This is a genomic window from Saccharothrix sp. CCNWYY140 (assembly GCF_037401995.1).
Lineage (GTDB): Bacteria > Actinomycetota > Actinomycetes > Mycobacteriales > Pseudonocardiaceae > Actinosynnema.
Map to the genome: position 1 here is coordinate 1 of NZ_JBBEGC010000022.1, position 85478 is coordinate 85478.

The 85478-nt window shown below is 72.0% G+C and carries 82 protein-coding genes and 1 riboswitch; of the genes, 49 read left to right on the top strand and 33 right to left on the bottom strand.

Annotation, left to right across the window (positions count from 1 at the left end; genetic code table 11):
- Nucleotides 1-99: 99 nt before the first annotated feature.
- Nucleotides 100-1881: an aa3-type cytochrome oxidase subunit I gene (gene ctaD / locus WBN91_RS13490; RefSeq protein ID WP_337724278.1), complete on the bottom strand. Its 1782-nt coding sequence runs from the start codon at nt 1879-1881 to the stop codon at nt 100-102.
- A gap of 75 nt (nt 1882-1956) precedes the next feature.
- A complete protein-coding gene (locus WBN91_RS13495; protein WP_337724279.1) occupies nt 1957-2769 on the bottom strand; it encodes a slipin family protein in 813 nt (270 codons plus the stop codon).
- Nucleotides 2770-2864: 95 nt separating this feature from the next.
- On the opposite strand from WBN91_RS13495, the gene mshC reads away from it, so the two are divergent.
- The 3 genes from mshC to WBN91_RS13510 are packed head-to-tail and all read left to right on the top strand — an operon-like array spanning nt 2865 to nt 4639.
- Nucleotides 2865-4103, top strand: coding sequence for a cysteine--1-D-myo-inosityl 2-amino-2-deoxy-alpha-D-glucopyranoside ligase (mshC, locus tag WBN91_RS13500; protein WP_337724280.1), 1239 nt, complete (start codon nt 2865-2867; stop codon nt 4101-4103).
- Nucleotides 4104-4148: 45 nt separating this feature from the next.
- Nucleotides 4149-4517, top strand: coding sequence for a PIG-L deacetylase family protein (locus WBN91_RS13505; protein WP_337724281.1), 369 nt, complete (start codon nt 4149-4151; stop codon nt 4515-4517).
- Entirely contained in the window at nt 4517-4639 is a 123-nt protein-coding gene (locus WBN91_RS13510) for a hypothetical protein (RefSeq protein WP_337724282.1), read from the top strand. The genes WBN91_RS13505 and WBN91_RS13510 overlap by 1 nt, the downstream gene beginning before the upstream one ends.
- Nucleotides 4640-4711: 72 nt before the next feature.
- Here WBN91_RS13510 and WBN91_RS13515 read toward each other — a convergent pair whose 3' ends face one another.
- Nucleotides 4712-6520: a S8 family peptidase gene (locus WBN91_RS13515; RefSeq protein ID WP_337724283.1), complete on the bottom strand. Its 1809-nt coding sequence runs from the start codon at nt 6518-6520 to the stop codon at nt 4712-4714.
- A 221-nt stretch (nt 6521-6741) separates the two neighbouring features.
- Complete coding sequence (locus WBN91_RS13520) at nt 6742-7230, bottom strand: GbsR/MarR family transcriptional regulator (protein ID WP_337724284.1); 489 nt, start codon at nt 7228-7230, stop codon at nt 6742-6744.
- 93 nt (nt 7231-7323) lie between these two features.
- Between WBN91_RS13520 and WBN91_RS13525 the strand changes: the two genes are divergently transcribed.
- Genes WBN91_RS13525 through WBN91_RS13540 form a run of 4 tightly spaced genes read left to right on the top strand, consistent with a single transcriptional unit; the run spans nt 7324 to nt 11645 of the window.
- Nucleotides 7324-8223: an ABC transporter ATP-binding protein gene (locus WBN91_RS13525; RefSeq protein ID WP_337724285.1), complete on the top strand. Its 900-nt coding sequence runs from the start codon at nt 7324-7326 to the stop codon at nt 8221-8223.
- Nucleotides 8220-9812, top strand: a complete 1593-nt coding sequence (locus tag WBN91_RS13530; protein WP_337724286.1) for an ABC transporter permease — start codon at nt 8220-8222, stop codon at nt 9810-9812. Before WBN91_RS13525 ends, WBN91_RS13530 begins: the two co-directional genes overlap by 4 nt.
- Nucleotides 9813-9855: 43 nt before the next feature.
- Nucleotides 9856-10413, top strand: a complete 558-nt coding sequence (locus WBN91_RS13535) for an ArsR/SmtB family transcription factor (protein WP_337724287.1) — start codon at nt 9856-9858, stop codon at nt 10411-10413.
- Nucleotides 10410-11645, top strand: a complete 1236-nt coding sequence (locus WBN91_RS13540) for an MFS transporter (RefSeq protein WP_337724288.1) — start codon at nt 10410-10412, stop codon at nt 11643-11645. Before WBN91_RS13535 ends, WBN91_RS13540 begins: the two co-directional genes overlap by 4 nt.
- A gap of 104 nt (nt 11646-11749) precedes the next feature.
- On the opposite strand, the gene WBN91_RS13545 is transcribed toward WBN91_RS13540, so the two are convergent.
- Together WBN91_RS13545 and WBN91_RS13550 are read right to left on the bottom strand one after the other, a co-directional pair.
- Nucleotides 11750-12868, bottom strand: a complete 1119-nt coding sequence (locus WBN91_RS13545) for an MFS transporter (RefSeq protein WP_337724289.1) — start codon at nt 12866-12868, stop codon at nt 11750-11752.
- 6 nt (nt 12869-12874) lie between these two features.
- Nucleotides 12875-13771, bottom strand: a complete 897-nt coding sequence (locus WBN91_RS13550; protein WP_337724290.1) for a PAC2 family protein — start codon at nt 13769-13771, stop codon at nt 12875-12877.
- 49 nt (nt 13772-13820) lie between these two features.
- Here WBN91_RS13550 and metH point away from each other — a divergent pair, with 49 nt between their 5' ends.
- Both metH and WBN91_RS13560 read left to right on the top strand, forming a co-directional pair.
- Nucleotides 13821-17360 carry a methionine synthase gene (metH, locus tag WBN91_RS13555; protein ID WP_337724291.1) on the top strand — a complete coding sequence of 1180 codons (3540 nt, stop codon included), beginning with the start codon at nt 13821-13823 and terminating at the stop codon, nt 17358-17360.
- A 26-nt stretch (nt 17361-17386) separates the two neighbouring features.
- Nucleotides 17387-18046 carry an HAD family hydrolase gene (locus tag WBN91_RS13560; protein WP_337724292.1) on the top strand — a complete coding sequence of 220 codons (660 nt, stop codon included), beginning with the start codon at nt 17387-17389 and terminating at the stop codon, nt 18044-18046.
- Between the two features lie 42 nt (nt 18047-18088).
- Here WBN91_RS13560 and WBN91_RS13565 read toward each other — a convergent pair whose 3' ends face one another.
- The 3 genes from WBN91_RS13565 to WBN91_RS13575 form a co-directional block, all read right to left on the bottom strand.
- A complete protein-coding gene (locus WBN91_RS13565) occupies nt 18089-18844 on the bottom strand; it encodes a CbtA family protein (protein WP_337724293.1) in 756 nt (251 codons plus the stop codon).
- A gap of 10 nt (nt 18845-18854) precedes the next feature.
- On the bottom strand, nt 18855-19040 hold the full coding sequence (locus WBN91_RS13570) for a CbtB-domain containing protein (RefSeq protein ID WP_337724294.1): 186 nt from the start codon (nt 19038-19040) through the stop codon (nt 18855-18857).
- Between the two features lie 31 nt (nt 19041-19071).
- A riboswitch (cobalamin riboswitch) is annotated at nt 19072-19247 on the bottom strand.
- Between the two features lie 401 nt (nt 19248-19648).
- Nucleotides 19649-20311: a (2Fe-2S)-binding protein gene (locus WBN91_RS13575; protein ID WP_337724295.1), complete on the bottom strand. Its 663-nt coding sequence runs from the start codon at nt 20309-20311 to the stop codon at nt 19649-19651.
- A 19-nt stretch (nt 20312-20330) separates the two neighbouring features.
- Here WBN91_RS13575 and WBN91_RS13580 point away from each other — a divergent pair, with 19 nt between their 5' ends.
- Nucleotides 20331-20939, top strand: a complete 609-nt coding sequence (locus WBN91_RS13580; RefSeq protein ID WP_337724296.1) for a LysE family translocator — start codon at nt 20331-20333, stop codon at nt 20937-20939.
- Between the two features lie 55 nt (nt 20940-20994).
- On the opposite strand, the gene WBN91_RS13585 is transcribed toward WBN91_RS13580, so the two are convergent.
- On the bottom strand, nt 20995-22179 hold the full coding sequence (locus WBN91_RS13585) for a GNAT family N-acetyltransferase (protein WP_337724297.1): 1185 nt from the start codon (nt 22177-22179) through the stop codon (nt 20995-20997).
- 94 nt (nt 22180-22273) lie between these two features.
- Between WBN91_RS13585 and WBN91_RS13590 the strand changes: the two genes are divergently transcribed.
- A complete protein-coding gene (locus WBN91_RS13590; protein WP_337724298.1) occupies nt 22274-22726 on the top strand; it encodes a GNAT family N-acetyltransferase in 453 nt (150 codons plus the stop codon).
- Nucleotides 22727-22838: 112 nt separating this feature from the next.
- Here WBN91_RS13590 and WBN91_RS13595 read toward each other — a convergent pair whose 3' ends face one another.
- The gene (locus tag WBN91_RS13595; protein WP_337724299.1) at nt 22839-23489 is read right to left on the bottom strand and encodes an acyl-CoA-like ligand-binding transcription factor; all 651 of its coding nucleotides are present in this window, start codon (nt 23487-23489) and stop codon (nt 22839-22841) included.
- 101 nt (nt 23490-23590) lie between these two features.
- Here WBN91_RS13595 and WBN91_RS13600 point away from each other — a divergent pair, with 101 nt between their 5' ends.
- Together WBN91_RS13600 and WBN91_RS13605 are read left to right on the top strand one after the other, a co-directional pair.
- Nucleotides 23591-23854 carry a phosphoribosyl-ATP diphosphatase gene (locus WBN91_RS13600; protein WP_033434999.1) on the top strand — a complete coding sequence of 88 codons (264 nt, stop codon included), beginning with the start codon at nt 23591-23593 and terminating at the stop codon, nt 23852-23854.
- Between the two features lie 15 nt (nt 23855-23869).
- Nucleotides 23870-24778, top strand: coding sequence for an AEC family transporter (locus WBN91_RS13605; protein WP_337729384.1), 909 nt, complete (start codon nt 23870-23872; stop codon nt 24776-24778).
- Here WBN91_RS13605 and WBN91_RS13610 read toward each other — a convergent pair.
- The 3 genes from WBN91_RS13610 to WBN91_RS13620 are packed head-to-tail and all read right to left on the bottom strand — an operon-like array spanning nt 24752 to nt 27048.
- The gene (locus WBN91_RS13610; RefSeq protein ID WP_443217719.1) at nt 24752-25408 is read right to left on the bottom strand and encodes a phosphoribosyltransferase; all 657 of its coding nucleotides are present in this window, start codon (nt 25406-25408) and stop codon (nt 24752-24754) included. The genes WBN91_RS13605 and WBN91_RS13610 overlap by 27 nt on opposite strands.
- Nucleotides 25405-26178: a thioesterase family protein gene (locus WBN91_RS13615; RefSeq protein ID WP_337724302.1), complete on the bottom strand. Its 774-nt coding sequence runs from the start codon at nt 26176-26178 to the stop codon at nt 25405-25407. Before WBN91_RS13615 ends, WBN91_RS13610 begins: the two co-directional genes overlap by 4 nt.
- A complete protein-coding gene (locus tag WBN91_RS13620; RefSeq protein ID WP_337724303.1) occupies nt 26179-27048 on the bottom strand; it encodes a RecB family exonuclease in 870 nt (289 codons plus the stop codon).
- A 99-nt stretch (nt 27049-27147) separates the two neighbouring features.
- Between WBN91_RS13620 and WBN91_RS13625 the strand changes: the two genes are divergently transcribed.
- Nucleotides 27148-28275, top strand: a complete 1128-nt coding sequence (locus WBN91_RS13625; protein ID WP_337724304.1) for a site-2 protease family protein — start codon at nt 27148-27150, stop codon at nt 28273-28275.
- Between the two features lie 5 nt (nt 28276-28280).
- Here the strand turns inward: WBN91_RS13625 and WBN91_RS13630 are convergent, their stop codons facing one another.
- The gene (locus WBN91_RS13630) at nt 28281-28910 is read right to left on the bottom strand and encodes a response regulator transcription factor (RefSeq protein WP_337724305.1); all 630 of its coding nucleotides are present in this window, start codon (nt 28908-28910) and stop codon (nt 28281-28283) included.
- Entirely contained in the window at nt 28907-30013 is a 1107-nt protein-coding gene (locus WBN91_RS13635; RefSeq protein ID WP_337724306.1) for a sensor histidine kinase, read from the bottom strand. Before WBN91_RS13635 ends, WBN91_RS13630 begins: the two co-directional genes overlap by 4 nt.
- Nucleotides 30014-30123: 110 nt before the next feature.
- On the opposite strand from WBN91_RS13635, the gene WBN91_RS13640 reads away from it, so the two are divergent.
- The 3 genes from WBN91_RS13640 to WBN91_RS13650 all read left to right on the top strand — a co-directional run bounded on the left by WBN91_RS13640 (nt 30124) and on the right by WBN91_RS13650 (nt 31766).
- Nucleotides 30124-30666, top strand: coding sequence for a hypothetical protein (locus tag WBN91_RS13640; protein WP_337724307.1), 543 nt, complete (start codon nt 30124-30126; stop codon nt 30664-30666).
- Entirely contained in the window at nt 30666-30869 is a 204-nt protein-coding gene (locus WBN91_RS13645) for a hypothetical protein (RefSeq protein ID WP_337724308.1), read from the top strand. The genes WBN91_RS13640 and WBN91_RS13645 overlap by 1 nt, the downstream gene beginning before the upstream one ends.
- 69 nt (nt 30870-30938) lie before the next feature.
- Nucleotides 30939-31766, top strand: a complete 828-nt coding sequence (locus tag WBN91_RS13650) for a tRNA (adenine-N1)-methyltransferase (protein WP_337724309.1) — start codon at nt 30939-30941, stop codon at nt 31764-31766.
- A gap of 129 nt (nt 31767-31895) precedes the next feature.
- Here the strand turns inward: WBN91_RS13650 and WBN91_RS13655 are convergent, their stop codons facing one another.
- Nucleotides 31896-32672 carry an Rv0361 family membrane protein gene (locus WBN91_RS13655; protein ID WP_337724310.1) on the bottom strand — a complete coding sequence of 259 codons (777 nt, stop codon included), beginning with the start codon at nt 32670-32672 and terminating at the stop codon, nt 31896-31898.
- A gap of 239 nt (nt 32673-32911) precedes the next feature.
- Between WBN91_RS13655 and arc the strand changes: the two genes are divergently transcribed.
- Both arc and WBN91_RS13665 read left to right on the top strand, forming a co-directional pair.
- Nucleotides 32912-34708, top strand: coding sequence for a proteasome ATPase (arc, locus tag WBN91_RS13660; protein WP_337724311.1), 1797 nt, complete (start codon nt 32912-32914; stop codon nt 34706-34708).
- A gap of 113 nt (nt 34709-34821) precedes the next feature.
- Nucleotides 34822-35757, top strand: a complete 936-nt coding sequence (locus WBN91_RS13665; protein ID WP_337724312.1) for a hypothetical protein — start codon at nt 34822-34824, stop codon at nt 35755-35757.
- On the opposite strand, the gene WBN91_RS13670 is transcribed toward WBN91_RS13665, so the two are convergent.
- A complete protein-coding gene (locus tag WBN91_RS13670) occupies nt 35711-36361 on the bottom strand; it encodes a response regulator transcription factor (protein ID WP_337724313.1) in 651 nt (216 codons plus the stop codon). The two genes, WBN91_RS13665 and WBN91_RS13670, sit on opposite strands and share 47 nt — an antisense overlap.
- A complete protein-coding gene (locus WBN91_RS13675) occupies nt 36358-37464 on the bottom strand; it encodes a sensor histidine kinase (RefSeq protein ID WP_337724314.1) in 1107 nt (368 codons plus the stop codon). The genes WBN91_RS13670 and WBN91_RS13675 overlap by 4 nt, the downstream gene beginning before the upstream one ends.
- Before the next feature lie 111 nt (nt 37465-37575).
- Between WBN91_RS13675 and WBN91_RS13680 the strand changes: the two genes are divergently transcribed.
- Genes WBN91_RS13680 through WBN91_RS13690 form a run of 3 tightly spaced genes read left to right on the top strand, consistent with a single transcriptional unit; the run spans nt 37576 to nt 40212 of the window.
- Nucleotides 37576-38478, top strand: a complete 903-nt coding sequence (locus WBN91_RS13680) for an ABC transporter ATP-binding protein (protein WP_337724315.1) — start codon at nt 37576-37578, stop codon at nt 38476-38478.
- Nucleotides 38475-39242 (top strand): ABC transporter permease subunit, encoded by a 768-nt coding sequence (locus tag WBN91_RS13685; protein WP_337724316.1) that lies wholly within the window; start codon nt 38475-38477, stop codon nt 39240-39242. The genes WBN91_RS13680 and WBN91_RS13685 overlap by 4 nt, the downstream gene beginning before the upstream one ends.
- A gap of 49 nt (nt 39243-39291) precedes the next feature.
- On the top strand, nt 39292-40212 hold the full coding sequence (locus WBN91_RS13690; protein ID WP_337724317.1) for an aldo/keto reductase: 921 nt from the start codon (nt 39292-39294) through the stop codon (nt 40210-40212).
- Here the strand turns inward: WBN91_RS13690 and WBN91_RS13695 are convergent.
- Together WBN91_RS13695 and WBN91_RS13700 are read right to left on the bottom strand one after the other, a co-directional pair.
- On the bottom strand, nt 40184-40474 hold the full coding sequence (locus WBN91_RS13695) for a DUF6191 domain-containing protein (RefSeq protein ID WP_337724354.1): 291 nt from the start codon (nt 40472-40474) through the stop codon (nt 40184-40186). The two genes, WBN91_RS13690 and WBN91_RS13695, sit on opposite strands and share 29 nt — an antisense overlap.
- On the bottom strand, nt 40471-40968 hold the full coding sequence (locus tag WBN91_RS13700) for an NUDIX hydrolase (protein ID WP_337724318.1): 498 nt from the start codon (nt 40966-40968) through the stop codon (nt 40471-40473). The genes WBN91_RS13695 and WBN91_RS13700 overlap by 4 nt, the downstream gene beginning before the upstream one ends.
- 111 nt (nt 40969-41079) lie before the next feature.
- Here WBN91_RS13700 and WBN91_RS13705 point away from each other — a divergent pair, with 111 nt between their 5' ends.
- The 6 genes from WBN91_RS13705 to WBN91_RS13730 all read left to right on the top strand — a co-directional run bounded on the left by WBN91_RS13705 (nt 41080) and on the right by WBN91_RS13730 (nt 47871).
- Nucleotides 41080-43551, top strand: a complete 2472-nt coding sequence (locus WBN91_RS13705; protein ID WP_337724319.1) for an FtsX-like permease family protein — start codon at nt 41080-41082, stop codon at nt 43549-43551.
- A 53-nt stretch (nt 43552-43604) separates the two neighbouring features.
- Entirely contained in the window at nt 43605-45098 is a 1494-nt protein-coding gene (dop, locus tag WBN91_RS13710) for a depupylase/deamidase Dop (protein WP_337724320.1), read from the top strand.
- An 84-nt stretch (nt 45099-45182) separates the two neighbouring features.
- Nucleotides 45183-45377, top strand: a complete 195-nt coding sequence (locus WBN91_RS13715) for a ubiquitin-like protein Pup (RefSeq protein ID WP_121219177.1) — start codon at nt 45183-45185, stop codon at nt 45375-45377.
- Nucleotides 45378-45411: 34 nt separating this feature from the next.
- Nucleotides 45412-46263, top strand: coding sequence for a proteasome subunit beta (prcB, locus tag WBN91_RS13720; protein WP_337724321.1), 852 nt, complete (start codon nt 45412-45414; stop codon nt 46261-46263).
- A 40-nt stretch (nt 46264-46303) separates the two neighbouring features.
- Nucleotides 46304-47089, top strand: a complete 786-nt coding sequence (gene prcA, locus WBN91_RS13725; RefSeq protein ID WP_337724322.1) for a proteasome subunit alpha — start codon at nt 46304-46306, stop codon at nt 47087-47089.
- Nucleotides 47090-47694: 605 nt separating this feature from the next.
- Nucleotides 47695-47871 (top strand): hypothetical protein, encoded by a 177-nt coding sequence (locus tag WBN91_RS13730; protein WP_337724323.1) that lies wholly within the window; start codon nt 47695-47697, stop codon nt 47869-47871.
- A gap of 115 nt (nt 47872-47986) precedes the next feature.
- Here the strand turns inward: WBN91_RS13730 and WBN91_RS13735 are convergent, their stop codons facing one another.
- From WBN91_RS13735 to WBN91_RS13760, 6 genes are all read right to left on the bottom strand, one after another.
- Nucleotides 47987-49528 (bottom strand): glycerol-3-phosphate dehydrogenase/oxidase, encoded by a 1542-nt coding sequence (locus WBN91_RS13735; protein WP_337724324.1) that lies wholly within the window; start codon nt 49526-49528, stop codon nt 47987-47989.
- On the bottom strand, nt 49521-51011 hold the full coding sequence (gene glpK, locus WBN91_RS13740; RefSeq protein WP_337724325.1) for a glycerol kinase GlpK: 1491 nt from the start codon (nt 51009-51011) through the stop codon (nt 49521-49523). Before glpK ends, WBN91_RS13735 begins: the two co-directional genes overlap by 8 nt.
- Before the next feature lie 10 nt (nt 51012-51021).
- The gene (locus tag WBN91_RS13745; protein WP_337724326.1) at nt 51022-51732 is read right to left on the bottom strand and encodes an MIP/aquaporin family protein; all 711 of its coding nucleotides are present in this window, start codon (nt 51730-51732) and stop codon (nt 51022-51024) included.
- A gap of 103 nt (nt 51733-51835) precedes the next feature.
- A complete protein-coding gene (locus WBN91_RS13750; RefSeq protein WP_337724327.1) occupies nt 51836-52597 on the bottom strand; it encodes an IclR family transcriptional regulator in 762 nt (253 codons plus the stop codon).
- Between the two features lie 38 nt (nt 52598-52635).
- Entirely contained in the window at nt 52636-53532 is an 897-nt protein-coding gene (locus WBN91_RS13755) for a bifunctional helix-turn-helix transcriptional regulator/GNAT family N-acetyltransferase (RefSeq protein WP_337724328.1), read from the bottom strand.
- Nucleotides 53533-53577: 45 nt separating this feature from the next.
- On the bottom strand, nt 53578-54966 hold the full coding sequence (locus WBN91_RS13760) for a bifunctional phosphatase PAP2/diacylglycerol kinase family protein (protein WP_337724355.1): 1389 nt from the start codon (nt 54964-54966) through the stop codon (nt 53578-53580).
- 116 nt (nt 54967-55082) lie between these two features.
- Between WBN91_RS13760 and pafA the strand changes: the two genes are divergently transcribed.
- The 4 genes from pafA (at nt 55083) to WBN91_RS13780 (ending at nt 59054) form a co-directional block, all read left to right on the top strand.
- Nucleotides 55083-56441, top strand: coding sequence for a Pup--protein ligase (pafA, locus tag WBN91_RS13765; RefSeq protein WP_121219152.1), 1359 nt, complete (start codon nt 55083-55085; stop codon nt 56439-56441).
- A 41-nt stretch (nt 56442-56482) separates the two neighbouring features.
- On the top strand, nt 56483-57502 hold the full coding sequence (locus WBN91_RS13770; RefSeq protein ID WP_337724329.1) for a WD40/YVTN/BNR-like repeat-containing protein: 1020 nt from the start codon (nt 56483-56485) through the stop codon (nt 57500-57502).
- Nucleotides 57503-57625: 123 nt separating this feature from the next.
- Nucleotides 57626-58183 carry an ArsR/SmtB family transcription factor gene (locus WBN91_RS13775; protein ID WP_337724330.1) on the top strand — a complete coding sequence of 186 codons (558 nt, stop codon included), beginning with the start codon at nt 57626-57628 and terminating at the stop codon, nt 58181-58183.
- The gene (locus WBN91_RS13780; protein WP_337724331.1) at nt 58176-59054 is read left to right on the top strand and encodes an SRPBCC family protein; all 879 of its coding nucleotides are present in this window, start codon (nt 58176-58178) and stop codon (nt 59052-59054) included. The genes WBN91_RS13775 and WBN91_RS13780 overlap by 8 nt, the downstream gene beginning before the upstream one ends.
- On the opposite strand, the gene WBN91_RS13785 is transcribed toward WBN91_RS13780, so the two are convergent.
- On the bottom strand, nt 59041-59670 hold the full coding sequence (locus tag WBN91_RS13785; RefSeq protein WP_337724332.1) for a response regulator transcription factor: 630 nt from the start codon (nt 59668-59670) through the stop codon (nt 59041-59043). The two genes, WBN91_RS13780 and WBN91_RS13785, sit on opposite strands and share 14 nt — an antisense overlap.
- Nucleotides 59667-60638 (bottom strand): sensor histidine kinase, encoded by a 972-nt coding sequence (locus WBN91_RS13790; RefSeq protein WP_337724333.1) that lies wholly within the window; start codon nt 60636-60638, stop codon nt 59667-59669. The genes WBN91_RS13785 and WBN91_RS13790 overlap by 4 nt, the downstream gene beginning before the upstream one ends.
- A gap of 135 nt (nt 60639-60773) precedes the next feature.
- Here WBN91_RS13790 and WBN91_RS13795 point away from each other — a divergent pair, with 135 nt between their 5' ends.
- The 11 genes from WBN91_RS13795 to WBN91_RS13845 all read left to right on the top strand — a co-directional run bounded on the left by WBN91_RS13795 (nt 60774) and on the right by WBN91_RS13845 (nt 72414).
- Nucleotides 60774-61295 (top strand): GlcG/HbpS family heme-binding protein, encoded by a 522-nt coding sequence (locus WBN91_RS13795; protein WP_337724334.1) that lies wholly within the window; start codon nt 60774-60776, stop codon nt 61293-61295.
- Nucleotides 61296-61334: 39 nt separating this feature from the next.
- Nucleotides 61335-62201, top strand: coding sequence for an alpha/beta fold hydrolase (locus tag WBN91_RS13800; RefSeq protein WP_337724335.1), 867 nt, complete (start codon nt 61335-61337; stop codon nt 62199-62201).
- A 70-nt stretch (nt 62202-62271) separates the two neighbouring features.
- Nucleotides 62272-63255, top strand: coding sequence for a helix-turn-helix transcriptional regulator (locus tag WBN91_RS13805; protein WP_337724336.1), 984 nt, complete (start codon nt 62272-62274; stop codon nt 63253-63255).
- Nucleotides 63252-64223, top strand: a complete 972-nt coding sequence (locus WBN91_RS13810; RefSeq protein ID WP_337724337.1) for a helix-turn-helix transcriptional regulator — start codon at nt 63252-63254, stop codon at nt 64221-64223. The genes WBN91_RS13805 and WBN91_RS13810 overlap by 4 nt, the downstream gene beginning before the upstream one ends.
- Before the next feature lie 18 nt (nt 64224-64241).
- Nucleotides 64242-64508: a bacteriophage holin gene (locus WBN91_RS13815; RefSeq protein WP_337724338.1), complete on the top strand. Its 267-nt coding sequence runs from the start codon at nt 64242-64244 to the stop codon at nt 64506-64508.
- Nucleotides 64501-64830 carry a Sec-independent protein translocase subunit TatA gene (gene tatA / locus WBN91_RS13820; protein WP_337724339.1) on the top strand — a complete coding sequence of 110 codons (330 nt, stop codon included), beginning with the start codon at nt 64501-64503 and terminating at the stop codon, nt 64828-64830. Before WBN91_RS13815 ends, tatA begins: the two co-directional genes overlap by 8 nt.
- A gap of 20 nt (nt 64831-64850) precedes the next feature.
- A complete protein-coding gene (gene tatC, locus WBN91_RS13825) occupies nt 64851-65846 on the top strand; it encodes a twin-arginine translocase subunit TatC (RefSeq protein ID WP_443217718.1) in 996 nt (331 codons plus the stop codon).
- Nucleotides 65843-66718 carry a diacylglycerol/lipid kinase family protein gene (locus tag WBN91_RS13830; protein WP_337724340.1) on the top strand — a complete coding sequence of 292 codons (876 nt, stop codon included), beginning with the start codon at nt 65843-65845 and terminating at the stop codon, nt 66716-66718. The genes tatC and WBN91_RS13830 overlap by 4 nt, the downstream gene beginning before the upstream one ends.
- Nucleotides 66719-67538: 820 nt before the next feature.
- Nucleotides 67539-70304 (top strand): DEAD/DEAH box helicase, encoded by a 2766-nt coding sequence (locus WBN91_RS13835; RefSeq protein ID WP_337724341.1) that lies wholly within the window; start codon nt 67539-67541, stop codon nt 70302-70304.
- 104 nt (nt 70305-70408) lie between these two features.
- Nucleotides 70409-71095 (top strand): DUF4333 domain-containing protein, encoded by a 687-nt coding sequence (locus tag WBN91_RS13840; RefSeq protein WP_337724342.1) that lies wholly within the window; start codon nt 70409-70411, stop codon nt 71093-71095.
- A 104-nt stretch (nt 71096-71199) separates the two neighbouring features.
- Nucleotides 71200-72414 carry a GNAT family N-acetyltransferase gene (locus tag WBN91_RS13845; protein ID WP_337724343.1) on the top strand — a complete coding sequence of 405 codons (1215 nt, stop codon included), beginning with the start codon at nt 71200-71202 and terminating at the stop codon, nt 72412-72414.
- Here WBN91_RS13845 and WBN91_RS13850 read toward each other — a convergent pair.
- On the bottom strand, nt 72411-73358 hold the full coding sequence (locus WBN91_RS13850; RefSeq protein ID WP_337724344.1) for a 5'-3' exonuclease: 948 nt from the start codon (nt 73356-73358) through the stop codon (nt 72411-72413). The genes WBN91_RS13845 and WBN91_RS13850 overlap by 4 nt on opposite strands.
- A 91-nt stretch (nt 73359-73449) precedes the next feature.
- Between WBN91_RS13850 and WBN91_RS13855 the strand changes: the two genes are divergently transcribed.
- Both WBN91_RS13855 and WBN91_RS13860 read left to right on the top strand, forming a co-directional pair.
- Nucleotides 73450-74577 (top strand): M24 family metallopeptidase, encoded by a 1128-nt coding sequence (locus tag WBN91_RS13855; RefSeq protein ID WP_337724345.1) that lies wholly within the window; start codon nt 73450-73452, stop codon nt 74575-74577.
- On the top strand, nt 74574-75023 hold the full coding sequence (locus tag WBN91_RS13860; RefSeq protein ID WP_211351018.1) for an Lrp/AsnC family transcriptional regulator: 450 nt from the start codon (nt 74574-74576) through the stop codon (nt 75021-75023). The genes WBN91_RS13855 and WBN91_RS13860 overlap by 4 nt, the downstream gene beginning before the upstream one ends.
- On the opposite strand, the gene WBN91_RS13865 is transcribed toward WBN91_RS13860, so the two are convergent.
- The 3 genes from WBN91_RS13865 to WBN91_RS13875 are packed head-to-tail and all read right to left on the bottom strand — an operon-like array spanning nt 75024 to nt 77725.
- Nucleotides 75024-75956: a hypothetical protein gene (locus WBN91_RS13865; protein ID WP_337724346.1), complete on the bottom strand. Its 933-nt coding sequence runs from the start codon at nt 75954-75956 to the stop codon at nt 75024-75026.
- Nucleotides 75957-76000: 44 nt separating this feature from the next.
- Complete coding sequence (locus WBN91_RS13870) at nt 76001-76756, bottom strand: aminotransferase class IV (RefSeq protein ID WP_337724347.1); 756 nt, start codon at nt 76754-76756, stop codon at nt 76001-76003.
- A gap of 24 nt (nt 76757-76780) precedes the next feature.
- Complete coding sequence (locus tag WBN91_RS13875) at nt 76781-77725, bottom strand: RNA polymerase subunit sigma-70 (protein WP_337724349.1); 945 nt, start codon at nt 77723-77725, stop codon at nt 76781-76783.
- A gap of 89 nt (nt 77726-77814) precedes the next feature.
- On the opposite strand from WBN91_RS13875, the gene WBN91_RS13880 reads away from it, so the two are divergent.
- From WBN91_RS13880 to WBN91_RS13895, 4 genes are all read left to right on the top strand, one after another.
- Nucleotides 77815-79014, top strand: coding sequence for an MFS transporter (locus WBN91_RS13880; protein ID WP_337724350.1), 1200 nt, complete (start codon nt 77815-77817; stop codon nt 79012-79014).
- Between the two features lie 11 nt (nt 79015-79025).
- Entirely contained in the window at nt 79026-80180 is a 1155-nt protein-coding gene (locus WBN91_RS13885; RefSeq protein ID WP_337729385.1) for an MFS transporter, read from the top strand.
- Nucleotides 80181-80522: 342 nt separating this feature from the next.
- On the top strand, nt 80523-81848 hold the full coding sequence (locus WBN91_RS13890) for a GGDEF domain-containing protein (RefSeq protein WP_337724352.1): 1326 nt from the start codon (nt 80523-80525) through the stop codon (nt 81846-81848).
- 160 nt (nt 81849-82008) lie between these two features.
- Nucleotides 82009-85194, top strand: coding sequence for a tetratricopeptide repeat protein (locus WBN91_RS13895; RefSeq protein ID WP_337724353.1), 3186 nt, complete (start codon nt 82009-82011; stop codon nt 85192-85194).
- Nucleotides 85195-85478 lie beyond the last annotated feature (284 nt).

Below are 85478 nucleotides of genomic sequence, written 5' to 3' on the forward strand. Positions count from 1 at the left end.
TGGGGGAACCGAGGCCCTCCACTTGTAGGTAACACCTACCGCGCGCTCCGCGCGCGAAGACCGCGCTGCGCGCGCCAGAAGCTGGGTGTCCGCTAGCGGTCAGTCCTGGTCGTCCTTGTCGGTGGTTTTGATGTCTCTGTCGGTCGACGCCAAGGCCTTCTCCGTGGCCACATCGGGCTGCACCCGGTGCTTGCCGGGCTTGGTGATCGAGAAGTGCGCCTCCTCCCGCATCCGTTCCACCATGTGCGGGTAGTGCAGTTCGAACGCGGGGCGTTCCGAGCGGATGCGGGGGAGTTCGGTGAAGTTGTGTCGGGGCGGAGGGGAGGAGGTTGCCCACTCCAGGGAGTTGCCGAAGCCCCACGGGTCGTCGGCGTTGGCCGGGTCGCCGAAGCGGTAGCTGCGGAAGACGTTCCACACGAAGGGCAGGACCGAGGCGCCCAGCAGGAATGCGCCGATGGTGGAGATGGTGTTCATCGTGGTGAAGCCGTCGCCGGGCAGGTAGTCCGCGTAGCGGCGGGGGAAGCCGATGTTGCCCAGCCAGTGCTGGATGAGGAACGTCAGGTGGAAGCCGATGAACGTGGTCCAGAAGTGCAGTTTGCCCAGTGGCTCGTTGAGCATTCGGCCGGTCATCTTCGGGAACCAGAAGTAGATGCCGGCGTAGGTGGCGAACACGATCGTGCCGAACAGCACGTAGTGGAAGTGGGCGACCACGAAGTAGGTGTCCGTCACGTGGAAGTCCACCGGGGGCGAGGCGAGCAGGATGCCGGTCAGGCCGCCCAGCAGGAACGTGATCAGGAAGCCGACGCTGAACAGCATCGGTGTCTCGAACGACAGCTGGCCCCGCCACATGGTGCCGATCCAGTTGAAGAACTTGATGCCGGTCGGCACGGCGATCAGGAACGTCATCAGCGAGAAGAACGGCAGCAGGACGGCCCCGGTGGCGAACATGTGGTGCGCCCACACCGCCACCGACAGCGCGGCGATGGCGAAGGTGGCGAACACCAACCCCTTGTAGCCGAACAGCGGTTTGCGGCTGAACACCGGGAAGATCTCGCTGACGATGCCGAAGAACGGCAGCGCGACGATGTACACCTCGGGGTGGCCGAAGAACCAGAACAGGTGCTGCCACAGGATCACGCCGCCGTTGGCCGGGTCGAACACGTGCGCGCCCAGGTGGCGGTCGGCGGCCAGGCCCATCAGCGCCGCGGTGAGGATCGGGAAGGCCAGCAGGATCAGGATGCTGGTGACGAAGATGTTCCAGGTGAAGATCGGCATCCGGAACATGGTCATGCCGGGCGCGCGCAGGCAGCACACCGTGGTCGCCATGTTCACGCCGCCGAGGATGGTGCCCAGGCCGGACACCGCCAGGCCCATGATCCACAGGTCCGCGCCCACGCCGGGGGAGTGCACGGCCGAGGTCAGCGGGGTGTAGGCGGTCCAGCCGAAGTCGGCCGCGCCGCCGGGGGTCATGAAGCTCGCGACCACCATCGTGCCGCCGAACAGGAACAGCCAGTACGAGAAGGCGTTCAGGCGCGGGAACGCGACGTCCGGCGCGCCGATCTGGAGCGGCAGGATGTAGTTGGCGAACCCGAACAGGATCGGCGTCGCGTACAGCAGCAGCATGATCGTGCCGTGCATGGTGAACAGCTGGTTGTACTGCTCGGTCGACAGGAACTGGAGCCCCGGCCGCGCCAGCTCGCCCCGGATGAGCAGCGCCATCAGGCCGCCGATCATGAAGAACGCGAACGACGTGGTCAGGTAGAGCAGCCCGATCTGCTTCGGGTCGGTGGTCTTGAACAGCGCGAGCAGCGCGGCGCCCTTGGGGCGTCGGCGGGCGGCACCCGGATGGGTGATGACGGGTTCCGGCTTGAGCGCGGTCATGACCGCCTCCCTCGTCCGACGGTGGTCCCGGGAGCCGGTCTCATGGTCCACCCGCCGGGGCGTACCGGCAATCGCTCAGCCGGGCAGCTGCTCGGGTTCCGGCTCCGGCTCACCCGGTGTGACCTGCTGCGTGATGTGGTCCGACGCGCGTTCGAGGAACCTCAGCAGCTCGACCGGGAAGGGCAGCACCAGGGTCGAGTTCTTCTCCGCGGCCACCTCGACGATGGTCTGGAGGAGCCGCAGTTGGAGCGCGGCGGGCGTGTCGGCCATGCGGGCCGCCGCCTCGGACAGCTTCAGCGAGGCCTGCAACTCGCCGTCGGCGGTGATGACGCGGGCGCGCCGCTCGCGCTCGGCCTCCGCCTGCCGCGACATGGACCGCTTCATGCTCTCGGGCAGGGCGACGTCCTTGATCTCCACCCGGTCGATGTCGATGCCCCACGACACGGCCGGGTTGTCGATCATCAACTCCAGGCCCTGGTTGAGCCGCTCCCGGTTGGACAGCAGGTCGTCCAGCTCGCTCTTGCCGATGATCGAGCGCAGGGAGGTCTGCGCGACCTGGAGCATGGCGAACCGGTAGTCCTCGACCGTGACGACCGCCCGCACCGGGTCCACGACCTTGAAGTACACGACCGCGTCCACCCGGACGGTGACGTTGTCGCGGGTGATGCCGTCCTGCGCCGGGATGGGCAGGGTGACGATTTGGAGGTTCACCTTCTTGAGCCGGTCCACGCCCGGCACGATCATGGTCAACCCCGGCCCCCGCGGCGCCTGCTGCACGCGCCCGAACCGGAACACCAGGCCTTGCTCGAACTGCTTGATCACGCGGGCCGAGGACGCCAGGCCCAGCGCGGCCAGCCCGAGGACGCCGATGACGATGTCGAGGATCATCGCGATCATCTCCCACGACCAGGTGCTGTTCAGGGTACGCCCGCCAGTCCCGCCAGGCGGACGTCCGCTTGGCCGCTCGGGTTAGGGTCGATCCCATGCAGACCTGGTCATCGATCCCAGTCCCGCGCCTCGCGGGCGAGCCGCGCCCGCTGCGGCTGCACGACACGGCCACCGGCGAGGTCCGACCGACCGCCCCCGGTGACACCGCCAGGCTGTACGTCTGCGGCATCACCCCCTACGACGCGACCCACCTGGGCCACGCCGCGACCTACCTGACCTTCGACCTGGTGCACCGGGTGTGGCTGGACAACGGCCACGACGTGCACTATGTGCAGAACGTCACCGACATCGACGACCCGCTGCTGGAGCGGGCGGAGCGCGACCAGGACGACTGGGTGGTCCTGGGCATGCGCGAGACCGCCCTGTTCCGCGAGGACATGGTGGCGCTGCGGGTGCTGCCGCCCCGCCAGTACGTCGGGGCCGTCGAGTCGATCCCCGAGGTGGTGGAGGCGGTGGCGAAGCTGCTCGCCGACGGCGCCGCCTACCGGGTGGACGACCCGCAGTACCCGGACGTGTACTTCGACCACGCGGCGACCGGCCGGTTCGGCTACGAGTCGAACTACGACGTGGAGACGATGTCGCGGTACTTCGCCGAGCGCGGCGGCGACCCGGACCGCGCCGGCAAGCGCCACCCGCTGGACGCCCTGCTGTGGCGCGTCGCTCGACCGGGCGAACCGTCGTGGCCCTCGGAGCTGGGCGACGGGCGTCCGGGCTGGCACATCGAGTGCAGCGCCATCGCGTTGAACCGCCTGGGCGCGGGCTTCGACGTGCAGGGCGGCGGCTCGGACCTGATCTTCCCGCACCACGAGTTCAGCGCCGCGCACGCCGAGGCGCTGACCGGGGAGCACCCGTTCGCGCGGCACTACGTGCACGCGGGCATGATCGGCCTGGACGGCGAGAAGATGTCCAAGTCGCGCGGCAACCTGGTGTTCGTGTCGAAGCTGCGCGCGCAGCACGTCGACCCGGGCGCGATCCGGCTCGCGCTGTTCGCCGGCCACTACCGCAGCGACCGGCCGTGGAGCGACGAGTTGCTGGCGGCGGCCAACGCGCGCCTGGACACCTGGCGTCGGGCGGCGGCTTTGTCGTCCGGTCCGTCCGCGGTGGACACCGTGGCCCGCCTGCGTGACCACCTGGGCAACGACCTCGACACGCCCTCGGCCTTGACGGCGCTGGACGCGTGGGCGGACGCGGCGCTGTCGTCGGGTGGTTCCGACGAGTCGGCCCCGGGCCTGTTCCGCGACGCCGTGGACGCCCTGCTGGGCGTGGAGCTGTAGGTCCTCCGGTGGTCGGGTGGCGCCGCCGGTGCCACCCTGGCCGCCATGCCGACGTTCGCGTACGTGGTCGCCCACCCCGACGACGACGCCTACGGCGCGGCGGGCACGGTCGCCTTGCATGCACGCGACCCGGACTTCCGGTTCGTGCTGGTCCACGCGACAGACGGCGAGGCCGGGGACATCCGCGAGGGCTTCCCGGCCACGTGGGAGACCCTGGGCGCGGTGCGGCGGGCCGAGTGCGCGGCGGCGTGGCGGGCGGTGGGCCGGGTGCCCGACCGGCACGAGTGGCTGGGCTTTCCGGACGGCGGGCTGGCGGACGTGCCGTTCGAACGATCGGCGTGGCGGTGGACTGCCGCCCGGTCGCCTCCCGCATCGTCGCCGGCCTGCGCGAACACCGCAGCCAACTGCACGTGATGTCCGACGACCCCGACAACACCGATCAGTGGGAACGCCGCGTGAGCCGCGAGTGGCACGTCATCGCCTGGCCGGCCCACGACGGTCCGGTGCTGACCGATGTCTTCGCGGGCCTTTCATGACCTAGACCTGCGGAAAGGCCGCCCGCGTGAGGAGCGGACGGCCTTTCCGGTGAAGCTGGGGTCAAGCCCGGGTCACACGTCCAGCGTCCAGCTGTCGATGCGGCCGGTGTCGATGGCGGCCTGGTCGCGAACGCGCAGCTTCCAGGTGCCGGCGGCCGTCTCCGAGGAGGCGTTCACCGTGTAGGTGCGGTTGATGTTGTCCGCACTGCCGCCAGCGCGGTTGTGCAGGTTGTAGACGGTGCCGTCCGGCGCCACCAGGTCGACGATCAGGTCGCCGATGTAGGTGTGCACGATGCTGACCGTCACCTGCGTGGTCGACGAGGCGGTGCCCGCGCAGTTGAGCGAGATCGGGCTGTTGACGTCGGAGAAGTCGCCGATCGCCACGTCCGTGCCGTTGGTCACCGGGTCGCAGCCGGTGCCGGGCTCGCGGATGGTCCACGTGAAGGTGGCGCTACCGGTGCGCGACGCCGAGTCCGTCACGGTCACGGTCACGTTGTAGGTGCCCGCGGTGGTGGGGGTGCCGGAGACCGTGCCGTTGGACGCGCCGGTCAGGCCGGCCGGCAGGCCCGAGAAGGCGAACGTGTACGGCGGGGTGCCGCCGGAGGCCGTCACGGTCAGGTTGACCGCCGTGCCCACCGTGCCGTTCTGGTTGCCCGGGTTGTTCACCGAAGGGCCGCTCGGGGTGCCGCCGCCGACGAACAGCAGCTTGTTCGGCGAGCCCGTGCCGGGGCTGGTGATCTTGCCCGAGGTGGCCGCGTTCACCAGCGCGGTCTCCACGGCCGAGGGGGTCGCGGTCGGGTTGCTCGACAGGTACAGCGCCGCCGCGCCCGCCACGTGCGGCGAGGCCATCGACGTGCCGGAGATGGTGTTGGTCGCCGAGTCGCTGGTGTGCCACGCCGACGTGATGTTCTGGCCCGGCGCGAAGATGTCCGTGCAGGTGCCGAAGTTGGAGAACGACGCCCGCGCGTCGGTGTTGGTGGACGCGTTGGTGCTGATCGCCTCGGCCACCCGCGCCGGCGAGTAGTTGCACGCGTTGGCGTTGGAGTTGCCCGACGCGACGGCGTAGGTGATGCCCGCCGCGACCGAGTTGCGCACCGCGTTGTCCAGCGCGGTGTCCGCGCCGCCGCCCAGCGACATGTTCGCCACGGCCGGCTTGACGGCGTTCTGGGTCACCCAGTTGACGCCGTTGACGACGCCCGCGGTGGTGCCGGAGCCCTGGCAGTTGAGCACCTTCACCGCGATGAGCTTGACCTCCTTGGCCACGCCGTGCGCGGTGCCGCCGACGGTGCCCGCCACGTGGGTGCCGTGGCCGTTGCAGTCGGTGTTGTTGCTGTCGACGGTGTTGGTGCCCCAGGTGGCGCGCCCGCCGAAGTCCTGGTGGGTGGTCCGGATGCCCGTGTCGATGATGTAGGCGCGGACGTTGCTCGCCGTGTTCGGGTAGGTGTAGCTGCTGTCCAGCGGCAGGTTCTGCTGGTCGATGCGGTCCAGGCCCCACGACGGCGGGTTGGTCTGCGTCCCGGTGAGGTGGATCGGCAGGTCGGCCTGCACGTACTGCACGCGCGGGTCGGCGGCGAGCCGGCGCGCCTGGGTGGCCGACAGGTCCGTGGCGTGGAAGCCGTTGAGGGCGTGCTGCCAGGCGACCTGGACCTTGCCGCCGTACTTGCCGACCAGGGCGCTCGCGGTGTCCGCCGAGGCGGAGCGGGGCGAGGCGCCGTCGCGCAGGACCACGACGTACGAGCCGGCGATGGCGTCGGCGCGGTCCGCGGCCAGCACGTCGGCCTCGGCCGAGGCCACGCCGACGTTGCCGAACGCGAGGGTCACGGCTGTTATGCCGGCCAGGCCGAGCACGGCCGTCCTTCTGGTGGTGCGGGCGTCTCCCATAGCAGGGTTCTCCCTAAGGGCAGGGTCGCTCGTCCGTCTCGGCTGGTGAGCCGGACGGAGGAGCGGTGCAGGGTTGGGGACGTTCGCGCGAACGGGGTGAAGCCGACCTGGTCACATGCATGGTCGGGACAAAACCCGGCGGCGAACAGCGCCGCACGGCGTAATCAGGGTGCCGCCAACACCACTCGAAAGAGTGAAACCGCAGGTAAACAGGTTCACGGTCAGGAGTTAAAGCGCTCGTCGCGGTAGACCCGCCACCGTTCGAGCATCCCGGACAGCTCCTGGTGGAAGAACTGGAAGAACGCGAGGGTCTCCTCGATGCGCCGACCGGCCGCCGAGTCGCCGCCGAGCACCTCGATGCCCTCCTTCAGCGGTCCCTCCCAGCGGGCCAGCTGCTGGTCGCGGCGGAAGATCGCCTCGTACCAGACGTCGTCGTAGACCCGGTAGACGTCCCGGCGGGTGCCGGTCTCGCGCTCGCGGCTGACCAGGCCGATCTGGGTCAGGTAGCGCACGGCGCCGGAGATCGCGGCGGGGGAGACCCGCAGCAGGTCGGCCAGCTCGGCGGCGGTGCACGTGCCCTCGTCGGAGGCGAGCAGGGCGACGAACACGCGCGCGGGCATCCTCGGCATGCCCGACTCGGCGAAGGCCGCCGCGAAGCGTTCGATGAAGCGCAGCACCGCCTGTTCGTCCCGCTCACTCACCTGGGTCACCGCCGCATCCTGCCTTCCGCCGCCACGAACGGGTGGCAGTTTATACGCTTCCTTAACTTCACGAGTTTGTGAATCGACTGTAACTTACCGCCCATGACAGCTGCGATATCCGTGTCGGGCCTGGTCAAGACCTTCGGCCCGACACGAGCACTGGACGGGTTGGACCTGACCGTCCGCGAGGGGGAGGTGCACGGCTTCCTCGGCCCCAACGGGTCGGGCAAGTCGACCACCATCCGGGTCCTGTTGGGACTGCTGCGCGCCGACGCCGGCACCGCCACCCTGCTGGGCGGCGACCCGTGGCGGGACGCGGCGGCCCTGCACCGCCGCCTGGCCTACGTGCCCGGCGACGTCAGCCTGTGGCCGAACCTGACCGGCGGCGAGGTCATCGACCTGCTCGGCCGGCTGCGCGGCGGCCTGGACGAGAAGCGCCGCAAGGTGCTGCTCGACCGGTTCGAACTGGACCCGCGCAAGAAGGGCCGCACCTACTCCAAGGGCAACCGGCAGAAGGTGGCGCTGGTCGCGGCGCTGGCCTCGGACGTCGAACTGCTCATCCTGGACGAGCCGACGTCCGGGCTGGACCCGCTGATGGAGGCGGTCTTCCAGGAGGCGGTCGAGGAGGAGCGCGGCCGGCGGACCGTGCTGCTGTCCAGCCACATCCTGGCCGAGGTCGAGGCGCTGTGCGACCGGGTCAGCATCATCCGCAACGGCCGCACGGTCGAGTCCGGCACGCTGGCCGAGTTGCGGCACCTGACCCGCACCAGCGTGTCCGCCGAACTCGCCGGCGCGCCCAACGGCCTGGCGGCCCTGCCCGGGGTGCACGACCTGAAGGTCGACGGGCAGCGGGTCCGGTTCGAAGTGGACACCGACCACCTCGACCAGGCGTTGCGCGCGTTGGTGTCCTCGGGTGTGCGGACGTTGACCAGCCAGCCGCCGACGTTGGAAGAGCTGTTCCTGCGCCACTACGAGGACGAGACGCCGAAGGTGTCGTCATGACCGGCACCCTCGCCCTGCTCCGGCTGGCGCTGCGGCGCGACCGGCTCTTGTTGCCGGTCTGGGTGATCGGCCTGGTCGGCATCACGCTGTCCACCGCCTCCGCGATGGGCGAGCTGTACGGCACGGAGGCGCTGCGGCAGCAGATCGGAGTGACGGCCGGTTCCAACCCGGCCTTCCTGGCCATGCTCGGCCCGATCTACGACTACACCACCATCGGCGGCATCCTCGCCTGGCGGTGGGGCGTGTTCGGCGCGCTGCTCATCGCGCTGATGGCGATGTTCCTGGTCACCCGGCACACCCGCGCCGAGGAGGAGACCGGTCGGCTGGAGCTCATCGGGTCCACGGTCACCGGGCGGCACGCGCCGCTGGCCGCCGCCGTGCTGCTGTCGGCGTTGGCGAGCCTGCTCATCGGCGTGCTGATCGCGGTGGGTCTGATCGGGCTGGGTGAGGGCGCGTCCGGCTCGTTCGCGCTCGGTCTGGCGTTCACCTCCGCCGGGTGGGTGTTCACCGGGGTCGGCGCGGTCGCCGCGCAGCTCACCGAGAGCTCCCGCACCGGCAACGCCATCGCGGGCGGCGTGCTGGGGGTGGCCTACCTGCTGCGCGCGGTGGGCGACGCGGCCGGCGACGCGGGTCCGCAGTGGCTGACCTGGCTGTCACCGCTGGGGTGGGTCGAGTTGGTGCAGGCGTTCGCGGACGATCGCTGGTGGGTGCTGGGGTTGTCGGTTCTGCTCACCGTGGTGCTGGTGGGCGCGGCGGCGGTGCTGGTGGCGGGGCGCGACCTGACCGCCGGCCTGCTGCCCACGCGCCTCGGACCGGCGCGCGCCCCGGCGTCGCTGGGCAGCGCGTTCGGCCTGGCCTGGCGGTTGCAGCGGGGGATGCTGCTGGGCTGGACGCTGAGCCTGTTCGTGCTGGGCGCGGTCTACGGGGCGGTCGCGCGGGCCGTCGAGGACATGCTCAAGGCCAACCCGGCGCTGGAGAAGGTGATGTCCCAGCTGGGCGGGTCCGGGCAGATCGTGGACGTCTACCTGGCCTCGATCCTGGGCATCATCGGCTTGTTCAGCGCGATCTACGTGGTGCAGGCGGTCCTGCGGCTGCGTGCCGAGGAGGCCGACTTCCGCGCCGAACCCGTGCTGGCCACCTCCGTGCGGCGGCTGTCCTGGGTGGCGAGTCACGTCGTGTTCGCGACGCTGGGCGTGGCCGTGGTGCTGGCCGCCGCGGGTCTGGGCGCGGGGCTCGTGCACGGCGCTCGGGTCGGCGACGTGGGTGGACAGGTCGCGCGCCTGGTCGGGTCGGCGCTGGCGCACGTGCCCGCCGTGTGGGTGGTCGCGGGCATCGCGCTGCTGCTGTTCGGGCTGTTCCCCAAGCTCGCGTCGATGAGCTGGGCGTTCCTGGTGGCGTTCTTGGTGCTCGGCCAGCTCGGGCCACTGCTGGACCTGGACCAGTGGGCGCTGGACCTCTCGCCGTTCACGCACATCCCGAAGGTGCCCGGCGCGGACCTCGCTGCGACGCCGCTGGTGTGGCTCACCGTCGTGGCGGCGGCCTTCGTGGCGGTCGGGATCGGCGGGTTCCGGCGGCGCGACATCGGTTGAAAGAAGTCTTTCGAAAGAACTCTTTCAGGTATACCGTCGGGGCATGGAGCTCCCCAGGCCCCGACGGGTCACCGACGTCGACGCGTTGAAGGCGCTGGCCCACCCGTTGCGGGTGTCGCTGGTGCAGCACCTGCTCGCGGTCGGTCCGCGCACGGCCAGCGAGTGCGCCGCCGAGGTCGGCTCGACCGCCTCCAATTGCAGTTGGCACCTGCGGCAGCTGGCGAAGTACGGGTTCGTCGAGCGGGTCGAGGCGGCCGGCGGGCGGGAACGGCCCTGGCGGGCCACCGACGTCGGCCTGGACGTCGGCGCGTTCGACGACGACCCGGCCGTGCGGACCCAGCAGGACGCGCTGGTCGCGTTGCAGCTCAACGAGGACAACCGGCTCGCGCAGCGGTTCCTGGACCGGCAGCACGACCTGCCCGAGGAGTGGCGGCAGGCCGCCGCCATGCACGGCTACACGGTCAACGTCACCGCCGAGGAGCTGACCGGGCTGCTGGGCATGATCGACGACATCCTGCGCCCGTACCTCACGCCGCTGCGCGCCGACGTGCCCGAGGACGCGCGGCCGGCCCACATCGGACTGCGGGCGTTCCCGCGGTGACCGGGCCACTGGGGGTGCCCGCGTTCCGCCGTCTGCTGCTCGCGGCGTTCGTGTCGGAGGTGGGGGACTGGGTGCTGCTGGTCGCCCTGCCCGTGTACGTCTACCAGCGCACCGGCTCGATCGGGTCGACCGCGACGACGTTCGTGGTGGCGTTGCTGCCGAGCCTGGTGCTGTCGCCGGTGGCGGGCGTGCTCGCGGACCGGTGGGACCGGCGGCGGCTCATGCTCGGCGTGACCCTGGCCCAGGCGGTGGCTCTGCTGCCGCTGCTGACCGGCGACCTGGTCCTGGTCAACGTCGTGATGGCGGTGCAGGCGGCGCTGGCCGCGCTGTTCGAACCCTCCCGCGGCGCGTTGGTGCCGGAGGTGGTCGGGCGCGACCAGGTGGCCGCCGCCAACGGGCTGGTGGGTCTGGGTGCCAACCTCTCCCGCCTGGTCGGCGCCTCGCTCGGCGGTCTGGTGCTCGCCTGGGGTGGGCTGCCGGCTGTGCTGTGGGTGGACGCGGTCTCGTTCGTGCTGGCGGCGGCGTTGTTGGTGCGGCGGTTCCCGGTGGAGGCGGTCCGATCGGCGACCGAGCGCCCGTGGCGGGCGTGGGTGGACGGGCTGCGCGCGATCCGGGGGCCGTTGCGCGGGATGGTCGCCGTGGTGGGGCTGATGGCGGTCGGCCAGGGCATGTTCATGGTGCTGTTCGTGGTGTTCGTGACCGACCGGCTCGGCGGTGGGGAGGCCGAGGTGGGCCTGTTGCGCGGGGTCCAGGCGATCGGCGGGTTGGCTGGCGGCGCGGTGGTCGGGTGGCTCGCGCGGCGGTTCTCGGCGTGGTCGCTCCTGGGGTGGTCGTTGGTGGCGTTCGCGGGGGTCGCCGCGACCGGCTGGAACGGCGTGCACGTGACCACGGCGTTCGGGTTCTACCTGGCGGTGTTCGTGGTGTGCGGAGCGCCGGGCGTGGTGGCCGGCGCGGGCATGATGTCGGTGCTGCAACTCCACACCTCGGACACGCTCCGTGGTCGGGTGCTGGCCACCTTCCTCAGCCTCTACGACGGCTTCCAGGCACTCGGCATGGTGCTGGCCGGCGTCCTCGCCGCCCCGTTCGGCTTGAGCACGCTGTTGAACACGCAAGCGGCCCTCTACCTTGGCGCGGGCCTGTTGGTGCTGCTCAGAGTGGGTGTCCCAGAGGTCAGCGGCCTTGATAGAGCCAGGGTCTCAGCCATCGGTGAAAAGCACGTTTACGATCCGTGAGTTCGGCTGATCGACCGCCGCGAGCAAGCCCTGTGCGGCATCACCACCGGCCGGCGCGGTGGCCTGACCACCGGCAACCACAGCGCCGACCCGATCGGCATCAACTAGTCGCCCCGAGGTCGCCCCGCCACCACCAGCGGCGGGGCGACCGCCGCGACCAGGGCAGACGGCACGAGGAACGCCGTCGCCGGGTCCAGGTGGTAGAGCGGGACGAACGCCAGCGGTGAGGTCGCGCCGCCCAGGAACCGGAACGACTGGAGCACCGACACCGCGCCACCCCGGTTGTCGCCCCGCAGCACCACGGCGTTGAGCCCGACGATCACCTGCTGGCTGAACGCGCCCGCCAACGCCCACAGCGCCCCCACCGCGACCAGGCTGGGCAGCAAACCCACCAGCGCCAGCAGCGCCGCGCCCACCAGCGCGCCCAGCAGCACGCAGCGGCGGGCGCCGACGTGGTCGATCAGCCACCCGGTGAGCCGCGCGGTCAGAATCGAGACGACCCCGAACCCGGTCAGCACCAGCCCGCGCTGCCCGGACCCGAGCCCGAACTCGTCCCCGAGCCGCAACGCGACCAGGAAGCTCAACCCGCCCAGGCACCCCCACCCGACGAACCCCACCACCGCGAGCCGGACCACAGCCGGTCGCCAGGCACTGCCCAGGCTCGGTTTGTCCCGTTTGGGCGGGTCGGCCGGCAACCCCGCCGCGGCCAACGCCGCCGCCACGACCGCCGCCCCGACGAACGCCCACCGCCACGACACCTCGGCCGCCAGCCCTCCGACCAGCGGCGCGGACGTCTGCCCGGCCGCCTGCATCGACGCGAACACGCCCAGCGCGCGACCCAGGCGTTCCTTCGGCGTGATCGCCGCGATGGCGGCCAACAGCAGCGGCGTGGTGAACGCGTTGGCCGCGCCTTGCAGCGCCCGCGCGCCCATGAGCAGCGGGAACGTCCACGACGCGGCACACAGAGCGGACGCGGCGGCGTAGACGACGTAGGCGGTCCGGACCGTGCGACGGGCGCCCCACCGTTCGCCGAGCGTGCCGGAGACCAGCATGAACCCGGCGAACGGCAGCAGGTACCCGGTGAGGGTCGCGGCGGCCGACCCGGCGGACACGCCGAAGTCGGCCCCGATCTCGGGTAGGACCGACGAGGTCAGCGCCCCGCCGAACGGCCCGAGGAACCCGCCGGCGTACAGGCCGCCGACCGCCAGTCGGCGCCGGTCCACGGCGGGTCAGAGCCCGGTCGGACCCCGACCCGGCCCGCGGCCCCGGCGGCGCAGGTAGCGCTCGAACTCCGCCGCGATGGCGTCGCCGCTGGCCTCGGTGATCTGGATCTCCGCGTCGCCGCGTTCCTCCAGCGCCCGGACGTAGTTGCGCACGTCCTCGTCCTCGTCGGCCATCTCGCTGACCGTGCGCTCCCACTCCTCGGCCTGCTCGGGCAGCGCGCCCAGCGGCACCTCGACGTCCAGCACCTCCTCCACCCGGTGCAGCAGCGCCAAGGTGGCCTTCGGCGACGGGGGCTGGGACACGTAGTGCGGCACGGCCGCCCAGAACGAGATCGCCGGCACGCCCGCCTGCACGCACAGGTCCTGGAACACGCCCACGATGCCCGTCGGACCCTCGTACCTCGAACGTTCCAACCCGTACTTGGCCGCCGCCGCCGCGTCGTAGGCGGTGCCGGTCACGGGCACGGGCCGGGTGTGCGGGGTGTCCATGAGCAGCGCGCCGAGGGTCACCACGGTGGTGATGCCGAGGTTCTCGATGTGGCCCAGGAGTTCGCCGGCGAACTTCCGCCACCGCATGTTCGGTTCGATGCCGTGCACGAGCACCACGTCGGTGGAGGACCCCGGCGGGCGGCACACGGTGAGCCGGGTGGTCGGGAATTCCACCCTTCGGGTGACGCCGTCCACCATGCGGACGGTGGGGCGCGTCACCTGGAAGTCGTAGTAGTCGTCCGGATCGATCTCCGCGAGCGGTTGCGCGTCCCAGGTCAGTTGGAGGTGCTCGATCGCCGTGCTGGCAGCGTCTCCAGCGTCGTTCCACCCCTCGAACGCCGCCACCATGATCGGGTTGGTGAGCGGTTTCGCAGGGTCGAAAGGGGTCTTGGCGGCCTGGTCCGGATCGGTCACCGGGTCAGCCTACGACCACCGGCGCGCACCCACGCCGTAGGCTTGGCCCATGCCCGATCGTGTCTCGTCGCCTTTCCTGGACGCCTTGGCCGACCGCGTGGTCGTGGCGGACGGCGCGATGGGCACGATGCTCCAGGCCGTCGACCTGACAATGGACGACTTCGCAGGTCACGACGGGTGCAACGAGATCTTGAACGTGACCAGGCCGGACGTCGTGCGGCAGGTCCACCGGGGCTACCTGGACGCCGGCGCGGACGCCGTGGAGACCAACACCTTCGGGGCGAACCTCGCCAACCTGGCCGAGTACGGCATCGAGGAGAGGATCTTCGAGCTGTCCCGCGCGGGCGCCGCGCTGGCCCGCGAGGTCGCCGACGAGTTCGCCGAACCGAACCGTCCTCGCTTCGTCTTGGGTTCGGTCGGCCCCGGCACCAAGCTGCCCACGCTCGGGCACGCCCCGTTCGCCACGCTGCGCGACGCCTACGTCGAGCAGGTGCGCGGGCTGCTGGTCGGCGGCGCGGACGTGGTGATCGTCGAGACCTCCCAGGACCTGCTCCAGACCAAGGCCGCCGTCATCGGCGCGAAGCGCGCGATGGCCGCCGAGGGCGTCACGGTCCCGATCATCGCGCAGGTCACCGTCGAGACCACCGGCACGATGCTGCTCGGCTCGGAGATCGGCGCGGCGCTCAACGCCCTCGAACCGCTGGGCGTCGACCTGATCGGCCTGAACTGCGCCACCGGCCCCGCCGAGATGAGCGAGCACCTGCGGCAACTGTCCAAGCACGCCCGCATCCCGCTGTCGGTGATGCCCAACGCGGGCCTGCCCGAACTGGGGCCGCGCGGTGCGGTGTACCCGTTGACGCCGGAGGAACTGGCCGCCGCGCTGTCCGGGTTCGTCACCGAGTTCGGCGTCCGCCTGGTCGGCGGCTGCTGCGGCACCACCACCGAGCACGTCCGGCAGGTCGTGGACGCGGTGCGCGACCTGGCCCCCGCGCCCCGCAGGCCGCGCCCCGAGCCGGGCGTGTCGTCGCTCTACCAGGCCGTGCCGTTCCGCCAGGACGCCTCCGTGCTGATGATCGGCGAGCGCACCAACGCCAACGGCTCCAAGGCCTTCCGCGAGGCGATGCTGGCCGACCGGTTCGAGGACTGCGTCGAGACCGCCCGCGACCAGACCCGCGACGGCGCCCACCTGCTCGACCTCAACGTCGACTACGTGGGCCGCGACGGCGCGGCGGACATGCGCGCGCTGGCGTCCCGCCTGGCCACCGCCTCGACGTTGCCGATCATGCTGGACTCGACCGAGCCGGAGGTCCTCCAGGCCGGCCTGGAGTGCCTCGGCGGCCGGTGCGCGGTCAACTCGGTCAACTACGAGGACGGCGACGGCCCCGACTCCCGCTTCCAGCGCATCATGCGGCTGGTGTCCGAGCACGGCGCGGCCGTCGTCGGCCTGTGCATCGACGAGGAGGGCCAGGCCCGCACCGCCGAGTGGAAGGTCCGCGTCGCGGTCCGGCTGATCGAGGACCTGACCCGCAACTGGGGCGTGCGGACCAGCGACATCATCATCGACTGCCTGACCTTCCCGATCTCCACCGGCCAGGAGGAGGTCCGCCGCGACGGCCTGGAGACCATCGAGGCGATCCGCGAGCTCAAGCGCCGCTACCCCGACGTGCAGACCACGCTGGGCATCTCGAACGTGTCCTTCGGCCTCAACCCGGCCGCGCGGCAGGTGCTGAACTCGGTGTTCCTGCACGAGTGCGTGCAGGCCGGCCTGGACACCGCGATCGTGCACGCCTCCAAGATCGTGCCGATGGCGCGCATCCCCGACGAGCAGCGGGCCGTCGCGCTGGACCTGGTCTACGACCGCCGCCGTCCCGGCTACGACCCGTTGCAGCGGCTGATGGAGCTGTTCGAGGGCGTCAGCATGTCCTCGTCCAAGGCCTCGCGGGCCGAGGAGCTGGCGGCGTTGCCGCTGTTCGCGCGGCTGGAGCGGCGCATCGTCGACGGCGAGCGCAACGGCCTGGAGGCCGACCTGGACGCGGCGCTGCGCGAGCGGCCGGCGTTGCAGATCATCAACGACACCCTGCTGTCGGGCATGAAGACCGTCGGCGAGCTGTTCGGCTCCGGCCAGATGCAGCTGCCGTTCGTCCTCCAGTCCGCCGAGGTCATGAAGACCGCCGTGGCCCACCTGGAGCCACACATGGAGCGCTCGGACGACGGCGGCAAGGGCCGGATCGTGCTGGCCACGGTCAAGGGCGACGTGCATGACATCGGCAAGAACCTGGTGGACATCATCCTGTCCAACAACGGCTACGAGGTCGTGAACATCGGCATCAAGCAGCCGATCAACGCCATCCTGGAGGCCGCCGAGGAGCACCGCGCCGACGCCATCGGCATGTCCGGTCTGCTGGTCAAGTCCACGGTGGTCATGAAGGAGAACCTGGAGGAGATGAACTCGCGCGGTGTCGCCGCGCGGTGGCCGGTCCTGCTCGGCGGTGCCGCTCTGACCAGGGCTTACGTCGAGAACGACCTGACCGAGACCTACCTGGGGGACGTCCGCTACGCCCGTGACGCGTTCGAGGGCCTGCGGCTGATGGACGCGATCATGGCCGCCAAGCGCGGCGAGACGCCGCTGGTCGACCCCGAGGCCGAGCGCAAGGCCGCCGAGCGCAAGGCCCGGCGCGAGCGTTCGCTGCGCATCGCGGCGTCCCGCAAGGCCGCCGCCCCCGAGGAGCCGCCGGTGTCCGGCCGGTCGGACGTGGCGGTGGACGTGCCGATCCCGACGCCGCCGTTCTGGGGCACGCGGGTGGTCAAGGGCGTGCCGGTCGCCGAGTACTCGGCGATGCTGGACGAGCGGGCCACCTTCATGGGCCAGTGGGGGCTGCGCGGCTCGCGCGGCGACGGCCCCACCTACGAGGACCTGGTGGAGACCGAGGGCCGGCCACGCTTGCGCTACTGGCTGGACCGGCTGGCCACCGAAGGCGTGCTGGCGCACGCGGCCGTCGTCTACGGCTACTTCCCGTGCGTGGCCGAGGACGACACGCTGGTGGTGCTCTCGGAGCCCTCGATCGACGCCCCGGAACGCACCCGGTTCACCTTCCCGCGCCAGAAGCGCGACCGGCGGCTGTGCCTGGCGGACTTCTGGCGGCCCCGGTCGGCCGGCGAGGTCGACGTGATCGCGTTCCACCTGGTCACGATGGGTCAGCCGATCGCCGACTACGCCAACGAGCTGTTCGCCAAGGACTCCTACCGGGAGTACCTGGAGGTCCACGGCCTGGGCGTCCAGCTGACCGAAGCGCTGGCCGAGTACTGGCACCGCCGCATCCGTGAGGAGCTGCGCTGGCCGGACGGCGGTTCGGTGGCGGCGGAGGACCCGTCGGACGTCGAGGACTTCTTCAAGCTCGGCTACCGCGGCGCGCGCTACTCGCTGGGCTACGGCGCGTGCCCGAACATGGAGGACCGGGTCAAGGTCGTGGACCTGCTGGAACCCGGTCGGATCGGGGTCGAGCTGTCGGAGGGGTTGCAGCTGCACCCGGAGCAGTCGACGGACGCGTTCGTGGCGCACCACCCCGAGGCGAAGTACTTCAACGCGTGATGGGTGGTCGTGGAGAGAGGGGCGGCATGACCGTCGAGGCCGTGCTGTGGGACATGGACGGCACCCTGCTGGACTCGGAGAAGCTGTGGGACGTCCCGCTCTACGAGTTCGCCGAGAAGCTGGGCGGCACGCTGTCGCTGGCGACCCGGCAGGCGATGGTGGGGACCAACGTGCCGACGACGATGTCGTTGCTGTTCGCCGAGGTCGGGATCGTGCCGACGCCGGAGGAGACGGCGGACGGCGCGGCCTGGATCCTGCGGCGCACCGAGGAGGTGTTCCGGGCGGGACTGCCGTGGCGACCGGGCGCTCAGGAGGCCTTGCGGGCGGTGCGCGATTCGGGCGTTCCGATGGCGCTGGTGACCTCGACCGAACGCGGGCTGACCGAGCTCGCGCTGGACACCATCGGCCGTGAGCTGTTCGACGCCACCGTGTGCGGTGACGAGGTCGAAGGCCGCAACAAGCCTTTGCCGGACCCGTACCTGAAGGCGGCCCGACTGCTCGGCGTGGACGCGTCTCGCTGCGTCGCCATCGAGGATTCGCCGACCGGCGTGTCTTCGGCTGTCGCGGCGGGCTGCACGGTGCTGGTCGTGCCGTGCGACGTGCCGGTGCAGGCGGGGGAGCGGCGGATCTTCCGTGAGTCCCTGATCGGCGTGGACCTCGACGTGCTGGCGGCGCTGCGCGCCTGATTCCCGGTCCCGGACGGCTCAATGCCCGGGACCGGGTTCCGATCAGGCCGCCAGTGCTTGCGCGCGGGCGGTCGACTTGCGCACCGAAGGGTCGGTGAGCAGGCCGAACACCACGCCCAGGCCCAGCCACAGGGTGGCGGTTTCGGCGAGGGACGCCAGGCGGAACTGCCACAGGACGTCGCTGGGCATGTCCGCCGGGATCGGGTCCGGCGGGGCCGGGAAGGCCAGCAGGACCACCACGACACCGGTGATCGCGGCCAGCGCCACCACCGTCGAGCGGACCGGCGCGGCCAGGTGGGTCAGGCGGGAGGCCAGGTAGCTCGACCCGTAGACCACCACGAACCCCGCCGCGATGACGCCCAGGTAGAGCAGCGTCCGGTAGTCCACGGTGTCCGGGTTGCCCACCGCGGGCGGGTTGGCCGGGTACTTCACCGCGGGCAGCAGGGCCGCCGCGCCGAACGCCGCCGCGCCCAGCGTCACGCTGCGGGTGAACGGCGGGCGGTTGGTGAACCAGCGGCGGCTGCCCGCGTAGGCGGTGGCGAACAACGCGCCGATCGCCAAGCCGACGATCACCGCCGCCAGCACGCCGCCGACCATCTGAGTGCCTCGGCCGAACAGCTCGCCGTGGTCGTGCCCGCCCGATTCCGCCGCGGGTTCCGCGGCGGCACGTGCCTCCTCAACGGCCAACGCCGCCCGGATGGGCACCTCCACGACGACGAGCCCGACGAGGCCCGCCAGCAATCCGGCTATGCCGCCCGCGCCGACTCCGCGCAGCAGCACGCCCTTGTAAGTGGTCATGGTCGGGTGCCTAGTGGCACGGGACGCCGAGCGCGTGGCGCCCGTCGTGGAAGAACTCGTGCAGCGACTCGGCGGCGTGACCGAGGGCGATGCCGTTCTCCTGGAGGACGAGCCAGGTCACCATCAGCGCGACCAGCGCGACGGCATAGGCCCACCGGGGGATGGGAAGGGAAAGGTGGTGCGCGGGGCTCGTCATGACGGCCTCCTCCATACCTCGTGGAAGGTCAACAACAACTCGCGCCGCAGCCGGTCTCCTGACTCCCGGATCGACACCGTCCCCGCGTCTTCCCAGCCGCACCGTGCGACCAGTGACGTTCTCGGCGGGTTGGCTCCCCGGTCACAGTGGCGAGGACCGCGCCGGATTCCCACCGGCTTCCCGTCCACTGCGGCGCTGGAACCGTAAAGGTCCACAACGCCCCGGCACAACCGACCAGACGAGTTGTCATCCACCTCACGCTCGGTCCACCTCGGCGAATGGAGCAGCGCCCTGCGGCGAGCGCGGGCGGGAGCCGGTGGTTCGCGAGGGCGCGAAGGGTGGTTGGCAGAGGGCGGGCCGCCTCGCCGGCCGCGGGCGGCCTGGCTGGCTGCGGGCGGCCTGGCTGGCTGCGGGCGGCCTGGCTGGCTGCGGGCGGCGTGGCTGGCTGCGGGCGGCGTGGCTGGCTGCGGGCGGCCTGGCTGGCTGCGGGCGGCGTGGCTGGCTGCGGGCGGCGTGGCTGGCTGTGGGCGGCGGCGTGGCCGGCTGTCGTGGGAGCGGGTGGCCGGCTGGGGCGGCAGCGGGCGGGCCGCCTCAGTGGCGTGGGTGGATCACCTTGGCGGGAGGGGACAGTCGCCGCAGGTGCCGCCGCCGTCGAGGCGGTAGTACAGGCAGCAGCTGCGCCGGCGGAACGCGACCTCGCCGGGGAAGGGGATGAAGTCGCCCGAGCCCTTGAGCGGCGGTTCCGACAGCAGCCGTTCGCCGACCGCCACGCAGTGCTCCGCCGACGCGATACCGCTGCGCGCGACCGTCTTGAGCGCGCCGGCGATCGAGGACGCGGCGTTGCCCCACAGCAGCCCGCTCGCCACCGGCACCACCGACCGCACCGCCTCGACCACCGGCTCCAGCGACTCGGCGATCCCGACGCCCGGCGTGGCTTGATCGATCCGCACGCGCAGCCCCTCCGGCCCGTAGTGCCACCACAGGTTGTCGGGTCGGATGTCGGGCGCGGTCCCGTCGACGGCGTGCGCGGCGGCTGTCGGGCACAGCAGGCGCGCGGTGTAGCTGAGGAAGAACAGCGACGCCGCCACCCGCCGCTCCCGCGTCCGGTAGCGCTCCCCGATGGCGTCGAGGGTCCGCGGCAGCGCGGGTCCGTCGAGCAAGTCCGCGCCGGACCTCCACTCCTCGCCCGGACGGCCGATGTCGAGCGCGAAGAACGGGCTGAGACCGCGCACCTGGCGCAGGGTGGACAACACGGCGGCGAAGTCGGGCACGTCGCCTAGTCTGCCGCCCGTGGACGCACTGGGGCTGGGACTCACCTTCGGCTTGGCCGCGAGCATCAGCCCCGGACCGCTGTTGGTGCTGGTGGTGACCTCGGCGCTGCGGTCGGGTTGGCGTGCCGGCGCGTTGGCCGCGTGCGCGCCCCTGCTGTCGGACGCCGTCGTGGTCGGCGTGACCGTGCTCGTGCTCGACCGACTCCCCGCACGGGCGCTGGGCGTCCTCGGGGTCGTCGGCGCGGTGTTCGTCGTGTGGAGCGGCGTGCAGACCGTGCGCGAAGCCCGAACCGCCACCCTCGACAGCTCCGCCGAGGCAGGCGGCGACGCCCTGCGCCGCGCCGCGCTGGTGAACCTCCTCAGCCCACACCCGTGGGTCGCCTGGGCCACCGCCCTCGGTCCGCTGACGATCACGACGTGGCGCGCGTCGGCCGGCGCGGCAGTGGCTCTGCTGGTCGGCTTCTACGTGATGCTCATCGGCGGCAAGGTCGTCATCGCCGTCCTCATCGCACGCGGCAGGCGACGGCTCAGCGACACCGGCTACCGGCGCGCGCTGACCGGCGCCGGCGTGCTGCTGGCCCTCGCCGGTGTGGCGCTGGGGATCGAGTTCGCCGGCTACGGCACCTGAGGTCGGTCGGGACAAGCAAGCGGTCAGGACGGGTAGGCGGTCAGACAGTGGGCGGTCAGGGCAGGTAGAAGGTGATCAGGTCGGAGCGGATCGGCGGGAACAGGGTGTGCATCAGGTCCGCGTTCGGTCCCGGGTAGACGTCCGGCTCGCGCGCGGTCAGGCCGCGCAGGCCGTACGGCCCGAACAGCAGTGACGCCAGCTTGTCCGGAGCCACACCGCAGCCGCCCGCCACACCCGGCGCCTGCATGGTGCCGCCCGCCACCACCTCGCCCACCTCGCCGGCCTTGAACGGCAGGCGCACGTGGGAGCGGTAGAACGACACGACGGCCTCGCCCTCCGCGTCGGCGAACTCCGACACGGCCAGCCGCCGGCCGAACACCGGGCGCAGGTGGTCCAGCAGCGCCACCGGGTCGGCGATGCGCACGTAGTACGAGTTCGCCTCCTCCGGCGCGGGACCCAGGAACGGCTCCAGGGCCTCGCCGGCCAACGTGCCCGGACGCTCGTTCGCCGTCGTCGCACCGGTGTGCGCCAGCAGCGCCTGCACCGCACCGGCCTCCGTCACGGCGACCTCGGCCAGGCGCACGCCCTCCTCCGGCGGCGTGGACCGGCCGGAGCCGACCGGCACGCCGTCGCGCTCCACCAGCCACTGCGTGCTGCCGTCGCGCGCGATCAGCCAACGCCACAGCCCCAGGGAGTGCGGCATCGACAGGTCCGCCCGCGCCTGCTCGGCCTCCTGGAGGCGGTGCAGCGTCGGGATGTCGTCGAACGTCGCCTCGCGCACGGTGTACCCGTCGGCGGACGCACCCGCGCCCACCACGGGCCGGACCGGCGAGATGGGGATCGCGTACGTGTACCCGAACAGCCGGTAGAAGTACGGGATGCCCAACATCACCTGCACGAGCTGCCCGCGCGCGGCGGACCGCTCGTGCGCCCAGTCCATCAGGGCACGCACCAGCCCGCGACCCTCGTAGTCGCGATGGGTGGCGACCAGCTCCACCTGCCCCGCCGGGATCTCGACGCCGTCGAGGACCAACGTCTCGTCCAGCAGGGTGGCGGTGGAGACCACCCGGTCACCGTCCACGACGACCGCGCACGCCTCCCACCCGGCGTCCGGGTCCTCGACCACCAGGCGGTGGTCGACGGCGTCCTCGGGCTCGCCGCGCTCGGTGAGCAACGCGCCGATCTGGTCGAGGTCACGCGGCTCGGCGGTGCGCAGCACCAGCCCGTCCGACAGCGTCATGGTCGCAGTGTCGAGGGTGACCCTCCTTCCCTTCCACCGGTTTTCCGGTTGATCCGATTTGGCGCGCGGCTTCCCGCTGATCGACAATCCGCGCATGTCCTGGCTGCCGTCCGACTTCGTCCACCCGACCCACGTCGACCTGGGCACGGGCCACCACCTGCGGCCCATCCGGGAGTCCGATGTGGACCTGGACTACCCGGCGGTCATGAACTCACGCGACCGGCTCTGGTCCCTCTACGGCGAGAAGTGGGGGTGGCCGCCCGCGACCATGACCCACGAGGCCGACCGCCTCGACCTCGCCCGCCACGAGCGTGAAGCCGAGGCCCACGAGTCCTTCAACTACGCCCTGTTCGACCGGGACGAGACGGCGCTGCTGGGCTGTGTCTACATCGACCCGGTCGACACCGACTCGGCCGAGGACGCGCTCATCTCCTGGTGGGTGGTCGACGAGCACGCGGGCACCGACCTCGAACGCGCGCTGGACGCTTTCGTGCCGGAGTGGATCGCCCGCGACTGGCCGTTCACCAGACCGAAGTTCGGCATCTGAGCCCTCGGTAGCGGCCTCGGGCGCGATGGTGGTGTGCATGGCTGTGCTCCGTTTCGTTGGCATGGCTGGAAGTTGGGTCAGCGGGTCAGCGGGTCAGGCGGTCTGGGGTCGATCAGGGTGTGCCCGACGTGCTCGGCTCGGGTAGGCCGGCGGCGACCTGGGTGATCGCCTCGCGGACCAAGGGCTTGAGTGGGACCGGGGGGTCGGCGTGGACCCAGCGGTCGGTCGCGACCTGGATGGCCGCGCCCACCGACGCCGCCACCAGGCGGGGGTAGAGCTGCTCGACATCGGTGCCCGTGCGCTCCGCGATCGCCCGCGCCAGCTCGCGTTCGACCTCCGTGCCGGCGCGGGACAGCTCGCCGATGAGGGCGGGCTCGCTCACCATCAGCCGGACACCGGCGGTCCACTCCGGGTCCGGCTGCTCCACGCCCTCGGACGCGCCCCCGGACTCGGACCCGGACTCGGACCCGAACTCGGCCAGTGCGGCCTCCAGGATCGCCTCCCACAGCGACTCCTCCTGGGGGCGCAGCCGCACCTGGACGGCGAGCCTGCGCCCCCGGTCGACCTGGCGGGACGTGATCGCCTCGGCCTTGCTGGAGAAGTAGTTGTTGAAGGTGCGGGCCGACACCCCCGCCGCCGCGGCGATGTCCTCGACCAGGACGTTCTCCAGGCCGCGCTCGACCGCCAGCCGCAGTGCCGCCCGGCTCAGCGCCTGCCGGGTCTCCAGCTTCTTGCGCTCGCGCAAACCCATTCCGTCGTCCATGTGATCAAGCTACCAGAAGTTGCGGGCTCCGCAAGTTTTCGGGGCACGCAACTTTGGGGTGATTGTGTGCCCCCGTTCGGGGGATGGGAGGATGAGCCCCCGTGAAGACCTTCGACGAGCTGTTCGCCGAGCTGAGCGAACGCGCCCGCACCCGCCCCGAGGGCTCCGCCACCGCAGCGGCCCTGGAGGCGGGCGTCCATGCGCAGGGCAAGAAGGTGCTCGAGGAGGCCGGTGAGGTCTGGATCGCCGCGGAGCACGAGTCCGACGAGCGGCTGGCCGAGGAGGTCTCCCAACTGCTGTACCGGGTCCAGGTGCTCATGCTCGGCCGCGGGCTGACCCTCGAAGACGTGTACAAGCACCTGTGACCTGACTTGGCCGGGGTGCTCAGCGGGTTCGTGCCCATCTGGGTGCTCACGGTGGTCGGGTTCGTCGCCGCGCGCACCAACGTGCTCGGCGACCGCGCCGAAACGGTGCTCGGCCGGTTCGCGTTCTACCTCGCCATGCCGGCGGTCCTGTTCACGACCCTGTTGAACGGCAAGCCCGGCGCGTTGGCGAACAAGGGCGTGCTGGCCTTCGTCATCGCCACGTTCGTCGTCGGTGCGATCGGCCTGCTCGTGCACTGGAAGGTGTTCGGCAGGCCGTTGCCCGACCGGGCGCTGGCCGCGATGGCGGGCGCCTACGTCAACTCCGGCAACCTCGGCATCCCGGTCGCGGTCGGCATCCTCGGCGATTCGTCGTTCATGGTCGCCGTGCTGCTGTTCCAGCCCGTTTTCGTGATGCCGATGGTGCTGGCGGCCGTCGAGGTCGGCTCGGGCAAGCGCGGCGGCACGCTGAAGACGCTGGTCACGCTGCCCGTGCGCAACCCGATCATCCTCGCCTCGCTGCTGGGCGTGGTGGTCGGCGCGACCGGGTGGCGACCGCCGGAGCTGGTGCTGGAACCGCTGGCGGCACTGGGTTCCGCGGGCGTGCCGACGGCGTTGGTGGTGCTCGGCATGTCGCTGGGCGGGATGCGCCTGCCCGACCGGGCGGGCCGCGCGCAGCTCGGCGTCACGGTGCTGCTCAAGCTCCTGCTGCACCCGCTGGTGACGTTCCTGGGGTGCCTGGCGCTGGGCGTGGACGGGCCGCTGCGGCTGGCCGCCGTGGTGTGCGCGGCCCTGCCGACCGCCCAGAACGTCTACGTGTTGGCCCGCCAGTACCGGCCGGACGCCCGGCTGCCCCGCGACGCCGTGCTGCTGTCCACGGCCCTGTCGATGGTCACGTTGTCAGTGGTGACCGTGCTGCTCCAGTAGCGCCAGCACCTCGGCGTCCGTGGTCTGGTCGAACCGCCGGTAGAACCGCCCGACCGAGCGGAAGTCGGCGCGTTCGCGCGGGCACACCACCAGGTCGGCCACCTCGGACAGCTCCCGCACGGCCTCCGCCGCGCCCACCGGCACCGCCAGCACCAGCCGCCGCGGACCGGCCGCCCGGACCTCGCCCAACGCCGCCCGCGCGGTCACGCCCGTGGCCAGGCCGTCGTCGACGACCAGAACGTCCCGCCCGGCCACCGCGTGCCGCCCGGCCCCGTACACGTCGAGCCTGCGCCGCGCCTCCCGCCGCTCCTGCTCGACTGTGGGGGCCAGGTCAGCCGGCGACACGCCGAGGTAGGCCAGCGCGCGGGCGTCGAAGATCGGCTCACCGCCCGCGGTGACCGCGCCGACCCCGAACTCCGGCCGACCCGGCGCGCCGATCTTGCGCGCCACCGCCACGTCCAGGTCCGCGCCCAACGCCACCGCCACCTCGTGCGCCACCGGCACGCCGCCCCGCGCCAAGCCCAGGACCAGCGGATCTGTCCACTCGAAGCGCCGCAGCGCGCGGGCGAGCACCCGACCCGCGTCGGCGCGGTCCGCGAACTTCACCCGACCATCGTGGCGTCGCCTCAGCGTTCCCGCACGTACAAGGCTTGCGCGGTGCGCCCGACCGGACCCAGTTCGTCATGCAGCACACTGCTGGCCACCCCGACCCCGGACGGACCCACCACCGTCTCGGCGTCGAGCGCGAACCACTCGCCGACCGGCTCGCGGTGCAGGTGCACCGACAGGTCGGTGTTGATCGCGTACCACTTCGAGATGTCCAGCCGCGACGACACCCCGCTCGCCGAGTCGGCCACGGTGAACAGCCGCTGCGTCGCCGTCGCCTCCTCACCCGCCACGACCTGCGTCGACGTCCGCGCCCACACCACCGCGTCGCCCGGGGTGAAGATGCCGCCGGACACCGTCCGCCACTCCATCGCCGCCAGGTACCCGCACTGCCAGTCGTCCGGGATCGACATCGGCGCGCACGCCGCCGGCGGCACCAGCGGCTCGCCCTCGCCCGACGCGACCGCCGTCGTGTCGCCGCCCACGATCCGCCACGCCCGCGCCCGCAGCACCGGCCGCCCGTCGTGGGACAGCGCGGCGGACAGCAGTTCCACCGACCGTCCCGGCCGCTCCAGCGCCGCCTCGACGGTCAGCTCCGCCACCGGCACCGGCCCCAGCACCTCGAAGGTCACCCGGGACAGCACCGTGCCCGCGCGCGGGGCGCACCGCTCCAGCTCGCGGACCAGCAGTGCCGAGGGCGGACCCAGGTGCTGGTGCTCGTCGGTCCACGGCCCGGCGGTGTGCCCGGTCGCCCGGAACCGGTGCTCGTCCACCTGCTCGAAGAACGCCGTCATCTAGTCCGCCCTGTCCAGCGCCGTCTCCACGCCCGCGTCCGGCTCCGGCCACCCCGGGTAGGGCGGCGGTGTGCCGTCGAACGCCGGGCACAGCGCCTTGTGGTCGCAGTAGTCGCACAACCTGCTCGGGTTGGGCCGGAAGTCGCCCGACTTCGCCGCGCGCAGGATGGCGTCCCAGATCGCCTCCAGCGTGCGCTCGAACCGCGCCAACTCCGCCTCGTCGGGTGTGTACGCCAGCGCCTGCCGGTCCGCGAGGTACATCAGCCGCAGCTGGCGCGGCACCACACCGCGCAGCCGCCACAGCACCAGCGCGTAGAACTTCATCTGGAACAGCGCCTTGGCCTCGCCGACCTCGCGCGGCGCGGCGCCGGTCTTGTAGTCGACCACCCGGATCTCCCCGGTCGGCGCCACGTCCACCCGGTCGATGTAGCCGCGCAGCAGGACGCCGGAGGGCAGTTCCCACTCCACCAGCAGCTCCCGGGCCTCCGGGTCGAACCGGCGCGGGTCCTCCAGGCCGAAGTACCCCTCCAGCAGGCCCTCCGCGGACGCCAGCCACTCGGCCTGCTCCGCCGCGTCCTCGGCGGTGAACAGCTCGGCGAACTCCGGGCGCTCGGCGCGGACCCGGTCCCACGCCGGGCCGATCAGCTCGCGGGCGCGCTCGGGCAGGCGCTGGTCGGCGGGCAGGCCGAACAGGTCCTCCAGCACGGCGTGCACGACGGTGCCGCGCACCTGCGCCCTGGTCGGCTTCTCCGGCAGCCGGTCGACCGCCCGGAAGCGGTACAGCAGCGGGCACTGCTTGAAGTCGCCCGCCCTCGACGGGGACAGCGCGGGCCTGCGCACGGGGCGTTCGGAGATCGTCGGCACTGCCATGCCCGAAACCTTAGGGGACACCCCCGACAAGATCAGGTTGTGTGAGTGTCGCGCGAGCGGGTCACAGCGCCAACACACCGGGACCCCTAGGCTTTCGACGTGGTGACCGAGCAGAGCTGGCGGCGGGTTGGGCGGGACGGTGGGCTGCCGTTGTTCCGCGTGGCCGGCATCCCGGTGCTGCTCGCGCCCTCCTGGTGGCTCGGGTCGGCGGCGATCGTCGTGCTGTACGCGCCGATGGTCGAGCGTCTCGTGCCCGGCGTGGGCGGGACCGCCGGGGTGTTGCTGGCCGCCACGCTTGCGCTCCTGCTGGGACTTTCCGTGCTGGCCCACGAGCTCGGGCACAGCCTGGTCGCGCTGCGGCTGGGGATGCCGGTGCGGCGACTGCGGCTGTTCCTGCTCGGCGGCGTGTCGGAGATGATGCGCACGCCGGACAACCCGCGCCACGAGGGGTTGATCGCCGCGGGCGGGCCGGTGGTGTCGACCTTGCTGGCCGGGGCCTTCGCGCTGGGGGCGTACGCCATCCCGCACCGGGACCCGGTGTGGCTGCTGATCGCGCAGACCGCGTTCGCCAACGCCGCCGTGGCCGCGTTCAACCTCCTCCCTGGACTGCCGCTGGACGGCGGGCGCATCCTGCGGGCCGGTGTGTGGGCGGTGACCGGGCGGCGGGCGACGGGCACCAAGGCGGCTGTCGCGGGCGGCGGCGTGGTGGCCGTGCTCCTGGTCGCCTGGGCCGTCATGGGGCTGCTCGACGGCGCCGAGGACCGGTGGCTGGTGTTCGGCGTGTGCCTGATCACGGCGTGGGTCGTGGTCGCGGGCGCGCGCGGCGAGTTGACCGCCGAACGTCGCCGCACGTGGCCGGAGGGGCTCACGTTGAGCCAGCTCATGCAGCCCGTGCTGCAACTGCCCGCCGAGAGCCCGGTGTCCGGCGCGCTCACCGCCTCCGCCGGTCGCGGTGTCGTGCTGGTGCGCGCGGACGGCGTCGCCGCGGGCCTGCTGGACCGGGGGATGGCCGAGCGCCTGGCCAGCACCTCCCCGCACGCGCCCGCCGAGCAGGCCGCCGTCCCGATCCGGCCCGAGACCGTGCTGCTGGAGAACGAGACCGGCGACGAGCTGGCCGAACGGGTCATGGGCACCCCCGCCTGGGAGTACCTGGTGGTGGACCTGGAGGGCAGGCCCTCGGGCGTGCTGCGCCGCGCGGACCTCAAGGCCGCGCTCGACCGCGGGTAGAGCGGTCAGAGCAGCCCGGCGTCCTGCGCGAGGATCGCCGCCTGCACCCGCGACCGCAGGTCCAGCTTGGTCAGCACACGCGACACGTGCGTCTTCACGGTCGTCTCCCCGATGTGCAGTTTTCGCCCGATCTGGTGGTTGGACAGGCCCTCGCCGAGGCACCGCAGCACCTCGACCTCCCGCTCGGTCAACGCGTCCAGAGCCGCCGGCCGCGCCTTGGGGGCCGCCGCCGCGAACTCGGCGATCAGCCGCCGGGTCACGCTCGGCGCCAGCACGCCGTCCCCCGCCGCCACCTGCCGCACCGCATCCACCAGCGCCGCCGCCTCGACGGACTTGAGCAGGAACCCGGCCGCGCCCGCCCGCAGCGCGCCGTGCAGGTACTCGTCCAGGTCGAACGTGGTCAGCACCAGCACCGCGCACACCCCGGACAGCTGCCGGGTCGCCTCGATGCCGTCCGTGCCGGGCATCCGGATGTCCATCAGCACCACGTCGGGCCGCAGCTCGCGGGCCATCCGCACGGCCGCCGCCCCGTCCGCCGCCTCACCCACGACCTCGACGTCGGCCGCGCCGCCCAGGATCAGCACCAGGCCCGCGCGGATCGCCGCGTGGTCGTCGGCCACCACCACCCTGATCACAGCGGCAGCTCCGCCCGCACGACCCACTCCGTCCCGTCCGGACCCGCCGCGAACGTCCCGCCCACCGCGTGCGCCCGTTCCGCCATGCTCACCAAACCCGTCCCCGACCCGTCCCCGGCGGTCCGCACCGAGTTGCGCACCACCAGCACCAACCGCCTGACCTGCCGTTCCACTCGCACGGACGCGTCCGCGCCGTGTTTCAGGGCGTTCGTCAGCGACTCCTGCAAGATGCGGTAGGCCGCCAGGTCCACCGCCACCGGCAGCCCGTCGACGTCGTCCGCCGCGTACTCCACCGCGAGCCCTCCCGCGCGCGCCGACTCCACCAGCCGCGACGCGTCCGCCAGCCGCACGGTGACCGGCTCGTCCACCGGGTCGTCGGCGCGCAGCACGTCGATCATGGTCCGCATCTCCGCCAGCGACGCCAGGCTGTTCTCCCGGACCGACTTGAGCACCGTGCGCACGGTCTCGGAGTCCGCGGGCATGGACAGCACCGCCTCGGACTGGATCGCGATCGCCGACAGGTGCCCGGCGACCACGTCGTGCAGGTCACGCGCCATCCGAGCGCGCTCGGCGTCGACCGCCGCCCGCCGGTCCAACTCGGCGATCAGGGCCAGCTGCTCGGCGCTGTCGCGGTGCTGCCGGACGTTGGTCGCCCACCACACCGGCACCACGACCAGCGAGAACATCTGCAACCCCGCGTAGAGCGACTCGCGCCAGTCGTCGTTGAGCACGCCCACGGCCAGCGTCACGCCCAACGACGTCGCCGCCACCACCCCGATCAGCACCCGGTGCAGCCGCCGCGAACCGTCCAGCGCCGCCACGAACAGCACGTCGATGAACACCATCACCACCGGGACACCCAGCCCGCGGGTCAGGTCCAGCAGCGCCGCGCCGCACACGAGGGCCAGCGCCAGGGCCGGGGCCGTGCGGCGGACCAGCGTGCCCGCGCACGCGACGGCCAGGATCGCCAGGCGCGCCCACAGCGGGGTGGGCAGGTCGTCGCGGCCGAACGCCAGGTCCAGCCCGCCCGCGTAGATGATCGTCCCGAGGGTGAAGAAACCGAGCGCGACCAGCACTTCTCGGCGTTTCGGGCGGATCTGCACACCGGAATCACAACACACCTCCGGTGCGGGCTGCGTCCTACGAAGTGATGACCCGCGGTCGATCCGGTCGCCGACGCGGTGCGCCGGGGCCGACCAGCAGGCTTGTCGTCGTGGTTGATCCGTTGGTCGTGGTGATCGTGGCGTGCGAAGTCGGGTTCTGGGTCGTGCTCGGGCTGGGGCTGCTCGCCCGGTACGTGCTGCGCATGCGCAAGGTGGGCGGCGTGCTGCTGGTGTGCACGCCGTTGGTCGACGTGGTGCTGCTGGTGGCGACCGTGGTCGACCTGCGGGGCGGGGGCGAGGCGACCACCGTGCACGGGCTCGCGGCCGTCTACCTGGGCGTGAGCGTGGCGTTCGGGCACAGCATGCTGCGGTGGGCCGACCAGCGGGTCGCGCGCCGGTTCGCCGGTGGGCCGCCGCCGTGGCGACCGCCGACGAGGGGGCGCGCGAGGGTGCGCTACGAGTGGCGAGAGTGGGGGAAGTTCGTCCTCGCGGCGGCGGTCACCGCGGCGGTGATCTCGCTGCTGGTGGTCGTGGTGGGGGACGCGCAGCGCACCGAGGCGCTGTGGGGGCAGTTGCGGTGGATGGCCGTGGTGGGGCTGGTCTGGCTGGTCGGCTGGCCGGTCTACCACTCGGTCACGCAGAAGGGGGAGTAGTGCGCGAGGTCGTGGGGATCGTGTTGGCGGTGCCGCAGGGGTTGGTGCCGCTCGTGCTGATGGCGTTGGGGGTGGACAGCAAGAGCTGGTACCTCGTCCGGTACCTGCCGGAGTGGGCGCAGATACCGGCCGCGGTGGCGTTCGTGGTGGTCGGCGGGCTGTTGGCGCTGTCCGGGGTGGTGGGGCGACGACGAGGCCGCTGAGGGCGCGGCGCGGGGCTTCTGCGACCATCGTGCGCTGTTGTTCCGCACTTAAGCAGGAGGTTCGCCGCGGTGAGCACCGCCAGTGGTCCGTTCCAGCCCGGAGACCGGGTGCAGTTGACCGACCCGAAGGGACGGCACTACACGATCGTGCTCGAACCGGGCAAGGAGTACCACACCCACCGCGGCGCGCTGTCGCACGACCAGCTGATCGGGCAGCCCGAGGGGTCGGTGGTGCAGTCCGTGGGCGGCACGTCGTTCCTGGCGCTGCGGCCCCTGCTGGCCGACTACGTGCTGTCCATGCCGCGTGGCGCGCAGGTGATCTACCCCAAGGACGCCGCCCAGATCGTGATGTACGGGGACGTGTTCCCCGGGGCGCGGGTGCTGGAGGCCGGGGCCGGGTCGGGCGCGCTGACGTGCTCGCTGCTGCGCGCGGTGGGGGAGAAGGGCAGCGTCACCTCCTACGAGGTGCGCCAGGACCACGCCGACCACGCGGTGCGCAACGTCGAGCAGTTCTTCGGGGAGCGGCCGGGCAACTGGTCGCTGACCGTGGGTGACGTCGCGTCGCACGAGGGTGAGGTGGACCGGGTCATCCTGGACATGCTCGCGCCGTGGGACGTGCTGCCGGCGGTCTCCAAGGCCTTGATCCCCGGTGGTGTCCTGGTGGTGTACGTGGCCACCACGACCCAGCTGTCCAAGGTGACCGAGGCGATCCGGGAACAGCAGCACTGGACCGAGCCGCAGGCGTGGGAGACCCTCGTGCGGCCGTGGCACGTGGTGGGGCTGGCGGTGCGGCCGGAGCACCGGATGATCGCGCACACCGCGTTCCTGCTGACCACGCGGCGGCTGGCCGACGGGGTGACGCCGCCCCGGCCGCAGCGGCGGCCCTCGAAGGGCTGATCACGGCTTGACCTGCGAAAACGGCCCGTGCGCGGTGTGCGCACGGGCCGTTTCGGGCTTGTCGGAGGTGTGGCCTCCGGCCCCCGCGTCGATCGTCTCACGGGGGACCGACAACCGGCGTGGTCGAGGTCAGCCGCCGAGGCCCTCGAGGTCCTTGAACATGCCGCAGACCTTCCAGTCGCCGTCCTCCTTGACCAGGTCGATCGTGTAGTCCTTGTCCTTGATGAACTCCTTGTACTCGGACGGCACGTTCGAGTAGGCGACCTTCGCCTTGGCCGAGGCCTTGTCGCCGTTCTCGGTGACCTCGCCGAGGGTGTGCTGGGCCTTGACGTCCTTCAGCTCGCTGTCGCCCACCTCGCCGGCCGGGGACTTGGCCTTGTCGCGCAGCTCGTCGAACTTGGACTGGTCGCCCTTGCACAGCAGCTTGCGGAACGAGTCCGCGTCCGCGTCGGAGTCGGAGTTCTTGTTCAGCAGGGCCACGTAGGACTCGGCGGTGTCCTTGGGCGAGCTGCCGCCCACGAGCGTGACCAGCAGGACCGCGACCACGGCGATCACCACGACGCCGACACCGCCCAGGATCCACGGCAGGGGGCTCTTCTTGCGCGGCGCGCCGTAAGGGTCACCGAAACCACCCGGTTGGCCGTAACCGGGCTGACCGAACTGGCCGGGCGGCCCGTACGGTTGCGGACCGCCACCCGGCGCGCCGGGCTGACCGGGCGGCGGGAAGCCACCCGGGGGCGGTCCGTAGGGCTGCTGCTGCCCACCCTGTGGGAAACCCTGCGGCGGCGGCCCGAACCCGCCGGGCTGTCCGCCGAACCCCTGCTGTGGACCGAATTGGCCTGGTTGTTGGCCGAATCCACCCGGCTGCTGACCGTACGGTCCCGGCTGCTGAGGGGGGACGGACATCACATGCTCCTAGAACTTTGCGCTGGTGACGGGCGAGGATGCCCGGAACACGAAAGGTGACCCGAACTAGGACGCACCGTAGCGGGCGGGAGGTTCCGTCAGACACCGATATGGAGCAGTTCATCCGGCCGAGCGGGCGGAATGTGTGATCACACGACCGCCGGGAACCCGGTCGATGGCCGCTTTTGTCGGTGATCGCCGGTACCGTTGTCGTACGAACACGGGAGGAGGGTGCCGACATGCAGCACGGTCATCCCGGCAGCCAGCCCGATGAGGGTGGCGAGCTGAACAAGGGCAACAACTCTGGTGAGCTGACAGCGCAGATCAGGTTCCTCGAGGACGAGATCGCGTTGTTGCGCCGCAAGCTGACCGAATCCCCCAGGCACGTTCGCTTGCTCGAGCAGCGGTTGGCCGAGGCCACGGAACGTGTCAGTCAACTGACCGAGCGCAATACGAAGCTCATCGACACCCTTCGAGAAGCACGGAGCCAACTGCTCGCCCTGCGCGAGGAAGTGGACCGCTTGGCACAGCCGCCGAGCGGTTACGGCGTGTTCCTGGCGCGGTTCGAGGACGGCACGGTCGACGTGTTCACCTCCGGCCGTCGCATGCGGGTCTCGGTGTCGCCCGCGGTCGAGACGGCGTCGCTGGTGCTGGGCCAGTCGGTGCGGCTCAACGAGGCGCTGACCGTCGTCGAGGGCGGCGGGTTCGAGCGGACCGGCGAGGTCTGCACGCTGCGCGAGGTGCTGGAGTCCGAGGAGGAGTCCTCCATCGGGCGCGCGCTGGTCGTCGGCCACGCCGACGAGGAGCGCGTGGTGTGGTTGGCGCAGCCGCTGATGGACTCGCCGCTGAAGGCGGGCGACTCGCTGCTGGTCGACTCCAAGGCCGGTTTCGCCTACGAGCGGGTCCCCAAGGCCGAGGTCGAGGACCTCGTGCTGGAGGAGGTCCCGGACGTCAAGTACGAGGACATCGGTGGTCTGTTCCGGCAGATCGAGCAGATCCGCGACGCGGTGGAGCTGCCCTTCCTGCACGCCGACCTGTTCCGCGAGTACAAGCTGCGCCCGCCCAAGGGCGTGCTGCTCTACGGCCCTCCCGGCTGCGGCAAGACCCTCATCGCCAAGGCGGTGGCCAACTCCCTGGCCAAGCAGGTCGCGGCGGCTCGCGGCGACGACCGGCGCGAGGCCAAGAGCTACTTCCTCAACATCAAGGGCCCGGAGCTGCTCAACAAGTTCGTCGGCGAGACCGAGCGGCACATCCGGCTGATCTTCCAGCGGGCGCGCGAGAAGGCGTCCGAGGGCACCCCGGTGATCGTGTTCTTCGACGAGATGGACTCGATCTTCCGCACCCGCGGCTCCGGTGTGTCCTCCGACGTGGAGACCACGATCGTCCCCCAGCTGCTCTCGGAGATCGACGGCGTCGAGGGCCTGGAGAACGTGATCGTGATCGGCGCGTCCAACCGGGAGGACATGATCGACCCGGCGATCCTGCGGCCGGGCCGGCTCGACGTCAAGATCAAGATCGAGCGTCCCGACGCCGAGGGCGCCAAGGACATCTTCAACAAGTACCTCACGCCCGACCTGCCGATCCACGCCGACGACCTGGCGGAGTTCGGCGGCGACCCGGTGGCCTGCATCGAGGGCATGGTGCAGCACACCGTCGAGCGGATGTACGAGGAGTCGGAGGAGAACCGGTTCCTGGAGGTGACCTACGCCAACGGCGACAAGGAGGTCCTGTACTTCCGGGACTTCAACTCCGGCGCGATGATCCAGAACATCGTCGACCGGGCCAAGAAGGCGGCCATCAAGTCGCTGCTGGACACCAAGCAGCCGGGTCTGTCGGTGCGGCACCTGCTCGACGCGATCGTGGACGAGTTCGCGGAGAACGAGGACCTGCCCAACACCACCAACCCGGACGACTGGGCGCGGATCTCCGGCAAGAAGGGGGAGCGGATCGTCTACATCCGCACCCTCGTCACCGGCAAGAACCAGGAGTCCGGTCGGGCGATCGACACGGCCACCAACACCGGCCAGTACCTGTAACGGCACTCGCCCCGGGAAGCCCGTCCACCTCGTGTGGGCGGGCTTCCCGCATGTCCGCGCCCGCTGTGGGGTAGACGTTGGTCATGGGGTGGTGGGCAGGGACTCTCTTGTGCTTGTACGCGGCGGTCGTCTTCTTCGTGGCCAAGGACGCGGGGCAGTTCTCCGCGCTGTCGATCGTGGTGATCGTCGTGTTGGCGCTCGGCGCGGTGGGCGCGTGGACCGGGCGTCGGGTCGGCCTGTGGGTCGGGTTCGGCGCGAGTGCGCTGGCCGGCGGAGCGTTGCTGGTCGCCGCCGTGCGCGATGGCGAGTCGTCGGGGTTCTGGCTGGCCGTCGTCGCGCTGGTGCCGGCGGCGCTGCTGCTGGGAGCGTTGTTCCGGCGGCCCGTGCGGCGGCGGGCGGACCGGTCGTGGCTGTGGTTCCTGGTCTTCGGCGCGCTCGGCGTGGTGGCCGGTGTGGCGGTCGCGGTGACGGTCTCGGTGTGGCCGGGGGTCGGCGCGGCGGCGTTCGGGATCGGGTTCCTGCTGTTCGGGGCGGTGCTGAGGCCGTCGCGCGAACCCGGTGACGGGCGTGACTTCCCCGCGTCGGGGTGGCGGGTGGCGGCGCTGGTCGGCTCGTTCGGAGTGCTGGCGGTGGGCGCGGGCGTGCTGGCCTTCGTGTTCGGTTCGGGCGGGCAGTGGGGTGGTGCGGGCGCGTTCGGGCTGGCGGCGGTGGCGCTGCTGGTCGGCCTGGTGATCGTCGTGGTCCGCGGCGGCAGCGGCGTGCGCGTGAGCGACGCGGGCCTGGAGTTGCGGATGGGCCGCCGGCACGCCGTGCTGGAGTGGTCCAGGGTGGTCTCGGTGGACCTGGCGAGCGTCTACGGTCAGCACTACCTGCTGGTGGAGCCCGCCGACCAGGGGATCGCCGAGCGCTTCGACGGGCTGCACCGCAAGTGGTTCGACCGCCGGTTCGTGGCGTTGCCGCTGGTGACCAACTCCGCCGACCCGGAGGCGGTCTACGCGGCGGTCAGCTCCCGCCTGCCGACACCAGACCCGACTCGTACGCGGCGATGACCAGCTGAGCCCGGTCGCGGGCCTGGAGCTTGTGCAGCAGCCGCCCGATGTGGGTCTTCACCGTGCCGACCGACAGGTGCAGGGCCTGGGTGATCTCGGTGTTCGACAGGCCGCGGGCGATCAGGGCCAGCACCTCGCGCTCCCGGTCGGTGACGCCGTCCAACTTGACCGGCCGCGACTCGGGCAGCCTCGCGAACTCCGAGATCAACCGCCTGGTCACCGACGGCGACAGCAGTCCGTCACCCTCGGCGACCACCCGGATCGCGGCCAGCAGTTCGGCCGGCGGTGTGTCCTTGAGCAGGAAGCCGCTGGCACCCGCCCGCAGCGCCGAATAGACGTACTCGTCCAGGTCGAACGTGGTCAGGATGAGCACCCGCGACTCCGGCGAGGACATCGCGACCTCCCGGGTGGCCGCGATGCCGTCCATGCCGGGCATCCGCACGTCCATCAGCACCACGTCCGGCCGGGTCCGGGTGACCACCCGCACCGCCTCCGCCCCGTCGCCGGCCTCGCCGACCACCCGCAGGTCCGGCGCCGAGTCCACCAGCACCCGGAAGCTGCCGCGCAGCAGGGCCTGGTCGTCCACCACCACGACGTCGATCACGCGAACGGCACCTCCGCCCGCACCTGGAACCCGCCACCGCCGCGCGGCCCCGCCGCGAACGTGCCCCCGTACACCGCCACCCGCTCCCGCATCCCGATCAGCCCGTGCCCGCCGCCACCGGTGAGCACCCGTTCACCCGGACCGTCGTCGGTCACCGCGATGCGCACCGACGACTCGCCCACCGCCACCTCGACCCGGCACCGCGCGGGCGCCGCGTGCTTGACCACGTTGGTCACCGACTCCTGCACGATCCGGTACACGGTCAACCCCAGCGCGTCGGGCAGCGGACCGCCGGACACCGCCAGGTCCACCGGCACGCCCGCGAGCCCCGCCCGCTCGACCAGCCCGGGGAGGTCGTCCAGGCCCGGCATCGGCTCCAGCTCCGCCGACGAGTCCTCCGAGCGCAGCACGCCCAGCAGCCGCCGCATCTCCACCAGCGTGCCCCGGCTCGTGGTCTCGATGACCGCCAGCGCCTCCCGCGCCAGCTCCGGCTGCGTGTCGGCGACGTGGTTGGCGATGCCCGCCTTCACCGTGATCAACGACAGGCTGTGCGCGACCACGTCGTGCAGCTCGCGCGCGATGCGCAGCCGCTCGTCCGCGACGGCCTTGGCGGCCTCGTCGGCGGCGGCGCGGTCGGCGAAGGCGCGGCGGACGCGCGTGGAGTGGCCCAGCGCCCACGACCCGGTCAGCAGCACCGCCACCACGATCGCCAGGCCCAGGTCGTCCGGCGAGGGCTCGGCGTGGAAGATCGTGACGGCGCCGACCACCAGCGAGTACCCCAGCATCGCCACCGACCGGTTGCGCGGCGCGGTCGCGGCGGCCATGTAGAGCGCGAACGCGGCGGCCGAGTACGGCTCGCGGGTCATGTGCAGGACGGTGGCGGCGCCGAGCGCGGTCACCACGACCAGCGCGACGGTCAGCGGCCACTTCCGGCGCACCGCCAGCGGCAGCCCGACCAGCGCGGCGAGGGTGTAGCCCAGCCAGTGCGGCCCGTCGCTGTCCTGGACGAACTCCAGGTAGATCACCGTCGCCAGCACGCCCGCGAGCACGTCCAGCAGGTACAGGTAGACCGTCGGGAGCCAGGCGGGCAGACGTGATCGCACGACGCTGACGCTATCCGGGCGCACGGCGGCGGACATCGGACCACGGTCCGACCCGGAACGAAGACCGCCGTCCGATCCCGGGAGCGCCCCGGGCCCGCGACGCTCGACGCCGTGATCGAAGTACGCGAACTCACCAAGCGCTACGGCGCCCACCGGGCCGTCGACGGGCTCAGCTTCGAGGTCAAACCCGGCTACGTGGCCGGGTTCCTCGGCCCCAACGGCGCCGGCAAGTCCACGACCATGCGCGCGGTCCTCGGCCTGGACCGCCCCACCAGCGGCGAGGCCCTGGTCGACGGCCGGCGCTACGCCGACGTCCCGCGGCCCCTGCACCACGTCGGCGCGCTGCTCGACGCGAACGCCGTGCACGGCGGCCGGAGCGTCTACAACCACCTCCGGGTGCTGGCGCGCAGCAACGGCATCGGCGTCAAGCGGGTCGTGGAGGTGCTGGAACAGGTCGGGCTCGCCGGTGTCGCCCGCCGCCGGGTCGGCACGTTGTCGCTGGGCATGAAGCAGCGGCTGGGCGTCGCGGCGGCCCTGCTCGGCGACCCGGCGGTGCTGCTGTTCGACGAACCGGTCAACGGCCTGGACCCGGAGGGCATCCGCTGGATCCGTCACCTGATGCGGGGTCTGGCCGCGGAGGGCCGCACGGTGCTGGTGTCCAGCCACCTGATGAGCGAGATGGCGCTGACCGCCGACCGGGTCGTGGTGATCGGGCGCGGCCGGCTCATCCTCGAAGCCTCGATGCGGGAACTGACCGAACGCTTCCAACGGGACGTCCTGGTCCGCACGTCGGCGCCCCAGGACCTCGCGGCGGCCGTCGAACGGCTCGGCGCGACCGTCCGGCACGAGGACGGCGCACTGCTGGTGCACGGCCTGAGCGCCTACGACATCGGCGAGGCCGCCGCCCACCGGGGCGTCCCGGTGCACGAGCTGACCCCGCGCAGCGCGTCGCTCGAGGACGCCTACCTGGAGCTGACCGACGACAGCGTCGAGTACCGGACGGTGGCCCGATGACCGACGTCCTGGCCTCGGAGTTCCTCAAGCTGCGCACCGTCCGCTCGACGGTCTACCTGCTGCTGGTGCTGGTCCTGGCGCTGTCGGCGGGCGTGCTGGTGTCCTACCTGATGACCGCCGACTACGACAGCCAGCCACCGGACGTGCAGGCGAACTTCGGCGCCGCCGACCCCGGCATGGTGGTGCTGCCGTTCGGCCACTTCGTGCTGGGTGTGCTGGGCGCGCTGGCGGTGACCTCGGAGTACGGCAGCGGCATGATCCGCACCGCCCTCGTCAGCGTGCCCCGCCGCCGCTCCCTGCTGCTGGCCAAGTCCGCCGTCGTCGGCGGCACGTCGCTGGTGGTGGGCGCGGTGGTGACGTTCCTGGGTTTCCTGTTCGGCGAACTCGTCACCGGGGACCGACCCAAGCCGATCTCGGCCTACGACTCCCTGTCCGAGGCGATGCCGACCCTGCTGGCGAACACGGCCTCGCTGACCACGATGGGCCTGTTCGGGCTGGGCCTGGGCTTCCTGCTGCGGTCCACGGCGGGCGCGCTGGTGACGCTGTGCGGGCTGCTGTTCGTGCTGCCGGGCATCACGCTGCTGCTGCCCGCGCCGTGGAACGAGCGGCTGTACGCGATCATGCCGCCGATCCTCCCTCCGCAGCTGGCGGGGGAGCTGCCGGGTGCGCCGCTGGGGCAGTGGGCGGCTGGGCTGGCAATGGTGGCCTACCTCGTCGTCGCGCTCGGCGGTGGCGCGCTGGTGCTACTGCGCCGGGACGCCTGAAACGCGCGTGACCGGCGGTCGGCGACGGCCGCCGGTTACGGTGTCGGGCGTGCCCGACTTCGCTCTAGGCCTCGCCGCGCTCGGTCGTCCCGCCTACATCAACCTGGGCCGGGACGGCGCTCTCCCCGCCGATCGGGACGTGGACGCCATGCGTGCCGCGTGCCACGCCGTGCTCGACGCGGCCTACGCGGCCGGGGTGCGCAGAGTGGACGCGGCGCGTTCCTACGGGCGGGCCGAGGAGTTCCTGGCGCAGTGGCTGGACGATCGAGGCCACCGGGATGTGCGCGTGTCCAGCAAGTGGGGTTACGAGTACGTCGCCGGGTGGCGGCGGGACGTTGCCACGCACGAGGTCAAGGAGCACTCGCTGGAGCGGTTCACCCGGCAGTGGGCCGAGACCGAGGCCCTGCTCGGGGCGCACCTCGGCCTCTACAAGGTGCACTCGCTGACCGGCGACAGCCCGCTGTTCGGCAACCCCGAACTCCTCGGCGCGCTGGGCCGGCTACGCGACTCGGGTGTGCGCCTGGGCTTCTCCACCTCGGGCCCGAGGCAGGCGGACACCGTGCGCCGCGCCCTGGACCTGGAGGTCGAGGGGCGGCGGCTGTTCGAGGCCGTGCAATCGACCTGGAACGTGCTGGAGCCCTCGGTGGGGCCGGCGCTGGCGTGGGCGCACGAGTCGGGTGCGGAGGTGTTCGTCAAGGAGGGCATGGCCAACGGGCGGCTCGCCGTGGACCCGCCCGCCGCCGTCCGCGAACTGGCCGCCAAGCACGACGTGGGGCCGGACGCGATCGCGCTGGCCGCCGTGCGCGCCCAGCCGTGGGTGGACGTGGTGCTCTCCGGCGCGGCGAGCGTGGACCAGCTGCGCTCGAACCTGCGTGCCGGCGAGGTCGACCTGGACCCCGGCGACCTGGCCGAGCTGGCCGAACCCGCGCCCGAGTACTGGGCTACGCGGGCGGCGCTGCCTTGGGGGTGAGCCGCACCGCGCCGGAGTCGAGGTCGATCGGGCCGCGCGGGGGAGCGCCGTCCTCCTCGTCGTCGCGGCGCATCAGCTCGACCTGCCGCTCGTCCAGCTCGATGCGCTTGCTGCCGTGCACGATCTGGGTGAACTCGTCGAACGCCGCCCGCGACACGACCGGGTGACCCTGGCGGCGGCGGACCGCGCGCCACACCCGCTCGCCGGTCGCCAGGCCCACCAGCAGCACGGCGAGGCCGGGGATCGACATCGCGAAGATCATGCCCAGCACGAGAACCACCCCAGGATCAGTTCCCGACCGTCCGGCACCACCGGCCACTCGGGGTCGTCGGCCTTCGCGCGCACGTCGGCGAGGTCCATCCACCCGCCCCACGCCACTTCCTCGGGCTGGAGGGTGAACGGGCCGTCCGTGCGCACCTGGTAAACGTGCGCGGTGTAGCGGATGGTTCCATCCACGAACGGCGTCGTGAAGCAGAACTCCGGGGTGGTGTGGACACCCAGTTCCTCGGCCAGTTCCCGCGCGGCGCACTCGTCCGGCGTTTCGCCCGCCGCGACCACGCCGCCGCACGTCGGGTCGTAGAGGCCGGGGTAGACGTCCTTGGTGTCGGTGCGGCGGTGCACGAACAGCCGTTCGCCGTCCAGCGACCGCACGACGATCGCCGCGCAGACGTGCCACAGCCCTTCCGCGCGCACCCGCTCCCGCGTCGCCGACCCGACCGGTGCGCCGTTCTCGTCCACCACCAGCACGTGTTCCACGCCAAGATCCTCCCCAGGTCGTACCGGACCGTGCTACCGCGGGCCGACGCCCGCCGACCCGCACCGTTCCTACTTTCAGTGGCGTCGTCGTGCCATTCACCGAGGAGCGTTGTGTCTACTTCCCTGCGGCTCGCCGTCGCCGAGTTCCGGGCTCGGCCCGGGCGCGCGGTGTTGCCCGGTATCGCGTTGGTGGTCGGTGTTGCCTGCTTGCTGGCGTCCTTGATGCTCAGCACCGCTATGGACCGGGCCGTCAACGACGGCGCGCCGGTCGTGCCGGCCGACGTCGACCTGGTGGTCCGCACAGTGCCCTACGAGAACGCGGTGCTCGACCAGAGCGTGGCCGACAAGGTCGCGGCGGTGCCGGGTGTGCGGCAGGTCGTGCCCGCCCGACTGGTCGAAGCGGACCTGCTGCTCAACGGCCGTGCCAGCGAGCAGCGGGCGCGTGCCGACATCGAGGTGGACCGGGACGGGATGCGCCGGGTGCCGATCCTGGACGGCCGCTCGCCGGCGCGGGACGGCGAGATCGCGGTCGACCGGGTGACCGCCTACCAGCACGGACTGCGGCCCGGCGCGTCGGTGAAGATGGCCGACGCCGCCGGCAAGCCGATCGACGTCGTGGTCCGGGGCATCACCAAGCGCGGCGGGACCGGCGAGGAGCCCAGGATCGTCGTGGGCGAGGGCCTGGCGGCCCGGCTGGGTGGCACGCCGGACTTCCTGTCCTTGCACGTCATCGGCGGTGACGCGGCGGCGATCGCGCAGGCTCTCGGAGCGACCTACCGGGTGGACCCGGCGGCTTCCGTGCGGGCCGAACCGCTGAGTGACGAACTGATGGTGGTGTTCCTGCCGTTCAGCATCCTGGCGCTGGCGACCTCGGTGTTCGTGGCGTCGGCGACCTTCCGCGCGGTCTATGCGCAGCGGCAGCGGCACACGGCCCTGCTGCGCTGCCTGGGCGCTCACCGAGGCCCGCTGGTGTGGGGGAACCTGCTGGAAGCGCTGCTCACCGGTGCCGTGGCCGGCGCGGTGGGCTCGGTGCTGGGAGGCACGGTGGCGTGGCTGCTGGCGCGGCTGTTCGACGTCACGGGCCTGTCCGCGCTGCTGGGCGCGGTGGAGCTGAGCCCGCCGCTGCTGCCGACCGGGTGGCAGTTCGTGCTCGGCGTGTCGGTGGCCGCGGTGCTCAGCGCGTTCGCCGCCGTCCGGCCGTCGCTGGCCGCCGCGCGGATCTCGCCGCTGGCCGCGCTGCGCACGTCCGAGGGGCAGGCGCCGGACCGCGCCGTGGTGCGTCGCCGGCGGGTGTTCGGCCTGGTCCTGGTGGTCGCGGCGGCCGGGATGGCGTTCCTGGGCGTGCTGGCCCAGGGGTCGATGGCGGCGATCTTCCTCATCCTGTTCTCCGGCATCGCGGCGGTCGCGGGCCTGTTCGGCGTCCTCGGACCGGTCGTGGTGCCCGGCCTGGGGCGGATCTTCGGGTCGGTGGCGAGCCGGTTCGGCGGCGCGCAGTGGAAGCTGGCGGCGGCCGAGGTGCGGCGGGTGCCGCAGCGGTCGGCGTCGGTGGCGATGCCGCTGCTGCTGTCCGCCGCGATGGTCACCTACTTCGCCGTCACCGTGGGCTCGGCGCAACGGCTGGAGGACGAGTTCAGCAACGAGCCCCGGCCCGACGCCGTGGTCCTGGACTCCGGTGGGCGGGCGCTGGACGCCCGCGCGGCGGCGGCGGTCAACCGGCCCGAGGTGGCGGGCAGCGTCGTCTTCCACACCGCCCGCGGGAGCCAGGTCGACGAGGAGGGCGACAAGATCCCGACCACCGTGGCTGGCGTGGACCCCGAACGGATGAGGGCGTGGCTGGCCGCCCAGAACGCGGGCGGCGCGGACTTCCGCACCGGCACCGTGCTGCTCGACGAGTTCACCGCCGGCGAAATGGGGGCCGTGGTGGGGCAGCCGGTCACCCTGGACGGCCTGCCCGGCGGCGCGCGCACGGCCACGTTCGTCGGCACCGTGCCCAGCACCCTGGTCGACCATGTGGACGCGGTCATCGCCGACACGACCCTCGCGCCCGCCTCTCGGGTGTTGGTGGCGCTGCGGCCGGGCGCCGACCCGGCGGCGTTCCAGGACGCCGTGCGGGCGGGTCTGAAGGACGCGCCGACCGTTCTGGTGCGGACCAAGGCCGAGACGACCGCACAGAATCAGCGCTATCTCGACCTGGGCATCCTGATGCTGATGGTGCTGCTGGGACTGTCCGTGGCGGTCGCCGTGACCGGTATCGGCACCGCGTTGACGATCTCCGTGCAGGAGCGGCGCAAGGAGATGGCGCTGCGGCGCGCGCTGGGCGTGACCAAGGGCGGCCTCCAAGGCGGCGTGATGGCCGAAGCGGTGCTGTTGGCGCTGGTCGGCGTGCTGGGCGGGGGTCTGTTCGGGCTGGTGTACGCGGAGCTGACGCTGCTGGCGTTCGGGGTGTTCGCCGTGCCGACCGCGTCGCTGGTCCCGCTGCTGGTCGGGGGTGCGGGGGTGGTCGTCCTGGCCGTCCTGGCGGCCTTCGGACCCGCCCGCGGGGCGTCCCGCATCCGACCCGCGGCGGGGCTGGCCGCCGGGTGAAACGTGACGGCGGCACACACGGAATGTCGGTGGCACGTCGTAGGCTGCGGGGTATGCGGCGGATCATGGGAACCGAAGTCGAGTACGGCATCGCGGTGCCGGGTGACGCGACCGCCAACCCGGTCCTCACCTCCACACAGGTGGTGCTGGCCTACGCGGCAGCCGCCGACATACCGCGGGCGCGCCGGGCGCGCTGGGACTACGAGGTGGAGTCGCCGCTGCGCGACGCGCGCGGCTTCGACCTCGGCGCGCCCGGCGGCCACCCCGGCGACAGCGACGTGGAGGACCTCGGCGCCGCCAACGTCATCCTCACCAACGGCGCCCGGCTCTACGTCGACCACGCCCACCCGGAGTACTCCGCGCCCGAGGTCACCAACGCGCGCGACGCGGTGATCTGGGACAAGGCGGGGGAGCGGGTCATGGAGGAGGCGGCCATGCGCGCCGCCACCGTCCCCGGCCAGCCGCGCCTCCAGCTGTACAAGAACAACGTGGACGGCAAGGGCGCCAGCTACGGCACCCACGAGAACTACCTGATGCAGCGCAGCACCCCGTTCACCGCCGTGATCGCGGGGCTGACGCCGTTCTTCGTGTCCCGCCAGGTCGTGGTGGGCTCCGGGCGGGTCGGCATCGGCCCGTCCGGCGAGGAGGCGGGCTTCCAGCTGTCGCAGCGCTCGGACTACATCGAGGTCGAGGTGGGCCTCGAGACCACGCTCAAGCGCGGCATCATCAACACCCGCGACGAGCCGCACGCCGACGCCGACAAGTACCGCCGGCTGCACGTCATCATCGGCGACGCGAACCTGGCCGAGTACTCCACGTACCTCAAGGTCGGCACCACCTCGCTGGTGCTGGACATGATCGAGGCCGGTCGCCGCTTCGACGACCTGCGGTTGCAGGACCCGGTGCGCGCGGTGCACCAGATCAGCCACGACCCGACGCTGAAGACCCGCGTGGAGCTGGCCGGCGGACGGAAGTTCACCGGGTTGGACCTCCAGTACGCCTACTTCGAGCGCGCCTCGGAGTTCGTGGACAAGGAGGGCAGCGGCGACCGCGAGGTGCTGCGCGTGTGGGGCGAGGTGCTCGACGCGCTGGCCCGCGACCCGCAGGAGTGCGCCGATCGGCTGGACTGGCCCGCCAAGCTGCGCCTGCTGGAGGGCTACCGGGCGCGCGACGGCCTGGCTTGGGGCTCGCCCCGGCTGCACCTGGTCGACCTCCAGTACTCCGACGTGCGGCTGGACAAGGGCCTGTACAACCGGCTGGTCGCGCGCGGCTCGATGAAACGCCTGGTCAGCGAGGAGGAGGTGCGCGCCGCCGTGCTCGCGCCGCCGGAGGACACCCGCGCCTACTTCCGCGGCCGGTGCCTGGAGCGCTACCCCACCTCGGTGGCCGCGGCCTCGTGGGATTCGGTGATCTTCGACCTCGGACGCGAATCCCTGGTCCGCATCCCCACACTGGAGCCCCTGCGCGGGACGAAAGCCCACGTCGGGGCGCTGCTGGAGGCCTCGGACACCGCCGAGCAGCTCGTGGAGGCCCTCACCCGCGGTTGATCGACAAACCCGAGTGGCAGGCACCAAATGTCGGACCTGGTGGGTAATGTTGACCGCAAGGACCGCTGAAACGGGGAGGTCGACATGGCCCAGGAACAGGTCCAGAAGCAGGGCGGCGGCGACGGTGACGACGGCGCCGACGGCGCAGCCGCCGCCGGCCAGGAACGCCGCGAGAAGCTCGGCGAGGACGTGGACGCCATCCTCGACGAGATCGACGACGTGCTGGAGGAGAACGCGGAGGACTTCGTCCGCGCGTACGTGCAAAAGGGCGGCGAGTAGCAGCCCACCGCGGATCTAGGAGAAAAACGCACCTATGGACCACAGCTCGACCGGGCACTACCCGGCCGCGTCGCTGCCCCCGGCCTACCTCCGGCCGGGGTCGTCGTCGTTCACCGACTTCCTGCGCGCCCAAGCCCCCGAACTGCTGCCGTCCGCGCGGCACTACCCCGAGGGCTCGGTCGTGCAGGCGCCGCACGGCACCACGATCGTGGCGCTGACGTTCAAGGGCGGCGTGGTGATCGCGGGCGACCGGCGGGCCACGATGGGCAACATGATCGCGCAGCGCGACATGAAGAAGGTGTTCGTCACCGACGACTACTCGGCGGTGGGCATCGCGGGCACGGCGGGCATCGCGGTCGAGATCGTCCGGCTGTTCGCGGTCGAGCTGCGGCACTACGAGAAGATCGAGGGCGTCTCGCTGTCGCTGGACGGCAAGGCGAACCGGCTGTCGGCGATGATCAAGGGCAACCTGGACGCGGCGCTGGCGGGTCTCGCGGTGGTGCCGCTGTTCGCGGGCTTCGACGCCGACGCGCCCGACCCGGAGCGCGCCGGCCGGATCGTGTCCTACGATGTGACCGGCGGTCGGTACGAGGAGACCCAGGGCTACGCGGCCGTCGGCTCGGGCTCGGTGTTCGCCAAGTCGGCGCTGAAGAAGCTCTACGACCCGGACGCCGACGTCGAGAAGGCCGTGCGCGCCGCGGTCGAGTCGCTCTACGACGCGGCCGACGACGACTCGGGCACCGGCGGGCCGGACGTGATCCGGAAGATCTACCCCGTGGTCGTCACGATCACCGGCGCCGAGGGCGCCGTGCAGCTGACCGACGCGGAGGCCGCGAGGCACGCCGAGGCGGTCGTCGAAGGCCGCCGGTCCAGCCCCACGGGCTGAGCTTCTCCTCCCCACCCGCCGACTTGTAGGAGCCGCACCAGTGACCCTGCCGTTGTACGCCTCACCCGAGCAGATCCTCCGGGACCGCTCGGAGTACGCCCGCAAAGGCATCGCCCGGGGCCGCAGCGTGGTCGTGCTGCGCTACGCCGACGGCGTGCTGTTCGTGGCGGAGAACCCGTCGTCGACCCTCCACAAGGTCTCGGAGATCTACGACCGCATCGGCTTCGCGGCCGTCGGCCGGTACAGCGAGTTCGAGAACCTGCGCCAGGCGGGCATCCGCTTCGCCGACATCCGGGGCTACCAGAACGACCCGCGCGACGTGACGGGCCGCTCGCTGGCGAACGTGTACGCGCAGACCCTGGGCTCGGTGTTCAGCGAGCAGATCAAGCCGCTCGAGGTGGAGATCTGCGTAGCCGAGGTCGGCACGGACCCGGAGGAGGACACCCTCTACCGCTTGACCTACGACGGGTCGATCGTGGAGGAGCCGCAGTACGTCGTGATGGGCGGCCAGGCCGAGGCGACCGGCAACGCCCTGAAGGACGCCTACGCGGAGAACCTGCCCCTGGCCGAGGCCGTGGGCGTAGCGGTGAAGGCCCTCAGCACCGGCAGCACCAGCACCGGCAACGGCAAACCGGAACTGCTGGACCAGCCGAAGCTGGAGGTGGCGGTCCTGGAACGCAACCGCCCCCGCCGAGCCTTCCGCCGCATCAAGGGCGCCGCCCTGACCCCCCTCCTCCCACCCGACACTCCCACCGCCCCGGCCAAGGGCGGCAAGAAGAAGCCGGTGACAGACGTGCAGCTGCCTCCCAACGGCGACGACAAGTAAAGACCTGCCGAACCACCACGGCGAAGGCCCCCGCGACCAATCCGGGGGCCTTCGCCGTGTTTCACCCGATCGTGCGATGCATCCGTAACACCGTTTCGAACAACTCGCGCGTCGCAAGTAACAACGGAGCGCGGCGCGGCGAAGGGCGACCCAGCGAAGACGACCCGACCGAGGACGAGGCTGCCGAGGATGACCCGACGGAGGGCGGCACTGCGGAGGGGTGACGCGGCGGAGGCCTGCCGGAGCAGGAACCGCCCGAGCAGGAACCGCCCGAGCCCTCGGCCGATGGCTCTCGCGGCGGGTGCCCGACGCGGGCGCAGGCCAGCTGCACGCACGCGGGCGCAGGCCAGCTGCACGCGCTGTCCGCGGCGGTTGCGGCGAGCGGCTGAGCGCTGGCAGGCAGTGCGGGCGGACGGCTGGCGGTTGGCGGCTGGCTGGCATCGGTGGGTGGCCGGGTTTGGCGAGGCGGCTGGCCGGGATCGGCGGCTGGCCAGATTGGGGAAGCGGGTGGCCGGGACCGGTGGGCGGCCGGTTTGACGAAGCGGGTGGCCGGGGCTGGCGGCTCGCCGGGATCGGTAGGTGGTAGGGCGGGGTGGCTCACGGCGATGACCGGCGGGGGATCGGCCCAGCGCGGCGCCCGGCTGCGGCGGCCGATAAGTCATGCCGCGATCGGCGGCTGGGGGTTGCGGCTGCCGCGGGTGGGGTTGCGGCGCGTCGGAGCGGCGGGTCGCGGCTGCCAGTGGCTGCGCGTGCAGGGCGGCTGCGGTGGGTGGCGGCTGTGATTGGCGGCGGACGCGGGCGAAAAGAGGCGCGCGGGGTGGTGGGGACGGCGGCGGGAGGCCTGGCGGTGGGGCCGGGCCTCCCGTTGGCCGGTCAGGGGTGTGGGGCGGGTAGGGGTTAGGCGGTGGCTTGGGAGAGGAGTTTGCCGGTGCGTTCGCGTACCGAGGGGGTGTCCAGGCCGCGCACCACCACCGTGGTTCGGCGGCGGAGGACGTCGTCTACCTCTGTGGCCCATTCGTAGCGCTTTGCGTGTGCCACCTGGGCCCAGATGTCCGGGCCGTCCGGGTGCACGCGGTCCAGGAGGGTGGGGTCCTCGAGGGCCAGGGCCAGGACCTCGTGGCTCATGGTGCCGTAGTGCGTGGCCAGGTGTTTGACCACGTCGTCGGGCAGGGTGGGGAGTTCGCGTTCCAGGACTGCGCCTACGTGGGCGGGTAGGGCAGCGCCGGGGAGGGCCGAAGGGACGCCGTCGAAGGCGTGGGACAGGTCGCGGCCCAAGGACTCGCCTACCCGCGCCAGGACTGCACCGCCGATGCGGCGGAACGTGGTCCACTTGCCGCCGGCCACGCTGATCATGCCGCCGCGGCCCGCGGTGATGACGGTTTCGCGTTTGGCGTGGCTGGTGTCGCCTGCGCCACCTGGGAGTACGCGTAGGCCGGCGAAGGTGTACGCCAGCCTGGAGCGGTCCAGGGCCTCTGGCTGGATGCCGGTGGACGCCTCGCCCAGGATCTGGTCGATGTCCTGCTCCGAGCACGCCACGTCGGCCGGGTCGCCCTCGTAGGCCTCGTCCGTAGTACCCAGCAGCAGCTGACCCTCCCACGGGATCGCGAACGACACGCGCACGTCGTCCACCGGGATGGTCATGGCCGCGCGCCACGGCGTGTCCGTCCGCAGCACCAGGTGCGCGCCCTTGGACAGGCGGATGCTGGGCGCGGCCGACGGGTCCTCCATGCGGCGCAAGTGGTCCAGCCACGGGCCGGTTGCGTTGACGACCACGGTCGCGTCCACGCCGAAAGTCGAATCATCCAGGCGGTCGCGGAGTTCCACGCCGGTGACGAGGGAGCCGCGCTTGCGCAGGCCGACCACCTCGACGTGGTTCAGCAACACCGCGCCGGCCTCGGCTGCCGCGCGTGCCGCCGTGATGGCGACGCGACTGTCGTTCATCTGGTGGTCGTAGTACAGGGCCGCGCCGCGGAGGCCGTCTAGACGGATCTGCGGCACGTACTCCTGCGCCCGCCGCGCCGACAGCACCTTGCCCAGGCCGTCGCCGAACCCGGACAGCGCCGAGTACAGCATCACGCCCGCGCCCAGGACGGGCCGCGAGTGCGGCCCGCCCCGGTACACCGGCACGAGGAACGGCAAGGGCCGGACCAGGTGTGGTGCCAGTCGGTCGCCGAGAGCCCGGCGCTCGGCGTGGTTCTCGCGCACCATCGGCACCGCGCTCGGACCCATCGCCAGGTAGCGCAGGCCGCCGTGCACGAGCTTGGACGACGCGCTGGAGGTGGCGCCGGCGAAGTCACCAGCCTCCACCAGCGCCACCCGCAGGCCCGATCGGGCCGCCGCCCACGTCGTGGCGATGCCCAGGGCGCCGCCACCGATCACGACCAGGTCGAAGGCGCCGTGTCCCAGCGCCTCGCGTGCCCTGGCCCGCTGCTCACTCATCGTTGTCGTCCTCGTCGATCCAGCCGACGGTCCGCTCGACCGCCTTCTTCCACTTCCGGTAACCCTTGTCCCTGGTCTTCGCGTCCATGCTCGGCAGCCACTCGGCGGCCTTGTGCCAGTTCTCCCGCAGCGACTCGGTGTCCGACCAGTAGCCGACCGCCAGACCGGCCGCGTACGCGGCGCCCAGACAGGTGGTCTCGGCGATGATCGGGCGCACCACGGGCACGTCCAGGACGTCGGCCAGGAAACCCATCAGCAGGTTGTTGGCGGTCATGCCGCCGTCGACCTTCAGCGTGGTCAGGTCCACGCCGGAGTCGGCGTTCATCGCGTCCACGACCTCGCGGGTCTGCCACGCGGTGGCCTCCAGCACGGCGCGCGCGATGTGGCCCTTGTCGATGTAACCGGTCAGACCCGCGATGACGCCGCGCGCGTCGGAGCGCCAGTGCGGCGCGAACAGGCCGGAGAACGCGGGCACGAAGTACGCGCCGCCGTTGTCCTCGACCGACCGGGCCAGCGTCTCGATCTCGGGGGCGCTGGAGATCAGGCCCATCTTGTCGCGGAACCACTGCACCAGCGCGCCGGTCACCGCGATCGCGCCCTCCAGCGCGTAGGACGCGGGCTGGTCGCCGATCTTGTAGCCGACCGTGGTGAGCAGGCCGTTCTGCGACAGGATCGGCTTGTCACCGGTGTTGACCAGCAGGAAGCTGCCGGTGCCGTAGGTGCACTTGCCCTCGCCGGGCGCGTAGCAGGTCTGGCCGAACAGGGCCGCCTGCTGGTCGCCCAGCGCGGAGGCCACCGGGACACCCTCCAGGGTGCCGGTCGCGTGGCCGTAGACCTCGGCGGAGGAGCGGATCTCGGGCAGCATCGCCCGCGGCACGCCGATCGCCTCGACCAGCTCGTCGTCCCAGTCCAGCGTCTCCAGGTTCATCAGCATGGTGCGGCTGGCGTTGGTGACGTCGGTGACGTGCCGGCCGGTGAGCTTCCAGATCAGCCAGGTGTCGATCGTGCCGAACAGCACCTCGCCCTTCTCGCCGCGCTCGCGCAGGCCGTCGACGTGGTCGAGCAGCCAGCGGACCTTCGGGCCGGAGAAGTAGGTGGCCAGCGGCAGGCCGCACTTGTCGCGGAACCGGTTCTGCTCGCCGAGTTCCTTGACCAGTTGGTCGGTGCGGGTGTCCTGCCAGACGATCGCGTTGTGCACGGGGACGCCGGTCGCCTTGTCCCAGACGACGGTGGTCTCGCGCTGGTTGGTGATGCCGACCGCGGCGAGGTCGTGGACGGTCAGCGAGGCCTTCTGGAGCGCGCCGTGGACCACGTCCAGCACGTTGGCCCAGATCTCCTCGGCGTCGTGCTCGACCCAGCCGGGCTTGGGGAAGATCTGCCGGTGCTCCTTCTGGGCCACGGAGACGATGCCGCCGCCGTGGTCGAAGACGATGCAGCGGGACGAGGTGGTGCCCTGGTCGATTGCGGCGATGTAAGTGCTCAACGGTTGCTCCTCAGAAGACGGCGATGTCGACCAGACCGGCAAATGCTCCACCGATCAGCGGACCAACGACGGGGATCCAGGCGTATCCCCAGTCCGATCCACCCTTTCCGGGGATCGGCAGGACGGCGTGCGCGATGCGGGGACCGAGGTCGCGCGCGGGGTTGATGGCGTACCCGGTGGGGCCGCCGAGGGACATGCCGATGCCGACCACGAGCAGCGCGACGATCAGCACGCCGGTGCCCGAGGTGGACAGGCCCTTGGTCTGGCCGGTGGCCAGGATGACGAAGACCAGCACGAACGTCGCGATGATCTCGGTGAGCAGGTTCTGCACGGTGTTGCGGATCTCGGGGCCGGTGGAGAAGATCCCGAGCACTTCACCCTCGTTGGCGCGGAACTGGCCCAGGTAGACCAGGTAGCACAGGACCGCGCCGACGAACGCGCCGAGGAACTGGGCGACCAGGTAGAGCGGGACCGTGCTGAAGTCGCCCGAGTGGATCGCGAGGCCCAGCGTCACCGCCGGGTTGAGGTGCGCGCCGGACAGCGGCGCGGTCGCGTAGGCCGCCGCCAGCACGGCGAAGCCCCACCCGAACGTGATCACCGCCCAGCCGGCCCCGTTGGACTTCGACTTCGCCAACACCACGCCCGCCACCACGCCGTTGCCCAGCAGCAACAGCAGGGCGGTGCCCAGGAACTCCCCGATGAAGATCGACTGGTTGGTCATCCGCGCGCCCTCTCTGGCCTGAATGCCGTTCGACAATGTCGTACGGTGCGCGTGAATCCTGTGCCGACGCTCACAAGATGTCAACCCTCCGGAAACGACGGATTTACCAGGGGATGGCGCCGAGCTCGCGCGAGATGGACCGCGCGGCCTCCCGGACGTAGGACACCAGCTCGGTGCGCGGCTGCCGGTCGGCGTCGCACAGCCGCTCGACGGGGCCGGAGATCCCTATCGCGCCCACGGTCACCGCCCGCCGGTCGCGGATGGGCGCGGCCAGCGACACCTCGCCCTCGACCAGCTCCTCCGCCTCGAACGCCCAGCCACGCTGCCTGACCTGCTCCAACGCGTCGCTGAGCTGGTCGGGGCCGGTGATGGTGTCGGCGGTGTAGGCCTTGAGCGGCTCCTCGTCGACGTGCCCGACGGGGTCGTTGGCCAGCAGGACCTTGCCCAGGGCGCTGGCGTGCGCGGGCAGCAGCGCGCCCACCTCCAGCACCTGGCGGGAGTTGTCCGGCCGGAAGACGTGGTGCACGACCAGCACCTGGCCCTCGTGCAGCGTGCCGATGCGGACGCTCTCCATGCTCCGGGCGGCCAGCGAGTCCGACCAGTTCAGCGCGCGGGTGCGCAGCTCGTTGCCGTCGAGGTAGCTGGACCCGATGTGGAACAGCGCCGCACCGAGCTGGTACTTGCCCGTGTCGGGGCTCTGTTCCACGAAGCCGACCAGCTGGAGGGTGCGCAGGATGCCGTGCACGGTGGGTTTGGGCAGCTCGAGCGCTCGGGCGAGCTCGCCGACCCCCATCCGACGCGCGCCACTGGCAAGCAGCCGCAGCACCGCGGCTGCCCGCTCGATGGACTGGATCGGACCGGGCACGCGATCACTCTAGCGCGGAACCGTTCGACGATGTCGAATCAGAGGTCGAGCGCCCAGGTCTCCTCGACCACGTCCTTGCCCCACTTGTGCACCGGCTTGACCTGGACGGGTGAAAACCCGACCCGCTTGTAGATGCCCCGCGCCACCTCGACGTCGGACACCGTCTCCAGGGTCATCCGCCGGTACTCGGCGCGGCGGGCGAAGCGGACGCACTCCTCGACCAGGCGCTTGCCGATGCCCAGACCGCGTGCCTCCGGCTCGACCAGCAGCAGGCGCAGTTGGGCGGTGTCCTCGCCGGCCTTGACGCAGAAGACCGACCCCGCCGGCTCGCCGTCCACCTCGGCGATCCACGCCGCCTCGCGGTGCGGGTCGTGGTGCTCCACGTAGTCGGCGACGACCCGGGCGACCAGCGCTTCGAAGGTCTGGTCGTAGCCGTGCTCCTCGGCGTAGCGGACCCCGTGCCGGTGCACGACCCAGCCCAGGTCGCCGGGCTTGAGGGGGCGCAGGAGGTAGGTGCGCTCGGCCCCGGTGAGCAGCCGCTGGATCCGCCGCATGGCCCCGACCAGGGACGCCAGGTCCGACGGCGGGACGCGGTCCAGCAGCGCGCCGATCTCGGCGTTGGACCGGGCGTCGAGGTCGGCCAGCACGGCCCGTCCGGCATCGGTCAGGCCGACGACCTGGCGGCGGGCGTCGGCGGGGGAGGGCGAGCGGGTGATCAGGCCCTCGCGGTCGAACCGGGTGAGGATGCGGCTCAGGTAGCCGGCGTCCAGGCCCAGGCCGGTGCGCAGGTCGGCGGTCTCGGCGGTGCCGGCCGACAGCTCGAACAGCACGCGGACCTCGGTCAACGAGTACGGCGAGCTGAGGTAGGCGTTGTCCAGGATGCCGATCACGCCGGTGTAGAAGCGGTTGAACGCCCGGACGTCCGCGACCGTCATGGTTGACCCCCTCAACGGAACTGTTGACTGAGTCAAAGATAACGGTCAGGGGCGGTAGATGGCCAGGGCCGCCGGGCGGGCGCGGAAGGCGAACTCCGAGCCGGTCGGCCCGACCTCGCCGTCCGTGGCGATGGCGACCGAGCCGTCCAGCACGCGCACGTTCAACCAGCGCGTTTCGAGGTGGCGGTAGGTCCGGCTGCTGTTCAGCGACCCCAGCAGCGCGCCGATGAAGAACCGCGCCCGCGAGAACCGGGTGTCCGCCCGGATGTAGCGCACGTCCATCAGGCCGCGGTCCAGCGCCGGGCGCATGGTGGGCGCGAAACCCTTGGGCCGGTACGGGCCGTTGCCCACGAACAGCATCCACACCAGGTGCCGCTCGCCGTTGAGCTCGACGCGCAGCGGGCGGGACGTGCGCAGGACCTTGAACAGGGCGATCACCGCCGCCGGCCACTTGCCCCACCGGTCCTGGAGCTTGTCGCGCAGCCGGACCATGTCCGGGTAGCCGCCCAGCGAGGCCGTGTTGAGGAACCAGCGGGGACCCTCGCCGTCCACCGTCACCGCCGCCAGGTCCACCAACACGCCGTCACCGGCCGCGACCGCGCGCGCCGAGTCGTCCAGGCCGGTCACGCCCACATCCCGGGCGAAGTGGTTGAGGGTGCCCGCCGGGACGAGCACCAGCGGCAGGCGGTGGGCCGCCGCCACGGCCGCGACCGCCGCGACCGTCCCGTCCCCGCCGGCCACGCCCAGGGCGCGCGGGGTGTAGTCGGGCACCACCGTGTCCAGGTCGTCCACGTCCACCAGCCGCGCCTTCGGCCACGCCCGCGCGATGTCCTCCGACGGGTCGCCGCCGAAGCCCGACGCCGGGTTGACCACCACGACCAGGCCTTCGCCGTCCTCCAACGCGTCCAGGGCGTGGTACTCGCGCGCCGACGCCGCGTCGGTCTGCCCGATCGGCCACCAACGCCTGGTCAGCAGGGCCGCGCCGGTCCCGATCAGGGCGCCGGCGGCCACGTCGGAGGGCCAGTGCACCCCCGTGTGGACCCGCGAGTAGGCCACCGCCGCCGCGAGCGGCGCGACGGCCACCGCCAACGCGGGCGACTCCATCGCGACCGCCGTGGTGAACGCCGCCGCCGACGCCGCGTGCCCGGACGGGAACGACGACGACGTGGGCCGCTTGGTCAGCCGGCGGTGCACCGGCAGCAGCTCGGCGGCCGGTCGCCGGCGCGGGAACAGGCGCTTGGCGACCAGGCTCGCGCTGAAGCTCGCCCCGGCGATGGAGGCCACCCCGCGCAGCCCCGACCGCCGGGGCCGGCCCTTGCGCAGCGCGAGCACGCCGGCCACGCACAGCCACAGCACGCTGTGGTTGGCGGCCTTCGAGAGTTTTTTCATCCCCCGGTCGAGCGAGGAGGCGGGCAGGCCCCCGCTGTGCCTCATCAGGGCCTCGTCCAGGCGGTTCACACGTCGGAGCACACAAGAACGTTATCGGCGAAAACCGCGCGCCGCCCGATTGGATCACTGAGGAAACCACCGAATGCGCCTACTGTTGAGGGATGCAGCGGCGGATCTTCGGCATTGAGACTGAGTTCGGGGTGACCTGCACCTTCCACGGGCAGCGCAGGCTGTCCCCGGATGAGGTCGCGCGGTATCTGTTCCGCCGGGTCGTCTCGTGGGGCCGTTCCTCGAACGTGTTCCTGCGCAACGGCTCTCGGCTCTACCTGGACGTGGGGTCGCACCCCGAGTACGCGACCGCGGAGTGCGACGACCTCGCCCAGTTGGTGACGCACGACAAAGCCGGCGAACGAATCCTCGAGGACCTGCTCGTCGACGCCGAGCGCAGGCTCGCCGACGAGGGCATCGGGGGCGACATCTTCCTGTTCAAGAACAACACCGACTCGGCGGGCAACTCCTACGGCTGCCACGAGAACTACCTGGTCGCACGGGCCGGGGAGTTCTCGCGGATCGCCGACGTGCTGCTGCCGTTCCTGGTGACCAGGCAGCTCATCTGCGGCGCGGGCAAGGTCCTCCAGACCCCGCGCGGCGCCGTGTACTGCCTGTCCCAGCGCGCCGAGCACATCTGGGAGGGGGTGTCCAGTGCCACGACCCGGTCCCGACCGATCATCAACACCCGCGACGAACCGCACGCCGACGCCGAGCGGTACCGCCGCCTGCACGTGATCGTCGGCGACTCGAACATGTCCGAGGTGACCACGCTGCTCAAGGTGGGCAGCGCGAACCTGGTCCTGGAGATGATCGAGCAGGGCGTCCAGTTCCGCGACTTCAGCCTGGACAACCCGATCCGGGCCATCCGCGAGATCAGCCACGACCTGACCGGGCGGCGCACCGTGCGCCTGGCGGGCGGCAAGGAGGCCTCGGCGCTGGACATCCAGCGCGAGTACTACGAGCGGGCCGTCGAGCACGTGGCCAAGCGGGCGCCGGACCCGATGGCCGAGCGCGTGCTGGAGCTGTGGGGCCGCACGCTGGACGCGGTCGAGGCGGAGGACCTGTCCAAGATCGACCGCGAGATCGACTGGGCCATCAAGTACCGCTTGATGGAGCGCTACCAGGCCAAGCACGACATGGACCTGTCCAACCCGCGCATCGCCCAGCTCGACCTCGCCTACCACGACATCCGGCGCGGGCGGGGCATCTTCGACCTCCTCCAGCGCAAGGGCCAGGTCGACCGGGTGACCGACGACGGCGAGATCGAGGCCGCCAAGGACACCCCGCCGCAGACCACGCGGGCCAAGCTGCGCGGTGACTTCATCGCGGCGGCGCAGGCGGCCGGCCGCGACTTCACCGTCGACTGGGTGCACCTGAAGCTCAACGACCAGGCGCAGCGGACCGTGCTGTGCAAGGACCCGTTCCGCGCGGTGGACGAGCGGGTGGAGCGCCTGATCTCCTCCCTCTAGCCCTAGCGGACCCGGAAGGCTCTTCGTGAGGCTCACACCTCATGAAGAGCCTTCTGCTTGTCGTGGCCGTGGTCGGGTCGCTGCTGGTGACGCCGGTCGCGTCCGCCTCCTCGGGGTGGGAGCTGCGGCCGACCGGGGTGGACGCGCGGTTGCGCGGCCTGTCGGCGGTGTCGCCCCGGGTGGCGTGGGTGAGTGGCAGCGCGGGGACCGTGCTGCGGACGGTCGACGGGGGTGCCACGTGGGCGTCGGTCGGTCCTCCGGGGACCGCGGACTTGCAGTTCCGGGACATCCAGGCGTTCGACGCGCGGCACGCGGTGGTGTTGTCGATCGGGCCGGGGGAGTCGTCGCGGATCTACCGGACCGCTGACGGCGGGGCTTCCTGGACCGAGACGTTCCGCAACACCGACCCGGCCGCGTTCTACGACTGCGTGGCGTTCTTCGACCGGTGGCGCGGGTTGGCGATGAGCGACCCGGTGGACGGGCGGTTCCGGGTGCTGCGGACCTTTGACGGCGGTCGGACGTGGGCGCGGGTGCCGGAGGCGAACTTCCCGGCGGCGCTGCCGGGGGAGGCCGGGTTCGCGGCCAGTGGCCAGTGCGTGGCGACGGCGGGTGGTCGGGACGCGTGGATCGCCACCGGGGGCGGGGCTACGGCTCGGGTGCTGCACTCGTCGGACGGCGGGTGGCGGTGGACGGTGGCCGACACGCCGTTGTTGTCGTCGCCTTCCGCCGGGGTGTTCGCGGTGGCGTTCCGGGATCCGCGGCACGGGTTGGCGATCGGCGGGGACTACGCGGATCCGACCGGGGCGGTGGCGAACCTGGCCGGGTCGCGGGACGGCGGGCGGTCGTGGGCCGGCTTGAGCGGGCCGGTGGGGTACCGGTCGGGGCTGGCTTGGCACGGGTCTTCGGTGATCGCGGTGGGGCCGACCGGGAGTGACTTGAGCCGGGATGGTGGGCGGACCTGGCGGACGCTGGACTCCGGGAGCTTCGACACCGTGGACTGCGCCGGGGTGTGCTGGGCGGCTGGTGAGAAGGGGCGCGTGGGGGTCCTGACCAGGGGTTAGTGGGTTCGGGCGTGGCCTCCGGCCCCCGCTTCGATCGTCCCACGGGGCACTGACAGCGGTGGGCGGGAGGCTGCGCTGAGGGACATTGACAAAAATGTGCTGAACGTTCAAAGTTGTTTTGCGATGAGAGACGTCCTGTACCTGGAAGAGATCGAGCAGGCCGAGGCACTGCTCAAGCCGCAGCGCGTCGAGGTGTTGCGGTTGTTGGCCGAGCCCAAGTCGTGCACCGAGGTGGCCGCCGTGCTCGACCAGACGCCGCAGCGGGTGCACTACCACGTCAAGCGGCTGGTCGACGCCGGGCTGGTGACGCTGGTGTCGGAGCGGAAGGTGCGCGGAGTCCACGAAGGGCTCTACCAGGCCGCCGCCCGCGCCTACTGGCTGTCGCCGGGCCTGGTGGGGCGGTTGGGGCTGCGGCGGGCCCAGGACGAGCTCAGTCTGGGGTACCTCGTGGACCTCGCCGAGCAGGTGCAGGCCGACATCGCGGCGCTCGACCGCTCGCGGCCCGAGTTGCCGTCGTTGGGGGTGTCCGGCGAGATCCGGGTGCGGCCCGAGCAGCGGCGGGAGTTCTTCGCCGACCTCCAGAGCACCTTGCAGGACCTGTTCAGCCGCTACGGGGGTGCGGAGGGCGACGCCTTCCGGCTGGCCGTGGCCTGCTACCCGAAGGAGACCACCGATGAGTGAGACCGTTGTCCTGCGTGTCCGCGTCGACGTCCCGGTCGAGCGCGTCCACCAGGCCCTGACCTCGGCCGACGAACTGCGCGTGTGGCTCGCCGAGCACGCCGAAGTCGACCTGCCCGACCGGTACGCGTTCTGGGGGCGCCACACGCCCGAAGGGGACGCGCCGCGCCAAGAGCTCCAGCACGTGGACGACACGTCCCTCCGCTTCACCTGGCACGTCGGCGGCGAGGACACGACGGTGGAGTTCACGCTCGCGCCGGAGGAGAGCGGGACGGTGGTGGCCGTGTCGCAGAGCCACTTCCCGGGCTGGGCGGACGCGGTGCAGGAGACCGGCGTGCTGGGCTGGCTCTACACCTACTGGGCGCTGAACCTGGCCAACCTCGTCGAGCACCTCGAAGGCCGCGAGCTGACCCCCAAGGCCGACTTCACCAGCACGGACATGCGCGCCTCGGTCGAGATCGCCGCCGCCAAGGACGCCGTCTACCGGGCGCTGGTCGACGCCAACGAGTACTCGACGTGGTTCGGCGCGAAGATCGACATCGAGCCGTGGACCGGTGGCCGGGTCGCGATGGGCGGCTTCGAGAACAACCCCGAGCCGGGGAAGGTCCTGGAGCTGGTCGAGGGCGAGCGGATGACCATCGACTGGGGCGACTCGGTCGTCTCCACCTGGGAGCTGGCCGAGTCCGGCGGCGGGACCCGGCTGACGTTCGTGCAGAGCGGGTTCGTCGACGGTCGGCCGCCCTATGGCGCGTGGCTGGGCTGGCTGTCCGGAGTGGCCGAGGTGCGGCGCTACCTGGAGCTGCCGGACTGGCGGCCCATCTGGCTGCAACCGGAGGTGCCCGGCCTGCCCGAGGGGATGCTCACGGGCGAGTGAGGCGGATCAGCTTGCGCTCGACGGCGGTCGTCACGGCCGCCGTCCTGGTCTCCACGCCCAGCTTGGCGAAGATGCGCACCAGGTGCGTCTTCACCGTGGCCTCGCTGATGAACAGCGCCTTGGCGATCTCCCGGTTGGACAGGCCGCGCGCCAGGTGGTCCAGGATCTCCACCTCCCGCTTGCTCAACGCCGGCGCCGGGTCGCGGACGGTGCGCATGAGGCGGCGGGCGATGTCGGGCGACAGCACGGTCTGGCCCCGCGCGGCGCGGCGGACCGCGTCGGCCAGCTCCTCGGGCGGGGCGTCCTTGAGCAGGTAGCCGGTCGCGCCCGCCTCGACCGCGCGGACCACGTCGGCGTCGGAGTCGTAGGTGGTCAGCACGACCACCTCCGGCGGGTCGGGCAGCGCGCGGATCCGCCTGGTCGCCTCGACGCCGTCGATGCCCGCCCCGAGCTGGAGGTCCATCAGCACGACGTCGGGCTTGAGGGTCGCCGCGTGCCGGACCGCGTCCTCACCGGTCGCGGCCTCGGCGACCACCTCGAAGTCGCGCTGCAACAACCCGGCCAGCCCGAACCGGACCACCGGGTGGTCGTCCACGACCACGACCCGCAACGTCATCGCGACCCCGTCGGCACCGTCACCGCGAGCGCCGTGCCCTCGCCCGGCGCGCTCTCCACCGACAGCGTGCCGCCCAGCTCGGCGATCCGCCCGCGGATCGAGGTCAGGCCGTACCCGCGGCCCTCGCGCGGGCTGGTCGCCGCCGGGTCGAAGCCCCGGCCGTCGTCGCGCACGTCCAGCGCCACGGCGTCGTCCAGGTACGACAGGGTCACCACCACCGTGGACGCCTGCGCGTGCTCCCGGACGTTGGCCAGCGCGCCCTGCGCCACCCGCAGCAGCGCCACCTCGGTCTGCACGGTCAGCGGGTACGGCTCGCCGTGCACCTCGACCCGCTCGCACAGCCCGCGCAGCGCGTCCGCCAGCGACCGGCCCTGCAACGGCGACAGGTCCCGCACGAACCGCCGCGCCTCGGCCAGGTTCTCCCGCGCCACGTCCGCCGCCCGCCGGGTGTCGCCCAACTCCAGCAGCAGGGTGATGCTGGACAGGCCCTGGGCGAGGGTGTCGTGGATCTCGCGCGCCAGCCGCTGCCGCTCCTGGAGCACCCCGGCCTCGTGGATCAGCCGCCGCCGGTCGAAGAACACCGCCGCCGTGATCACCGCGACCCCGACCGGACCCAGCACCAGGCTCGCCTCCACCACGTCGGCCAGCCTGACCTGCGCCAACACCACCGCGACGGTCAGCACGCCCGCGATCGGCACGGCGATCCGGGGCCGCAGTTGGCGCAGGCACTGGAAGAACAGCGGGATCGCGCACCACCCGAAGCTCGGGGCCAGCCACACCAGCACCAGCCACGTCGCCAGCACCACCGCCAGCCCGCGCGTCCACCGCACCCCGGCCGGGTAGACCGCGCCCAGCAGCACGGCCACGCCCAGCACGACGGGGTCGACGCCGTGGTACGCGACGTACCGCGCCGCCGACGCCGCCAACAGCACGTAGAAGCCCGCGTGCATCGCCCGGTGCAGCCACACGCCGCAGACGGTAGGCCGGCGCACCGCACCGGCGGGTCAACCGATGGGTTGAACCGCGGTTCAACCGGAACCACCAGGTCACCGGCCTCCTCGCCGGGGAGTGTTGTCCCCAGGACTTCGAGCGAGGGAGAACCGATGAGGAAGACGACGGTGGCCGTGCTGGTGGCGCTGAGCATCGCCGGCGCGGGCGGGTACGCGATCGCCGAGCAGGGCCAGGCCCAGCGGCAGGGCGGACCGGGTGTGGACGTCGTGCGGACCACCAAGGCCGTCACGATCGACGCCGCGGTGAAGGCCGCGCAGGCGGCGCTGGACGCCGCTGAGGCCGAGGGCCAGCGGGTCACGGTCGCGGTCGTGGACCGCGGCGGCGACCTCGTGGTGCTGCTGCACGGCGACGGCGCCGGTCCGCAGACCGAGGAGTCGGCCAAGCGCAAGGCGTTCACCTCCGCCTCCTTCGGCGCGCCGACCTCCGAGCTGGCCGGCCGGGTCACCGGGGCGGGCGCGACGCTGCGCGACATGCCGGGGACGTTGTTCCTGGCCGGTGGTGTGCCGGTGCGCGCCGAGGGCGCGGTCATCGCGGGCATCGGCGTGGGCGGCGCGCCCAGCGGCGACCTGGACGAGAAGTTCGCCAAGGCGGGCCTGGCGGCGATCGGCCTGTAGCGGGGTTGATCGACCACCGCGCGGGGTAGGGGAGCGGGTGTGTTCTCCGACTTCACGCTGACCTCGGTCGACACGGGCGGGGCGGAGCTGCGGGTGCGCCACGGCGGCTCCGGCCCGCCCGTCCTGCTGCTGCACGGCCACCCGCGCACCCACACCACCTGGCGGCACGTGGCCCCGCTGCTCGCCGAGGACCACACCGTCGTGTGCCCGGACCTGCGCGGGTACGGCCGCTCGTCCAAGCCACCCACCACGCCCGACCACGAGCCGTACTCCAAGCGGGCGATGGCCGGGGACATGGCCGTGCTGATGCGCCAACTCGGCCACGAGCGGTTCGCGGTGGTCGGGCACGACCGGGGCGGGTACGTCGCCACCCGGCTCGCGTTGGACCACCCGGACCGGGTCACGCACCTGGCCGCGCTGGACGTCGTCCCCATCGGCTCCGCCCTGGCCCGCTGCGGCCCGGAGTTCGCCCGCAGCTGGTGGCACTGGTTCTTCCTGGCCCAGCCCGAGGTGCCCGAACGGGTGATCAACGCCGACCCCGACGCCTGGTACCGGACGGCCGGAAAGGACCTCGACGAGGACACCCTGGCCGCTATGCACGACCCGGCGACCGTGCACTGCATGGTGGAGGACTACCGCGCCGGCCTGGGCATCGACCGCGCCCACGACGACGCCGACCTCGTCGCCGGCACCAAGATCAAGTGCCCGGTGCTGGTGCTGTGGGCCGAGGACGACGACCTGCCCGACCTCTACGGCGACGTCCTGGAGGTCTGGCGCGACTGGACGCCCGAGCCTCGCGGCCGGGGGATCAAGTCCGGGCACCACCTCGCCGAGGACGCGCCCGAGGAGCTGGCCGCCGAGCTGCGCGCCTTCCTGGCGGACGGGGCGGCCCCCACAAGCGGCTGAATGGACCATTCACTGGAGTTGGGGTGGGTCTGTGCGTCACCGGGTGTTCCGACGGGGTTAGGGTTCACCGGTGGCCATCGCACGTGCCGAACGGCTCGTCAACCTGGTGCTGTGTCTGCTCTCCACCCGGCAGTACCTGACCGCCGAGCGCATCCGCGCCATCGTCCCCGGCTATTCCGACGCCGCGACGGACGAGGCGTTCTTCCGCATGTTCGAACGCGACAAGACCGAGCTGCGGGACCTGGGCGTGCCCCTGGAGATCGGGCGCAGCGCCGAGTTCGACAACACCGACGGGTACCGGATCGCCCGCCGCGACTACGAGCTGGGCGACGTCGACCTGGAGCCCGACGAGGCGGCGGCGGTCGCGCTGGCCGCCCGGCTGTGGGACTCGCCGCAGCTCACCGGGGCCGCCCACGGCGCCCTGATCAAGCTGCGCGCGGCCGGCGTGGACGTCGACCACGAGGTGCCCACCGCCGTCGAGCCGAAGGTGCGCACCTCCGAACCCGCGTTCCCGCCGCTGCTGGCCGCCGTGCAGGAGGGCCGCGTGGTCGAGTTCGACTACCGCAAGCCCGTGCCGGTCGAGGTGCGCACCCGCACCGTCGAGCCGTGGGGCGTGGTCGCCTGGCGGGGCCGCTGGTACCTGGTCGGCCACGACCGCGACCGGCGCGCGCCGCGCTGCTTCCGGCTGTCCCGGATCGTCGGCGACGTCCGCGCGGTCGGCAAGCCCGGCGTCGTGGACCGGCCCGCCGACGTGGACCTGCTCAGCTTCGTCAAGCGCAGCGAGCCGTCGTCGCAGGCCGTGGCCACCGCCCAGCTGTGGGTGGCGCGGGGACGGGCGCAGGGCGTGCGGCGGCGCGCGCGGGTCGTGGGGGAGCGGGAAGTGGACGGCGTGGTCGGCGACGTGCTGGAGATCGACCTGAGGTTCCCCGACTCGGCGGCGGGCTGGATCGCCGGGTTCGGGGCGGACGTGCTGGTGCTGGAACCCGAAGTGCTGGCGAAGACCGTGCGGGAGAAGCTCGTCGGCGCGCTGCGCGGTGCGGGGGTGCGGGCGTGAACGCCTCCGCCGACCGGCTGCCCCGCCTGCTGGCCCTGGTGCCCTACCTGCTGGCCCGGCCCGGCATCCCCATCGACGAGGCCGCCGCCGACTTCGAGGTCACCCCGCGCCAGCTGCGCAAGGACCTCGAACTGCTGTGGATGTGCGGCCTGCCCGGCTACGGCCCCGGCGACCTGATCGACCTGTCCTTCGAGGGCGAGACGGTCACCGTCACCTTCGACGCCGGCATGAGCCGCCCGCTGCGCCTGACCGCCGCCGAGGCCACCGCGCTGCTGGTGGCGCTGCGCGCGCTGGCGGAGACGCCCGGCGTGGTGGACAAGGACGCCGTGCAGCGGGCCGTGGCCAAGATCGAGGCCGCCGTGGGTCAGGCCCAGCCGGCCGGGGTGGCCGTGGGGCTGGCGATGCGGGAGGCCCCGGAGACCGCGGTCGTGCGTGACGCGGTGTCCGACGGGGTTCGGCGCGGTCGCGCTCTGAGGCTGAGCTACTACACCCCGTCACGGGACGAGGTCACCGACCGGGTCGTGGACCCGATGCGGATGCTGCTGGTCGAGGGCCGCGGCTACCTCGAGGCGTGGTGCCGGCTGGCCGACGACGTGCGGCTGTTCCGCCTGGACCGCATCGACGGCGTGCAGGTCCTCGACGAGCCCGCGGCGCCCCCGCCGCACGCCACGCCCACCGACACCTCGGAGGGGCTGTTCCGCCCGGACCCGTCGCAGCGGACCGCCGTGCTGGTGCTGGAACCCGATGCGCGGTGGGTCGCCGAGTACTACCCGGTGGACGGCCTGACCGAGCTGGAGGAGGGCCGCGCCCGGGTGCTCATGCGCTACGCCGACACCGCCTGGATGGTACGGCTGCTCCTCGGGCTGGGCGGAGAGGTGCACGTCGAGCAGCCCGCCGACCTGGTCGCGGCGGTCACCCGGCAGGCGGAGGCCGCGTTGCGCCGGGCGGATCACCTCCCGGCAACCTAGGCCCTATACGGTGGTGTCGTGCCGTACTTGCCGAGCCTGGTCTTGATCCTGGTCGGAATGGTCCTCCTGATCGTTCTGACGACCAAATTGGTCGGATCCTTGCGTCGCTTCCGCGCCGCAAGCACTCTGGTGGGCGACAGGGTCGGCGACGGCGTCGGACTGCTGCGGGCGCGCTTGGCCGCGCTCGGGGTGGCCTTCGCCGAACGGCGTCCGGACCGGGCCCGTCAGGGCAACCCCCGCGTACCATCGACGGACCGGGGCAGACAGGAGGACCACCGTGGGTAACCTCGGAGCTACTGAGCTGATCATCATCGCCGTGGTGATCATCCTGCTGTTCGGCGCGAAGAAACTGCCCGACATGGCGCGCTCGCTGGGCCGCTCGGCCAAGATCCTCAAGGCCGAGACCAAGGGCCTGCGCGACGACGACCAGCCGCAGGACACCCCGCCGCAGCAGGCCGCGCCGCAGCAGCTGCCGCCCGCGCAGCCCCAGCAGGTCGTGCAGCAGCCCGCGCAGCAGCCGCAGGTCGCCCAGCCGCAGGTCGCCCAGCCGCAGGTCGCACAGCCGATCGAGCAGAGCGCCCAGAACCTCCAGAACAAGCAGAACTAGCCAGAAGGACGGTCCGCAGCGTGGGGGCAAGTCCGTCCCGGTGGAAGCAGCGCCGGGAGCGCCGCAAGCTGACGAGCCGTCGGGCCAACCCCGACGGCACCATGTCGCTGAAGGATCACCTGTACGACCTCCGGCACCGGCTGGGCCTCGCGCTCCTGATCATCGCCTGCGGTGCGATCTTCGGCTTCTTCTGGTGGGAACTGCACATCTTCCGGCTGCCGAGCCTGGGCGACATCGTCGTCGCCCCGTACTGCGGCATCCCGGTGGAGCAGCGCCTGACCCAGGGCGGCCAGGGCTGCCAGCTGTTGCAGACCCAGCCGTTCGAGGTCTTCATGATCCGGCTGAAGGTCGGCACGGGCGCGGGCATGGCCCTGACCGCGCCGCTGTGGCTGTACCAGGTGTGGCGCTTCATCGCGCCGGGCTTGTACGCCAAGGAGCGCAAGTTCGCGCTGTCGTTCGTGGCCTGCGCCTCGGTGCTGTTCGTCGCGGGCGCCACGCTGGCGTTCTACGTGGTGCCGCAGGGCCTGTCGGTCCTGGTCGGCTTCGGTGACGAGAAGTTCATCACCGCGCTGACGGCGGGCGAGTACATCAGCTTCGTGATGGCACTGCTGCTGATCTTCGGCGTGAGCTTCGAACTGCCGCTGATCGTGGTCATGCTGAACCTGGTCGGGGTCCTGACCTACGACAAGCTCAAGCGCTGGCGCCGCGGCTTCGTCTTCGGCCTGTTCATCTTCGCCGCCATCGCGACCCCGGGCACCGACCCGATCTCGATGATCGCCCTGGCCGTGGCCCTGACCCTGCTGTTCGAACTGGCCATCCAGATCGCCCGCGTCCGCGACAAGCGAGCGGCCCGCAAGCGCAAGGCCGAAGGCTGGGACGACCTGGCCGACGACGAGGCCTCCCCGTTCGACTACACACCTTCGGCGGTCGACGGCTCCGACCCGGTTGCCGACTCTGCTTCCGAGTCGGTAGCCCCCAAGGAACCGCACCGCGTCCGCTACGACGACGCCACATGACCCGCGCCGCCCTGTTGGTCTGCCCGGCCTCCGGCAAGGGTCGGGCTGCCCGCATGGCGGGCACGGTCGCTGCACGGTTGCGCACCGCCGTGGACTCGCTCGACCTGCACGTGGCTTCGTCGGCTGAGGGCACGTTGGCCTTGGCGCGGCGGGCTGTGGAGGACGGCGTGGACGCCCTGGTGGTCTTGGGCGGCGACGGCGGTGCCCATTTGGGTGTGCAGGCTTGTGCGGGAACGTCGACGGCGCTGGCTGTCGTGCCTGCGGGCACCGGCAATGACCTCGCCACGGCGTTGGGCACGTTGTCTGTGGATGACGTGGTGGGTGCTTTGTGCGAGGGTTCTCGGCGGTCGCTGGATTTGGGCCAGGTGGGCAACGGGACGTGGTTCGCGACCGTGTTGTGCGCCGGGTTCGACTCAGCGGTGAATGAGCGCGCCAACGCCATGCGCTGGCCTGCCGGCCCTCGGCGGTACGACTTGGCGATCCTGGCCGAATTGGCGGCGTTGCGGCCGGAGCGGTTGGTGGTGGAGACCGAGGACAGCACGTTGGAGTTGGACGCGCTGTTGGTCGCGATCGGGAACACGACCAGTTATGGCGGGGGTATTCCGGTGTGTCCGGATGCCGATCCGGCTGACGGGTTGTTCGACGTGACGGTGGTGAGTGCGGCCCCTCGGAGGACATTGTTGAGGATGCTGCCTACGCTGCGGACTGGGCGGCATGTGGACCATCCGGCGGTGCAGACGTTTCGGGCCAAGTCGGTGCGGGTGGCTGGGCCGGGGTGGGTTGGGTATGCCGATGGGGAGCGCGTGCACGGGTTGCCGTTGGAGGTCTCGTGCAGGGCGGGGGCGTTGACGGCGGTCAGCCCGACTGCCTAGGCAAGCGCTCTCGCCCGCAGGGCGCGCTTTTCGAAGTAGCTCGCGCAGCAGGCCTCCCGACTTGGGCTTCTTCCGTCATCCCCGTATGGCCTGCCCGAAGGGTTACCACACTTTGGGTCGGGTGCAGCCGAAAGTTTTTGCGAGGAACGAGCAAAAAGTTTTAGCGGCACCCGGCCCAAAGTGTGGTTGGCTCCGCCAGGCCATACGGGGATGATGGAAGAAGCCCCCGCCCTTTCTTTTCCGTCATCCTTGGCGGCCTGCCCGCCGGCGAGGCTCTTTTAATCTTTAGAGCTGCGCTTCGCTTCCTCAAGCCCACGCTTCGCGGGTCCAAACCGGACGCGCTTCGCGCTCGCAAGCTCGAACGCGCTTCGCGCTCTCAAACAAAAGAAGCGCTCGCCGCGCGGCAGGCCCCCGGGGGGAAGGGCGTCGATTTCTTTCCCCGTCCGACCTGCCGGAGGCAACCACACTTGGCCCGTTTTCGCAACCGGAAAAGCTGGTTGCAAAAACGAGCCAAGCGCGGTTGGGCTTCGCCCAGGCCGGACGGGGAAAGAAACCGAGGCCCTTCCCGTGGTCGCTGCCGCTTGGCTTGCGCCTTCGGCGGAACCGCCCTTCGGGCGAAAAGCGGCGCGGCCGGTCTGGTGGGTGGTGCAGAGGGCTTGCGGCTGGCGGCTTGTTGGTGGGTGTTGTGGTGAGCTGGGTTGGTGGGCTCTATGGCTTCAGTGTGGATTGGGTGTGCGCGCAACCTTGTTGTGTCGGCGCGACGCCCTGGGTCGGGGCAAAGAACGGAGCTTTTGTCGGTGCCATGTGACAGCCTTGAGGGGTGTCACGCTCCTCGCGGTCTCCGGCCGATGCCTACGCGGACTTCCGCAAGCGGTCCTCACGGCCCAAGCTGACCGACTTCCTCTCGGTCCTCTCGTTCGACCTCGACCCGTTCCAGCAGCGTGCCTGTGAGGCGCTGGAGGACGGGCATGGGGTGCTGGTGTGCGCGCCCACCGGGGCCGGTAAGACGGTGGTGGGTGAGTTTGCTGTGCACCTTGCGCTGTCGGAGGGGCGCAAGTGCTTCTACACCACGCCGATCAAGGCGTTGTCGAACCAGAAGTACGCCGACCTCGTGGCCCGTTACGGTGCCCGGAACGTCGGGCTGCTGACCGGTGACACCTCGGTCAACGGTGGGGCGCCTGTGGTGGTGATGACCACCGAGGTGTTGCGGAACATGCTCTACGCCGGGTCCTCGACGTTGGAGAGCCTTGCCTACGTCGTCATGGACGAGGTGCACTACCTCGCCGACCGGTTCCGGGGGCCGGTGTGGGAGGAAGTGATCCTGCACCTGCCGGAGTCGGTTCGATTGGTCAGCCTTTCGGCCACCGTCAGCAACGCCGAGGAGTTCGGCGAGTGGTTGGTCGAGGTGCGTGGGGACACGACCGTCGTGGTGGACGAGCACCGGCCTGTTCCGCTGTGGCAGCACATGATGGCTGGTGGGCGGATGATGGACCTGTTCGCCGGGGAGGGGCCCGACGGGCACGCGCGGATCAACCCGCAGTTGTTGCGGCACACCGAGGACCTGGCGCGTTTTCACGTGCCGTGGAGTCGGGGGCGCAACGGCAAGGACAAAGGGGGGCGTCCTCCTCGGTCTGGTGGGTTCAAGCCGCCCTCGCGGGTGGACATCGTGCAGCGGCTGGACGGTGCGGGGCTGTTGCCGGCGATCGACTTCGTGTTCAGTCGGGCCGGGTGTGACGCTGCCGTGGCGCAGTGCGTGCGGGCCGGGTTGCGGCTCAACACCGACGCGGAGATCGAGGAGATCCGCGAGGTCATCGAGGACAAGACCAAGGACCTGCCGCAGGGCGACCTGATGGTGCTGGGCTACTGGGAGTGGCGGGAGGCCCTGGAGCGGGGCATCGCGAGTCACCACGCCGGGTTGTTGCCCGCCTTCAAGGAGACCGTGGAGGAACTGTTCGTCCGCGGGTTGGTGAAGGTCGTTTTCGCGACCGAGACGTTGGCGCTGGGCATCAACATGCCCGCTCGGACCGTCGTGCTGGAGAAGCTGGTCAAGTACAACGGCGAGGCGCACGTCGACCTGACGCCGGGGGAGTACACGCAGCTCACCGGGCGCGCGGGGCGGCGAGGGATCGACGTCGAGGGTCACGCGGTCGTGGTGTGGCAGCCGGGGGTGGACCCGAAGGCGGTCGCCGGGTTGGCGTCCACGCGGACCTACCCGCTGCGGTCGTCGTTCCGGCCGGGCTACAACATGGCGGTCAACCTGGTGCACCAGTTGGGCGCGGCGGCGGCGCGGGACATCCTGGAGCAGTCGTTCGCGCAGTTCCAGGCCGACCGGTCGGTGGTGGGGCTGGCGCGGCGCATCGAGCGCAACCGGGAGGCGTTGGGCGGTTACGCCGAGGCGATGGCGTGCCACCTGGGCGACTTCACCGAGTACGCGTCGCTGCGGCGGCGGGTGGCGGAGCGGGAGAAGGCGCTGGCGCGGCAGAACACCTCGGCGCGGCGGGCCGAGGCGGCGGCGTCCTTGGAGCGGCTGCGCAAGGGGGACGTGATCGCGGTGCCGTCGGGGCGGCGGTCGGGGTTGGCGGTGGTGATCGACCCAGGGCTGGAGCCGTTGGGCGAGGCGCGTCCGCTGGTGCTGACCGAGGACCGGTGGGCGGGGCGGCTGTCGGCGGCGGACTTCCCGTCGCCGGTGGAGGTGCTGGGCCGGATGCGGCTGCCCAAGCAGGTGGACACGCGGTCGCCGCGGTCGCGTCGGGATCTGGCGTCGTCGTTGCGCAACACCGGGATCGTGCCGCCGTCGTTCCGCAAGAAGCGGTCCGGGGCGGACGAGGATGCCGAGTTGGCGACGTTGCGGCGGGCGTTGCGGGCGCACCCGTGCCACGGGTGCGAGAAGCGCGAGGACCACGCCCGGTGGGGCGAGCGGTACCACCGGCTGCTGGCCGAGACCGAGCAGCTGGAGCGCAAGGTCGCGGCCACCACGCACTCGTTGGCGCGGGAGTTCGACCGCATCCGGGGCCTGCTGCGGGAGCGCGGGTACCTGCACGCGGAGGAGTCGGGTCCGGGCGAGGAGGTCACCGAGCACGGCAAGCGGCTGACCCGCCTGTACAGCGAGTCGGACCTGCTGGCGGCGGAGTGCCTGCGGCACGGGGTGTGGCGGGACCTGGAGGCGCCGGAGCTGGCGGCGGTGGTGTCCGCGCTGGTCTACGAGGCGCGGCGGGACGGCCCGCTGGAGACGCGGCTGCCGCCGGGCGCGGTGACCGACGCGTTGACCGCGACCGCGCGGCTGTGGGCGGAGCTGGAGGACGACGAGCGCCGGCACAAGCTGGACCGCACGCGCCAGCCGGACCCGGGGTTCGCGTGGCCGGTGTACCGGTGGGCGCGGGGCGAGTCGCTGGAGAAGGTGCTCGGCGCGGCCGAGGCGTCGGGCACGGAGCTGGGCGCGGGCGACTTCGTGCGCTGGTGCCGGCAGGTGATCGACTTCCTGGACCAGATCCGGGACGTGGTCGGGACCGACGACCCGGTGGGCGGTACGGCCAAACGGGCGGTGGACGCGTTGCGCCGCGGGGTGGTGGCGATGGCCACGGTCTGAGAAAGGTTCCCGGGGTGGCTGGGTGTGCCCGGCACCTCTGTGGTTTGATCGCGCCCGCAAGGCATGAACACCGTTTTTCCTCTACCGACCGTCGGAGGCCGAGCATGACCAGTCCGTACGGACCGTCCGGAGGGAACGACCCGCAGCAGCAGTGGGGCCAGCAGCCCTACGGTGGCGGCGGGTACCCCGGCACGCCGTCGGGTGGTTTCCCCGCTCAGCAGCCCGGTTACGGGCAGCCGGACCCGTCGCAGCAGCAGCCGCAGTGGGGGCAGCAGCCCTCCCAGCAGCAGCAGTACACGCAGCAGTACCCCGGCGGTTACGACCCGACCCAGCAGCAGCCGCAGAACCCCTACGGCCAGCCGGACCCGTCGCAGCAGCAGTGGGGCCAGCAGCCGGGGCAGTTCGGCCAGTACGGGCAGCAGAACCCGTACGGCCAGCCCGGGTACGGCCAGGCGCCGCCGCCGGCGAAGAAGTCCAGCGCGTTGCTGTGGGTGGTCGTCGCCGTGGTCGTGCTGGCCGTCGGCGCGGTGGGCGTCCTGGGTTTCGTGACGCCCGGCTGGTTCAAGAAGAAGATCTTCGACAACACGGCCGTGCAGAACGGGATCGTGCAGATCCTCAAGGACGACTACAAGATCTCCGACGTGGAGGGCGCGACCTGCACCGGGGAGAACCCGGTGGAGCCGAACCGCACGTTCACCTGCAAGGTGAAGATCGGCGGCAAGGACAAGGACGTGAAGATCACCGTCAAGACCGCGGACGGCGAGTACGAGGTGGGCCAGCCCACGGGCTGAGTGAGCTTTTTCGACGAGGCCGCCCCCGGGTTTCCCGAGGGCGGCCTCGCCGTTTCGGGGGAAATGCGATGGCGGTTCGGGTGCGCGGCGTGCACCATCGGCGCGTGACCGACCTTGACATCCGCGTTCTCGACGACGAAGTCCAGCACCGCGCGGCCCACAGCCTTTTCCGAAGCACCTTGCACCACGGTCCCGCGCCCGACGAGCAGTGGGAGGTCGTGAAGGGCACCTACGAGCCCGGACGGACGTTCGGCGCGTATTCCGGCGCCGACCTGGTGGGCACGGTGCAGTCGTTCCCGTCGGCGCTGGCGGTGCCCGGTGGGGCGGTGGTGCCGATGGCGGCGGTGTCGCGGGTCGGGGTGCGCGCGGACTGGACGCGGCGCGGGGTGTTGAGCGCGTTGCAGCGGGCGCAGTTGAAGGCGATGCGGGACGGCGGGGACGTGGCGGCGACGCTGCGGGCGACCGAGGGCCTGATCTACGAGCGGTTCGGTTACGGGGTGGCGAGCCGGTACCGGCAGGTCCGCATCCGCAAGAGCCAGGCGACGCCGCGGGTGCCGATCACGGGCCGGGTGCGGCTGGTGCCGGCGGACGAGGCCGCGCCGCTGGTGCGGGAGCTGTTCGAGCGCCTGTCACCGGGTCGGGCGGGCACGATCGGGCGGTGGCCGGGGTGGTGGGACCTGAACGTGCTGCGGCCCGCCGAGGGCAAGGACAAGCTGCGGTTCGCGGTGTGCTCGGGCGAGGACGGCGACGACGGCTACCTGGTCTACAAGGTCGAGCGCGGCTCGTGGGACCGGGGCGTGGAGAAGCCGACCGTGCTGGAGGTCCTGGACTTCTGGGCGGGCGACGAGCGGGCGTGGGCGGACCTGTGGGGGTTCACGCTGCGGGTGGACCTGGTGGGCGAGGTGCTCGCGGAAGGGCGTCCGCTGGACGAGCCGCTGGAGTGGCTGATGGTGGACCGGCGGGCCGTGTACGTGGAGGATCTGGCGGACGAGACGTGGTTGCGGTTGCTGGACGTCCCGGCGGCGCTGGCCGCGCGGACCTACGGCGAGGCCGAGCCGGTCGTGGTCGGGGTGCGGGACCGGTACCTGCCGGAGAACGAGGGCTCCTACCGGGTCACCCCTTCGGGTGTTTCGCGGACCGACGCCAAGCCGGACTTCGTGGTGGACGTGGAGGGGCTCGGCGCGGCCTACCTGGGTGACGTGCCGTTCTCGGCGCTGGCCATGACCGGCTGCGTCGCGGGCGCGTCGCCGGACGTGCTGAAGCGGGCGGACAAGCTGTTCGCGGTCGACGAGATTCCGTGGTCGGGAACGTTCTTCTAACCGCGGCGGCGTTCTAGGGCGTTGAGGAGCCTGGGTAGGGAGCTGCCCAGGCCCCAGCGTTGGGTGAGCTCTTCGACGCGGTCGCGGTCGGCGGGGGTGACTGGGACGTCGTCGGGGCGGTCTTGGAGGATCTTGGCGTCTGTGGCCACGTTGACCACCGTGGGGGCGACGGCCAGGTAGTCCTGGGCGGCCAGTAGGGCTGTGCGGGCGCGGGTGGTTAGTTTGCGGTCGCGGGGGTCGTGGACGGCGTCTAGGACGGCTTGTAGGGAACCGAATTCCTTGACCAGTTTGGCGGCGGTTTTTTCGCCGATGCCGGCTACGCCTGGGAGGCCGTCGGATGGGTCGCCGCGTAGGACCGCCATGCCTGCGTAGGCGGGGCCGGCGTCGGTTTCGGGGAGGCCGTACTTGGCGGCCAACTCCACCGGTCCCAGCAGTTCTGCTTTGGCCCAGCCGCGGCCCAGGTAGAGCACGCGCACCTGTACGGGCTCGTCGCGGACCACCTGGAACAGGTCGCGGTCGCCGGTGATGACCTCTACCGGGTCGGTCGTCTCGCGGGCGGCCAGGGTGCCGATCACGTCGTCGGCCTCGTAGCCGACGGCCTCGGCTGTGGCGATGCCTACCGCGTCGAGCACGTCGAGGATGATCGGGACCTGTGGGGTGAGGGTGTCGGGCACGTCTTCCTCGCCGTCGACTCCGCCCTCGGCCACCCGGTGCGCCTTGTAAGAAGGCAGGGCGGCTACGCGGAATTCCGGGCGCCAGTCGGCGTCCAGGCAGGCCACCAGGCGGGTCGCGCCGCGGTCGGTGATCACCTTGGTGATGGTGTCGACGAAGCCCCGTACCGCGTTGACCGGTGTGCCGTCGGGCGCGGTCATCGACTCGGGCAGCGCGTAGAAGGCCCGGAAGTACAGGCTGGCGGAGTCCAGGAGGACCAGTCGGCTCGACACGGGCGCCAGCATGCCAGAAGGCACCGACATCGCCGGTTCGATCAACCTCCGCCGGCGTGCCGCGGGCGGTTCGGGACTAGGCTTCCCAGGCATGTCGACCCGTGTTGGACCCCTTGACGTGGACGCCCTCCGCGCCCGGCTGGACAAGGCCGCCACCGCGGCGTCCGTCGCCGGTGTGGACGCCCTGCTGATCTCGCCCGGTTCGGACCTGCGCTACCTGATCGGTGCGGGCGGGTCCTCCTTCGAGCGGCTGACGTGCCTGGTGCTGCCGGTGGGTGGCACGCCGGTGCTGGTCGTGCCGAAGTTGGAGCAGCCGGGGTACGCGGGCATCCCGACCGACCGGCTCGGGGTCGACGTGGTGACGTGGGTGGACGGCGAGGACCCGTACGCCCTGGTGCGGGGCGCTTTGAAGGGCACCCGGGTCGCGGTGTCGGACATGATGCCCGCCCTGCACACGCTGGGGTTGCGTGACGCGATCGGCGGTGAGCAGGTGCTGGCCGGGCCGGTGCTGCGGGAGCTGCGGATGCGCAAGGACGCCTCCGAGGTCGCGGCGCTGCGCACGGCTGGCGCGGCCATCGACCGGGTGCACGCCCGCATGGGGGAGTGGCTGCGGCCGGGGCGCACCGAGGCCGAGGTGGGTGCGGACATCGCGGCGGCGATCGTGGCCGAGGGGCACGTGCAGGCCGACTTTGTCATCGTCGGGTCCGGTCCGAACGGCGCTTCACCGCACCACAGCCTGTCCGACCGGGTGATCGAGGCCGGTGACGTGGTCGTGGTGGACATCGGTGGCCCCATCGCCGAGGGGTACTGCTCCGACTCGACCCGCAACTACGTGCTGGGCGAGCCGCGTGACGCCGACGTGTGGGAGACCTACGCCGTCCTCCAGGCCGCGCAGAAGGCGGCCGTCGAGGCGGTTCGGCCGGGTGTGACGTGCGAGCAGGTGGACGCGGCGGCCCGGCAGGTCATCGCCGACGCCGGGTTCGGCGAGTTCTTCGTGCACCGCACCGGCCACGGCATCGGGCTGGACGTGCACGAGGAGCCCTACATCGTCGGCGGCAACGACCTGCCGCTGGAGCCGGGCATGGCCTTCAGCGTCGAGCCGGGCATCTACCTGCCCGGCCGGTGGGGGTCGCGGATCGAGGACATCGTCGTGGTGACCGAGGACGGCGTGGAGAGCGTGAACAACCGACCGCGTGAACTGGTGGTGCTGCCGGCGTGACCAACCTGGAGCCGATAGACCGGGCGATCCTGCGGGAGCTGGCGGCCGACGGCCGGTGCAGCTTCACCGACCTGGCCGAACGCGTGGGCCTGAGCGTGTCCGCCGTGCACCAGCGGGTGCGCCGGCTGGAACAGCGGGGTGTGGTGCGCGGCTACGCGGCCCGCCTGGACGGCGACGAGATCGGTCTGCCGCTGACCGCGTTCATCTCGCTCACCCCGATCGACCCGGCGGCTCCGGACGACTACCCGAAGCGGCTGGAGCACCTGCCCCAGATCGAGGCGTGCTACTCGGTCGCGGGGGACGCCTCATACGTCCTGCGCGTCCGGGTGGCCTCGCCGACGGCCCTGGAGGAGCTGCTGCGCCAGATCCGCGAGGTGGCCCACGTGTCCACGCGGACCACCGTGGTGCTGTCCACCCCGTACGAGGACCGCCCGCCGGCCGTGTAGTCAGCGGTCGGTCAGGCGGCCCAGGGTTCGGGCGAACCGTTCCGGGACGTCGCGGTCGCGGCGGTCCGGGGAGATGGGCAGCAGGCGCTTGACCTCGTCGTCGGTCGCCGGTCGCGCCGAGGCGAGGAAGGCGCGGACGGCGTCCTTCGGGACCCGGTCGGAGACCACGGCCAGGATCTCGTAGCCCTGCTCGCGGCGGACGTAGATGTGGTCGCCCGCCCACGTCCGGTAGACCAGGTCACCCTCGCGGACGTCGCCGGGCTGGTCCGGGGACACCGGCCGGGTGACCAGCTTGGGCCAGAAGGCGAGCGGCTTGCTGTCGCCCTTCGGGCGGTACTCCAGCATCACCTCGTCGTCCTTGCGGGTCAGGGTGGGGAAGCCGTAGTCGGGCGGGGTGGCCAGGAGCAGGACGTCGCCGGGCAGCTTGGCGTGGGCGATGCGGGAGGCGGCGTCGTCCGCGGGCAGGGTGGTGGGCGCCCAGATGCCCAGGGCGACGGCGCCGACCGTGACGGCCAGGGCGACGAGCTGCACCACCCACTGCCGCACGAGCAGGGCGGTGACCAGCGCGAACGGCAGGCCGACGCCGACGAACGCCAGGAACCTGCCCGGTTCGGCGGGTTCGATGGCCTCCAGGACCGTCATGTAGAACACCGCGCCCAGCGTGCCGAGCAGGGTCACCAGCACCGCCCAGCCGACGCGCGGCAACCAGCCGACCGTCAGCAGGCCCGCGGTGCGGGTCAGGGTGGCGATCACGAAGAAGATCAGCAGCGGACCGACCAGGGACACCGCCACCAGGCCGGGGCTCTTGAGGACGAAGGCGAGGATGGTGAGCCAGCCGGTGCCCGCGAAGGCGGCCAAGGCTCCCAGCCACACGCCGCCGATCTGACCGACCAGCGATGGCCACTTGCGTGCTAATCGGGTGCTGTTGATCACGGGCACACCCTCCCGCGTCCCGGGCGCGGCGGACATCCGGGGTTCTACTCATCCAGGGCGTCCCACGGCACGGCCGCGAGCGCCCTCCGCACGCCGTCGACCGCGGCCTCGTCCACCGGGTAGTCGACGTCGTCGATCCCGCACACGGCGGTCACGCCGATGGAGTTGCACAGGAACGCGCCCCGGTAGGACGGCAGGTCCGCCCGCCGCACCACCGCCCGCCGGGACGGCAGTTCCCGCTCCAGCAGCTGCATCGAGATGCCGTGCAGCCAGTCCGCCTCCGCCCACACGATGCCGCCGTCGTGGTCGAAGAACGCGATGTTCGCGATGGCCCCCTCGATCACCACGCCGTCCGGGGTGGTCAGCAGGGCGTCGTCGTAGCCGGCGGCCCGCGCGCGGTTGCCGTGCAGGACCTGGCCGAAGCCGCCGATGTGCTTCACGTGCGGCAACGGCCGCTGGTAGTCGACGGGGAGCAGGCGCTGCGGGCGGTCCGGCGGGGACAGCGGCGGGCGGACCGCGACCATGACCTTCGGCGGCTCCGGACCGAAGGCGACGACCCGCACGGCCGCGTCGCGCACCTCGCCCAACGCGCGGGCGACCAGGGCGCGGACGCGGTCGCCGGGCAGGCCCTCCCCGTACAGCTCGCGGTGCTGGGCGTCGAGCCGCCGCAGGTGCAGGTCCAGGCCCTGCACCCGGCGGTCGCGGACCTGCATCGCGGTGAAGTGCCCGTAGTTGGCGAGCACGCCCACGGCCAGCTGGTCGGTGGTCGGCTCCCCGCCGTCGATCTCGATCCTCAGCACGAGGAGACCGTAACCGCCGACCCGTCAGAGCGTGGCGGGCAGCCCGAACCGCTCGAACATCGACGAGCCGAACGTGAGGACCTGTGTGATCAGGCCGTCCTCGACCCGCAGCACGTCCAGCGCCACCGCCTCGTAGACCTCGCCGCCGGGCGGCTTGGCGTAGCCGGCCACCGCCGGCTGCCGGTTGGCCCACGTCTCCACCGCACGCCACTCGCCGAACGCTTCGGGGCCGACCATGATCGGCGTCCACAGCTCAATGAGCTCGTCCCGGCCGCGGTGCCACTCCGGCTGCGGCGGCATGGTCCACAGGGCGTCCTCGCGCAGCACCGACGCCAGGGCCGCCATGTCGCCCTTCTCGGTGGCCTCCACGAACCGCCGCAGCACCGCCCGTTCCTGCGCCGAAGGGTCGGCCGACCACTCCGTGCGCCGCTCCGGCAGGTGCTTGCGCAGCGTCACGCGGGCGCGTTGCAGGGCGCTGTTCACCGCCGGGACGGTGTCCTCCAGCAGCTCGGCCGTCTCCGCCGCCGGCCACCCCAGCACGTCGCGCAGCACCAGCACGGCCCGCTGCTTGGCGGGCAGGTGCTGGAGGGCCGCCAGGAACGCCAGCTCGATCGTCTCCCGCGCCACCGCCTCGGCGTCGGGACCGGCCGCCTGGTCCAGCAGGACGTCCGGGTAGGGCTGGAGCCACGGCACGTCCAGCACCGGCTCGCCCGCGGCGGGCGTGTGCGCGGGACGGCGGTGGATCGCGTCCAGGCACGCGTTGGTCGCGATCCGGTACAGCCACGCCCGGAACGTGGAGCGGCCCTCGAAGGTGTCACGGCTGCGCCACGCCCTGAGCAACGTCTCCTGCACCAGGTCCTCGGCCTCGTCGAACGAGCCGAGCAGCCGGTAGCAGTGGACCCTCAGCTCGTGCCGGTACCGCTCGGTCTGCCTGGTGAACTCGACCGTCATCGTCAGGACCTCGCTCATCGCAACCTCCGGGCTTGTACGGTGACGTGCCGGGCCGCACGCCGCACCACGTATGACCGGACTGCTCGCGGAAACTCATCGGAGGGGCATTGGGGACGGGTTTCCGGGCGGCGTTCGCCGTGCCCGAGTTCCGGGTGCTGTGGTGCGCCGCCGCGCTGTCGACCGTCGGCGACCAGTTGGCCCGCGTGGCGCTGTCGGTGCTGGTGTTCCAGCGCACCGGCTCGGCCGCCTGGACCGCCCTGACCTACGCGTTGACCATGCTGCCCGCGCTCGTGTCGGGCGTGCTGCTGAGCGGGCTGGCCGACCGGTTCCCGCGCCGCACCGTGATGGTCGCCGCCGACGTGCTGCGCGCGGTGCTGCTGGCCTTGATGGCCGTGCCAGGGGTGCCGTTGCCGCTGGTCGCCGCGCTGCTCGTGGTCGCGCAGCTGGCTGAGCCGCCGTTCGCCGCCGCCCAGGGGGCGCTGCTGCCGACCGTGCTGGGCGACCGGTACGAGGCCGGGCAGTCAGTGCACCTGATCACCCATCAGGCTGGATTGCTGCTCGGGTTCGCCGGTGGTGGCCTGGTGGTGGCGTGGCTGGGGACTTCGGGGGCGCTGCTGGCCGACGCCGCCACCTTCGCCGCGTCCGCTGTGCTGCTGCGCTTTGGCCTGCGCGCACGCCCGGCGGCCGGGGCGGTGTCGCGGGTCGGGTTCAGGATCAGGGCGGGTGCCGTGCTGGTGTGGCGCGACCGGCGGTTGCGGCTGCTGGTCGCGCTGGGGTGGCTGGCGCTGTTCACCGTCGTGCCCGAGGGGCTGGCCGCGCCGTTCTCGGCGGAGGTCGGCGTGGGCGCCGCGGGGGTCGGGCTGCTGTTGGCGGCGGACCCGGCCGGCATGGTGCTGGGCACGGTCCTGCTGCGGTTGCTGCCGACCTCGCGGAGGGTGCGGCTGCTGGGCCTGCTGGCGGTCGCCACCGCGTTGCCCTTGGTGGGTTATTGGCTTGACCCGGGTCTTTTCGGAGCGGTCGCGCTGCTGGCCCTCAGTGGCGTGTTCAGCGCCTATCAGGTGACCGCCGGTGCCACTTTCGTGCGCTTGGTCCCTGATGCCCAACGCGGTCAGGCGCTCGGGTTCGCGCGTAGTGGCTTGGTGGCGGCGCAGGGCATCGGCGTGGCCGGCGGGGGTGTGCTGGCCACGGCCGTGGGCTCCGCCGGGACCGCGATCGCCGTGGCGGGGGCCGTGGGTGTGGTCGCGGCGTGGGCCGTCACGGCGCTGTGGTCGCGTGTTTCCGCGACCGCCTTGCCCGACGAAGCCTGACGGAACTGTCGGTGCCTCGTGGGACAATGGAACCGGGGGCCGGAGGCCGCACCGTCCCACGACGGGCGTTCCTGCTGCTGTGGTCCGGCCAGTCGGTCTCGCTCGTCGGCTCCCAGATCACCGCGCTCGCCCTCCCGCTGGTCGCCGCCCTCACCCTCGGCGCGACCGCGTGGGACATGGGCCTGCTCGCCGCCTGCGCCCGCGCGCCCTACCTCGTCCTGGGGCTGCCCGCCGGCGTCTGGGTCGACCGCCTGCCCCGCCGCCCCCTGCTCGTCGCCTGTGCCCTCGGCCAAGCCGCCGCACTGGCCGTCGTCCCGCTCGCCGATACCGCCGGCGCGCTGTCCGTGCCGCTGCTGTGCGGGGTGGCGTTCGTCGCCGGGGCGTTCGCGGTGTTCGGGGACATCGGCACGCTCGCCCTCGTCCCGCTCGTCGTCCCGCCCGACCGCCTGACAAAGGCCCAGGGCGCGTTGGAGACCAGCCAGTCCACCGCGCAGATCGCCGGACCCGCTCTCGCCGGCTGGCTGGTCGCGGTGGTCGGCGCGCCCGTCGCCCTGCTCGCCGACGCCCTCAGCTTCCTGGTCTCCGGCGCCACCCTCGCGGGCATCCGCGTGCGCGCCACGCTCGACCGGGCCGGGGGAGCGCTGGACGGGGTGCGGCTGGTGTTCGGCCAGCGCCTGTTGCGCCAGGTGACGCTGTGCACCGCGACGCACGTCTTCTGGGTGAACGCGTTCCTCGCCCTGCTCCCGCTCCACCTCACCCGGGAAGGGTTGTCACCAGGGCGGATCGGCGTCACGCTGGCCATCGGCGCGGCGGGAGGGCTCGTGGGCGCGCTGGTCGCGCCACGGCTGGGTGAACGGGTGATGCCGGTGGCGATCGCCGTCGCCGGACTGGGCGCGGCCGGTGTGGTGCTGCACCCGTTGGCCATCGCCGTGATGTGGTTCGGCGTGCAGGTCTACCACGTGCTCCAGGTGCCGGTCCGCTACCGGCTCACCCCACCCGCCTTCCACGGCCGGGTGAACGCGGCGATCCGCACCACCGTCTGGGGCACCGCGCCGCTGGGCGCGCTGCTCGGCGGCGTCCTCGCGGAAACCGCCGGACTCGCGCCCGCCCTCCTCGTCAGCGGCGCGGGAGCCGGACTGGCCTGCCTGTGGCTGGTCCGGCGGTGAGCGGTGGGTCGAGCAGCCGGGCGGTGGGCAGCTGAGCGGTGGGCGGGTGAAGCGTGGCTGGGAGAAGCATGGCTGGTCAGGCGGTGAGCGGGGCCGCGGCCGGGGCGCGGCGCCCGCACCGTCGGGCCGCGCATCACCAGATCTTGTCGCGCATGGCGGCGCACCTCCCCTCGGGACTCGGCTCGTCGACGGCAAGGAGGATCACCAGATCTTGTCGCGCACCGCAATCACCTCCTGTGGGTCGCGTCACCCCGCTAGCGGCTGACATCCGCCCAGGTCACAATTACTGTGACGGTCCGTTCGGACGCGTTCACAGTCCGAGTTAGACGGTCTAGAGGAATCATGGACACAGCGCGGTCAGCGTCGTCGGGCGAACGGCGCTGGTCACTATGGTCCCTGCCACGGCAGGCCCTGGTGTACGTGCTGTCGGTGGATCTGCTGGCGCTGATCGCCATCGCGGCGACCACGGCGTGGCCGGTCCCGGCGGGCGCGTGGCCGGTGTTCGGCGTGCTGGTGGCGTGCGCCGCGCTGCACCTGCACAGCTCGCGCTGGATCGAGCGCATCCGGCGCGACCACAGCCACCTGCCGCACGTCGACCTGTGCAGCATCTGGATGCTGGCCGGCGCCCTGGTCCTGCCGCCCTTGCTCGCGGTGGCGCTGGTCGTGCTCATGTACGCGCACCGCTGGTGGGTGGTGGGGCGCTGGGACGCGTCCCGGCCACCGCACCGGAACGTGTTCACCACCTCCATGATGGTCCTCGCCACGACGGCGGCCGGCGCGGTGGCGGGCGTGACCGGGCTGCGCGAGCACCTGGCGTCGGGGCGTCCCTCGGGCTGGCTGGACTTCGTCGGGCTGGTCGGCGCGGGCACGGCGCAGTGGCTGGTGAACACGGCGCTGGTGGCGATCGTGATCCTGCTGACCGTGCGGCCCCGGTCGGTGCGCGACGCCGTGGGCACCGCCTCGGACAACCTGCTGGAGGCCGGTCAGCTCGCGATGGGCTCGTTCGTCGCGCTGGCGGTGGCCTGGTGGCCGGGGTTCGCGCTGCCGATGGTCGTGGCCGCCGTCGCGCTGCACCGCACGGTCCTGATCCACCAGCTGGAGCTCGCCGCGCGGACCGACGCCAAGACCGGCCTGCTCAACGCGGAGGCGTGGCACCTGCAAGCGTCGCTGGAACTGGACCGCACGCGCCGCCGCCCGCCCGGCGCGACCGTGGGCCTGTTCATGATCGACGTGGACCACTTCAAGGACATCAACGACACCCACGGTCACCAGATCGGTGACGCCGTGCTGCGCCGCATCGCCGTGGCGCTGTCGGGCGCGGTGCGCCGGGGCGACGCGGTGGGCCGGTTCGGCGGCGAGGAGTTCGCGGTCCTGCTGCCCGGGGTCGAGCCGACCGAGGCCGAGGCGATCGCCGAGCGCATCCGGCGGCAGGTGCACCAGGTCGTGGCCGACGACGCCGTGGGCGGCCGGGTGGACGGGCTGACCGTGAGCATCGGCATCGCCGTGTGGCCGTCGGTCGCGGAGGACACCGTCGAGGGCCTGCTCGCGGCGGCCGACGCGGCGCTGTACGAGGCCAAGCGCCAGGGCCGGGACCAGGTCCAGGTGGCGGGCAGGCACCGCCGGGTCCGCTGGATGCCCGCCGCCCGCTCCGAACACCCCGGCGCCTGATCCGGTCGATCGCGGCGACAGCGGCTGTGATCCACGCGGCACGATGTGTAACAACCTCATTGACCTGCGGGATGTTGTACCAGTGGAGCGCCGCGGTGGCGTAGTTTCTGCGCGCCACCACATCTGTCGGTGGACTCGTCGCAGCAAGGGTTGTGAGCCAGTGGACCTCGGCGCCCCGCACGGAATCCGGTTCCGCTTCGAGGCGGGGCTGTTGCGCGCCGTCCTGTTGGACGTGCACCGCAAGCCGCCGCTGCCGGTCAGCGAGCAGCTCACCGCCGAGGCCGGCGCCCGCGACCTGCTCGTCGACGAGCACCGCGACGGGCACGTCCGCACCGTGCTCAAGCAGCGCTTCGACCTGCCCGCGCCCGCCGAGTGGCGGCTGACCGTCGACGCGCCCGGCACCGAGACCGAGGACGGCGTCCGGTTCGCGCTGTCGGACCACGTGTCGCTGCACGTCAGCGGCTCCTCGCCGTGCACGACGCTGGACGACGGCGTGTGCGTGGCGCTGCCGGCGGGCGAGTCGGAGCTGCACGTCACGGTGACCAGCGCGCCGGTCTACGGGGTCGCGGACACGGCGGTGGTGTGCCGGCCCGACCAGACGCGGGCGGCGGCGGTCGTGCTGTCCTGCCTGCCCGGGTTCGCGCCGCTGCTGGTGGTCGAGGACCCAGACCCGCGCCTCGACCAGCGGCTGGCCGACTTGCTCCAGCGAACCGGCGTGCGGCGTGCGGTCGTGCTGTGCGACTACGACGGCGACCTGCTGGACGACTTGGATCTTGTCCACCTGTCCCCGGATGATGACGACCTGACCGACACCGCGTGGCGGGCGCTGCGCGAAGGCGACCCCGACGTCCTGGACGCCCCGCCGGGGTCCGAGGTGGAAGCCCTGCACGCGGCCCTGCGCACCGGTCGCCCGCTGCGGTTCGTCGATTCCGCACCGCTGCCCGAGCTCGACGAGCCGGACACCGACGAAGCCGTCCTGGTGGAGGACACCGGCGCCGCCCACACCCTGGTCGCCGCCCAGTACGCGCACCACCGAAGAGCCACGCTGGTCACCGCGCCCGTCCCCGACCTGACCGAGGTCCACCGGGTCGTCGCCGAGGAGCAGGACCGGGTCACCGCCGCCGCCCGCGCCATCGGCGACGCCGTCAAGGGCATCGGGTTCGTCGAAGCCCTGTGGCGCTACCTGTCCGCCGGCGACCACGACCCGTTCGCCGCGCTGGAAGCCGTCGTCACCGCCCAGGTCCCGGCGCGGGTCGTGCACGCGGTCGGCGACCGGCGGCTGACCGCGTTCACCACCGGCCTGCCCTACACGTTCGTGCGCACCGACGACGCGAACTGGACCCGCAAACCCATCGGGCACGTCGCCGCCGACCCGACCCTGGTCGTCCTGACCGAGCTGTACGGGGAGGGCGCCGCCCGCGAACCCGGCGCGTTCAGCCTGCTCTTCGACACCACCGCGCCGCCCGAGGCGGACGGGTCGAGCGTCGGGCACTTCACCCACCCGCTGGTGCTGTCCGGCGCGGACGCCTCCCCGGAGGCCCTGGCCGCCCTCGCCCGCGACCTGCCCGTCGAACTGGTCTTCTTCAACACCCACGACGAAGACGACGGCATCGTGCTGGGCGACCAGCCGCTGTCCGAGATCCCCCCGCTGGCGCACCGCCCGATCGTGGTCAACAACTCCCGCCGCCCGTGGACCGAGGTCGGCCGCGAGTTCCTGCGCGCCGGCGCGCGCGGCTACATCGGCACGCTGTGGACCATCCCGCCGGGCCTGGCGACCAGCTTCGCGGCCACCGTCGCGCACCGCCTGACCGCCGAGGAGGTGCCCGCCGCCAACGCCGTGGTCAACACCGGCACCCCCGGCGGCATCGAACGGTCCTACCTGTACCTGGGCACGGTCAACGGCCGCCTGGACGAGTGGCGGGACCGGTCCACCACCGACGGCGAGGCAGCCCTGGCCGAAGCCGACCTGCTGGGCCGCGTCGCGCGCACGTGCCCCGAACCGCCGGCCGGCGTGCTGCACCGCGAGATCACCGCCCTGCGCCGCACCGCCGAGCGCCGCGGAGCCGCCGACACACCGTCCTATGTGGACGTCCTGCTGGCCGAACTGGCACTGGGCGGCGACCCGACCCTGGCCGACCGCGTCGACACCGCCCTGGACGACCTGGACCTGCCCGAGGAGGAGGCCGCACCCCGCCGTGCACTGCGCCACGAACTGACCGGCCGCGCCCACGAGGAACGCGGGGAATACGACGCCGCACTCGCGGACTTCGAGAAGTGTGTGGAGCGGGGCGACGCGTGCCGGGACCAAGCGGACGTGTTGCTGCGCATGGCGCACCTGCTGGTGCGCCAGGACAGACCGGAGGACGCGCGGCGGGCCGCGCTGGAGGCACGCGAGGCGTTCCGGACCCGGGGCGCCCGCGCGCGGCTGGTGGAGGCGATCGGCGTGCTGGGTGAGCTGAGCGGGGACGACCACGAGACGGCACTGCGCTACGCGGCGGAGGGCCACGAGGTTGCCGTGGAACTCGAGGACCGGCGCAAGCAGGCCGAGTTCAAGTGGGAGGAGTGCCTGCGCCATCACCGGCTCGGTGATTTGGACGCGGCGATTGAGGCGGGCGTGGCGGCCGTCGAGCTGTTCCGGGCCGAGGGCGACGACGCTGCTGAATTGGCCGCCGTTCGTGAGCTGGGTGCCTGCCATCGGGATTTGGGCGAGCTGGAGACCGCGCAGCACTACGCTGCGGTCGGGCTGGCGCTGGCCGAGCGTCGAGGGGCTCCGGCGGATGTTGCCGCTTGTCACGATGAGCTGGGTCGGGTTCTGACTCAGCGCGGTGACCACGTCAAGGCCTTGGAGCACTACCGGCACGCTGTGGAGCTGTCGGTGGCCAAGGGGTTGTGGTCGCAGGGGGCAGAACTGCTGCCTGACTTGGCTGTGGGTGCCGTGCGGGCCAACGACCCTGAGGCTTTGTGGACCACCGCGCTGTGCGGGGGGCTGATCTGTGAGGTCGCCGAACGCTCTACGTGGGCTACTGTCGTGCCCTTGGTTGTGGACTCGATGAAGCGTGCTATTGAGGTTGGTCCGCGTGAGTTGACTGAGCGCGGGATGACCGACTTTGCGCACGCGGTCACTGCCGGCAACCGTGATGAGATGCCGTTCCAGGTGGGTGTGCTGGCCGACGTGGTGGTCGTGCTGTTGGCCTGGCTGATGGACCGGACTGATCGAGATATCACCGCCTTCGCCCGGGAGTTGGATCGGACGACTGGTGGGGTGCTGGAGTTGGCGAACTACATCGCGGTGCCCTTCGCCCAACGCGCCCGGCGTGCGGCCCACGGCTGGACACATACCCCTTAGCTGGTGGTGCGGGGGGCGGGGATGGGGATCGCGGGGCGGCCTCCGGCCCCCGTCTCCATTGTCCCACGGGGGACCGACAAAACCGCCCGCCGTGGGGCCTTTCGGCCCCTGCGTGCAGCGCAGCTTTTCTGCGCTCGCCGCGCGGCTTTCAGCGCACGTTGCGCGCTCTTCCCGCGCGCAGCACGGCTTTTCCCGCGCGCAGCGCGGTGTTCGCGCGCGGAGCGCGCGGTAGGTGTTACCTACAAGTGGAGGGCCTCGGTTCCCCCACCGTATGGCCTGCCCGA

Coding starts and splice junctions, on each gene's coding strand:
- WBN91_RS13505 (WP_337724281.1), top strand. CDS start 4,149: ATGCCGACGTTCGCGTACGTGGTCGCCCACCCCGACGACGACGCCTAC.
- metH (WP_337724291.1), top strand. CDS start 13,821: ATGCCCGATCGTGTCTCGTCGCCTTTCCTGGACGCCTTGGCCGACCGC.
- WBN91_RS13745 (WP_337724326.1), bottom strand. CDS start 51,732: ATGACCAACCAGTCGATCTTCATCGGGGAGTTCCTGGGCACCGCCCTG.
- WBN91_RS13620 (WP_337724303.1), bottom strand. CDS start 27,048: ATGGCAGTGCCGACGATCTCCGAACGCCCCGTGCGCAGGCCCGCGCTG.
- WBN91_RS13840 (WP_337724342.1), top strand. CDS start 70,409: ATGACCAGTCCGTACGGACCGTCCGGAGGGAACGACCCGCAGCAGCAG.
- WBN91_RS13535 (WP_337724287.1), top strand. CDS start 9,856: ATGGAGCTCCCCAGGCCCCGACGGGTCACCGACGTCGACGCGTTGAAG.
- pafA (WP_121219152.1), top strand. CDS start 55,083: ATGCAGCGGCGGATCTTCGGCATTGAGACTGAGTTCGGGGTGACCTGC.
- WBN91_RS13590 (WP_337724298.1), top strand. CDS start 22,274: ATGTCCTGGCTGCCGTCCGACTTCGTCCACCCGACCCACGTCGACCTG.
- WBN91_RS13775 (WP_337724330.1), top strand. CDS start 57,626: ATGAGAGACGTCCTGTACCTGGAAGAGATCGAGCAGGCCGAGGCACTG.
- WBN91_RS13525 (WP_337724285.1), top strand. CDS start 7,324: ATGACAGCTGCGATATCCGTGTCGGGCCTGGTCAAGACCTTCGGCCCG.
- WBN91_RS13695 (WP_337724354.1), bottom strand. CDS start 40,474: ATGATCTTCGCGATGTCGATCCCCGGCCTCGCCGTGCTGCTGGTGGGC.
- WBN91_RS13780 (WP_337724331.1), top strand. CDS start 58,176: ATGAGTGAGACCGTTGTCCTGCGTGTCCGCGTCGACGTCCCGGTCGAG.
- WBN91_RS13585 (WP_337724297.1), bottom strand. CDS start 22,179: ATGACGCTGTCGGACGGGCTGGTGCTGCGCACCGCCGAGCCGCGTGAC.
- WBN91_RS13830 (WP_337724340.1), top strand. CDS start 65,843: ATGACCCGCGCCGCCCTGTTGGTCTGCCCGGCCTCCGGCAAGGGTCGG.
- WBN91_RS13760 (WP_337724355.1), bottom strand. CDS start 54,966: ATGAGGCACAGCGGGGGCCTGCCCGCCTCCTCGCTCGACCGGGGGATG.
- WBN91_RS13570 (WP_337724294.1), bottom strand. CDS start 19,040: ATGACGAGCCCCGCGCACCACCTTTCCCTTCCCATCCCCCGGTGGGCC.
- WBN91_RS13510 (WP_337724282.1), top strand. CDS start 4,517: ATGTCCGACGACCCCGACAACACCGATCAGTGGGAACGCCGCGTGAGC.
- WBN91_RS13735 (WP_337724324.1), bottom strand. CDS start 49,528: ATGAGTGAGCAGCGGGCCAGGGCACGCGAGGCGCTGGGACACGGCGCC.
- WBN91_RS13855 (WP_337724345.1), top strand. CDS start 73,450: ATGTCGACCCGTGTTGGACCCCTTGACGTGGACGCCCTCCGCGCCCGG.
- ctaD (WP_337724278.1), bottom strand. CDS start 1,881: ATGACCGCGCTCAAGCCGGAACCCGTCATCACCCATCCGGGTGCCGCC.
- WBN91_RS13515 (WP_337724283.1), bottom strand. CDS start 6,520: ATGGGAGACGCCCGCACCACCAGAAGGACGGCCGTGCTCGGCCTGGCC.
- WBN91_RS13685 (WP_337724316.1), top strand. CDS start 38,475: ATGACCGACGTCCTGGCCTCGGAGTTCCTCAAGCTGCGCACCGTCCGC.
- dop (WP_337724320.1), top strand. CDS start 43,605: ATGCGGCGGATCATGGGAACCGAAGTCGAGTACGGCATCGCGGTGCCG.
- WBN91_RS13770 (WP_337724329.1), top strand. CDS start 56,483: ATGAAGAGCCTTCTGCTTGTCGTGGCCGTGGTCGGGTCGCTGCTGGTG.
- WBN91_RS13565 (WP_337724293.1), bottom strand. CDS start 18,844: ATGACCACTTACAAGGGCGTGCTGCTGCGCGGAGTCGGCGCGGGCGGC.
- WBN91_RS13875 (WP_337724349.1), bottom strand. CDS start 77,725: ATGAGCGAGGTCCTGACGATGACGGTCGAGTTCACCAGGCAGACCGAG.
- WBN91_RS13755 (WP_337724328.1), bottom strand. CDS start 53,532: ATGACGGTCGCGGACGTCCGGGCGTTCAACCGCTTCTACACCGGCGTG.
- WBN91_RS13795 (WP_337724334.1), top strand. CDS start 60,774: ATGAGGAAGACGACGGTGGCCGTGCTGGTGGCGCTGAGCATCGCCGGC.
- WBN91_RS13730 (WP_337724323.1), top strand. CDS start 47,695: ATGACCGGCGGGGGATCGGCCCAGCGCGGCGCCCGGCTGCGGCGGCCG.
- WBN91_RS13495 (WP_337724279.1), bottom strand. CDS start 2,769: ATGATCCTCGACATCGTCATCGGCGTCCTCGGGCTGGCCGCGCTGGGC.
- WBN91_RS13595 (WP_337724299.1), bottom strand. CDS start 23,489: ATGGACGACGGAATGGGTTTGCGCGAGCGCAAGAAGCTGGAGACCCGG.
- arc (WP_337724311.1), top strand. CDS start 32,912: ATGCAGCACGGTCATCCCGGCAGCCAGCCCGATGAGGGTGGCGAGCTG.
- WBN91_RS13890 (WP_337724352.1), top strand. CDS start 80,523: ATGGACACAGCGCGGTCAGCGTCGTCGGGCGAACGGCGCTGGTCACTA.
- WBN91_RS13785 (WP_337724332.1), bottom strand. CDS start 59,670: ATGACGTTGCGGGTCGTGGTCGTGGACGACCACCCGGTGGTCCGGTTC.
- WBN91_RS13530 (WP_337724286.1), top strand. CDS start 8,220: ATGACCGGCACCCTCGCCCTGCTCCGGCTGGCGCTGCGGCGCGACCGG.
- mshC (WP_337724280.1), top strand. CDS start 2,865: ATGCAGACCTGGTCATCGATCCCAGTCCCGCGCCTCGCGGGCGAGCCG.
- WBN91_RS13615 (WP_337724302.1), bottom strand. CDS start 26,178: ATGACGGCGTTCTTCGAGCAGGTGGACGAGCACCGGTTCCGGGCGACC.
- WBN91_RS13560 (WP_337724292.1), top strand. CDS start 17,387: ATGACCGTCGAGGCCGTGCTGTGGGACATGGACGGCACCCTGCTGGAC.
- WBN91_RS13655 (WP_337724310.1), bottom strand. CDS start 32,672: ATGTCCGTCCCCCCTCAGCAGCCGGGACCGTACGGTCAGCAGCCGGGT.
- WBN91_RS13715 (WP_121219177.1), top strand. CDS start 45,183: ATGGCCCAGGAACAGGTCCAGAAGCAGGGCGGCGGCGACGGTGACGAC.
- prcB (WP_337724321.1), top strand. CDS start 45,412: ATGGACCACAGCTCGACCGGGCACTACCCGGCCGCGTCGCTGCCCCCG.